We start from the raw sequence: 85,403 nt of genomic DNA, 5'->3' as shown, positions 1-85,403 counted from the left end.
CCGAAGCAGTTTCAAGAGTGTTTTTTGAGTTGGGTAAATTCAATTACCCAAAAATTGGAGCTAGAAGTCATAGCCATCGATGGCAAAACAATGAAACAATCTTATGACCGGAATCAGAGCCAAAAACCGTTACATATAGTCAGCGCATGGTCGGCGTCCCATCAATTAGTTTTAGGGCAAAAAAAAGTCAATAAAAAATCCAACGAAGTGACAGCGATTCCGGCTTTGTTAGAGCTGCTAGAAATTGAAAAAAGCGTAATAACCATCGATGCTATGGGATGTCAGAAAGAAATATCAGCGCTCATAATTAAGAAGAAAGGAGATTATCTTTTAGGGCTAAAGGGAAATCAAAAACTTCTTCATAAAGACGTAAAAAACTGGTTTGAATTAGCTCGCAAAGAAGAGTTTTCTGGCAGAGAGCATAGCTATTATCAACAAATAGAAGCGGGGCATCATCGAGTTGAAAAAAGACAAATTTGGACGGTGGCAGTCTGGGAGTTGCTACCTCTTCATAATCAATCATTATGGGCTGGATGAAAAACGGTTGTGATGGTCGTAAGTGAAAGACGTTTGTGGAATAAAACTACCACAGAAGTTCGGTTTTATTTAAGTAGTTTAGCCAGTAATGCCGAGAAGATTTCTCAAGCAATTCGCAGTCATTGGGGTATTGAAAATAGCTTACATTGGACATTGGATGTTACTTTTTCGCTCAGACAAGAGTCGCATTCGTAAAGATCATTCTCCTGAAAATTTTGCTCTTATACGGCGTTTAGCTGTCAATTTACTGAAACAGGAAAAAGGATTTAAAGGAAGTTTAAAAATGAAGCGGTATCGGGCGGGAATGGATAATAATTATTTAGTTAAAATTTTAGACTCTGCCAGCTAACGCTCGAAAACTAAAACTGATTCCCGATCTAACCCACATTCCGCAGATATTCAAGCAGATTAAATTTCAAAGAAATTTAGAATTGCCAAAACCTCAAATGATTGCATAGCAATCATTTGAGGTTTTTTTAAGGTATAATAATTTGTGCCAGTATAGCAACCTTCAAAACTATGAAAAAGCCCTCTGAAGCTATAAATATCGTAAATTTAGACCATTTGGGAATAGTAGCGGGGATCATAGATGAAATGGAATTGGTAGAAGAAGTTAACAAAAAAGTGGGAATAAAAATTAAAGAAACCCTCAGTCCAGGACAAGTAATGAAAGCAATGATTTTGAACGGATTGGGATTTTTGAGCGCCCCAATCTACCTATTTGACACATTTTTTGTGGGAAAAGCAACAGAACATCTAATTGGAGAAGGAGTGAGACCGGAACAATTAAATGATGACAGAATCGGGAGAGCTTTAGACAAATATCATCAAGCTGGAACCACAAAATTATTCACGGCAATTGCCCTGAAAGCAGCGATGAAATTTCAAGTATCAATGAAAAGCGTTCACCTAGATAGCAGTTCAATATCAGTAGAAGGAGCCTACAAAAACTGTCAGGGAAAAAGCCAGGAAGTTGAGGCAGAATCTGAAGATACAGAATCTTCCATGAAAACGATAAAAATCGTTCATGGTTATTCAAGAGATCGAAGACCGGATCTCAAACAATTTATCATTGATACGATCGTAAGTGGAGATGGAGACGTACCATTATATCTCAAAATAGATGACGGAAACGCCGACGATAAAAGTGTCTTTGTGTCAAGATTGAAAGAGTTTAAAAATCAGTGGACATTTGACGGAATCTGTGTAGCAGATAGTGCCTTATACACAGCGGAAAATTTGTCAGCAATGGCAGAAATGAAATGGATAACCAGAGTGCCATTAAGCATCAAATCAGCTCAAAATAAAATCTGCAACATTGAAGATAGTGACTGGGAAGACTCTCAAATAAAAGGCTATAAAATAGCAACCAGAACCAGTGAGTATGCCAACATCAAGCAAAGATGGCTAGTAATAAAAAGTGAAATCAGAAAACAAGCAGATCTTAAAAAAATAGTCAAGCAAGTAGAGAAACAGTTAGAATCAGCCTAAGCCTCACTGCGTAAGCTATCTATACAAAACTTTGCTTGTCTTGCCGATGCAGAAAATGCAATAAAAAAGTTATCAGACTCATGGAAATATCACCAAATAATAGAAATCAAATCCCAAGAAAAGCCAGTTAAAACAACAAAAAACAAGCTCAAAGAATCGAGAAATACACAGCCAAGAGTCTATCAAGTAACGGGTGAAATAGAACCCCTAATTTCAGCAATCGAAGCGGAAAAAATCAAAGCAGGGAAATTTATATTAGCCACAAATATCTTAGATACTAAAGCAGTGAGCAATTCACAGGTATTATCGGAATACAAAGCACAGCAAAGTAATGAGAGAGGATTTAGATTTATCAAAGATCCGTTATTTTTTACGGCCAGCGTATTCGTGAAAAAGCAGGAGCGAGTTGAAGCAATCGGAATGATAATGGGACTGTGTTTGTTAGTGTATAACCTAGCGCAAAGGAAATTGAGACAACAATTAGAAGCTACCAATGAGCAAGTGAAGAATCAGGTAAAAAAAATGACCAATAAGCCAACAATGCGCTGGATATTTCAGATGTTTCAGGCGGTGCATTTAGTGACGGTAAATGGCTCGAATCAGGTCAGCAATTTAACCCAAGATCACCAAGATATCTTGCGGCATTTAGGAGAGTATTGCTGTCAATACTATTTAATATTTTCAAGTGAATAACGATTGAGTTCGAGGTGTAGATATTTGTGAATAATTTTCATTAATTAGTCAAGACAATTTGCTCTTGGCATAAGTTTTCTTGGTTCAAAATATGAGTAGTCACGATAAAATAGCAACATGAATATATGAGAAAAAGTCAATTATTTCAACTTACTTAGTTTAGGGAAATTTGACAAGCTTCTGTAATGCTAAAACTGCATAATTTCAGCCCAAAAGCGTTTGGCTTCCAAGTTTTCACAACTGATAAAAAAATCCGACCCACATCTGCGGAATGTGGGATCTAAATTGATTCAGTTTTGAGAATTTAGAAGTTCTTAAAGCTCGATTTTAACTGCGTTCATTGCATCAGATTTAAGAGTTTTAAGAATGGTTTTCTCAGAGACTAGCTCATGCACAAATATGATTTTTTGTCAACTTAATTTAGATGCGCTTACCCTGGGTAGGCAATCGAGTTAGATAATACTGATGCTATACCTAACGAAACGAGAAAAGAGATTTTAGCAAAAGAAGGGACTTGGAACTTGATTGTATTGGAAAAAGAACAAGGTGCAACAGTTGTAACAAAAATCCTGCGTCAGGCTATGGAATTGTCATTAGCTGAAGCGATGAAGTTAAAAAAGAAGATGCCTGGTTCTGTTTTTGTCGGAACTAAATGTGAGACCGATCGACTAAGACATCTTTTAGCTGCTGAAGGCTTGAAAGCTTCAATAAGCAAAACAGTAAGTTAGTGCTGCCTGGGGAGTTCTATTAGCTTTAAAGTGCTAATCATCCCTGAAGCTCCAACTAATAACGGCTACCTCCTCAAACCTTATTCTTCCCTCTCCTGCAACCACCGATCGTACAAATCCGATCGGCGCGATCTAGTTCTTTCAATTTGCTGTTCCCTGCGCCAGCGAGCAATTTCTGCGTGATTACCAGACAGCAACACGTCGGGGACCTTCAATCCCCGAAAATCCGCCGGTCGAGTGTACTGGGGATAATCCAAAAGTCCGTCCTCAAAACTCTCAAACTTTAGGGAATCTTCCTTGGCAACAGTTCCCCGCAGCAATCGCAAAACCCCATTTATCAAAGCCAAAGCCGGAATTTCACCCCCCGTGAGTACAAAATCCCCCAAAGATACCTCGCGAGTGACTAAATGCAGCACTCGATCGTCCACACCTTCATAATGACCGCAAATCAACACCAACTGATCGCGATCGACCGCCAACTCCCGAAACATCCCCTGCTGCATCGGTTCCCCCTGGGGAGTCAGCAAAATCACCTCCCGCCGCGGCAAAACCGGCAGCGACTCCACCGCAGCAAAAATCGGTTCCGGCTTCATCAGCATCCCCACTCCGCCCCCGTAAGGCTCGTCATCGACTCGCTGGTGTTTGTCTGTGGTAAAATCGCGGGGATTGACAAAATTCACCTCAGCAATCTTTTTAGCTAAGGCTTTGCCCATCAGTCCCGACTCTAGGGGAGCCCGGAAAAATTCTGGAAATAAGGTAACTACGTCAAAGCGCACAATTATTGGAATTTTATTGATACATCACCTCTAGTTTGACCCTTAGGGGGAGTTCAGTTTTCAGTAATTGCTTTATTCTTTATAATTTCTTATAATTTCTGAAAATTTTTGCAAGTTAAATTCTCTTCCTTTGTCGGCGGGCCCGTTTTGTACAACAATAAATAAGTTTTTCATGACAGCGACTGCAAGCAAACTCGCCGCCAAACCACTGCGGGATCGCGCGATCGGCGATCGCACCTCACTCGCACCAACAAAAATTTATTCTTAAAAAGCCCTATTGTACCCACAGCAACGGCAAAATTGAATTTCACATCCAACAGAGGAAGACACACCATGCAGCAGTTGACATCTCAAGCCCTTGAACATAATATTCCCCAGCGCACGAAAACCTCGATTATGGTCATCGGGGGAGCCGAAGACAAAGTTCACGGGCGAGAGATTTTGAACACCTTTTTTTGCCGTGCTGGGGGTGCAAACGCTCGGCTGGCGATCGTTCCCTGCGCCTCGAGAGATCCCGAAGGAATTAGCAACCGCTACCGCACCATATTTGACGAAATGGGTGTTAGCGCAGTCAAAGTAGTGGACATCCGCGAACGCGAACAAGCCGAAAACCCCGTCTGGAAAGATTACTTAGAAGATTGTACGGGCGTATTCATCACAGGCGGCGACCAACTGAGGCTCTGCGGGCTGCTGGCGGACACCCCGCTGATGGAGAAAATTCGCAAAGAAACTATAGAAGGCAAGATTACCCTCGCCGGTACCAGCGCGGGTGCTGCGGTGATGGGATATCACATGATTGCAGGCGGCGGAAGTGGCGCGTCACCGAACCGCTCTTTAGTAGATATGGCAAACGGACTTAACATTATTCCTGAGATCATCGTAGACCAGCATTTTCACAATCGCAACCGCATGGCTCGCTTGCTGTCGGCGGTGGCAAGCCATCCCGATCGCCTCGCTATTGGTATTGACGAAGACACCTGCGCGTTGTTTGAGGGAGACGATACTATGAAAATTCTCGGTAAAGGCACTGTGACTATCGTTGATTCTAGGGAAAATTTTTATACCAATGAGTCTATGGTAGGAGCGACAGAACCCTTAAGTCTGTTCAATATGCGCTTGCACGTTCTGTGTCATGGAGATTGCTACAATATGCCCCTCGGCAAACCAATGCCATCGGGAGCCTGTTCCGAGTCTGGCTGGCCCCCCGAATGCCGCACAGCCAACTAACGTAGAACATCTCTTGTCATTGATTCGGCAGAAATTAGGCGGCATTCCGGCCGAATCATGGATACAACAATAGAATAGATTCCGAACCAGCCACGGGCTGACCCCAGGAGGCAGAATCACAGAAAATTCTAACTTCGGGCTTTGAGTTTTTGCTAGCCATGGATCTGTACTTGTTTTTAGCAGATCGTAGGGGCATGAATTTTCAATTGGGTAGCTCATAACTGGAAATTCACTCCCAAACTGTTCGTAGCGAACAGTCGATCGAGCAATCTAGATCGAAATTGAATAAATGCTCCAATTATCTATAAGATTTCGCGCCCCATACCCCTCTAAATGCCATGAAAATACTTAAAATCCAGACCTTACGCGGCCCCAACTACTGGAGCATCCGACGCCAGAAACTCGTCCTGATGCGTCTGGATTTAGAGGAGTGGGCAGATAAAAACACCTCGGAAATTCCTGGCTTCTATGAAGGGTTGATCGCCGCACTTCCGAGTTTGAACGACCATCACTGTTCTCCAGGCCATCAGGGAGGATTCCTGCAAAGAGTCAGAGAAGGAACAATGATGGGACACGTAATCGAACACGTGGCCCTAGAACTTCAGGAAATGGCAGGAATGCCGGTCGGGTTCGGTCGCACCCGCGAGACTGCGACCCCAGGCATTTACCAAGTAGTAATCGAGTATCAACACGAACAAGCCGGTCGCTATGCAGCCCGGGCAGGCGTGCGGATGTGCCAAAGCATTGCCGAGACAGGCACTTATCCAGCAGCAGAATTAGTTCAAGATTTGAGAGACCTGAGAGAGTTTGCTGCGTCGGCGGCCCTGGGGCCGAGCACGGAAACACTGATTAAGGAAGCAGAAGCGCGCGGCATTCCTTGGATACCTTTGAGCGCCCGGTTTATGATTCAACTCGGCTACGGGGTTCACCAAAAGCGGATTCAGGCAACTCTGAGCAACCGGACGGGAGTTTTGGGGGTAGAACTTGCCTGTGACAAGGAAGGTACCAAAAATATCCTCGCCAGCGCCGGCGTGCCGGTTCCCAGAGGGACGGTGATTCATTATTTGGATGAACTGCGCGGGGCGATCGAAGATGTCGGCGGTTATCCGATCGTCCTCAAACCCCTAGACGGCAACCACGGCCGCGGCATTACGATCGACATCAATTCCTGGGAAGCAGCAGAAGAAGCCTACGACTTAGCCAGCGCGGCATCAAAAACAAAAAGTGTGATAGTCGAGCGCTATTACGTCGGCCGCGACCACAGAGTATTGGTAGTCAACGGGCAAGTAATAGCAGTCGCAGAACGAGTCCCGGCTAACGTCGTAGGCAACGGCAGGTCTACAGTAGAACAGCTTATTGAAGAAGTAAACCGCGACCCGCAGCGAGGAGACGGACACGACAACGTACTCACCCGGATCACGATCGACAAATTGTCCCTGGATTTGCTGCAAAAACAAGGATACGCGATGGACTCCGTAGTGCCTGCCGGCGAAAGAGTATTTTTGCGCGCGACAGCAAACTTGAGTACCGGTGGAATTGCAGTCGATCGCACCGACGAAATCCACCCGGAAAACGTCTGGCTGTTTTCTAGAGTCGCCAAAATTATCGGTTTGGACATCGCCGGCATTGACGTAGTAACTCCCGACATCTCCCAACCGCTGCGCGATGTCAACGGCGTCATCGTCGAAGTCAACGCAGCACCGGGTTTCAGAATGCACGTCGCCCCGAGTCAGGGTTTGCCCCGCAACGTCGCCGGCGCTGTCTTCGATATGCTTTTCCCCTCGCCTCAACCCAGCCGGGTGCCAATTTTAGCGGTAACGGGAACCAACGGCAAAACTACAACCACTCGCCTGCTTGCCCACATTGTCAAGCAGACCGGTCAGATTACCGGGTACACGACTACCGACGGCACTTACATCGGCGATTATTTGGTCGAAAGCGGAGACAATACCGGGCCGCAGAGTGCTCAATTGATTTTGTCTGACCCGACGGTAGAAGTAGCGGTGCTGGAAACGGCTAGAGGCGGAATTTTGCGATCGGGCCTCGGCTTCGATCAGTGCGATGTCGGCGTCGTCTTGAACGTCGCGGCCGATCACTTGGGAATTGGCGACATCGACACCGTGGAACAATTGGCCAAACTCAAGAGCGTCCTCGTCGAGTCGGTAATGCCCAAAGGCTATGCTGTTTTAAATGCCGACGACCCGCTAGTATCACAAATGGCGCAGCGTGTCAAGGCTCAAATTGCATATTTTTCGATGAACCCGGACAACGAACTGGTTGCCAAACATACCGCTGCAGGCGGGCTGGCAGCGATTTACGAAAATGGGTATTTGTCGATATTGAAAGGCGATTGGACGCTGAGAATTGAGCAGGCTGTGAACGTGCCGCTGACGATGGGCGGGCGCGCGCCGTTTATGATTGCTAATGCTTTAGCAGCTTGTTTGGCGGCTTTTGCCCAAGGAGTGAAAATAGAAGATATTCGATCTGCTTTGTCAAGCTTCCAAGCATCGGTGGGTCAAACTCCCGGACGGATGAATTTGTTTAAATTGGGCAACTATCACGCTTTGCTCGACTACGCCCACAACCCCCACAGCTACAAAGCTTTGGGCAGTTTCGTGCTGAATTGGCAGGGACTGCGGATCGGGGTTGTCGGGGCCCCCGGAGACCGGCGAGATGAAGATTTTGTCACGCTGGGCAAACTTTCGGCCGAGATGTTCGATCGCATTCTTGTCAAGGAAGATATTGACAGGCGCGGGCGAGAACCCGGTGCTGTGGCACAGTTAATTTGCCAGGGAATTGCAGAGGCAATTTCTGCAGGAACCGCAAACAAATCTCAAGTTGAATACGAGTTGATTCTCGACGAAACAACGGCCGTTAACAAGGCTTTAGATGAGGCGCCGGCCGGCAGTTTGGTAGTGATTTTACCTGAAAGTGTCAACAAAGCTTTGAGTTTAATTGAATCTCGGAAACCGATTAAGGAATCTGTGGAAGTTCAAAATGGTTTAGATCGATCGAAGTCACAGGAAAGTTTAAAACCGACTGTGGTGAATCAAGGCTAAACTCTGAAGTTTGATTTCATTACATTATTAATAGGTTGGGTTAACAAAAGGAAACCCAACCTTTTTGCTTTACACAACCGCCGTATTATCTTTCAATATTTTCTCTGTAACCTAAATCAGTTCGCACACAGAATTTTGCGCAAGTTGTGTAGTTTTAAACCCATGAGCAATAGCGTTCCGCAAAGAAAGCGCATTCATTAATAACTGAGATTCGGATTTAGAAATCACACCGCCCTCAACCGTCAGTTGTTTCACTAAATAGGGCTTGCTGAATAAGTCAAGAAAACTCAAAAAAAGTTCGATCGCAAGTTCGAGCAAGCCAACAAGTTAAGTTTTTGTTTGAGTTGGCTGCCGCACACATAATTTTTGATTATCGCTGACCCGCAACCAATTGTTACTGATGAAAATTGACACAAAACAAGCCACAATAATCTTTTCAATCCTGCGACAAGATTCATCAGCAAAAAAGTAATTGCAATCGCTGTTAGAGAGGTATTATCGAGTTTAACCATCACTCGATATAGGCTAAATCTTCTCTTTACTTACCCAAATTTTCCCTCAATTGCTTGGCGGACTCTTTCATCTTCTGCTGCTTGCTTTTTTTTCTCTTTACTGACGTGAGCGGGCGGTCTTCCTAAGGGCGGATAACTCATCCTAATTCCGTTTTTTTTACACGCCCGCTAGATTGTCGAGCGTGCGGTAAATCTTGTCAACGTGAACCGATTCTGGGTAATGTCCTGTGAATTCTTTAAATGATTCTACTTTAGCGATTAAGTCTCCTGATTAATTGAATTTGTCCCAGCTAATTCGATCTAAAAATACATAAACTTCAAAGCTGCTCGCAGATAGTTTAGCTCCAAAATCTGTATGTTTTCCTACTTTTACTCTAACTATAGGACGAACGTGGGCTTGTGTTAAACTTACAATTATATCGTCAACTTTATTTGTCTTGTGTTCGTACATCCATGCTTGTTGTCGGTAAACTTCATGACACACCAGCAGCAGCTTGTATTGCCGTTTACTCAAGTTCTTTAAATTAGCTCCTAACTCGATTAATCTTTCAATATGACAGAGATTTCTTTTGATGTATTGCAGTTGTTTTTTTTATCGCGGTTCTTTTTTTACTCGGCGACGGTCGGGGCTGCTTGGTAATGGATAGGTAGTCTTTACGTGCTTTGTTCCGGTAGGTTCGGGGTTTTTTCTGGCAGAGTTCTTGAATCGATTTATATAGGATATCTACAATCTTTTCTGTTTGCATCCTGGCTCGATCGAGAATGCTGATGTCTGTGGGATAGGTAATATCGGCGCTGGCACAGGTCGCATCTAACAGTAATTTTCCTCGGAGTACACTGTCACTCGGTTCTTCTGGTTCTTTTTTATTTGATTCAGATTGAGGGGTGGTTGCTTCTCGGAGCTTTTTCACCATTTTTTGATTCAGTTTATTGACCAGATTGATACTTATTCTGTGTCTAAAATGAACCAATAGAGAGGCATCAAACGGGATTTCATTGCTGTAAGATGAGAGACCAATAAAGTATTGTAGGTATGGGTTTTCCCGTATTTGTTCTACCGCGAGCGCGATCGCTGGTTCCTAATTTTTATTTGATGATTAATGCCCCCAATGCCATCCGAAAAGATTTAGCGGGTGCTCCTATAGATGAGGCAAAATTTTGAGCATATTCTGATTCAAATTCCGACGCCCGGAATAAGTTGGGCCATCGTTACCCAACGGTTGTCTGAGGCTAATTTTCCACCATGAGGAAAATTAAAGCTTTCTGGTAGGGTGCTATCTGGGTCAAGTTTTCGGTACACGAGTGTCAACGGTGGTGCAAGGGTTCTGTGCCATTTTATCTGTTTTCCTTGCACCTGAGTCTCGTTCTGCCGATCGACACTCAGGCAGCGCCACCTGATGGCGCTTATTCAGCAAGCCCTACCTACTTTCACATTGCTCAAAGCTGGAATATCAATGAATCGACTGCGTTCCGGATCGTGAGGCACGTAGAGGATACATTGATTCGTTCAGGTCGGTTTAGCTTACCCGGAAAGAAAGCACTGCGACAACCTGACTCAGTTTTAGAAGTGGTTGTGGTCGATGTGACCGAAAGTCGGCGTTGCTGAATACAAGTATGAATTCAAGTTTTCGGAATGGCTATAAGCCAAGTAGAGTGAGTTTTGTAACATCAAGTGAAAAGTTTATTCATACGCCAGAATCAGCAACGCCCGAAAGTCCAGTCGAGCGTCCAAAAAAAAACAACGACAAGTGTTTTCGGGCAAAAAAAAAGTATCACACCTTGAAGTCACCATTAGTGGTCAATCAAAAGACGGGAGCAATTATCTGCATAGCTCATGGTAAAGGCAGAAGGCATTCCTGGTGACTATTCAAGACGAGTAAAGTCAGGTTAGCCACTACAATGAAGCTTTGGCGTGACAAGGGTTATCAAGGAATTGGGAAACTTCTTGCCAATAGTCAGATCCCTACTAAAAAGTCCAAAAGCTCTAATTTATCTAAGGTTCGACGGCAGGAAAACCGTACTCTGGCAACTCAACGTATTGTCATTGAACACGTCAATCGGAAACTGAAAATTTTTCGTATTCTGTCGGAACATTACCGAAATCGCCGACGTAGATTTGGTTTACGCTTCAACCTGATTGCAGGTATCTATAACTATGAACTTAACCTTTCAGAATGACTTTTGCAAGAGGTCTATTCATCACTAAAAAAGTGATGGTTATGACAGTTTGAGCCGTATCTGCTAGTTTAGCCATGACTCGACCGATACTAAATCTCCGTTTCCCTTCTCCAAATTTACCCTCAATCGCATTCCTAATTTTCTCATCTTCTGAGGCTTGCTTTTGCACTTATTTACTCACATTTAATGGTGGTCTTCCTAGCGGCGGTCTACTGATTCTGATTCCTCTTTCTTTGCACCAAGCTCGGTTCTCTCTGGTTCGATAAATACGATCGGAATGAACGGATTCTGGATAAAATTCTGTGAATTCTTTGTAAGCTTCTACTTGGGCTTTTAAATCCACTGATTCGTTAAAATTATCCCAACTCATCCGGTATAAAAATACATATCCTTCAAAGCAACTCGCTGACAGTTTTGCTCGCCTCTCTACGCTTTTTTCGGCTTTCCCTCTGACTGTGGGACGGATGTGGGGTTGGCTTAAACTTACTCTTCTATCCTCTATGCTCTGCTTGTTATTTTCAAATAACCACTGTTGTTGGCGATAGACTTCTGTGAGGACTAGCAAAGTTTTATATTGCTTTTTATTCAAACATTCTAAGCTCGCACCTGAATCAATTAGCTGTTCAATATGAGCGAAGTTTTTTTTTAATATATTGGAGTTTTTTTTTAATTGCTTGTGTGTTTTTTTTTCGTAATGGTCTTATTTGTTTTGCTATTAATAAGTAATCTTTTCGGGCGAGATTACGGTAAGTTCTTGGTTTTTTCAGGATTTGACCTTTGAGCGGTTTATAGAGAATATCTATGATTTTTTCGGTGTAAACTCGGGTTCCGTTTAATAGTCCTAAGTCGCTCGGATAGCTAATGTCCGCTGGGGCACAGGTTGCATCTACGATCAACTTTCCTCGATTGAGTGACTCATTTTTGCGTCCGAATTCTTTTTTTTTCGGTTTTGACGCTCGCTCGGTGATGGAGCGCATTTTTTCGACCATGCGTTCGTTCACTTTATTAATTAAGTTCGGACTAATTCTTTGGCGAAAGTGAACCAATAGTAATGGGTCAAATGCGAGTTCATTAAGCTCTGCTTGATTGACCGATAAAGTATTGTAGATAGGGGTTTTCCCGGATCTGTTCTACCGTTTCGCGATCGCTAATTCCTAATTTTTCTTTGATGATTAATGCCCCCAATGCCATCCTAAACGATTTGGCTGGTGCCCCCATTTCTGTGGGGAAGTTTTTAGCATATTCTGCTTCAAATTCTGACCACGGGATGAGTTGGGCGATTTTTACCCAACGGTTATCTGGTGACAACCTTCCACATGAGGGGAGTTCAAAGTCGGAGGGTGAGGGGGGAGCAAGCTCAGCTTTTCTGTACACGAGCGTACTGGGTAATGCAAAGGTTTTGTACTATTTTACCTGTTTATCTTGCACACTTTTCTCTATCGCACGATCGCATAACCTGGCCGTGTAAGCTTTCTGCACTTATCCAGCAAGCCCCAAGTAGAAGCTTACAAAGAATTCACAGAATTTTATCCCGAATCGGTTCATGTAGAAAATATTTATCGAACCAGAGAGAACCGAGCTTGGTGCAAAGAAAGAGGAATCAGAACCAGTGGACCGCTGTTAGGAAGACCACCATTAAATGTGAGCAAAGAAGTGCAAAAGCAAGCCTCAGAAAATGAGAAAATTAGGAATGCGATTGAGGGTAAATTTGGAGAAGGGAAACGGAGATTTAGTATCGGTCGAGTCATGGCTAAACTAGCAGATACGGCTCAAACTGTCATAGCCATCACTTTTTTAGTGATGAATCTGTCTCGGATACTGAGAAAGATTTTTTGGGAGTTTTTTGTCCAATTTTTCCCAAACATAACTTTTGGGGCTGGGATGATTAAGAAAAATAATCGCTGGGTTAATGAGGGATAAAAAAGCTTATTAATCATTGTTACTTCATTACCTCATTCATCCTTGTGTTCCTCTTGGGTCACTTTTTCACCAAGCCCTAATTAAGCATCTAAATAGGTTATTGGGTAACCGTGAAATCCTTGCAGTGTAAGCGTCCTCGCTTGCTAGAATATACATTTTAAATGCGTAAGAGGTTAGCTAAGAATTATTGACAGTCGCTAAAAATTGCTTTTTCCACTCATTAATGGCTGTTAAAGGGATTTTTAGTAAAGTTTGTTTTTTAGTATTAATCCAATTAGCCACACTGTTTAAATCATTTCTTTGTACGACTGGCAAATTAGTATCTTTAGAAATTTCTGTAGCGCGATTATCAACTGACAGAATTAAAGTTCTCCTTTTATATTGTAAAGCTCTAATCCCAGCGTGTAATCGTGTCCCTACATAATCAACGGGATACTGAGACAAAGCGCTATCTAAAGCTGATAAGCTAGGATTAAGATAAATCGCTCGCTCGCCACATATATCTTTCATGTACTGATAATCTTTGGGCTGTTGGGTCCAGTAATAAATTAACTTATATTCCTGTTTCAGTAATTCCACTAACTGCTTATCAAAACTAGGATTTTGATTATACTCAGTAAAAGTAACTAATACTGACTCTGCTTTACCTTGAGGAATTTGGACACAATGTTCCTCTGTTAATTTCCACATAGTAGGACAAGCAGTATTAATTACATTATTAATCCCGATCGCTTTTAGCTGTTTTTCTGTGTAACTGTCTCTCACTGAGTGCAGATATTCTTTATTTAATAGCCGTTTATACAAAATTTTGGTATATAAATTAGGCTGATTTTGGTATTGCCACCATCCCACACCCATTAGGGTAATATCTGTAATAAATAGAGAGTCCATTAAATTGACCTTCCATTGATTATAGGAGTTCATGTTAGAAGACAATAAATTAGTACCACCGACAAAAATTAAACTGCTTTTTCTCATCAAGCGGTAAGAATCGCTCGATATGACATCATGGGTAGGAAAATTAATAAATAGTCGATCGGGAAACATCTCATATAAAATGCTATTCACTGCATCCATAATGATCTGGTCTCCTAAATTAGAGCTACAGATTGAGGTATCCAAGATTGAGATAGTTTTCATAGCCTATTTTTTATTAAGTAGAGTAAGTTGACAGTGATATTTCGTATCATTTCATTACGATTCGCCAAAATCATTTTAACCAAAGTTTATCGGGAATTTTTTTTAAGTGTTTTATCACCTTATCAATCAAACTCTCATGGCTGATAAATAGTTTTTTAAACATTAATCTATCGTACTCTCGATCGGCCATCAGATTATCATTGATTTCAAGAGGAAACCTTAAATCTAATTGTTTCATTTCTGCTATTTCCTTATTGAGAGTTCCAGTATGAGTAGCTGCTAACCCAAAACCTAAATTAGCCACCAAATTGACACAAGGCACGATCGACAAGCCCCCTTGAGCCAAGCGAGCAAAACTCCATTGAAAATCCCACGTATCTACCTTACCCTGAAAAGTATTTTCCAAATCCCGCGCTCTAATTTTATACTGAGCCTCATCAGCCAGTATAGCTTTAATTTTTGCTTTCACGTCAGGATTGCTCCAAGCCTGCATATTAATATCATAAAATTGCCATGCCCTCTGCCAAGAAGCCCAGCCCCAAATACCTCCATAATAAGAAAAATGATAACTTTGCCTATCGGATTTCCATTCCTCCAAATAATTAGTCCCACTAATCATCATTACCCTGGGTTCATTTCTATATAAATCCAGCATTTCTTCACAAAATTGAAAAAAAGATGGATTGGGCAAGCAATCATCTTCGACAAGAATTGCTTCTTCTACTGTATTAAATACCCAATCTAACCCACTAGCTACCCTGTGCTTACAGCCCATATTAGCCTCAGCATAATTTTTATAAACTTGACAATCCCAGTCCACTTTTTCAATTATGGCCCTTACCTCAGCACATTTTTCAGCTTCCTCTGGCTTATCAGAGCGTGGTCCATCAACCACAAGTAGAAGTTTGGGCGGTTTAACTTCCCGAATCGCTGCAAATACCCTCTCTGTTGTATGAGGGCGATTAAATCCAAAAAAAGCCACAGGTGTTTTCATATATTAAACTCCAACTTATCATCCTTTTTGTTTTCACTACGCCTAGACTGCTTGCTCAACATTTACCAAGTTTGGCTCTCAGTAGTTCTATTCTGCCTTTTAATCCTGCTTTAGCATAGTGGATCATAGCCAGTAAACTAGGGATTATACTTTCACCTTTGGATTTGTAGGGATAGGAGTTAGGTTAAACCCCACCTACAAATCTCATCAGTTGTTCTAGCAAAGGAGCTAACCTAAGCGAGTAATAATACTCATTTAGGTTAAACGAATCGTAGGGTATTTGAAATTTTAGAATACATAGTGGTAAAAGTTGTAGTTAGGGTGATTGGTATAAATCCTGCATAAGTGCTAATCTTTATGATATACTATAAATCATTACTACTTTGGCTAGATTGCAAAAAGTTCAAAAAATGTATTATTTTTTGGTAAAATTTTTAAATTGCCGATGTTAGACAAGTTGGCTGGTATGGGTCAAAAGCTTGGTCCGGGTCTGCGCCAGGTACTCAGCAACATAGCTTGGCTGTTCACTGACCAAATCTTGCAGATGGGTCTAGGTCTGGTTGTAGGCCTTTGGGTGGCTCGCTATCTTGGTCCCACACAATTTGGATTGCTCAACTACGCGATCGCCTTTGTGTCGCTGTTTAGTTCGGTAGCAACTATGGGCTTGGGTACTCTGGTAGTGAGGAATATCGCTCGCGACCCAGAATGCAAAAATGAAACCCTGGGAACTGCTTTCGGACTGCAATTTACTGGTGGCTGCATCACTTTGGTGTTAACTGTCACCGTGATTGCGCTACTCAAGCCCAACGACACTCTGACTCGGTGGCTGGTAGGTATCATCGCAGCAGGAACTATATTTAATGCTTTTGAGGCTATCAATTTTTGGTTTCAGTCCCAAATCCAGTCAAAATATACAGTGTTGGCTAAAAATTCGATATGTTTTTTAGTTGCTGCTGTCAGAATTGGGTTAGTGACAATTAAAGCCCCCCTGCTTGCCTTCGCCTGGGTTCGATTGGCAGAGGTAGCATTGGTAGGAATGGCTTATGTATATTTTTATAAGCTTACTGGCAATAAAATTAAGGATTGGCAATTCAGTTGGGATCGGTGTAAGGAACTGCTATCAGAGAGTTGGCCGATAATTTTATCGGGATTGGCAATTTATCTGTACTCAAAAACCGATCAGATCATGCTCGGTGCGATGAATAAAAATGCTGAACTGGGCTATTATGCTGCCGCTGTTAAAATTTCTGAAATCTGCGATTTCTTGCCGATGATTTTATCAAGCTCTATTTTTCCCAAATTAGCGAATTTGAGAAAGACAAATTATGAAGAATATCTAAATAAATTTCAAATTTACTCGGATATTATGATATTTTTATGGTTGGGAGTGGCCATACCGATATCATTACTTTCTCCATGGATAGTGCATCTGCTTTACGGTGAAAACTATGCGAAGTCAGCAGCGGTACTCTCACTATATGTTTGGGCCCAATTTGGCAGTAACTTTGGAGTAGCACGGAGTACATATTTGAACATAGAAGCTCAGTTGCGCTACGGTCTTTACTTGACTGTAGTCGGCTCTATTTTTAATGTAGCGTTGAACTTTTGGCTGATTCCAAAGTATGGAGCTTTTGGAGCAACAATGGCTACTCTGATAACTTATTTTTACGTGATTATATTAGTCAATTTCCTGATTAAGGAATTGCGCCCCTTCGCAAATTTCATCTGGCGATCCCTTAACTTATACAAGGCAGCTTGTAGAATCAGAGGATTAGTAAAGTGATTCAAATTAAACCTAAAATCGAACAGCGCTCCAATTGCCCCTATTGCGGGACGCAACTCAATACCAAAAATATTTTGTGGCAAGGGATACATATTCTTCTGGACTGTAAGTGCGGGGGATGTGGCAGCGAAATAATCGACGAGTTGAGAGTAGGTCATGGAGTGAACAACTACCTTCAAGTTAATTTAATCAAAAAAGAAATTTTTGCGGCGGTTCCTTACAGAAAAGAATGGTTAGGCAAACCATTACTCAATTCACTCCAAAATCCTCAATCAGATAAACTTGAGATAGTCAAGGAAATTTTTAAACCTTGCAATCGGGCAATTATCTTAAACTGTATCGATCATCTTTACGGTCACTCTCTGCTCAAGTTGCTAAATGCACAAAGGCACTTAGAATGCAACTCTGACTGCGGGTTAGTTGTGATAGTTCCTAAGTTTCTAAGGTGGATGGTTCCTGATGAAGTTGCAGAAGTCTGGACAGTACCTGTTTCTTTAAAAAATGGTCAAACTTACTATCCTAGCTTCGCCGAGTTTGTTGAGGAAGAAACTAAACGCTTTGATGAAATTTATGTCAGTGAAGCCCATTCTCATCCTAGTCAGTTTGACATCACGCGGTTTACTAGAGTCCCCAAACACAAATTTAATGAACCAGAAACAAGAATTACTTTTATTTGGCGGGAAGATCGTTTATTAGTTAACAGTGGGCTGTTCCGAGTTCTGAAAAAGCTAAATCAACGAGAAAGGGCATTGCCATTGCAAAATTTTAAAATTCAGCAGTTATTTGAGAAAATCAGGTTGCAAGTACCAGAAGCAAAATTTGCAGTAGCTGGTTTGGGGACAAAAACTAATTTCCCAGAATGGATTGAAGATTACAGAGTGGATAGTTTTAATGAAAAAGTTGAAAAGGAAATATGCCGTGTTTATTCACACAGCCGCTTAGTAATTGGTCTTCACGGCTCTAATATGTTGCTACCTTCTGCTCATGCTGGTATGACAATTGATTTGATTGATGAGCGTTGGGGGAACTTTGCCCAAGATATTTTATACCAAGAAAGTGACCCGAGAATGGCTAGTTTTCGCTATAGATTTTTGCCCTATCAGACTAGCAATGATACACTGGCATTCATAGCGGCTGTAATGCTTCAGAAGTGGTTTAACTTTAAATCACAGATGACTGCTGATCTGGTTAATTCAGATGTAGAAGACTACTAGGAAAAGTAGAGTCGAAGAAATGTTCAATTACCAAATCCAAACACCCATCGCTTTTATCATCTTCAAACGTCTAGATACAACGGCTAGAGTATTTGAGGCAATTCGTCAGGCAAAACCTCCCAAATTGCTAGTAATTGCTGACGGCCAATGTCCAGATAGGCCTGAAGAAGATCAAAAATGTGCGGCCGCTAGAGCTATTATTGACCAAGTAGATTGGGACTGCGAAGTTTTGAAGAATTACGCATACGTAAATCTCGGTTGTCGCCTGCGGGTGTCTAGCGGTATGAATTGGGTATTTGATCGAGTTGAAGAGGCAATTATTCTTGAGGATGACTTATCCCTCCTCCTACTTTTTTCCGCTTCGCTGAAGAATTGCTGGAGCGTTACCGAGACGCTCAGCGGATTCTGTCAATCTCTGGTCAAAATGTTCAGTTTTGGCGAAAAAAAACTGATTATAGTTACTACTTTTCTCGCTATAATCACTGCTGGATTTGGGCGAGTTGGACGCGAGCTTGGCAGCATTATGATTTAGATATGAAGTTATGACCGGAAATTCGGGATGGTAATTTTTTGATGAATATACTGGGAGACTCCAATGCTGGAAAAGTTGGGAAAAATATTTTTCAGGTTTGTTATGAAAACAAATTACAGAGTTTGGCTGGTCAGTGGACATTTGCTAACTTTATTCAAAATGGTATGAAGATTCTTGCGAATGTTAATTTAGCGTCTAATATCGGACATGGTGTAGGGGGAACTAATACGGAGGATGTCAACAGTCGTTATAGTAATATGCCTGTAGAAGCTATAACATTTCCAATGAAACACCCGCCTTTGGCAATTAGGGATACGCAAGCAGATAATTTTACACAAAAAAAATATTTGATTACGATCCGCAGTTCTTAAAAAAGTGCAAAAAAAAGGAGATAAACTTTTGAAACAATTCCGATAAAGTCACCTATAAATCTAGAGGAGAGGCAGGAGAAATGAAGGTTGTACTTCTCAATAGTTCTGATAGTGAAGGGGGGGCTGCCCGCGCCGCTTATCGGCTGCACCAAGGTTTCCAGGGGATTGGTGTGTCTTCGCAAATGCTGGTAAAAAATAAGAGTAGTGGGGATCGCAATGTAATTTCGTCACCAAATAGTATTGGGGCTAAGTTTGACAAGATGATATCAACTTTATCTAATGCACCATTGCGGCTCTACCCTCAGAGAAACCCCGTTATATTTTCTACAGAATTGCTGCCAGATTCTCTATCGGATAGACTAGGGGTACTCGCTCCTGATATTATTAATTTACACTGGGTTTGTGGGGGTTATTTACAAGTAGAAAGTATTCCCAAGTTTAAGCAACCCTTAGTTTGGACGCTGCATGATATGTGGCCTTTTACAGGTGGCTGTCACTACAGTGAAGATTGCAATCGCTACACTCAATCTTGTGGTAGCTGTCCCCAACTTCAGAGTAAGAAAGATTCGGATCTGTCGCGGTGGGTGTGGCAGCGGAAAGCTAAAGCTTGGGATAAGCTTAACCTAACTTTGGTTAGTCCTAGTATTTGGTTAGCGAAATGCGCTCATTCTAGTTCTTTATTCAAAGATTTTCGAGTTGAAATAATTCCTAATGGCATCGATACTCACAAGTACAAACCCATAAATCGTCAGTGGGCGCGAGAAATCCTGAATTTGCCTCAAGATAAGCAAATTGTACTCTTTGGAGGTGCAGGTGGAATGGGCGATCGCTGGAAAGGATTTAACTTGCTCGTACCCGCTTTACAAAGCCTTAGTAAATCAGGCTGGAAAGATCGGATAGAGTTGCTGGTTTTTGGCTCTTCTGAACCAGAAAATCCCATTGAACTTGGTTTTAAAACTCACTATTTGGGGAGACTCGCCGATGATATTGCCCTAGCCACTGTTTATGCAGCAGCAGATATTTTTGTCGCCCCTTCCGTGATAGATAACTTGCCAAATACAGTCATGGAAGCTCTTGCTTGCGGCATCCCCTGCGTCGCATTTAATATTGGGGGACTGCCCGATATGATCGAACACTGCTCAAATGGCTATTTAGCTAAACCTTATGAAACAGAAGACTTAGCGCGAGGAATTGCTTGGGTTTTAGAAGATCCCAATCGACATCAAAAACTCTGTATTCGCGCCCGCCAGAAAGTGGAACAAGAATTCACCTTGGAGATACAAGCAAATCGCTATTTGTCTGTTTTTAACGAGGTTCTGTCAACTCCCAAGTAAAGATAAAAATCTAATTTTATTGGGTAAATTTTACCTTGCATATCGTTAAAAGCCGCACAATTGGGAATAATGAACCGTACTAAAATCGCCGCCATTTTAACTTGCTTTAACCGCAAAAAGAAAACATTAGCTTGCTTAGAGTCTCTTTTTAAGCAGGCACTTCCAGCCGATGTTGATATTGTAGCCTATCTAGTCGATGATGCCAGTACCGACGGCACCAGCGAGGCAGTTCGTCAAATCTATCCTCAAGTCAATATTTTTTCCGGCGACGGAAACCTATTTTGGAACGGGGGAATGCGTAGGGCTTTCAGCGAAGCCATGAAAGATGATCCAGACTATTACCTATGGTTAAATGATGACACTCTTATTTATCCAGAAACCGTAAGTATCTTGCTAGAAACCACTCAAAAAATATCAGAAAAAGGAGAAACGAAAGCAATCGTTGGTGGTTCTACCTGCGATCCAGAAACGGGTAAAACAACATACGGCGGTGTTGTGCGAAATAACCCTTTGCACCCCTTCCGATATGGTGTCCTAGAACCAACAAAAGAGCCTCAGCTCTGCGATACTATGCACGGCAACTGCGTATTAATTCCCCGCAATGTTGTGCAAATGGTCGGCAACCTCGATCCGGCTTTTGTCCATTATATTGGCGATTGGGATTATGGTTTACGAGCCAGACAGAAAGGATGTACAGTTTGGATTGCTCCTGGCTATTTAGGTACTTGTTCCCTCAACCCCCAGGTTACTAAAACCGCTGCTGATAATTTAAGCGAAGGATTGGATAAAATGAGCCAACCGAAAGGTTTATCTTTCAAAGATACTACCCTGCAACCGGCTCAAGAGTGGAAAGTATTTACTCAGCGACATGGTGGGTGGTTGTGGCCAATTTATTGGCTGCTACCTTATCGTAGGTTAGTTTTGCTTTCAGTGTTGAGTAAACTGGGATTGGCTAAAAACAAAACTCAAGGTGAATAGGATGGTTGATAGAAATGAAATCCGCATTGCTTGGCTTGTCCCGGAAGTGGAACTGGGAGCTTACTGGCAGCCTGTTTTGATGGAATTTACGAAAATTTTTAAGCATACTGTATTTTATACGGGTCGTGTTTGGCCGGGGTTCGATCCGAGCCTGCCGGGCGCATCGGCAATTCAGTTGGTAGGGGAGACTAAATTTGTCGAGACGGAAAAGATAGAAACAGGATACGATCGCGGATTCATTGTAGTATCGCCTCGTATTATCGGCTATTTGCTAAATTTTAGACCTCATGTGGTCTTTCCCCAAGCTTTCTCTTTGTGGACTGTAATTGTTGCGTTTTTAAAACCGCTACTAAGGTGGAAAATTGCCATTATTTACGATGGTAGTTCCCCAAATACAGACTTTCGAGATTCCAGTTTTAGGACATTTGTGCGCCGCATCCTTGTCCGGTTTGCCGATGCTTTTGTTGCCAATAGCAATGCGGGTAAAAAATATCTGATGGAAGTTCTCAAGGTACCGGAGGATAAAATTTTTACCAGAACCTATCTCGTACCTGATGCGCGAGCTTTGCTGAAACGATTGGATCAAACTCAGCCACCGAACGTGCAGTTAAAACGCCCGATTTTTCTGTATGTAGGGCGGATCACGGCGAGAAAGGGAATTAAAACGCTTTTAGAAGCTTGCGCTATTCTTAAAAATCAAGGTTATGTTGATTATTCGCTGTTGATTGTTGGCAAGGGAGATCAGCGGGAAGAACTAGAAGCTTTTATTAAAGAGCGCGGTTTTGAAGAGCAAGTAACGTGGGCTGGATGGGTGGAATACGGAAATTTGGGTGCTTATTTTCAGCAAGCTGATATTTTTGTGTTTCCTACTTTTGAGGATGTCTGGGGTATGGTTGTACCGGAAGCGATGGTGTTCGGAAAACCAGTGTTGTGTTCACATGGTGCAGCTTCCTATGAGTTAATTATGTCAGGTGATAACGGTTATATTTTTGATCCTAGCAGTGCTCAAGAGTTAGCGGATAAAATGCAAACTTTTCTAGATGATCCTGATTTGATTGAGTCGATGGGAGAGCGTTCACAACAGATAATTTCTCAAAAAACGCCAGAAACAGCAGCTAAAGCTTACGTCGAAGTTACATCTTTTTTGATGGACAATAGGTGAAAGAAGTTCGGCAACGGATTTTTTAAATGATTTAACGGAGGGATGGAAGAGGGAAGAGGGAAAAATTACCAATTACCAATTAGCAATTACCACTTAGCCATGAAAGTTTTATTATCTGCGTTTGCTTGCGAACCGAATCTCGGCTCCGAAGAGGGGGTAGGATGGAATACTGTTATCCAATCTGCTAAACATCACGAAAGTTGGGTATTTACTCGAACGTTTTGTCGATCGTACATTGAAGCAGAACTAGAGCGCAACCCAGTGCCCAACCTGCACTTTGTTTATTTCGATCCTTTTGGGTGGAGCGAAGATTGGAAGGGGAAACAAGGATTGCTCCAACTTCACTACTATCTGTGGCAAATCTGGGCTTATTTTATCGCTCGGAAGCTCGATCGCGAAATTGGTTTTGACATCGTACATCACGTAACTTATGTCAAACATTGGTCTCCCAGTTTCTTGGCGCTGTTGCCACATCCTTTTATTTGGGGGCCTGTGGGGGGTGCAGAAGCAGCACCAAAGGCTTTTTGGCAAGATTTTAGCCGCCGGGGCAAAATTTACGAAACGCTGCGGGCATTGGCTCAAAGCGTAGGAGAACGCGATCCGTTTGTGGGGCTGACGGCGCGTCGCAGTGCTGTGGCGCTGGCAACTACGGAAGAAACCGCTGCCAGACTGCGATTTCTCAAAGCAAAAAACGTGAAGATTTTCTCGCAAGTTGGTTTATCGCAGCAGGAAATTCAAGAACTAGAGAAATTTCCTACCCCGCCGGAGCAACCAATTAGATTCATCAGTGTCGGTCGTCTCTTACACTGGAAAGGGGTGCACTTAGGACTCCGTGCATTTGCGGAGGCGAATCTGGAACAATCGGAATACTGGATTGTCGGAGACGGCCCGGAAAGGCAGCGCTTGGAAACTTTGGTAAGAGAATTGGGACTGGCAAATAAAGTATTTTTTTGGGGAACTTTATCTCGCACTGCAACTCTTTCTAAAATGGGGGAGTCTCACGTTCTCCTCCATCCGAGTTTGCATGACTCTGGAGGTTTTGTGTGTACGGAAATGATGGGTGTTGGCCGTCCGACGATTTGTTTGGATTTGGGCGGACCTGCTACTCAAGTGACGGAGCAAACGGGAATTAAAGTGGCTGCTACCGATCCCGATCGCACTGTGCAGGGTCTAGCAGAAGCTATAGTGTGTTTAGCCAAAGATCGTGAATTGCGATCGCGCTTGGGTCGATCGGGTCAAACGCGCGTCAGGGAAATCTATGATTGGGATGTTAAAGGTCTATTCTTCGCCCAATTGTGCGAAGATGTATTCGATGGAAAATCAGGATAACTTCTGATTTGTTCGATCGGGCAAAACAAAGAAAACTATATTTTTTCAGGCGGTGAAACGTGGGCGTTGCAATCATTACTGGCTCGGCGGGTTTAATTGGATCTGAGGCGTGTAAGTTCTTTGCCAAACAAGGCTTAGATATAGTTGGAATCGACAATAATATGCGCCAGTTCTTTTTTGGTGCTGATGGTTCTACAAACTGGAACCGCCAACTTCTCGAAAAGTCTTTGGGTACCAAGTATTATCACTTAGATGTGGACATTCGCGACTATGAAGCGATTACCAATATCTTTCAGCGGTACGGCGAGTCAATCGAATTAGTAATTCACACAGCAGCCCAGCCCAGCCATGATTGGGCTTCCCGTGCTCCGAAAATAGACTTTACCGTCAATGCCAACGGCACTCTCAATCTTCTAGAAGTAACTCGTCTGTACTGTCCCAAAGCTGTTTTTATTTTCACTTCTACAAACAAAGTATACGGCGATACGCCTAACAGTTTGCCTTTAATTGAATTAGAACACAGGTGGGAAATTGAACCCGGGCATACTTACGAAGGCGGCATTCGGGAAGATATGTCAATAGATCAGTGCTTGCACAGTTTGTTTGGTGCTTCTAAGGTAGCTGCTGACGTTTTAGTTCAAGAATACGGTCGATATTTTAATATGAACACCGCTTGTTTTCGCGGCGGCTGTTTGACGGGTCCAAATCACTCAGGAGCTCAATTGCACGGTTTCCTCGCATACTTGATGAAGTGTGCTGTCACGGGAACTCCTTACACTGTGTTTGGCTACAAAGGCAAGCAAGTCCGCGATAACATTCACAGCGCGGATTTAATTTCGGCATTTTATGAATTTTATAAAGCTCCCAGAAGTGCCCAAGTTTATAATACAGGAGGAGGCAGGTACAGCAATTGTTCGATGTTAGAAGCTATCCAAATGTGCGAGGCAATTGCGGAACGCAAGTTTAATTGGACTTATGCTGAAGGGAATCGAATTGGCGATCACATTTGGTGGATTAGCGATAATTCAAAATTTTCCAGTCACTATCCCAACTGGAAAATGAGATATGACGTTAAACAAATCTTACAGGAGATTTATGAATGTAACCGCGAGCGTTGGCTGAAAGAGGATTCCAATGATTGAGCGGGGCAAACAGAATGTGCTGGGAATTTAGGTAAACGATTGAAGAATACAAAGTTAAACAAATCTTAGGGGAGATTTATGGCTGTAACCGCGAGCGTTGGCTTAAAGAGGTGTTCCATGATTGATAAAGGGAAAAAGAATGTACTCGGCATATTAGTAAATGCCGTTAATTATGAAGCGGCTGTTAGCAAAATTATTGCGGCAGCCAGCGCCGGAAAACCAATGTCAGTTTCTGCTCTCGCGGTTCACGGGGTAATGACTGGGGTTCTCGACAGCACTCATCGTTATCGGATTAATCACATTGACTTAGTATTGCCAGACGGACAGCCGGTCAGGTGGGCGTTAAATTGGTTATACCATACGGAATTGCCCGATAGAGTTTGCGGGCCGAATGCGATGTTACAAATCTGCGAACGTGCGGCAGAAGAAGGATTACCTATCTATTTGTACGGCTCTCAAGCTTCTGTACTCGAGGCTTTATGTTCCAATCTCTGCCAGCGTTTTCCCAAGTTAATTATTGCTGGAACTCAGCCTTCTAAATTTAGGCAAGTTTCGCCCCAAGAGAAGCAAGAAATTGCACAGCAAATTCGCAACAGCGGTGCAGCAATTACTTTTGTCGGTTTGGGGTGTCCGCGACAAGAAGTCTGGGCTTACGAATACCGGGATGACTTATCAATGCCGCTGATTGCTGTAGGTGCTGCTTACGATTTTCATGCTGGTAATTTGGCTAAATCTCCTGAGTTTTTATCTAAGATAGGTTTGGAATGGCTGTTTCGGATGATCAAAGAACCTCGGCGCCTTTGGCAGCGGTATGTTTTTTTGAATCCGCTTTATATCTGGTTGTTTTTGCTACAAGCTTTGAAAATCAAAAAGTTCGACCCCACAGACGCGACGCCGCCTGTAGAAGAAGTATTATATGGTTGAAATTTAAAAGTTTCTTGTGCATTATGGGTGCTCACAAGAAAAAAGCAAACACATCGTAACTAATCGTTTTGAGGTGCAACTGCGATCGCATATTCAAGAAAACTTATATCAAATCCGGTGGCATAGGAATTATAGTGGGATATCTTAAACTCGCTACCCAAATCGCGAGCTTAAGATATCCCACTGACACGATCCAAATATATTATGCCGATGCAACCGCAAACAATATTACGCCAGAAAGCAATTTTTGCATTATCTATGCAGTAAGCTGCGGACTGCACACCTTACAAACAAAGTTGATGGGTCAGTCTCGATCGAGTCAGGTGGATTGCTGGGTCAATAGTCGCATTTGGTGTGACTGTACTCCTGGCATGGGCGACGATCTCAGGAGATAGCCAAAGTATGGCGAGTGTGCAACCAAACTTGATAATCAAACCAAAAATTTATTGCCCTTACCTCGATCGAGCTATGGTTTTTGGGCCACAATCCGGATAGAATCGTACTTGTTTTCATCAGCAGCAAAAATTGTTTTCAGCAGTAGCTTCCAAGCTTGGACTTTACTGTTTTCTTTGGACTTTACTATCTGATGAGGTGCCATTGAATCGAACAGACGGAAAATTTTTCTTTCATCATCGATCCAAGTGTTATCGAATTGGCGATAGTAGCCATTAAATTGGGTAGAAATTATCTCAAATCCTACTTGTTGACAGATAGCGTGAAAGCTCTGCGGTGTGAAGAAATACAAATGCCTTGGTACATCTAGATGCATCCATGTAATCCCTGATGATTTCAGCCCAATACAAGAGTTATTTGGTACTTCCATTACCAATTTGCCACCATCCACGAGTAACTGCATGGCATTGCGGAGTGCAAGTAAAGGATCTCTGGTATGTTCGAGTACATGGTTCATCACAATTATGTCGTACTGTCTAGACCGGACTTCCGGGGGCAAAGATTCTGCAGTACCATAAAATACATTAAGGCCTCGCTGCTGCTGGGCCAAAACCAAAGCTTGTCGATCGGGTTCTACGCCCCACACTTTGTGACCATCTGCTTGCAGTTCTTGCAGCAGATGTCCGTTGGCGCAACCAATTTCTAAGATCGAGGAGGAAGCAGTCCCGAACTGTTGCTTCCACCATTTACTTGTGACATCTACTCCGCGATCGAAACGCCAAGCTAGATGGGTACGCAATTTATCGCAGAAAGAAATAGAAGAGGCAGATACAAAGCCTGTAAAGTCTATATGATGAGTATAATACTCATCGATGTCGTAGAAGCTGGCGATTTTGTTGAGTTCGGGTAGAGGATGAATGCATCCAAGTTGTGACTTTTCGCACCAGTACAATTGAAATGACTCTTTATTTCTAGGTCTGCGCCAATCACCGGGTATAAATAGCCACGGTTTCATACTCTGTCCCGATATCGGACAGGTGAGGGTAGGGCTTAAGCACTGTTGATTTTGCTGCATTTTAGTTTGCCTTACTTAGGTAATGGACTTACTAATAACCAATTATGTTATATCGATCCGGGAGATTATGTGTGAGTGATAATTGGGGGATGCTAAACACAGCAGATGAATACCTAAAACTTATGAATTTTTAGGAATAAAATTGCTAAGGTGGGGTTTTCAGGTAACATCCAATTTAAGCTAACGCATTTAACTTAACTCTATCAGTTTTTATAAAAAAATACACCTTCTACTAGCTGGGTGTGACTAAGTTTGTATGTTGTCAATAATTAAGCACTAATTCAAGGATATATTAAGTTATCAACATGGTAGGTCTCTAGGCGATGATACTAATAAAAGCAGTTGTGCATATATGTAAATAATGAAGCCGTTGATTTAACAAGATTTCAACTCAAACCACTGTTACTTTTGCCAGTTCCCGTGGAAAGGAAAATGAGTTGGTTGCTCAATGGTTTAGGGTTGCTATGGGATCTGGTAGTTGGTCAGAAAATGTAGCCCGTTGAGATTTGAAAACCTATGGAAGAAGTGCGATCGCCCAGTCGAGTTTGATGCTATTAAGTTTGAAAAAAACATCTAATTCTAATGGCGATCGCTCACCTCAAGCATTGCGTTTACGATACCTCCAATTTCCGTGACTACCTTAATGAAGCCTGTCTCAATCATAGGCAGAAGATTCTTAAGGCAGTTGACTGTACGCCAAAACCATATCTGGAGCATCACTTACTTGACTTTCGGTGACTTGATTAGGCAGCGTTGAATAGGCAATAGCCTGCATATGTTTTATGCGCGCTTGAAAAGTCTTCTCAAATGTGTGCTGTTGAGCAAACTTCAGGGACTTTAATGACATTGATGTAATTTCTTCCCGGTTGTGGCTAAGTTCTGCAATTTTCTTCGCCATCTGTTTAGGCTGATTCATTGGCACAACCCATCCTGCCTCCGACATTTCTGCAATTCCCTGGAATGCTTCGTTAGCATACCCAACAATCGGCACGCCAGCAGCCATAGTTTCTATGTAAGTACAAGAAGGATCGCCCTGCCGGTGACAGCAAACAAACAAATCAATATTGTTCTTAACAAAGGGGAAAAAATCTGTTTTAAAGTCAGGCACTCCGAGCATTTTCACGCAATCATTAAGTTGATTTGCATCTATTTGCTGGTGCATCATCTCTTCTAAGTCACCAATACCACTGATGAACATTTCAAATTTCACATTCAGTTGTTTGAGCTCTCTAGCGACCTCAAGTAAATGATCGGCCCCTTTCATCTTAATTAGGCGACCTGAGAATACTAGCCGGAGAGGCATATCTTGAGAGCGGTTTTCAGTGCGTCGTTCAATGTCAGCTTCTGTTGCTAACATATCCTCTCTAATCCGCGTGTCCAAGAACAACTGTGGGTTGCGATTGAGATGCTTGTATTCTTGGTATGTAGGGGTGCCGTTGCACTGCAATCCCTCTGCCATTGCGATCGCCTTGCGCTGCTTATATTCCTGGCTGTAAGTCCAGATCATTCTCCGCAAGCGGATCAGGGGATTTTTCGTACTCACATTCACGATCTGTTTGCGAGTTTTCAGACTGTATTCGGAAACGTAAATACACGGTACTCCCGCTATTTTACACACTTGACTGATATGGTTCTGTCTGTATTCCGGGGCTGCCAATACCAGCGCACTCTGATGCTGATGTAGTAAAGCTGGGGTGATTTGATCAAAAGAAATTATTTCCAGTTTGAATGGCAATTCATTAAGTTTGAATATTTTTGCATCCATCTGGTCGTTGTCTTCTTTCGTTTCTTCCATTATCACAGTAATTGAACCAGACCAATACGTGGCTAACTCACCAACTGCTTCTATCAATTTGCGGGTCAGTAAAACTTCGCTGTTTGGCAAAAACTTTGCTTTTAGTGGCTGTACGATTGTCAGATTGTTGTTAGTAAGCATAAGTGAGGTAGGTCCTGATTTTAAGTTTTTACTGATGCGGTAGTGAATCTTTGCTGTACTTGGCAAGGGTTGTTGATCGATCTATATAACAGACATCTACCTAATTTAAATTTCGCCGCCTGATACAAGCAACATTTCAGACTCTGTTTGGGAGATATCTAATACTTAAGATGGAGGCAGCAACTGGATTAGACCTTTATTATTTCAGGTAAGGTCTGTTTGATATGTCGCCATCATCTGCGATCTACGTATAACTGTCAATAACCTTTTACGAGCTTTACTCAATCTTTATAATTGAGCGGTCAATTATAAAGAAAAGCGCAATTATAGGGTAAATTTGGTTAAAACAAGGGCTGTTACAAGTGTTTATACTTAAATGAAATTATCTAACTGCTTCTAGCTAGCAAGAATGAGCGCGAGTTTCGAGTACGGCGAGGCAAATGCTTTAAGTAAGTCGGCGCGAAAAAACGCCCCTAGGTAAATGAAGGCCAAGTCTCCAAATGCTCTCTACTGGCTGACTTAAGCCTGTTTACATAGTGTTACATTATGCGGTTTAGTCCCGCCTACCTACTTACTGGCTGACTTAAACCTGTTTACATAGTGTTACATTATGCGGTTTAATCCCGCTTACCTACTTAAACCATAAACTTATAATAAATTTATTAAAACTTTACATAAATAGATATGTTGTAAAATAATAATATTTCTTTACAATTAGCAATGGAAACCAGAAGGAATAAAAAAAAGAAATTTTACCCTTCTGTCTTCGCTAATGCGAAGCCTTGATGCTGAACTTTTCTTTAATAAACCGGATATAAAGGTGTTTGAAAGCCGACTTCACCACGCGGGGCATACCGAAGTCGATCGCCATCATGGTTTCGGGCAACTTCCAATCCAAAACCTTGAGAGTTTCCGGCTGCAAAAGCGGAAAATCAAGATCCTCTAAATTCGAGCAAAGTCCCAATCTCATCGCCGCAGCTACAGTGGGAACCGCCGCCGGATCGGCATTAATAATATCAACTAAAGTTCTGTCCAAAGCAAACACATCATCAGAGGCCGCCAAAATTCCCAAAAACTTAGGTTCGCCGCCGCTTGGCCCGTTACCTTCGTGACCGATAATGCCATCCAAAATTGTCAAATTTGGGTTAATTGTCCGGGCAGTTTCTACCAGCATTTCACCGAATCTGGCACTATCTTTACCAGCTTCCATGTGCCACCAAGCCTTCATTTTGCCGGGGACGCAGCCGAACAAATTTTTCACCCCCATTGTCACGGTTAATTGAACGTGAGATTTTAGCTTTGGCAAATTAATAACTACATCCGCTTCCATAGCTTCTTTGCAAATTCGCAGATGGTTGAAATCTTGGCTGACAGTTTCGTAGCGTTTTCCTTGAAACTCAACTACTGGCAAATTCAGTTCTTCCAACAGCGGCAAATAACCGTTGGCTTTGGCTACACCCATTGCGCTGCCAAAAGCTGGACTATCACCTAAAAACGGTTTTCCTCCCGCTTCAATCACCATTTTAGCGACGCAGTAAACCAATTCCGGGCGGGTGACACATTCTTTTGTAGGGCGAGAACCGGTGAGGAGATTTGGTTTGAGTAAAACCCGATCGCCCGATTTGACAAAAGCCGAAATTCCGCCCAAGGGTGCCAGCAAACTTTCTAAAGAGGTTTGCAAGATTTGGCGATCGTATGAATTGGCACGAATTAAACTAACAGCAGACATAATTATGAATTAATTGGTAATTGGTTATCTATCGGGAATAATCTCAATGTAATGCAGACACGGAACACCCTAAGCAGGGTGATCTGCGCGTGCGTTACCAAGAATAATCTCAATACAAATGAACCCTAAGTATTCATCGGCAATCTACCAACAGCAGCCCGCTGCATGGTACTAACTCGCAGCGCGTTAGAGAATATTCCTTGGCCTTGCAGGTCGGGAATCGCGGGTTTTACTTCTACTTTTACCACCCTGGCTGTGCAGATAAAAACCGTTTGATCGGCTAAATGGAAAGTTAACCAAGGTTGACTCAACAAAGTCAGCACTTCCTCTTGGAATTCTTGTGCAGGCATCGGAATAGTAAACGTTTCTGCGTGACCTTCCACATAATGAAATGTCACTTGAGTTGTGTTCTCTTTATCTTGAGTTAATTTTGCAAAAGAACCTGCGCGCATAAATTTTGCCCCCAAACTTTAGACTATAAAAAAAATCAGAATTAAATCTAAAAAAATTGAATTCTGAATTGTTTAACTTTAACCTGTGACAGGGCTTAGGCAGAAATTAGAAGGCAGAAGGCACAATAAAATCGAGTTCAGCCTTCTAGTTTCTAGCTGATACCTGTGAGATCCTAAACGTTAGCAGAAGATGTTGGCATCGCACTCATTTTCTCTAAATCTAGAACTTTTGCCAAGTCTTCTGCACTCATTAAACCCCGTTCTAGCACAATTTGCCGCAAAGATTTGCCTGTTTCTAGAGATTCTTTGGCGACGGCGGCGGCGTTGAGATAGCCGATGTGAGTGTTGAGGGCGGTAACGAGGGCGAGACTACCTTCAGCATAAGCGAGACATCGATCGCCCTTAGCTTCAATTTTGGCGAGGCATTGTGCAGTCAAAGCGCTGATGGTATTGCCCAAAATTTCGATGCTGTGAATGAGATTGTAGGCAATCAAGGGCATCATCACGTTCAATTCTAATTGTCCCGCTTGGGCGGCCAGGGCGATCGCGCTATCGTAACCCATAACTTGAAAACACACCATCGATGTCATTTCTGCCATCACAGGATTGTATTTTCCCGGCATAATTGACGAACCCGGTTGCACGGGAGGCAGTTGAATTTCTTTCAAACCCGTTTTCGGCCCGGAGTCCATTAAACGCAAGTCATGGGAGATTTTAACGCAATCCTGAGCGAGATTTCGCAGTGCACCGGACACATTTACAAACGGCGCCATACTCTGCATAGCCGCCATTAAATGCCTTGCTGGTTTCAGGGGTTGGTCGATTAATTCTGAGAGAATTTCAGCAACTTTTTGACAGTATTCAGGATGAGTATTTAAGCCTGTTCCTGCCGCACTTCCCCCCAATCCCAGGGATGTCAAATCATCGGATGCCCTGTCAATTCTCAATGTATGTTCTCTGAGAATTTGGGCCCAAGCGCCGAAGGTATCGCCGAGTCGAACCGGTACGGCATCTTGCATATGAGTGCGGCCGGATTTAACAATATCTTTGAATTCTTCGGCTTTGTTTTCTAGGGCAACTACGGCCTCCGACAAAGCCGGAAACAGAGTCTTTTCTAACGCCAACAATCCGCCGATCCGAATCGCAGTCGGAATCACATCATTGGTCGATTGACCGTAGTTTACATGATCGTTAGGACTGACGCGCTTGTAGTTGCCTTTTTCCTCGCCCATAATTTCTAAAGCGCGATTTGAAAGAACTTCATTAACATTCATGTGGTGAGAAGTTCCAGCCCCAGCTTGGTAGACATCAACTACAAATTGGTCGCGCAATTTGCCCGCTAGGATTTCATCTGCTGCTTGCACAATTGCTTGACTGATGTCTTGGGGAATGCAGCCGAGTTCGCCATTAGCGATCGCTGTTGCTTTTTTAATTAAAACACAAGCATCAACGTATGTTGATAAAGGCTTAATGCCGCTGATAGGAAAATTTTCCACTGCGCGCAGGGTTTGGATGCCGTAGTAGACATTAGATGGGATTTGTTTGTCTCCCATCGAGTCGCTTTCAGTGCGATAGGTTGCGGTTGGGTTTTGAGTCATATCGTCTGGTTTGTGATAATTAGGAATTGTGCAAATAGAACTTACGCACAGTTGGTCAGGAACCGGGTTTCTTGTCGGTAAATATGTTTGAAAGCGTAGTCTTTTGTCAAGAAACCAGGTTTCTGAAGGTTTTTGTGTGTCGTGGAATGGCATTTTTTTTAGTAACACGGCTGACGGGCGATCTTACTTTTCTGGGCCCGCAGGCAACTTTACAGTAATGCGTAAGTCCCGATCGTACAAAATTATCTCACATCTTAGGCTTCAATCTAAAATTTTAAATTTCCAATCGATTGACAGTTTGCCAAATCTAAAATTAGTCGAGCGACAAGGGACATCGCACGCAGACAAGGCGAGTCAGCTATAATCATACAAGTAAATCCATTTCACAAGAGTGTTAGACTCTCATGAACAAACAAGCAAAAACTTTCAAACACCCGATAAATATTTTGATAATCGGCTTAAGCACCTTGGCAATTATTCCTGCTTCAGTCAAAGCTGTATCCCGCAATATTCCCGCCACCAACAGCCCGGAAAAACCGGCGATTTTAATGAGTCAGCGCCAGCAGGAGATTCAGTTTAAGCGCGGTGCTAGTTCAGCGGAAGTAAAAGGAGGAGTAGCGCGCGGCGAAGTCATGATTTATCTGATTAACGCCAAAGAAGGTCAAACCATGAATGTTGAGATCCAATCAGTTGAGGGAAATGCTGTTTTTAAGGTTGTCGATCCCAATACAAACGCCGTAGTTGAAGGGGAAAAAAGTTGGTCTGGAGAATTGCCCCAGACGGGAAAATATCAGATAGTTGTTGGTACAGAACGAGGAGGCGCTAGTTACACTCTATCAGTTTCGATCGACTAATTGTATGGTGCGTCGCCACGAGATATTGAAGATCCTTTGAGATTGTTGGTAGCGACGCACTCTACGTTCTAGAGTAGTTGTGTAATTACGATTTTTTTCTATCGCCTACTTCTGTACTTGATTAGATAAAAATCGAGTGTGTTTAACAATAAATATTAAACCATAATCGGGAAACTTGTAACAAAAATTCAAGTTACAAAATTCGGAAAGTTGTTATATTTGGTAGCACAAACAATTTTGCAGCAGGCGAATTGCCAAAAATTATGCCGCGTTACCAAACCCTAGATGATGTTCCTACCCTCCAAGAGGCACTCGAAGGAATAGTTGTTGAAGATTTAAAAAAGCTGTATGCACTGTTGTCGGGCGATCGTAAATTAACCCGCAAAGCTGACCTGGTTGCTGGGATTAAACAGCAAATGCAGGGAGAAAAACTCAAGCAAGTTTGGGCGCAATTAGACGATTTGCAAAAAGCGGCAGTAGCGGAAGTTATACATGGGTCAGGTGATGGCTATGATGCCGATGTATTTATGGCGAAATACGGACAACAACCAAACTGGGGAACAAGCGATCGCTATGGATACAACCGAGAACCATCCCTACTATGCTTGTTCTTCTACGGCACTGCGATACCCTACGATCTGGAAGAAAAATTGCTGAAGTTTGTGCCAAAACCTCAAGGAAATTCCTTAAATGTAGTTGGCGATGTACTGCCAGATAATTTTATAGTTCGTGTAGAAAAACATAACTTTCGTACATCTAAAAGAGAGGTATCCGAGTACGAACTTCCTTTGACTATTTGTGAAATGGAACGGGCAGCCCCAAAGGATTTGGAAGCTGTTTTGCGTCTGATTCAGTCGGGCAAAGTTGCCGTTAGTGAAAAAACCGCATTACCTGGTGCCGCAACTCTAAAAGCGATCGCCGCCGTATTGCAAGGGGGTGATTTTTATAACGACGAACAGCGCCAAGCTACCGTGGAAAAGGGCGATATATTCTACGAGGTTGGTAACATCAAATCCTTTGCTTGGGCCCCGATCGCCCAAGGGAGCAAATTCGCCGAACTATCGGGCAAAAAGCTAGTTTTGACCAAAGCGGGACAGAAAGCTTTGCAAGAATCACCTGCCAAAGGATTACAGACAGCATGGAAGCGCTGGTTAAAAACAAACACTTTTGATGAATTTCGCCGCATTGATGCGATTAAAGGACAAACGGGCAAGGGCGCGCGCGGCATGACAGCGGTGGCGGGGCGGAGAGAGGCGATCACCTCAAGCCTAGCAGAATGTCCTGTCGGTAAATGGATTCTGTTTAGCGAATTTAGCAGGTATATGTTGGCAACTGGGAATCGGTTTGAAGTAACGCGCGATCCCGACAATCTCTCTATTTCTGAATTTGGGTACGGTAACTTAGGATATTCCGGCAGTCACGATTGGCATATTCTGCAAGAAAGATATATGTGCTGCCTGTTGTTTGAGTATGTTGCTACCCTGGGAATAATTGATGTTGCCTATGCCGATCCGTCACTCGTACCCAGCGATGTTGACGATTTTTGGGGTACGGACGATTTGAGATTTCTCAGCCGCTACGACGGCTTAATATCTTTTCGCCTGACAGCTTTGGGGGCTTACTGTTTGGGATTGACTCAGAATTACACCCCGCCAGCAATTGAGTTCCGTCCAACACTCCGCGTACTGCCCAATTTAGATATTGTTGTAGCAGGAGAAGGCATTGCGACATCAGATGCGATCGTCCTCGATCTCTATGCTAAAAAAGTTTCAGATGTCGTCTGGCAACTCGATCGACAAAAGCTATTTACCGCCCTTGAAGCCGGATACCAGCTAGCAGAATTTAAAGAAGTTTTAGAGACCAGAAGTATCGAACCGCTACCCGAAACCGTACAGCAATTTCTGACGGATGTTACAGAACGATCGAATAGTTTGCAAGATGCAGGAACTGTCAAGTTAATCGAATGTAAAAACGCCCATTTAGCTGTGTTGATTGCCAATGATTCCCGTACTAAAAAATTCTGTCAGCTAGCGGGCGATCGCACTTTGGCGGTTCCATTGTCCCAGGAAACAAAATTTCGCAACGCCCTGCGGCAAATCGGCTACGTCTTACCCCAGCGGGATAAATAGTACACCTGATACTATTAGTGTCAAAAATCACCCGACAACCTTTTTATCTTTCGTTTCTAGCTGAGTCCCGATCCCCCTAAATCCCCCTTAAAAAGGGGGACTTTGAGTATTTGTAGGGTGCGTCCCTGGCGATAAATCCTAAAAAAAAGATCGACAATCTCAATCGCGACGCACCTTATAACATGGACTGGAGCAAATAAACCAAACTTTTCTGTTCTAACAAACTTATTCCGTCTTCCTTCTTCCTTCTTCCCTCTTCCGTCTTCCTTCTTCCCTCTTCCTTCTTCTTATGAATTATGTTCCCGAAAATGCTTTAATCGTGCAAAGCGATCGATCTATCTTACTAGAAGTTCACGCCCCCACAGCACAACAGGCGCGAGAAGCGATCGCCCCCTTTGCCGAATTAATCAAAAGTCCCGAACACATCCACACCTATCGCATCACGCCCCTCAGCGTGTGGAATGCGCGGGCGGCGGGAATGCCAGTGGAAGAGGCGATCGCAGCTTTGCGAAAGTATGCCAAGTATCCCATTCCTGAGTCCGTAGCGCAGGAAATTGAACTGTTGGGGGCGCGGTATGGATTAACTGTAATTGAAAGAATCGATGCGGCTAGCCCCGATTTACAACTGCGAATTGCCGATTTGCCCCTAGCGGAATTGCTGGTACGGGACGATCGCGTCAAACCAATGTTGGGCAAGCGCATCTCCGATCTTTGCTTTCAAGTCGATGCCGGGAATCGCGGCGTACTCAAGCAAGCTTTACTAGCGGTGGGCTATCCGGCAGAAGATTTGGCTGGATATGTCGAGGGTGCCGAATTAGGGATTTCTTTGCGCGATCGTACTTTAGCGGACTTGCCCTTTAAGTTGCGTGCTTATCAACAAGAAGCTGCAGAGGCATTCTATCAGGACGGGGAGGTAAAAGGTGGAAGTGGCACGATCGTCCTACCGTGCGGGGCTGGTAAAACCATAGTCGGGATGTTAGCGATGAGTTTGGTAAAGCAAAAGACACTCATCCTCACCAGCAGTTTGACTTCTGTGCACCAGTGGCGCAGGGAAATATTAGACAAAACGAGTTTAACTGAGGATGCGATCGCTGAGTACAGCAGTGTCACCAAACAGACGGCTGCTGTCACCCTATCGACTTACCAAATGCTAAGTTATCGATCGAATAAAGATGATGAATTCCCGCATTTCGAGTTGTTTAACGCCCAATCGTGGGGACTGATTATTTATGATGAAGTCCATCTATTACCTGCACCGATATTTCGGATCACTGCTGAATTACAAGCACGACGCAGATTAGGTTTAACTGCGACATTGATTCGCGAAGACGGGAAAGAAGGCGATGTATTCACGTTGATTGGGCCCAAGCGCTATGACGTACCTTGGCGCGAATTGGAAGGACAGGGATTTATTGCCACTGCGAATTGTACGGAAATCCGCGTCGCCCAAAATGAGGCCCAAAAAATGGAATATGCCCTAGCGCCCCGCCGCAGCCAGTTTCGGATTGCTGCGGAAAATCCGGGTAAGTTGGATGTGGTGCAAAGTTTGTTGCAAAAGGAGGCGGGACACCGGATTTTAATTATTGGTGAGTATCTCGAACAGTTGGATGCGATCGCCAAAATTACCGACTTGCCTCTGATTACGGGAAAGACAAAACAGGCCGAGCGCGATCGGTTATACGAAGCATTCCGTCACAAAGAAATTCCCGGATTAATTCTATCTCGCGTGGGCAATTTTGCCGTCGATTTACCCGATGCCGATGTTTTAATTCAAGTATCGGGAAAGTATGGTTCTCGCCAAGAAGAAGCGCAGCGCCTCGGACGAATTCTCCGCCCCAAAGCCGACGGGCACAATGCCAGCTTTTATACATTAGTATCGCTACAAACTTGCGAGGAAGATTTTGCCCGACACCGCCAACTCTTCCTCACCGAACAGGGCTACAACTATCGCATAGAAGTTCAAAAAGATAAAAGACAAAAAGACGGCGCACGATCGGCATCACCATCGAACGAGATGGTAAATTAATTTTGGCAACTCCCCCAGAAGTGCCAATAGAAATATTAGAAAAAGTTGTCAACGATAAGCGTTTATGGATTTACAGCAAACTGATCGAGAAAGAATCCCTCAATCCTCCCACTGCTGCTAAAGAATATGTATCAGGCGAAGGATTTTACTATCTGGGACGCAGGTATTGCCTCAAACTGGTGGATGGAGTCAAGGGAAAGCCACCCTTGAGATTCTATCAAAGTCACTTTGAATTGCAGCGGGAAGCCCAGAAGCAGGGGAGAGAAGCGTTTATTAGATGGTATTGCGATCGCCTTTCCTCGATTTTAGATACACAAATTGCTGCTGTTGTCTCACGCCTCGAAGCTTCTCCCCGTTCGGTGCAAGTGCGAGATTTAGGCTATCGCTGGGATTCCTGCGGGCACAAGGGAGATTTATATTTTCAGTGGCGAGTGGCGATGCTACCGCCAACCATGATAGAGTATGTGGTGGCTCACGAGTGGGTGCATTTGATTGAATCGAACCATAATCATGCGTTCTCGATAGGGTCGAGCAAATTGTGAGTGATTGGTGCGATCGTAAGCAGTGGTTAGCCCAGAATGGGGCAAGTTATGATCTTTAGGGATGGGTGAGACGTGGGTGCGAGCGCTTTCATAATTGGGCTGTAGAAACTTGGAAACTCTCGCTATACCTTTATTCACCTGTGATATCAAATCCGTTTGATGGCACACACAATAGAAATGCTCCAGCTAACGCCCATCTTGGATTATCCGATTTTGATAGTGCTGCCTATTAACCGAATTTGATATGAGACATTACTGGAGGGTGAGACAAGTTTGAATCGAAGTAAATACTGGACGCTAGCATAATTGAAAAGTTATGATTCAACTGAAAATATCATCTTCTAGGAACCCATTCAAATAGATGCCTACAGATACTAATAGTTCAGAAAAAAATAGTGCACATCTAGAAATAATTCAAGGGTTAAAAGTTCAACCCGAATACTTGTTTATATTTGGAATCCTTTTAGTTTTTGCAACAGGATCGGTTTTAGTTGGAATAACTTCAAGCAGCCCAAGCGTTCAATTACTTACATTTGCAGTATTCTTTATCTCTTTGACGGCTTCAATAACTGTTATATGGCTTGTTATAAGCAGTAAAAAAGATATTCGTCAACTTAGATTAACTGAAGAAATATTGAGATTGAATGAAAAAGTTGATCGTCTTTCAAATGAAATTGAATCCGCTTGCAAATTAATTAATATAGTGCATTATGGCTCACTGATATTTCCTCCTGAGCAGATATACAGTATTTGGAAAAAATTGATGTATGACTTAGATAATAAGTTCTATGCTTTTAGCTATATTAATCCAGAAGAATGGACACAAGAATATGCTAGAAGATTGCTGTCTCCACTCAAAAGCAAAATTGATACTGACCAGGCTGATGTAAATCGGATATTTGTAATTGATGAATTGAGTGAATTGCAAAAATTAAGTGAAGTCATTGAATATCATCGCAGGTATGGAATAAATGTTTCATATGTTGAGGCTAAGCAACTGCATGAATCACTTCCTCCGATTTGTGAAAAACCTCTTAATTTCGGGTTCATACTTATTGATGATATGCGTTTAGCTATATTCCGCCTTGACGAGAATCGTAAACTCAAGCAGATTGAAGTTGTTTCGGATAGAGAAATATTTAAAAAATATCAAAAGATTTATGAGCGTACTCGATATATAGCAAAACCTTTACATTCTTCAACTTCAGGAATTTAATTTCATAGCATCCCACCGTCTAACAACGCCGCTGCACCGGAACGAATTTAAGTTGTTGTTAGGAGGGAGCATCCCAATTTTGCAACTGGCTCCAAAAATTAACGGCAGAATGAGTCTTTCAGAGAGTGGTAGGAATGTTTTTGCACATTTGGGATGCTCCCAAAAAGATGTTTAGTCGGCGTTGCATCATAGACCTCTGACAATATGACTGCTAACCCCAAAGGAGGATAGATTTGGCTAGAACAACTCTATCTCACCCGAGAACAAGAAATTTAGAAAACACGTCCTGCGGTTGTGAGTAGTGCGGAAATGTTTAGTTCTATCCCCATTCGGATTATAATTCCTGTGGCTATATTGCTACCTAAATTTTAAAGTCGCCCTTTCATGATTCTGATTCAGCTAACTGAAGAAAATTGTTTAGACGCAGACTCAGCAAGGAAGGTTTTGCAAGTTCTGAGTGTAACTACTGAGCGATTTGTCAGATGTATCGGAAAAGTTTATGAAACGGTTGTGCAAGAATTAGTAATCGGCTTAATTATCTGTGTTGATTATGGTCCATAAAATCAGGAATTTCGATCGCCCGAATTAGCTTTCTGAACATAAAACACACCAGACGCTACTCAGTAGGTTGGGTTGCACTGGATTCAGGCCAACAGTCGCAAACCATCATCTAGTGGCGTTTCCTCCCTCAACCCAAACCTACCAAACCTACCCAACTATCAGCCGACTTCCCGCATCAAAATTTACTATCCCGCAGGATGTTGATTTATTCCCACCGATCTGATTTCTTTGTGACACAATAGATTCTAGTATCGATCTATGTGAGGATTGTTTATGGCTCGTTTTAATCAAATCCTTGTCCTTAGCGCCATCAGCCTTATAGCTTTGGCTGGTTGCGACAGCGCTAAAGAAGCTTCCACTCCGCAAACTTCATCCGCCCCGGTTCCTGCTGCTACTGCTGTTAAAACTGAGAAAGCAGCATCCCAGGGAAACTATGCAGAATTGAGTGGCGTGGTTTCCAGTACCAAAGCAGCAGTTCAGGCTGGAAACTTTGCCAAAGCCAAAACCGAATTTGACAAATTTGAGAATGCCTGGAAGAAAGTAGAAGACGGTATCAAAGCTAAAGCTCCTAAAAGCTACGATGCAGTTGAGGATACCACAGAAAAAGTGATGACTGCGCTCAAAAAGTCTCAGCCAAGTAAAGACCAAGTGCTGACTCAATTGCAGTCGCTGGAAAAGACGATCAGTAGCATTCCTAAGTCCTAAATTTCAGTGGTGAGTGCTTGATTCTAAAGTCTCAGACGCAGAAACCGAGTTTTTTAACCCCGGTAATTGGTTCAAACCTTGAATAAAAGTTAAAATATCCGGTTTCTGTGCGTCGGAGTGAGTAAGTCCTGTGAGAGTTATGCGATCGCAATTACTCAGAAACAAGCACTCAACGCTCGCTCCTTATATAACCTCAGTATTCCAAAATTTTCAACCACTATGAAGAGAGCATTTCGCAAGTACCACCGCATTCTAGGCCTTATTGTTGCTTTGCCGATCGCGCTGACTGTGTTGACTGGAATGGTGATCACAATTGTCCGAGAGTGGCCGCTGGGTATAGAAATTTCATCGAGATTTTTATTGAAAATTCATACAGGTGAAATATTTCACCTGCAAGCTATTTACCCGATTTTGAACGGCTTGGGAATGATTGGCTTGTTAGTGACTGGTTTAAGTATGTCTGGTTTGTTTGGAAGAAGAAAGCAGCCAACTTCCAAAGATTCACACTAAAAAAGTAGTGACTCCCGCTAACAAAGCTGAAGGGAAAAAATAATGATACAAAGCATGAATATCGAATAAACCCTATTAGAAAATCTGCGGCTGCTTCCGACTGAAGAACAACAGGAAGTGGTCAATTTCGTGCAATTTCTCTTGTACAAAGCCCAACAGACAAAGCAGTTACCGAAGGCAAGTTATGAGTAGAGTATTTCGCCAACAGTAGTTATGAGTCAAACATTTAATTTTTCAAAATAGCCTAATTCTGTACTTTTTTCCGTTCCATTGTATTGAGTAGTTGCGAGATATTCTGGTTGAGAATCGCATACCCCTGTGCGTTCAAGTGTAGTTCATCTGCTCTATATTTCGGCAATATCATGCCCTGACTATCGCCAAGAATAGGGAATGTATCAAACACTATAATTTTATCTCCAGCTAAGGTCGCAATGTAGGCATTGACTTCTTTAATTGCCCGACTGATGTCATCAGACCAAAAAGGCTTGCGCTGGAGTGGCACTTCTCCTACTGGGAAAATAGTAGTCACGATTACTACTGCACCCAAATTCCTAGATTCTTCGACAATTCGCTTAATATTTGCTTGACAATTGGCAACGATCGCATTTCTGCGTTCAGGAAACAAGGGAATGGTTTTCAGATCGTTAACACCAACTTGGATGATGACTATATTTGGTTTTAAGGAACTCACATGATAGGCAAATCTCTCGATAGCCTGAACTGAGGTTTGAGAACTAATTCCCCGGTTGATGAACTCATATTCACTGATATTAGGCGATGTCCAACTAGCTGCTCTAGAGTCACCAAAGAAAACCACACGAGTTGGATTGGTATTAGTAAGTTGCTGGAGATTTGTAGGATAGTTGTTTAATCCCAGAGGATCTAAACGAGTTTGATTAAGCTCTAAATAAAACTGTTTAGCTCGACGGAAAAGAAGAATATTTATAAAAATTGAACTTCCCAGCACTACTAATAGAAGAGCGGTTAACAAAATACTATGTTTGCTCAATATCATATTTTATTGATGTTTGTGGTTTGGGCGTAAGTTTTGCCGATCGCCTCGTAAACTGCGATCCTGCCTCATCAATGCTTGGCTGTAAATTTATTATACCGATCGCCCTTCACCCTCCCCAGCCCATGCCCAACCACAATACTTAATAAAAACTTTACAAAACTTACCCGATCGCCCAACATGGGTTAGAGTTATCCTATAAAATCCAGCAATCCTGCAAAGCGTCAACCTTCTCGTCACTTATCCAGTGGTTCGATGACTCAAACCCAAAGCACTAAGACCGCCACCACACCAGCAATTTATTCCTTGACAATTGCTCCCGCCTGTGTATTGCGAGGTCGATCGGCCATCGCACAAGCCGGAGATGCGATCGGCCGTTTCGGAAAGCGGCCGCTAATCGTCGGCGGCAGCAACTCCCTCGCCGCCGCCCAACCCTACCTGCAACCAATCCTCGAACAGCAGCAGTTACAATCCGCTGAAACAGCATACGGCAAGGATTGCAGCGAAACCAGCCTCGAAACCCTCCGCGCAGCAGCCCAAACCCATGAAGCCGATTTCATCATCGGTGTAGGCGGTGGCAAAGCCTTAGACGCAGCAAAACTCGTCGCTTATCAGTGCAAAATCCCGATCGTCACAATACCCACATCAGCAGCCACCTGTGCCGCTTGGACAGCCCTTTCTAACATTTATTCAGAACAAGGTGCATTCCAATACGATGTCACATTAGCTAGATGTCCCGACTTATTAATACTCGACTACGGCTTAATTCAAACCGCACCGCAGCGGACATTAGTAGCAGGAATTGGAGATGCGATCGCGAAATGGTACGAAGCATCAGTCAGCAGCGGACACTCCGAACAAACCCTGATAATTTCTGCTGTTCAACAAGCTAGAATACTGCGCGATATTTTATTCCAAAAATCAGCCGCCGCCCTCAAAGAACCCGGTAGCGAAACCTGGCAAGAAGTCACAGATGCCGCCGTATTGCTAGCAGGAGTAATCGGCGGAATCGGCGGCGCCCAATGTCGCACCGTCGCCGCCCACGCCGTCCATAACGGCCTAACTCATCTATTAGCAAGTCACGGCACATTGCACGGCGAAAAAGTCGCCTACGGCATTTTAGTACAACTGCGACTAGAAGAAATGCTGCAAAACAATCAACTCGCCGCTAGCGCCAGACAGCAACTGCTAAAATTCTACGCCGAGATTGGATTACCCCAAACTTTAGACAACCTCGGACTCGGAGACATTACCATAGCAGAATTGCAGCGCGCCGCCGACATAGCCTGCAATCCTAATTCCGACATTCACCGACTGCCTTTTAAAGTTGTTCCCCAACAATTAATGGCAGCGATGGTTTCTACCACCGCACCTGTGGGAGAATTAAAGATTAAGAATTAAAACAGTTTGTAGTAAGGACTAAAGTCCTGAAAAGGCTGTGCTAGCAAGGACGGAAGTCCTTACTACAAACCAGGAAAACTGACAACTGACACAAAATAAATGACCTTGGATTGGATTAGCCCTGCTGACAGGTTGCAAAAACTACCGCCCTACGTATTTGCCCGTCTCGACGAACTCAAAGCCCGCGCCCGCGAACAAGGACTCGATTTAATAGACTTAGGAATGGGAAACCCCGACGGTGCCACTCCTCAACCAGTAGTAGAAGCCGCCGTCGCAGCTATCCAAAATACTGCCAATCACGGCTATCCACCCTTTGAAGGAACTGCCAGTTTCCGCCGTACTATTACTAAATGGTACAGCCGCCGCTACAACGTTGAACTCGATCCAGAAAGCGAAGCATTGCCTTTGTTGGGTTCTAAAGAAGGTTTAGCACATTTTGCGATCGCCTATATCAATCCAGGGGACGTAATATTAGTACCGAGTCCCGCTTATCCCGTATTATTTCGCGGGCCAATTATCGCCGGTGCAAAAGTTCACAACATCATTCTCAAACCACAAAATGACTGGGTAATTGACTTAGCCGACATTCCCGACAGCGTAGCCGAACAAGCCAAAATACTCTATTTCAATTATCCCAGCAATCCGACTGGAGCAACTGCACCCCGCGAGTTTTACAAAGATATTGTTGCTTTCGCCCACAAACATCAAATCTTGCTGGTTCATGACTTGTGTTATGCAGAATTAGCCTTTGACGGCTATCAACCGACAAGTTTATTAGAAATTCCCGGCGGTAAAGAAATCGGCGTCGAATTTCACACCATGTCCAAAACCTACAATATGGCCGGCTGGCGCGTCGGTTTTGTAGTAGGAAATAGTAAAATTATCCAAGGTTTGCGGACATTAAAAACTAACCTAGATTACGGTATATTTTCCGCTTTGCAAACAGCAGCAGAAACAGCCCTGCAATTGCCCGACAGTTACTTGCACGAAGTGCAGAATCGTTACAGGACTCGCCGTGATTTCATGGTGGAAGGATTGGCAGAATTAGGTTGGAATATTCCCAAACCTCTAGCTGCAATGTATCTTTGGGTTCCCTGCACTCCAGGCATGAGTTCTACTGATTTTGCCCTCAATGTTTTGCAGCAAACCGGTGTTGTGGTGACTCCTGGCAATGCTTTTGGGCCGGGCGGCGAAGGATATGTGAGAATTAGTTTAATTGCAGATTGCGATCGACTGGGAGAAGCATTGCGGCGCTTGAAACAAGCTAATATTCGATATCAATAGTCATTGGTAATTGGTAATTTGCGATCGGCCGCTCACTCTGCATCAACTCATTATTATGTTGAGGATGACACCCGTTACCCCCTAAACATAATAATGAGATTAACAAGCTCAGGCTTAAACCGAGGAGCAGATGATTTACCTCTCCCTTTTCCCCATCTTGGGAGGAGTTGATGTTATTGGTGATGGGCTTAGCTATCATAAATTAATCGGTATTGAAAAGAGCTTGTCCTCAGTGATGGGGTTAACTCAATTTAAACTAGAGAGAAAACACAATGGAAAACGGACAGAAGGCTATCAGTGATCTGTTTGAAAGCCGCAGAATTTTCAACATTCCCAAGTATCAACGTGCATACGCATGGGAAACAAAGCAACTGCGAGATTTTATTAGCGATCTTGATAACCAAGCTTTAGGCAAAGATTACTTTTTTGGGACAATCCTACTGCAAATAGGAGACAGCGAGGGGTATTTCAAGATAATCAACATTGTAGATGGTCAACAAAGGCTGACAACACTCACAATTTTCATGCGGCTGTTGCTTGATAAACTTGATTCCTTCGGTGACGATGTATCGATTCTTCGTGAAACCTACGTTCAGTACCGAAATGAATATAAATTACGAGTTTTGGAATACGATCAACCGTTTTTTTGCAAGTGTATATTAGAAGATTGTGAGGATACTGAAAGCTTGATTTAAACCCCTTCACAACGTCGTTTATTAGATGCCAAGGACTTCTTCATCAAGGATTTAGAAAAGCGAACTCTTGAAAAGTTGCGTGAGATACGCGAGAAGATTGAGAAGGCTAAAGTCCTGACATACGCTGTTATAAATAATGCAGAAGCAACACTAATTTTTGAGACGACTAACGACAGGGGTAAACCTCTGACAAGTCTTGAAAAAATCAAAAGCTTCTTAATGTATAAGGTTTATCTTGCAGCGAATGATCCAGAGAGCTATCTGAGAACAATACAGAATCGGTTTGGTGAGATTTACAGGGATTATGAAGAGACTATTCAAAATATTACCGGAATCAGCGAAGATTTTATCTTGCGACAGCACTATATTGCTTTTGAGGCTAATGTAAAAACAGACGGTCAAAAGGATTATTCGCGTCATTTATCGTTGATCAAGGAAAGAATTAACTCACTTACAGCAAGTCCCGCTACTTTTGCTGATGCAACAAAATTTATAGATGAGTATTCATGTCAACTGAGCAAAACTTTTGCAATATTTAATCAAGTATCCCAAAATCTCAGGGGAAACTTACTCAATCTTTTCCATCTAAAGAAAACAGCACATTTCTGGCCACTACTCATCGTGTCTTGGAAGCATGATAATAGCCAAGAACACTCTAACTTCGGCAGAGTAACGAAACTGATGGAAATTATAAGTTTCAGAGTGTATGGAATACGAAAGCGAAAACTCACAAACACTACAATTTCAAAGCGGCTACATGAGTTAGCACAAAACTTCCAGGGAGACTTTGAGGTTTTAATATCAGGTCTCAAGGATATTGTCGGTGAGTTCTGTAGTGATCGTGAGTTTCAGGAGAGACTTATTTCACCCGACTTTTATGAAGCTATTTCAGAAAATGATTTGAACTATCTATTTTGGCAGTATGAAAATTATCTTCGACAAACGGAGTACCTACAAGATGAACTGATAGGATTTCGCCAGTACCAAGGTCTCTCGATTGAGCATATCATTCCCCAAGTACCTAGACAAATTCATCCTTGGATGCCTGAAGGTTTCTGGGGTAATTATATTCATAGTATTGGGAACTTAACGCTTGATCTATCCTGGGAAAATTCCGCCAAATCCAATTCTAATTTTGATTATAAATATAACTACTTCTATAAGAATTCAAAATTTCGTTGTCAGCAAGAACTTATCACGTTTACTAACTCAGATAGTAGTGAGTGGGATGAAACATCCATTACCAAGCGGCAGACAAAAATTGTAAACTTTGCAATGATGTACTGGAATTATCAGAGTAGGTAATACCAATTCACTATGAAGCTGCATTTAATATAATGCTAAGGATAGAGTTCCAACCAGAAAGACATCAGCCTCATTTAGTGTATCTTCATAGTGAATTGGTATAACATTCAACAGTCAATGGAAGAAGGCTTTAACCGAGCCGTTTCCCTACAATTAATGGGGGTAGGGAAACCGCACTGCCGTGTCCTCCGTTTCTATCATCTCTGAGTGTAACTATAAGGTTTGAATTTGCTCAATCACCCAATCAAAAGTTTCCATAACTTGCTTGAGGGCAGATTCGTCTTGCAAAGTAAACAAAGCCAGACTCGGCGACCTTCTCTCGCCCGGTTCTATAGGTAGCGACAGACCGATCGAACTCAGCTTACTTCTCAATTCCAGCCAATTTTCTTCCGCATTAAACGGCGGCTGGGAACCGTAATTATCAGCAGAAATCTCCATTCTGCCAGCAATATCTACAGTGAATAACTGATAGGGTTTTCTTCCCTTTTGAGGCAATTGTGCGGCGAAACCGCCGTAGGCGTCCCCCGTTCCCCAGTGAATTTGAACTTCGGGTTCTTGACTTTTCGCCCACAGGTAAATTTCTCTTGCCATTTGCGCCTCGTCCGCGCCCCGTCTAGCTTGGATTTCTGCAAAAAATGAAGATTCATCCCAGCGCCTTCTTTCGCGCGTTGCGCTGGATTTTTTCTGCTGTGCTTCCGCTGTCTGACCGATCACTCTGGGAACCAGCGTTTTTAAACCGTCTTCACTTACATACTGCTTAATTTCCAGCGCCAAAACTTCAACCGGGTCCATTTGTTCGTTGAGAAATTCCACAACTCGGCGCATTTCAGCGGAAATCTCGTCAGCTACAAACACTAAGCGAACTTTACCGGCTTGCAAATTAGTTTTAACTTTCTGCCAAAATCTGTCTTCATTAGCATCTGCACCGAGAAACTCTTCAAAAATCTGTTCGGGATCGCGACCTCGATCGCGACAATTAGCTTCAAACAGAGCAATAATTGAATCGATGGGCCAGTAAAACAACGCATTAGCAGCATAGTCGATCGACTGACCCAAAACTTTTTGCCGCAGTTCGGCATTAGGAGTTCGCCGGACATCTACCAAAGTAGGAACTGCATTTTGGTCGAGAAACAAATGATCTAGCGACCACTGCACCGCTGTTTCCTCATCGCTGGGTGCAGCTTCCCGCGAAATTAACAGCCACCTCCGCGCCGTAGCCCGATCGATTTGGTCTCCCGCGATCAAATTGGGATAAGTTACTAGCAAGTCTTGTAACTGGTCTTCCGAGTCGTAGGGCTGTTCCATCATTTCTACCAGCCTGTCGTCGTCCTGAATCAGATAAATACCTCCAGCCATGCCAGCCCACCTACTCAATTTTAGATTTTAGATTTTAGATTTTAGATTTTAGATTTCTGGCTTAGTGATTAGTCTTCAGTCTTCAGTCGGCAGTCAATAATTTGTGAAGGCCGAAGGTCTTGGTCAGAATTCAATAAAAATTTTGAGTTCAATAATTTTTATTGTTTGTTAATTCCACCAAAAAAACCTTCTGACTGATGACTGATGACTGATGACTGATGACTAATCACTAATCACTAATACAACCAGTAAATACTCGCTGTGCCGGCCCGGTCATGTAAATCCGCCCAGAAACTTCTGCCCATTCGATTTCCAAAACGCCACCGGGGAGCTCAACCGCAGTTACCCGATCGCACTTCCCTACCAACACTCCAGCTACCACAGCAGCACAAGCACCAGTCCCACAAGCTAGAGTAACACCCGCGCCTCTTTCCCACACCCGCATTTTTACGTAGTCTGAACGTATCACTTGAATAAACTCCGTATTGGTACGCTGCGGGAATGCTTTGTTGTGCTCGAATTGAGGCCCGACAGTTTCTAAAGCAACAGCCGCAACATCCTCTACAAAAGTAATGCAGTGAGGATTACCCATGCTGACACAGGTAACAGACCAAGATTTATCAGCAACTTCGATCGGCACATCTATAGCTTTGGCATCCGCTGCAGCCAAATTTGTCGGAATTTCCGCCGCCAGAAGCCGGGGCACTCCCATATCCACCTTCACCTGGCCGTCCGATCGCAATTCCGGGGTAATCACACCAGCCAGAGTGTGGATGCGGTACTGAGTTTTCGCCTCTGACCCTTCCAAATCGGCGATAAACTTAGCCAAACAGCGAATCCCGTTGCCGCACATTTCCGGTTCCGAACCGTCGGAGTTAAAAATCCGCATCGTATAGTCAGTGTCGTTTTGACCCGGAAGAGCAAATATCACACCGTCTGCGCCAATCCCGAAATGTCGATCGCACAAATCCACAGCTTGTTCTGGTGTAATCGTCGGTTCTGACGAGTGGCGGTTGTCAATCAGAATAAAATCATTTCCCAGTCCCTGATACTTCGCAAACTCTTTCGGCATAAAAACCAACCTCTTTTCGTTAAAAATGATAGATAATTTGCTGGCCAAATTACCCATTTCCCAGTATTATAAAACTTTATGCAATTTATAGTCCTTTCTATTGAAATACAAACAAATATAATTTTTATAAATCTCTAGGGATATCTAATTAATGCTGATGTCAATGGCTCAATTAAGATCGGTCGAAAACTAGCTGCCAACTGGTTTCTATCTCATCGTGCAGACGCGCTTGTAGTTGGGACACTAAGGGTTAAACGGTATAAACAGAAGAATATGGTTTAAGGTAATATTTGACTATATTTTTCTGAACTATGTCTGAATTTGAAACCGGATTGCCCAGCGTTCGCTTAATACAAAGCTACATCAAAGACAAACAACAGGTGGAGATCAAACTCCTGACCGGCGACTTACTAGCGGGCAGAATTTTTTGGCAGGATAATAGCTGCATTTGCCTCCTCGATCCCTCAGAAACACAAATTCTGATCTCGCGGCCAGCAATTGCTTATCTCAAACCCAACGGCTGAGGAGAGGGGGAGAGTGGGAGAGTGGGGGAGGGGGAGATGGGGAGATTGGGAGAGGGAGACAGTGGAACAAATCTTCGTTCTTCGTTCTTCGTTCTTCCCTCTTCCCTCTTCCCTCTTCCCTCTCCCCTCTTCCTTCTTCCCTCTTCCTTCTTCCTTCCCTAATCGCTAAACAGCTTTTCGATGACTTGGGCCTTGACCAAAGGCACCTTTAAAGCAGGTTGCGGCACCGGTGGTGAGGCCGTCCGCTGCATCAAGCCGAGCTCGTAGAAGCCGCCGCACAGCAGCAAACGATCGCCTTCTTGCAAATTGCTAGTTCCGTCCGGCCAGCGAGTAAATTTCCCTTCCCGGCGGATCGCCCGCACCTGCACCCCGTACTGGGTCAGCAAATCTATCTCTGACAGTTTTTTGCCCGCCCAAGGGCTGTTTGCTGGCAGCCTCAGCCACTGGCAAGAACTGTCGCCCTGCGGGACTGCAACTTCCCCCTTCGCCAGCAACTCAAAACTGATGAGTTCTTCCGGTTCTCCGACTACAAAAAGTCGATCGCCCGACTGCAAAGCTGTCTTCCCGTTAGGATAATCAATTTCCTCGCCATTCTCGCGGACGATCGCCATCACGCTGACCCCTGTCAACTGCCGCAAGTTAGTTTCTTCCAGAGTCATGCTGGCGATGGGAGAACCTGACGGCAAGTTGTACCACTCGCTGTTCATATCTCGAACCGCCACTTTCAAATCCCGCGAAATCGCCAAAGGTTCGCGCGGTGGCCGCAATTCCAGATAGCGGCTGCTGCGAATTTGCTGTACATCCCGCCCGATCGCCATTGCCGAGAGCCCCATGCCAGCCAGCAAGTGGGAAGACAGTTCTAAACTGGCTTCAAACTCCGGCTGCACGACTTCCCAGGCCCCCAGTTGATAAAGCAATTCGATGTCTTTATCTTGGTTCGCGCACACCACAATATCCAAATCCGGGACTAATTCTAAAGCCCGCTTCAGACACAAGCGAGTGCTCATGGGATCGGGAAGGGCGATCGCCATTGCTTTTGCCCGTTCCACCCGCGCGGCTTCCAATACGTGCAAGCTGGCAGCATTCCCGTAAATGTAAGGAATTCCTTGCACTCTGCACTCTTGAATTCTACTTTCTGACTCGTCGATCACCACAACTGAACAGTTGCGACTTTGCAGCATTTTGACTAAAATTCTGCCTACTCGCCCGTAGCCGCAAACCACAACATAATTTTGTTCCGGCAAAGTTTCAGCTATAGCCACAGGTTGAGATGTTTCGTCAAAATAGCGCTGCAAAGGTCCGAAATTTTCCGCCCATTTCAATAACTGCGGCACGCTTCTCAATACAAACGGAGTTAGCACGAGGGTGACGGCTGTCGTTCCTAAAATTAACAGGTAAACGTTCCGCGAAACCAGCCCCATAGCTTGGCCGGAACTAGCGAGTACAAAGGAGAATTCTCCTATTTGAGCTAAGCCCAAACCTGCGATCAATGCTGTTTTTAGCGGATAGCCAAATAGTCGGACGATCGGCGCGACGATCAAGAATTTGCCGACAAATACTAGAAATACCAGTCCCAGAATTAATTCTAGATGGTTCCACAGAAACACCGGGTCGATTAACATTCCGATCGTGACAAAAAATAAGGATGCAAAAATATCTCGCAAAGGCTCGACATAAGTGAGAGTTTGGTCGGCATATTCAACTTCTGAAATCATCAAACCCGCCACAAATGCGCCCATCTCGATCGAAAAACCCAAATATTCTGTCAGCAGCGCAATTCCTAAAGCCAAAACCACAACTCCCAGCAAAAACAGTTCCCGACTTTCTGTTTTCGCCAGGTAGCGCAGCAACTGCGGTACGATCCAAATGCCCGCGACTACAGCACCGATAGCAAATAACCCGATCCGCACTAGGGCCCACGCTACCGTCATGCCGATCTCTTCTGCTGGCTGATTGAGTGCCGGCAAAACTGCTAGCATTAACCCCAAGGCTAAATCTTGAACTACTAATATTCCCAGCATGACTTGACCGTGGGAAGTACCGGATTCATTGCGCTCCATCAAGCACTTGAGTACAACTGCTGTCGAAGAAAGCGACAGAATCGCTCCTAAAAACACGCCTTGAGCGGGCGATTCTACCCAGCCTACAGCCAAGGAAATTGCAGTAGTAATGGCGATCGTCAGCACAATTTGCAAGCCCCCCCCGCCCAAACTAATGGCTTTTACTTTCTGGAGTTCGGCGAAAGAAAATTCCACTCCCAAGGCAAATAACAGAAAAGCAACCCCGAATTCAGCCAGGGTGTCTACCTGAATTAATTCTTTAATCAGCCCCAAACCGGCCGGTCCAACTACGATCCCTCCCAGGAGATACCCGAGAATTACCGGCTGTCGCAACAGCGATGCAAAGAGTCCTCCTGCTGCGGCAGCAGCGAGAACTAGAACTAAGTCAACGATCAGTCGGAAGTCTTCTTGCACAACTTTATGAAAAAAGTATAAAGTTATATTATAGTATCTAATGTGTTGACTATATTTGGCGCGTTGACTATAGTTGATAAACCAGCACAACGGCCACCCTTGACCCAGGTATTTTCTCATGGCACAGAGTTCAACTCCTCACAAAAAGCTTAACCTCTTGCAAGTTTATCGAGGGATTGCGGCTGTATTAGTGGTAATGTTTCACCTCAACGAGATGAGCGGCGAGAGATTAAATCAAGTTACTTTTTTTAATTTATTTCAGGCTGGGTGGAGCGGTGTTGATTACTTTTTTGTATTGAGCGGTTTTATTATGGTGTATGTTCACCGATCGGCGATCGGTAAAAAAGACCAGTTAAAATCGTTTTTAGTCAAACGTGGCGTGCGAATTTACCCCATATACTGGATAATTACTCTAACAGTTTTGTGTTTTTTCCTAGTAATTCCCGGTTTTGCTAACAATAAAGATTTAAGTGTGGGACAGGTAATTGTATCGCTGCTCTTGATTCCTCAAAAGGACAAGCCCATTCTGGATGTAGGTTGGACTTTAACTTACGAAATATATTTTTATGTATTGTTCAGCATAGCTATTTGGCTGAAGCCCAAACATTCTGCGCCTATACTTTCGGCTTGGCTATTGGTAACGATTTTAAATTTTTGTAAATTTATAAATTTTCCCAAATCTTTTTTCTTGCTAAGTCAAGTATTTGGTAATATGAATCTAGAATTTGTTTTGGGCTGCTTGGCTGCCTATATTGTGATTAAATATAATAATAAGATTGGCAAGTACAGGTGGATATTATTTGGAATAGCCAATTTAGGATATGTTATTTTAGGAATTCTCGTTGCATGGGGAAACATAGAGTTTGAGCGCGTCACTACTTTTGCAGTGCTAGCAGCTCTGTTAATCATTGCTGCTACCTCGATAGACCTCAAGGATTCCCCGAAAATTCCTTATATTTTAATTTTTTTGGGAGATGCGTCATACTCGATATTCTTGACCCACGGGCCTCTGATTTCAGCAAGTACAAAAATTCTCCAAAAGGCGAAATTAGAAAAATATTTTGACGGTTTCTTTGCTCCGGCTCTACTGGCAATGTTCGCCGTAGTTTTCGGTTGCATATTCTACTCTTTGATAGAAAAACCATTGACAGTTTTTCTGCGGAAAAATATTGTTGAAAAAATGTTTACTCCCAACGCAGAGAGCCGAATTTAAAAAATCCGAAGGTTGGCCGCTTTGGGAAGTTAAGAATCACGATACTGTCTGCTGTGAAATTAATCTCCTTCTAACGGGTTATTGTTACTTTCGGACTCCCAAGCCTAAACTGTGATTTTATTGCTCAAAAACGCACTCGGTCGAGATATTTGAGCTGTATACTGACAAGCCCTCGGAGACTCGAGATTATGGGGATTATGGACAGCCATCTCTATGCACTCGCGATCGAGTCAATTGCCATTGAACGTCTGATTGTGTCTAGCCAGGGGAGTCAAAGTGACGAGGATTAGGTGAAAGCTGCAGTAGCACCTGTAAAGACTGCGCCAGAGCCGATCGAGTCCCTAACTGCAGGACACCCGTATGAGCTAGCTCGGTCACGAACTGAGCATTGCCGATTTCTACATAATTCCCGTCTTCACCTACCTATCGCAGACCCCAGAGTACGAAGCAACGATCGCGCGAACTTCAAAGCTGCGGACTGGGTGGAATGAGGTCAGTCAACTTCCCACTGTGAAGAAAGTCTGTACTTGAGATCTGTGCACTTTATAACTTAAGGGTTTACAACCATGTCGCATTTATTTGAGCCATTGGATCAACGCGGTGTTACATTCCGAAATCGCATTGCAGTTTCTCCCATGTGTCAATATTCAAGCGTTGATGGATTCGCCAATGATTGGCATTTGGTTCATCTCGTCAGTCGAGCCGTAGGAGGGGTAGGGCTTGTCATGACTGAAGCAGCGGCGGTCGAGCCTGAAGGACGAATTACGCCGCAAGATTTGGGAATGTGGCAAGATCCTCACATTGAAATGTGGGCGCGAATCGTCGAGTTAATTCACCGCAACGGTGCAGTTGCGGGAATTCAACTTGCTCATGCAGGTCGAAAAGCCAGTACAGCAGCTCCGTGGGATGGCGGCGATGTGCTTTCGGAATCCCAAGGAGGATGGACTTCGATCGCCCCTAGCGCCATTCCATTTGAACCCGATAGCCCCGCCCCGATCGCTGTGAGTATCGAAGACATTCAAAAGTTGACCGCATCCTTTGTTAAGGCAGCTCAACGCGCCCTCGAAGCAGGATTTGACGTAATAGAGATTCATGCGGCTCACGGCTACCTACTGCATGAATTTATGTCTCCTTTGAGCAATCAACGGACAGATGACTATGGTGGCAGTTTTGAGCATCGCATCCGGTTTTTATGTGAAGTCGTACAAGGGGTGCGAAATGTTTTGCCGGATCAAACACCGCTTTGGGTTCGCATCTCTGCAACCGATTGGGTTCCACATGGTTGGGACATTGAACAAAGTATTGTACTCAGCGATAAATTAAAGTCACTGGGCGTTGATTTAATCGATTGTTCTTCAGGTGCAATTGTACCGGGTGAAAAGATTCCGACGGGTGCAGGTTATCAAACTATTTTTGCCGATCGCATTCGACGCGAAGCCAACATTGCCACCGGAGCAGTTGGTATGATTACTGCACCCGCGCAGGCTGACCACATCATCCGTACCGGTCAAGCAGATATGGTATTACTTGCCAGAGAAATGCTGCGCGATCCTTATTGGCCGATGCGGGCTGCGAAGCAACTACGTCAATCAGTGCCTGCTCCAATTCAATACGCTCGCGCTTGGTAATTAAGCGGCTTTGCGATCGCCCGGGCGATTGCCTATGCCATTGAGCAGCCCGGTGATGTGGATGTCAACGAAACGATCGTCCGTCCGACTCGTCAGCATTTGTAAAGTGGGGCGCATGAAAGTCGAGCGACTCAACTGAATTTAACCCAATAACTCAACGGGAGACCGAATGGCTGGTGAAATGCACTACATTCGAGGTTGCACAGGTAAGCCGTTGCTGCTGATTCATAGTTGGGCGGGAAGCTGGCGATCGGGGCATCCCATCCTCAACGAGCTCGCTGCTAAACGCGATCGGCTTGCTTACGGAGAAATCAGCAAAGTTTGTCGGTGGGTTCGATCGCACATCGCCTCGCGATCGGTTGGCACTTCCAATCTGTTTGTCGGAGGGCGTGGTGGTGTCGATCGCACCTTCCCCCGTCAAACCCAACAATCTAATCAATCTCGCAACCATAATATCGGATAATTGTAAAGCAATTAACCAAGCTAACAGCATGAGTATTGACCAATTAAACACAGACTACGGCATTGCCGGCCACCTCACCTTCGCCACGGGAAACGGTGGTTTCCCGATGATTCACATCGACAACGGTCAAGCCAAAGCCTTAATTTCTGTGTATTCCGGTCAAGTGCTGTCCTTTCAACCCGCCGCCGAAACCACAGACTTGATGTTCGTCAGCGAAAAAGCCTACTACGCCGAAGGCAAAGCCATCAAAGGCGGTATACCCATCTGTTGGCCCTGGTTTGGCCCCGATCCCGAAGCGTTGGGGCGTCCGAGTCATGGGTTTGTGCGGAATCGTCTCTGGAATGTGCTAGAAACCGCCACAACCCCAGACGGCGAAACCAAAGTCACTCTCGGACTCAAGGATACCGATGAAACTAGAGCAATTTGGCCCCAAGCGTTTGAACTGGCGATCGTGATTACGATCGGCACCACCCTCACTGTAGAATTAATCACCCGCAATCTAGGCGACAAAGCATTTCCCCTCACGCAAGCTTTCCACACCTATTTCCAAGTCGGCGATATTAACCGCGTGCAGGTTTTAGGTTTAGAAAATAGCCAGTATCTTGATAAAGCGGATGGTGGTGTCGAAAAAACTCAAGTGGGTGCAGTGGTAGTAACAGGTGAAGTCGATCGCATTTATCTTGATGTCACCAATGAATTAGTCATTGACGATAGCGCCCTCAATCGTCGGATTCGCATTAAATCATCGGGTAGTAAATCCGTCGTAGTGTGGAATCCGTGGGTGACAATTTCTGCAAATATGGCCGACCTTGATGATGAAGATTATCAGCGTTTGCTCTGCGTAGAAACGACCAATGCAGCTACAGATATTGTGGAAGTTCCCCCTGATGGTGAGTTCCGCTTGCAGGCAATTTACAGCGTTGAACGCGACTAAGGAATTAGAGCTTAATTTTAGCGGTGATGGGGCAAAAATTCTCAGTAAGCTGTTCAACATTGCAATTGGATATTATGGGTGTTGCTCACATCCCACCTACAAGACTGGGATTGTTTCTTTAAATACAACTTAAATGCCGATTAGCTGATTGAATAGAAAAACTCTGTCAGCCTAATGACTAATAATACCGAATTTGATATTTCTCCCGTGTTTATTTATTAGTCCTCGAAGGACGTTCGGCGAATCTGAGTCGGACCGTCTAGCGGCAGAGGAAAGTTTGTATAATTAGTTTCAACCGCGGACTCCGATATTTTTACTTACCATCAATATATTATGCAAAACTTCAACTGGACAAAACTTCAAAATGGATCGGACATTCGCGGTATCGCCCTCGAAGGCGTTCCCAATGAAAAAGTCAACCTAACGCCCGAAATTGCGACAATCTTAGGTAAATCCTTTGTCAGTTGGCTGGTGCAAAAACTCAATAAACCAGCGGCAGAATTAACGATCGCGATCGGTCGTGACAGTCGGCTATCAGGCCCAACCTTAATGCAAGCAGTGATCGAGGGAATCGCCTCAGTTGGTGCAGCCGTGTACGACTTTGATATGGCCTCAACCCCCGCCATGTTTATGAGTACCATTACCCCTGGTTTTGATTGCGACGGCGCGATTATGCTCACTGCTAGTCATTTGCCATTTAATCGAAACGGCTTAAAGTTTTTCACTGCCAAAGGTGGGTTACAAAAGCAGGATATTACAGAGATCTTAACACTAGCCCAAAGCAATTACTTTGAGCCAGCCTCATCGCCCGGTAAGCTTACAAAGCATGATTTTATCTCTGTTTATGCTAACCAATTTGTCACAAAAATCCGGGAAGCAGTCAATCACCCCGATAACTTTGAGCAGCCGCTGAAAGGATTAAAAATTGTTGTGGATGCGGGCAATGGCGCTGGCGGTTTTTATGTTGATAAAGTCTTAAAACCTTTAGGTGCAGACACCACGGGCAGTCAGTTTTTAGAACCAGACGGTACTTTTCCCAATCATGTGCCAAATCCCGAAGATAAACAGGCAATGCAGTCAATTTGTCAAGCGGTAATTGAACATAAAGCTGATTTTGGGATTATTTTTGATACCGATGTCGATCGCAGTGCGGCTGTCGATCGAGTTGGCAAGGAACTCAATCGCAATCGCTTAATTGCGTTGATTTCTGCGATCGTATTAAAAGAACACCCAGGCTCTACCATTGTCACCGATTCTATCACCTCTGATGGCTTGACACAATTCATCGAACAGGATCTAAAAGGGATTCACCATCGCTTTAAACGCGGCTACAAAAATGTGATTGATGAGTCGATACGCCTCAATGAAGCGGGACAGGAATCATGGCTGGCGATTGAAACCTCTGGACATGGAGCTTTGAAAGAAAATTACTTTTTGGATGATGGCGCTTATTTGGTCAGCAAATTATTGATTGAATTGGCTAAGTCAAAGCTAGCAAACCAATCTTTACCAGATTTAATTGCGAATTTAAAAGAACCCGAAGAAAGTGTAGAATTTCGGATTAAACTTGGTGTAGATGATTTCAAGGCTCACGGATCTCGCGTTATTGAGCAACTGCAAGAATTTGTCTCAACGCAAGCTGACTGGAAAATAGTTCCCAACAACTACGAAGGTCTGCGAATTTCCTGCACGTCAGCTTGCGAATCCGGCTGGTTTCTGTTACGCTTATCGCTCCACGATCCGGTAATGCCTTTGAATGTTGAGTCTAATGTTAAGGGTGGTGTTGCTCACATAGTCGCTCGGCTTTTAGCTTTTTTCCAAACCACCGAATCCCTTGATTTTTCCGCACTATCGATTTCAGTTTGACTGGTGTCTGACTATTACTAAACCAAACCCAAGGAGGAATTTAATCATGTGGCTTTTAATCATAAAATGTTCTGCAGAAAGCTGGGAGACCCATTCCAAAGCTTTCAAAGCCATCGCGGCCAAATATCCGGCCACGCCTTCCTCTTCCAAAAAGATGAAAGGCGATGGTCAACGCATCATGGAATATCAGCTTGAGAATGTCAATGATGTAGAGGAATTTATGGAAGAATGCTTGACGTTAGATGGTTTCACTGCTACCTTTGAATCCCTATAATTCTAGGCGATCGGATTATAGCAAGTCTCAATTTTTATCTCATACCATTTTAGAGGTGAGATTTTAAAATTGGGAATCAATATTATTTTGCCAAAAACAGGCTACAATAACTAGAGAGTTTGAGGAAGGTTCTAGGAAAGTCAACGGCTAAGAAAGAATTCATTTAACAGCTCTTGAGTTAAAAATAATTCTGTTGTAGCGCCGTGAACTATAACTAATATTAATTGTCAAAAATTATGTAATAGTACCTAGGACTGATAAAATACAATCATCTGGTTATAGATTAAGAGTTTTGCTGTTGAAACTTGGGTTCTCCGATATTTGTAATGGAAACTATAGTGTGAGCGTCTGCCTCAAGCGGGCTTTCCTCCCCGCACTACGGGAATTTTTATTATTCTTATCACCTCAAGTTGAGTATTTATTTAAGTTAGTCTCTCATCTCCAAATTTTTGACCAAGCTTTTTACCTAAGGCTTTTTCTCTTGACTTATTGCGGATTGCTATAGTTAGTCTAGATAGTTAAAAATATATCAGCGAGACAAAGATTAAGGACACCTAGTGATGATAATGACTGTGATTCGAGGCAACGGCGGGCTAAGTGCCGAAATAGTTACGGGTCGGATTTGGCGGTGGGGGCAGTTGAAAGCAAACAAGCTAACCGCCAGTTCGATCGGGGGAATTGTTGCTGGCTTTCTGAGTTTTGCCCTGCCGGTGCAAGCTTTGCAGGTAGTTGTGACGCCGACAAATCCAGAACTGGGAGATACGCTGTCAGTAATGATTCAGGTTGACGGTAACGGGGGGGAAACTCCAAAAGTTTCTCTCCAGCAAAAAAACTACCCCGCGTTTCCCATCGGCAATGGGCGCTTTCGTGCCTTGCTGCCGACGACGCCGGTAGAGAAAGCAGGTGCCCGCCAAATCCAGGTCACAGGTGACGGACAAGTGCAGAAGTTGATCGTGCAAGTGCGCGATCGAGATTTTCCCACTCAATCTATCTGGCTTCCGCCTGGGAAAGACGAGGAAGGTACAGATGCTGAATTCGATCGCGTAGACGCATTTAAAGCACTGGTGACACCCGAAAAATTTTGGGACGGCAAATTGTTGCGCCCCAACTCCGGCGAAATTACTACTATTTACGGGGTGCGACGTTATTATAATGGGGTATTTGCTCAAGACTACTACCACCGCGGCGTTGATTACGCAGGTGCTTACGGTTCCCCTGTCGTGGCACCGGCAGCAGGTCGGGTGTCTCTAGTGGGACGCGAATCGCAAGGCTTCAAAATCCACGGGAATGTGGTTGGTCTCGACCACGGTCAGGGGGTAGCAAGTATTTTGATGCACCTCAGCCGGATTGATGTCAAGGAAGGCGATGTCGTGAAAGCCGGTCAAGTAATCGGTGCTCTGGGGTCAACGGGGGCTGCTACAGGCCCTCACCTGCACTGGGGACTTTACGTGCACGGGCAGTCCGTCGATCCTGTACCTTGGCGGCTTCAGGGAGTTGAGTAGGAATTTTTACAGGTTTTGACGGATTTATCAGTCAATTATGGGGTAAGTTTGTGGCTGGGGTGTGCAGATAACTGTTATGGGTTATCTGTAATTGAGTTAGGATTTGTATAAAATTTCTCAACTCAACCCTCACAACTCAAATCTCAAGACGCTAACCATCGCGTCTTCACAAAACTTTATTAATGATGCCGTTGAGCGGGGACGCATATATGAGTATTGAAAAAATTGTTGAACAGGCTTTGCAGGATGGTTATTTAACGCCGTCTATGGAAGCTGAGGTGGGACGGATCTGCAATACGGCTTCGGAATTGTCGATCGAAGAGTACATGGCTCTCGATCGTCTGATGGGATCTTTGTTAACTGGGGAAGTGGTGGTACTGCCACGCAAACAGTTCATCAATGTGATGGAAGAATTGGTACTCAGCGATGCGATCGCTAGGGTGGCCGAAATTGAGGCGACGAGCGACCTGAGTCTGGATGTGGGAGATATTGCAGCTTATGCGTTAAATAGGCTGCCACCTCTGTACGCTACGACAGAAGAGGGCGCTCACTTTCAAAGGGCTAGGGCTAAAGAGCAACTTCACGATTTGATTTCCAAAGAAGTCAACGCAGCCATCGCCCGCAACTTAGACAGACCCGACACCCCAAACCCGACAGCTTTGGGCAAGTCTTCGGGAAACGAGGTTCTTTCACAGCTAAGCACTTGGCTGCAAGCTAACGCCACTAATTTTGAACCCCAGCCTTAGTACGACCCCAACAGCTCTATTTCAGTTAAGCCGATCCCGCTCAATTCAGAAAGCGGGATTTTTAGTTTCTGAGCAACCAACATCTGAAGGCACAAGGTGGAAGCCAGAATTCAAGAAGAACAATTAAAATTTAAGATTTATTTATTTTGTGTCAAAAATAAAAAATCCCTCTTTCTTGTTCCTTGTTCCTGACATCCGTTACATCCGAAGAAAGCGAATCCGTTGCCAAACTTCCTGCTTCCCTGAAAGGATTAATTGTTGCTGTCAGAAGAGTCTGCCGAGGGGCCAGCGGTAACTTTTGTTTCTCGCTTTTCGCGTTTTTTCCGTTCCGCTTGGATGACATCTTGAAGCACTATTCGCGCTTGAGCCATTTTTTCTAAATTGCTGCGGTACAAATCTAAATCTTTGCTAACTTTGTCTTCTGGCAGGTGCAAGGCCGCACTGACTTTAGCGATCGCACCGTTTCGCGTTTCTTGGTCTTTTACTAAGTTAGGATCAGCTTTTTCTAACAGCGAGAACAAACCGATCGCGAACAAGCGGCTGTACTTAAATTGAGGGTTGCTGGCTATCGCCCCTAAAGACGCTTGCAAATCCGCTGTATCTTCAAAGCTGGTCGAGCGATCGAGCCACGAGAGCAACTCTTGTCCGGAAAGTCGCTCTGCCAAGCTTTCCAATCGCTGAGCGTCTTGCTTGTAGCGCTCTGGATCGTCTTCTAGGGACTTGCACAAAGCGTTAAAAATCGAAACTCTGTCTGCTTCTGGGGCGTACCCAAGCATGAATCGATCGAAAGCTGTCACTACACCCAAAGCATAAATCGGGTCGTATTGAAAATCGGCATTCGCCGAAAGCAAGTGCATTTCTACCATCAACTCTTCCACCACTCGACGGTAAATTGAGTTGATCGGTCGAGTGTGAATCGTATAGAAACTTCGCTTAGTATCTGAAACAGTACGGTTATTGTTCACCTGAGTCTTATAGATAAATAATTTTGCCGTAGCGGGCGTGCCAGCGCGGCGTGAGTAAAGTCGGGGGAGTCAATTCTGCGATCGATCTGACAAAAATTGCCAGTTTTTTTAAGCGTTGCCACCTCCTTGCGAGAAAAAAAATTATCAAAAATATTTTACGCGCGATCGGCAGCAACAATTAATATGTCGCAATAGGAGGGAAAAACCCCAGTATCTTTACAATCATAGCTTAGCTGGGATCGCTCATAAATCTAATCTTCTGACTTCCCCAGCCTAGAGATGGTCTTGCATAGCACAATAATTTTTTCTTGTCAACCCCTAATGGTGAAAAATCAAACAAACATGACAATTTCTCCTGAATTAATAGCTTTAGCCCAGTACATGGCGGGCGAATTTGACAACCGGGAACAAGCGCTAGCAGAGCCGACGTGGTACGTCCACCTTCGTTTGTGGCAAAGACCACTATCGGTTCGTTTATTTTCCGAACCCAGCATTGCGCTGTTTGCTGAACAAGCCAACATCCTGGAATTAGATAAGCCATACCGCCCCCGCATCGTGCAACTGAGGCACTCACAGATAGCGCCGGGACTTATCGAAGCTCAGTATTATATGTTCCACGACATTACAGCCGTCAAAGGAGCCGGTTGCAACCCCGACTTGCTTGGAAAGCTAACGAAGGAACAAATCCAACTCCTCCCCGGCTGCACCCTGTCGGTTGCAGTGCAAAATTTAGCCTCAAACAGCTATCGCTTTCGGGCATCTTTGCCGGAGGGCACTCGCTGCGGCTTTGCCTACGGGGGGCAAAATTACCAAGTAGACTTGGGATTTGAAGCCGCAGGCGAGGAATTTCTCAGCTACGACAAAGGAATAAACCCCACGACAGGCAAGGCTATCTGGGGAGCTTTAATGGGCCCTTTTAGATTTGTCAAGCGTCAGGATTTTGCTGCTGAGATATTGGTTTGAAGCAAGAAGCAACAAGAAACAAGGAAGAAAGATTTAGCTATCTAGGATAGAAGGCAAGACTTTACCTTGACCTATTCTTCTACTTTAGTGTTTTGGTGAACCCCTCAACCTCTCAAGAAAGGAAGAAAGCATAAGGAAGCTGGCAAGAATTTACCTGCTTCCTGTTCTTGTGCAGGGTTCCGGCGCATTTTGTGAGCCTCAAGCTTAAATTGCGCTTACACCGCAACCTATGCAAGCGGGAGCGGTCAACTTGCGCGCGGCACCCCCTCTAGAGCTTCTTCTTCCGTTTCAAAGATTTCAAACACAGAATCCATCATGGTGACTTCAAACACCAGTTTGGCTTCGGGATGAACATTGCAAATGCGGAAACTTCCCTTAACTTTATCCGCATCCCGCATACCTGCTACAAGTGAGGTCAGGCCAGAGCTATCGATAAAGTTAACCTGACCAAGATTCACTACAACATGGCGGCTAAGTTTGGAAATACACTCTTGCAACTTGAGGCGGAATTGCCAAGCTGTAGTGATGTCCAACCGTCCTGTCGGTGCTAAGACGATAACTGTTGTACCGTCTTGAAGCGTGTGGGTTTTTTGATCAATATGAATCACTGACCCTTCCCTCAAATTTATTATCTATCGCGGTGGTTACTGTCCCAGTAGTTTAACTCAGGTCGGTGACTGCTGAGGCATCCAATTCGCCCAATCTTGCGGTTTTAAGAACTTGGAGTAGAGTTCGGCTTCGGGAGAGTTGGGTTCTGGCTCGTAAGAGTATTCCCAGCGTACCAAAGGTGGCAGGGACATTAAAATCGATTCGGTGCGTCCGTTGGTCTGCAAGCCAAAGGTCGTGCCTCGATCGTACACCAAGTTAAATTCAACGTAACGGCCGCGGCGGTAAAGTTGGAAATTACGCTCGCGCTCGCCGTATTCTTTCGATCGGTGCTTTTCAACAATTGGGGTGTAAGCCGGCAAAAATGCCCGACCGCAGTCCTGTACGAAGGCGAACAGCGACTCCCAAGTCCTAGGTTCCGGCACGCCGATGTTGTTGCTGCACTCAGCGGCCTTGCCTTTGACATGATGGTCGCGGTAAAGCGCGCCTTGAGCGCTTTGGTAGTCAAAAAACAGGCCGCCCACGCCGCGGGTTTCTTGGCGGTGGGGGAGGTAGAAATATTCGTCGCACCACAGTTTAAATGTCGGATAATATCCGGGATGGTGGCGATCGCAAGCTGCTTTCAGAGTTTTGTGAAAATGAGCTGCATCCTCAGCCAACGGGTAATAAGGAGTCAAATCCACACCGCCGCCAAACCACCAAATCGGGCCTGCCTCAAAATAGCGGTAATTCAAGTGAACCGTAGGCAAGTAGGGATTGCGGGGGTGTAGCACCATCGAAGTGCCCGTTGCATAGAAATCGTGACCGGCAGCTTCTGGGTGCTTTGCCAGAATCAAAGCCGGCAAACTTTCGCCCCACACTTGGGAAAAATTGACTCCCCCTTGTTCAAACACATCGCCTTCGCGCATGACGCGAGAACGTCCGCCGCCGCCTTCGGAGCGTTCCCAAGAGTCCTCCTTAAATTTGCCAACGCCATCGAGCTGTTCGAGGGATTGACAAATTTCGTCTTGTAGGGTTTTCATAAATTGGCTGACTCTAGCTCTAGAGTCAGCGGGGGGCAAAAACGGGGAAGTGGCTGTTTTAAGTGTTGTAGAAACTGTCATAAAATTTTCTGTTGTCAGATTTGAGTCTTAGATGGGCGATGAATCCCAAATCCAGTCGTCATGTAATTATGCCACCGTAGGTCTGCAAATGATCGCTATGAAGTTACATTAAAAAATAGCAATAAAAATATACTTAAACCTGCGATCGAAAATTCGCAAACCCAATTGCAGAGCTATGGTGGAGAACACAATGCCCAATACACTCGATGTTAGTTCAGTCTTAGAAATCCTGCGACCTGTGCAAGACCCCGAACTGCAAAAGAGTTTGGTGGAATTGAACATGATTCGTAACATAAAAATTGACGGCGGTGTCGTCAGTTTTACTTTAGTGCTGACAACGCCTGCTTGCCCGCTGCGAGAATTTATTGTCGAAGATTGCCAAAAAGCGGTCAGACAGTTGCCAGGAGTCGAAAAAGTGGCGGTGGAGGTGACAGCCGAGACGCCCCAGCAAAAGGGAGTGGTCGATCGCCAAGGCATTGAAGGAGTGAAAAATATTATCGCAATTTCCAGCGGCAAAGGCGGCGTCGGCAAAAGCACGGTGGCGGTAAACGTGGCAGTAGCGCTGGCGCAAACCGGCGCTAAGGTGGGTTTGCTGGATGCGGATATCTATGGGCCCAACGACCCGACAATGTTGGGTCTGGGGGACGCGAAAGTGATGGTTAGGGACGGGAAAAGCGGTGAAAGCCTCGAACCCGCCTTCAACTACGGCGTCAAATTAGTGTCGATGGCATTTTTAATTGACAAAGACCAACCCGTGATTTGGCGCGGCCCGATGTTGAACGGGATCATTCGGCAGTTCCTCTATCAGGTGAATTGGGGCGATTTAGACTATTTGATTGTCGATATGCCTCCGGGTACTGGAGACGCGCAGTTGACAATGGCGCAAGCGGTGCCGATGGCCGGTGTCGTAATCGTGACTACGCCGCAGACTGTGGCATTGTTGGACTCCCGCAAGGGGTTAAAGATGTTCCAGCAGTTGGGAGTGTCGGTATTGGGAATTGTGGAAAACATGAGCTATTTTGTGCCGCCGGATATGCCCGACAAGCAATACGATATTTTTGGTTCTGGTGGCGGGGAAAAGACTGCTGCTGAGTTGGGAGTGCCGCTGTTAGGCCGCATTCCGCTGGAAATTCCGTTGCGGGAAGGTGGCGATTCGGGGGTGCCGATCGTGGTGGGGCAACCGGGTTCTGCTTCAGCCAGGGAGTTGCGGGCGATCGCGGGCCGCATTGCCGGTAAAGTTTCCGTAGCAGCCTTAGCCTAACAAACTCTCGTTTCTGGGCTTTGCCTCGCGTTTTCCTGTACACGAAGATTTGCCTAGTTCTCAGGCTCTGCTTGGGAACTAGAAACGAGAAAAGGTAAACTATAACCAGCAAACTTAACATTCAAAGAATTATGATTTTTCCAGGTTCGGCAGTTCGAGTTAAAGATAAGGGTGAAATTTACTACGCCTTTCAAGGACAAGTCCAGCGAGTTAGCGACGGAAAGGTCGCGGTACTGTTTGAAGGCGGGAATTGGGACAAGTTGATTACGTTCCGGCTGTCGCAGTTGGAACTTGTGGATGCTACGGCTGGTCGCGTGAAATAGTCAGTAGTCAGCGGTCATTAGTCATTGGTAATTGGTAATGGGTAATTAGTCATTGGTAATTGGTAAAGTACCCAAGACCAGGCTACTAACTGAAGACCCTTGACAACCAGCACAAAACCAATGGCTAATGACTACTAACTAATAACTAATAACTAATAACTAAAACTATGCGTTTACCTTTACCCCAGTTTGCTACAAAAGAGCGCCATCCCGATCGCATTGCTGAGGTAATCGAGACGGCAACTTCGGAGTTTTTGGCTCAATGTTTGGAACCGGAAGACTTAAGCTTTCCTGTGATGCCGCCTTTTGGGAGTTGGGTGAAGGCGGAGGATGAAGAGTCGAAAAATCAAATTTACGGCGTGGTTTATTACGCTACGACTAGCCCGATCGACTCGGTGCACAGAGCTCGCGCTTTGGGTTTGTCGCTGGAAGAGTTGCGGGAAGAACAACCGCAGATTTTTGCGATGCTCAAAACCGAGTTTCGAGTGGCGATTGTGGGGTTTGAGGCTGCGCCGGAAAGGTTCAACGGTCACGGCCCATCGAGGGGTAAAATTTATCAGTATTTGCCGCCGCGCCCGCCACAAATTCACCAGGCGGTTTATCGCTGCGAACCCGATGAGGTGATTGATTTTACCGTGCAATTGGATTTTTTGAGGACGCTGCTGGGGGTGGCTAATGCGCCGGTGGATGCGCTGACGGCGGCGGCGATTCGGGAGATTTATCAGTTGCGGATGCGCGATCGATCTTGGTTGGTGGAAGCGGGGAGGAGTTTGAGTGTTTTGCTGAAGGATGATTATGACAGGTTGCGGGTGATTTTGAGTCAGATTCATCCGTAGGGAAAAGCTGGAATAAGATAATCTGGACTTACGCAACAGTGGCTTGACACGCTACGGATAGCAGTAAGGTGTGCAAAGCGCACCTTACATAATTAGGTTCTACGTCAGTCCCGATCTGGTTTTTTGTGAGGAAAAATATTTTATGTGGGTAGAGGTAACACCGCTGAATCAAGTTCCCGAATCGGGTGTCTTGAAGGTAAAAGTTGACGAAACTTCAGTGATTTTGAATCGTCAAGGCCTGAATGTCACTTGTTACCGCAATGCTTGCACTCATTTAGAATACCCGATCGACATGGGTAAGGTAAGCAGCGGTATCATTACCTGTCCGTTTCATAAGTATCAGTACAAATTAGATACTGGTAGATGTTTGAATGCACCCAGCGATGCCCTGGAATCTTATCCGGTAAAAATTGAGGGCGATCGAGTTTTTGTAGAAATAGATTAGTTATTCGTTATTCGTTAAGTCCGACAGGGGTTTAAGCCCCTGTCTCATAGCTACAGTCGTCTCAAGACGACTGTAGATTAATATTTGATATCAAGTCCGGCTTAAATACCCCCTCACTCTCTTTGTCTGTGGAGGCAGACTTTGTTTGACAAAGAGCGGTTTCAACCGCCGAACCATCGAGGGCGTAGCCAACCCTGATTTATTTTCACCCTACCGTTTTCGCGCGTCGCTGGCGGACGAAAATCACCAAAAGCCCGATCGCACCAACCGCCAACAGCAGCCATTCTTCGGGTTCAGGAACCCCCGAAACATTCAGAGGATTATTCGGCTTAGTTAACTCCTCCTTACCCGATTCTACCTCCCGTTCAAATCGATCGCTCTTAGCTTCCGCTGCTTTTAGCTGTTCCCTTTGCGTGTCATTAACTAACACAATCATCGAAGAATAAGGCGTCACCACTTTGAAATTTTTAGCTACTGCGTGCATCGCATCCAGTTGCGTCAGTTGATTTGAACTTTTCTGCTTGCTAAGTGCAGTTATCAACTGGCGCGCAGCTATCGGTTTAAAGCCTTGGTTTCCGGTATCTTTTAACTCTGCAACTGGCGCCGATTTAGCGGTTTTTTTCGACTGCGGGGTTTTGGCATAACTCCAAACATAGCCGTCAACAACGCTAACTGTAGATTTGCCCGAAGCTGCTGTGGTTGCTACTCGCTGCATCGCCTCTTTCATATCCGTAGCAACTCCGCCGCCGCTATCTTGAATAGCCTTTAAAGTTGCGTCGTCGTAACCGGGGGGCAAACCTCCCAAATGCACTGTCCATAGGGGTGAAGAGATGGAAAGTTTAAGTTTGCGATCGTCCGACAATTCGTAACTATGGCGATCGCTCACGACAAATACAGTATCGTAACTTTTATCGCCCCGCAACTGTGCAAACTGTTGCAGCATATCTTTGAGCTGAATCTTACCGTAAAATGTCAGCTTTGTCGCATCGAAATTGCGTACATATCCCACAAACTTAGGTGGCATTCCGGCAGCGCTGGCGACATACAAATCAACAGCATTTTTGCCTTCTGCATTAGCTTTCAACCATTCAAAAGTCTCTTTTACTTCTTTATTTTCCGCCGCCATGCTGCGAGAAGTATCGAGAATCACTGCAAATTTTTTGCCTTGCGGTAACGAGTAATTTGCATCAGCCAACGGCTTAGCAGAAATGATATTTCCTCCCGGTAAAATCGCCTGCTGCGCTGTTAGAGGTTGCTGTGCGGCTGCGGACAAAAAGGGTGGCAGCCAAGTTTCTATTGCTTCTTTCCCGCTGTATTTGACCTCTTTTCCGGCGATCGCGCGGCGAGTATTTTGGTTCCAAAAAATGTTGCGTTTCTCAGCCAAAACAGGCATAGCCCAACCCTGCGGCTGGCGCATGACTTTGTAAGTAAGCCACAGGTGCATTTCCGTTGGCCCTTCTGTTTGGGTGAATTCTCGTTTGGCCGGGATTGGAAAAGCGCGCAAGCGGTATTGTTTGGGGCCAATTTGTTCTAGCAAAGCCGGATCGACTCTTTCTACTACCTGTTGGTTGTAGACTTGCTGGGCCGCACCGCGAGGCGATACAGTAAATGCAAAACGTTTGTTTAAATCGCCAGTATCGCCCAGCCAAACTCCTGTAACTGCGGCGCTTTCCGGCAGCGAAAAGTAGTAGAATACTTCTTGCAAGTTCGGCGTTTGATTTTTGTAAACTTCGTAGAGTTGAACGTCAGCCCAGTAGCCGTTTTCTTTGACAGTCACTTCTTGCGATTGCAACCATACTTTTTCCTGATTGACATTCAGCAAACCCGCTTTAGCTTCTTCCTGGTTTGAGGTTGACTGTACCGCGTGTTTTACTGCTTCTGTGTCGCCTTTTTGCAGTTCCGTATCGAAGAATTCGCCGTAGAGTTTTTCGGCTTTTTCCACATCAGCACTAAAGCCTTGATACAAAAACGGCGACATTAAAAAATTATAGCTGTTCTGCAAAGTTTGAGCCGCGCCGTCAGGGAAAATCCAACTATTTTTGTATATCTCATAAATGTGGTTGTTTTCTCCTACAGTGCTCAGGTAGCGGTAAGGGGACAAATAAGCGTTAACTAAGCCCGCTCGAATCATATCAGACTTGGCTAATAAAGTTTGGCGGCTGCTGTCGTTTGCGGGGTGATTCGCTAGCATTTTCAGTGCTGCAACTTGTGGCTGCTGCTGCAAAGCGGAGAAAATAGCCAGCCAAGCTGCTATGACTCCCAAACTTCCGATTAGCGCTTTATTTTTCCCGTATTGTGCAGCAAAACTCTGCCATATTTTCCGCCCGGAATGAATGTAGAGAAAGCCGTATAGCGAAGGCATGACAACGAATAAGCTACAGGTTAAACCAAACAATATAAACGATAGCGGTATCCAAATTAAAGCCGAGGCCCACGCCCCGTATTTAAACATTTCCAGAAATTGTGAAACCCATGTAAACTTAAAAAATTGAATGACGACAAATAAGAGTCCATAAAGTGTATACAATGCCACAGGTACAGCGTAATAAAGCAGCAATGTTGCCGCCCAAGTGCCAACTACTACCATTAAACTGTGACATCCTAATTGCAGCCACGCACTTCGCTTTTCTCCGATTAATCTGAAAATACGAGGCTGTTTATTATGGGAATTCTGGGAATCGAAAATATTTTGAACATTTTCTCTTTTACCCAGATATCCGTACAGCATTTCCACTGAAAATGCTGCTATGCACAAAGCAATAGTAGCGATAATCTGAGAACTAGCTGGAGTGAGTTCTCGTAGCAGGAACAAGCGGAGCAAACAAAGTAAAAATAACGGTGCTTCTACGCCGTAAAACCAACGCATTAGCTGTAGGGGTTGCTTGCTAAAACGCCTCGCTCCTATTACTGTACATACGGTGGGTACTGCGATCGTAGCTGCCATCGTCAAAGAAAACTCTAGCGGGATGGTGCCATCGATTGTGGCCTTAATTAATGGCCCTCCTATAATAGGCAAAATTCCCAAGTAAACAATCGACAAAAAGGTCAAGTTCCAGATCCAAAAAATTGCTTGAAAAATTCCATCAAATACCTGTTTGATTTTCATTTATTTGTCCTGATAAGCTTTGTTTAACGGTAGTGTATACATCACTCACCAACTCTTTTACTTCATAATTTTCTGCTGGTAGCGAACTGTCAAATAAAATGGAAACTAGCACCCAATTGTGATTTTTGTGAATGATATCACTGCCGATACGAGAGATGAAGTTATCGGTAGTTAGCTGTGCAGATTGCAGCCAGTATGCTGCTGATAATTGGTAGTTTTTGAGAGACAGCCAGCGCCCTGTTACTGAAGGAGTTAGTTGTTTTTTTTCTATGCGATTGACGGGAATTCCGCTCGCTACAAAACACAACTCCGGGGCGTGATAAGTTTGCCAGGATGTGCTCGCTACTGTGAGCATGGAACCGCGCAAGTTGCCGGCGATAAATCGGATTTTTTGTGTTTGCGTGTCTGGATAGTTGCCAAAGAATTTTTGTTCGCTAGGATTGAGGGAAATCGACTCTGATTTAATGTATTCAGGTAATGTTAAAGGTGCGATCGCCATTTTTGACGTTTCTACATGAGACAGTTGAGCCATGACTGCCAAAACTGTCACTGCTGCAATTATTCCGGGTGTTGCTAAAGGGTGATTTGGGAGTATTCCTGAGTTTGGTTTTGCAGAAATACCGCTGGTTTTTTCTGGCTGAAATTTCGGTACTCGTTGCAGCATTAACCAGGTCACAAAACAAGCACAGACTAAACCGACTATCCCCAGTGGAACGTGCATAATTTTTGCTAGGTTTTGCTGTTTAAACACTTCTGAAACCAGGACTAACACGGCAACCCGCGCAGCGTTAGCACACACCAACATTAAGAGATTAGCAGCGCCGACTGCTACCCATCTTAAACTCAATTTACGGCCTTCCAGCCAGGTAGCAGCTAGCAAAAATAGTGTTCCGACTAATAGGGTTTTAATGCCACTACAAGGCACGTCAACGTGAGCTATGCCGTTTTCCAAAACGATAATATCATAAGAAGAAATAGCCCCAATGTGCAGCATTGAGAGCAAGTGTTCTACTACCTGAGCAGTCAGCACTCGCGCCGGCAAACCTAATCCGCTATTCAACTGACTGTTGAATGGTAAAATACAAGCCAGCAAGCCCGCAACTGGCAAGTTTTTTTGCCAAAAGTTCTGCTCCACCAATAAGCCGCACAGCCCGTAAGTTCCGAGGATAAATAGCAGGACATTAACTGGTTTGATATCAATTATGTACTGAAGGGCGATCGAGCAAATACCCGCACCCAACATCAACAGCAGCGGATATCGCCTCAAAACGAAATTGGGTGAAAATCCTGGCGGGCGATCCTCTTCGAGGGCTGCGCTAACGGAGTTCCCGCTCGATCGCACTACTAATGCTACAATCAAAAAACCAATTACTATCTTGTACAGTGTGGGTATCTCAACAAACGAGGATAACAGCCACTTAACTGCCGAGATATTGGCCCAAAACCAAGCAAGGGCTAACAAACAAGGAGCCAGCCAAACCAAATTAACCCCAGAATTGGGACTGACAGCATCTGGAAGGTCAGAATTGGGAATATTGGTGCGCTGCATGATACCGCTTGACATTCAGGTTGGTGACATCTTAGCTCAGCAAAATTAGTAATGTCTAGACCGGTTATTTAAGTTTTGTCAAGCTTCGATTTTCTCTACAGAGAAGCTAGCGTTATAATAATTAATTTTAGCGGAGGTAAAAATGAGCGAAAAAAGCCCAGGATACAAAATTGTTAGCGATAACCGACAAGCGCGCCACCTCTATGAAATTATAGAGACATACCAAGTGGGCATAGAGTTGAAGGGAACCGAAGTCAAATCAATTCGGGAAGGAAAAGCCAATTTACGGGACGGATATGGCTTAGTTCGGAACGGCGAACTGTGGCTGATCAACGTTCACATTTCGCCTTGGAGAAGTGCTAGCAACTATTTTAATCACGAGCCCCGCCGCACCCGTAAATTGCTGATGCACAAGCAGGAAATTCGCAAATTAATCGGCAAAGTCGAAGAAAAAGGTTTGACTTTAGTGCCGTTAAAAATGTATTTGAAAGGCGGCTGGGTAAAACTCGATATCGGTTTGGGTAAAGGCAAAAAACTGTACGACAAGCGCGAAGATTTGAAGAAACGCGAAGACAAGCGAGATATGGAAAGAGCTATGAAGCAATTTTAGTCATCCGTCATTAGACATCTCCGAAAAAGAAACTGAAACCTTTGCTACTCAAAGGGTGAAATTGAATTTCGGAAGATGTTTATTAGTCAGGAGTAATTAGTAATTAGTGATTAGTGATTGTCCCTAGGGATGGATTATTTTAGCTCGCGTTTGGTTAATTACTTATCATAATATTTCTCAATATCTGCCCTTCAGGATTTTGAGGGCTTCCATCGTCACTACAAACTTAATTAGAGTTATTTCACCGGAGTCCATCCCATCGGCTCTCTTGGGGTTGTGCTGGAAACGGTAGTGTGAGCGCCTCCCTCACCCACGCTTTCGGACTCCTACCACCAGAAGTTTTATTTTTATAATCGCCTAAAACTCAGGCGAGCCATCTTATCTCCTAATACAGTCGCATATGGACGATCCTCGCGTAACAAGTAAGTATTATTACTTATCGATCGCCAACAGTCGTGCCTTCTTCCGGGTTCCGGCTTCCCGGTTCTTTTTTTTTGAAAATATCCGGATGGCTTGTGGAGCCCCATGAATGATTAACCTATGCTCGAATACATCTGTGTAGTGGGGCTTTACCCAACCATTCGGCTGTCGACTGACAAACCCTTATGAGAAATCGGCTCAAACCTGAGCCATTTCGTAAGATTATGACGCCATTAGGGTGGCAATTAAATATGGCAAGCTAAATATCGCCCAAATCTCAAGTTAAAAAATGCTAAAAATCACACCATTAGCTAACATTTTCAATGCCATGAAAGAGCCAGCAAAAAAGCATCACAACTCCAGGTGGGGAGCCTTATTGCTGATGCTAGCAGTAGGCTTTAGCGGCTGGAAAATTGCTTTGCCGGAACTGGCATCTTTGTTTAATAATATTGCGTTTGAAAACTACAAAGCCAATCGATTAGCGGATACTCAAAAAGCATATGAGTTAGCCCTCTGGGTAGATCCAAAAAGCCGAACAGCTCTTTACAATTTAGGATGGCTTTGCGAAGAAGTACAAGATTTACAGTGCGCCAGAGGAAAATATCTGCAAGCTGCAAAACTCGGTCTGCCTGCTGCTTACAGCAATCTGGCTCGATTATATATAGTCGATCAAAAAAACTATCCGGCTGCGGTTCACTTCCTGTGGCAAGGTTTGAAATTAGCTGAGGACGATCAAGTAAAATATTCTTTACTCAAAAACTTGGGATGGGCTCGCCTGGAACAGGGTCGATATTCAGAGGCATTGCAACATCTGAATGAAGCGATTAAACTTGATAGTGAAGGACCCGCAACTTACTGCTTAAAAGCGCAAGTCCTAGAAAAAATGAAAAATACGAAGGAAGCGCTACCGCAGTGGAAAATTTGTCTAAAGTATGCGGATTCTCAAGAATTCGATGAGGATATATGGATAGGGATGGCACGTCAACGATTAAACGAGGAAAAAACAAATAAATGAAACGCACAGTTTTGTTTTCATCAACCATACTGGCAATTATAACGGTACTGGAGCTAAGTCAAGCCTCAACAGCACTGCCAACTCCTTCGACTGTTAAAATTACCGTTAATGAATCAGTCGAAACGCCGTTCGACTCCAATCAAGCGAGGAGGTGGCGGTGCAGAGATAGAGATGGTGGAAAATATCCGTGTCCCAGATTCATCATGCCTTCGGAGAGCGAAGAATAAGAGTTATTTTCAATAAATTTTGTAGAGTGTACCATCACCACTTTACAACAACAGGTATGTAGTATGTATTAGTAGTATGTAGGGTGCGCCCTCCGCACCTTATAGCATTTGAGATGTGAGATTAAGAATTGAAGAATTGGAAATAACTTATGGCTATAATGGTTTGCAGCTTGCATAAAGCTGCATTCTTTTTTTTGCACTGATATAACTCTCAATCATTGCTGTGTCGGCTATTGCTGGAATCCGCACTGGGCGGGGAGAAAGCCCCGCCAGCAATTTTATCTACTCGGCCTCCGTCAAAGCTGAATCTTGCTGCTGATGCGAGTTGCTGTAAAAACTAGCAATAATCGCCACCATCAACCACCAAAGCATATTAACTTCCGGCCGGTACCAAACTGTATCGACAAAACCGTGGGCCATCATGCCGGCTAAAGTTGCGATCGCCCCAATCAACCAGAACCCCTGATTCGATTTGAGATTTTGGATTTGAGCTTCTTTCTCTAAACTAGAGATTTTAAATTGTGAATCCCGCAGATGTTTGATCTGCAACAAACCTTGATTGACGGTGACAGTCATCAGCCAAAGGAAACACATTAAACCGATAAAACCGGTTTCCACCGCAATTTCCAGCAGCACGGAATAAGCGCTCAAAGCAGTGAATTTGGGCCTCATATAAAGCGGATAAACTTTATTAAAAGCAGTGTTTCCCGGCCCAATTCCGAGAATGGGTCGATCGCGAATCATGTCAACCACCGCCGTCCAAACATTAATCCGAAAATTGTTACTGCTGTCATCTCGGCCGATAAACATACTCGAAACTCGATCGCGCAGAGGCTCCAATAAAGCCACTCCCAAAATTAAGGCTCCCGCCAAACCTCCTAATCCTAACGGCAGCGCCCAAGTTCGCCAGAACCGAGGCATCAAAGGGCTGTACCAGTACCACAGCAGCACTAAAAATACCACCAGTAGAGCCACAAAACCGATCCAAGCACCCCGGCTGTCCGTGTAGCGCAAACACGCGCAATTCACCACCAGCATCGTCAGCGCTAAAACTTTTGTTCCCCATCCTTTCCACACAAAAAGTGCGGCGGCGCTCAATGCAATAGCAGGAAGCAAATAAGAACCCAGCAAGTTTGGATTGCCCAAAAAGCTGTAAACTCGCGTGACATTGGCTTGAGTAGAAGTCGGATCGTTCCAAGTAGCTAATGGTGGCACTTTATCAATCCACTGCCGCACGCCGTAGAAACTGACAATTAAAGAGACGTTCAAAAATACGGCAATTAACCACGATCGCCAACGGGGCGATCGCAATATCCGAGCCATCAGCGCAAAAAACAGCAAATACAGCGTTAGCTTGCTCCAACCAGTAGCAGCGGCGACTTTCACCGGCGACATCGCCGTTGCGACAGTGGCTATGCCCCAGTACAGCAGAACCAGCAAATGAATCGGCGTGAAGGGGATCTCGCGATCGTCCGAAACAGTCAGCAGCACCCAAAATGCAGCGCTAGCCGCCATCAACACCCCCACCAAGGCATTGTTTACAAACGGCGCCAAACCGAAAGTCAAGGCCAGCAAAACAAAACCCAAGGGTTCGGCCCACTGCATCAGCCAGCTACTCTGCCGCCAACTGCGTAAAGAGCCGATCGCCAAATTGAATAAATAACTTCTACTTTGCCACTGAGAGAGCGGCAAATTTGCCAGAGTTAACTGTTGCCAAACTGAATTCATTTTTAGATTAATTATTGGTAATTGGGAATTGGGAATTGGGAATTGAGTCTAAAAGCATGGACAATTGGTAGTAACTCCTATCTTGCGCCATTCTTCCTTAAGGCTTTTCTGGTCGGCTCCCCAAAGAATAAATTTCTTGTGGGGGGAACGCGATGCCGCGCATAAAAGCCTTATTGAGAATGGTGCAACATCTCAGTATTAATTAACAAATGACTTGTTTCTTCTTCCTTCTTCTTTCCATCCGTTACATCCGTTAGAAAATCCGTTGCCGAACTTCCTTCTTCCTTCTTTAACCTTCCAACAATTCCGTAGCATTTGTGCAGGGCAGCCAGAGCACGTAGCGATATCCAGATTCCGGGGCGCCTTGAATTGAGAGTTCACCGCCTTGAATTTCCACCAACTGGCAGCAAAGCAGCAGCCCCAAGCGTTCCCTGGCTCCATAACCAGCTAACACCGGTGCGGTATCCTCGGCATTCTGGGCCACCAAATCCGCCAACTCAGAAAACGCCAGCGTTAATCGCTGCGAACCCTGTGTCGGGAGTGGCGCTTCGAGTCCGAGGGAGTCGGTTTCCGAGTGCAATGGCGAACCGCTAAGAGATCCGGCCTTCAACAAGTAGTCGGTGTAGAGTTTAGCATGGGGCAAACTTTCCCCTAACCAAGGATGAAAAACCCAAACTCCAATGTTGATACCGTCTTCTTTCCGAGAAACGTGGACTCGAATCACGCTGCCTGCGCCAGCAGATTGAATAATGCTAAAAATTAAGTGGTGCAGCATTTGCTGAACCTTATCTTTATCCACCAACCAGATGCGCGACCCGGGCCCCATCGACAAATTAATTTCTTGCTCTCGTCTACTTGCCACCGACGACAGGATTGTCACAACCTGTTGGCACAAAGTTTCTATATCGACTGCGGTTCGCTTCAAGGTGAAAGCGGAATCGTCTAGTTCTGCCAGTTCCAAAATTTCTTCAACTAGCGATCGCAAAGAGCGGCTGCTGTCTTGGATCACGTCAATATATTCTTTTTGCTTGCTCGTTAAGGGGCCATAAATTTCTTGTTTCAACACGCTTGCCATGCCGAGGACAGAAGTGAGCGGTGTGAGCAATTCCTGCGCTAAATTATTCAGCAGTTTTACTTTAATTGAGTTAGTAGACAAATCGATAGGTTTGTTAGTCATCGCTAATTTTTATTGGTTCATTGTCGAGCGAGGGTTTGCGGTTCATTAGACCTATTCCAAAAGTCTATAACAATCTGTTTATAATTCACCACAAAAAAACTTAGTGAAGAAAAATATATATTCCTTCTTCCCTAGAAGCTCTTCCTTATTTGAGTAATTAAGATTTAATCATTGCTTCTAAAGCTGATTGCAAGTCTTGAGTGAGTTCGGCAACTGCTAACCTGCGGCTGGTTTGATATCGATCCCAACGATCGCTCACTGATATAGGTTCGCCCACGGTCATTTGTACCTGCTGTTTGCCCAACTTCGGTCTGCCGAAAGGATTTCCCCCTTTGATGCGAGCCAGTACGTCCCACAGCAGTAAAGTTGTTTCTGCCAAACGTTCTGCTGTCAGTTGTTCTGCGACGTACCTGCCCGTGACGGACACGAAACTTTCTACAAGTCTCATGTGCCACATCCGAAGGCTTGCTTCTTCAGCGAGGCGATCGGCTAATCCTCTTTCTAAGGGAGAAAGTGCTGCAATATCTTTGATATCTTCTCGGTAAATATAATCCCAGCCTGCTTGTTCCACACGGCGGCAGCGGTCTATTAAACTGCCTTTGGGCTTTAAGTTAAAATATTCTTCTGCTACTTGCAAACCCACATCTAACAGGGCTTTCAGTCGAGCCATCATTACTTCATTTCCCGAATCATTTCCCGTTTTTTCTGGTAGCGATAATGATATTAAAATAGATGTTTCAGGCTGTAAATTTTTATGATAAAAACGGCTGTAAAACTCTTCCATTACTGCTAGTAAATGGCTGCCCAGTCGAATCAGGCGCAGATATTGGAATTTATGATTGTGGTTTTCGGAATCGGGATTTGCGGTCTCTAAATTAGCGAGATCGGTGCGTTCTAAGGGTGGCAGTCCGCAATCAATTTCTAATTGAGTTAAAAGTTTTTCTAGGGGTTGCCAAGGTGGGTTGACATAGCGGTATTGAATGCCGATCGGCACAATTAAAACTTTTTCAGTGCGTCCGGCTTTCAGCAAATCTTCAACGCACCAGAAGCCCATTTGAGCAATTCCCGGTTCAAGGGGACTAACTATTTCATTGTGACCGTTGGTAGCGCCTTCTGGGGCGGCGGCGATCGGGAATTGGCTGTTGGCAAATAAATTGCGGGCCGATCGCAATCCGACGCGATCGATCTTCCCGCGAACAATCGGAGTGCCACCGAGTTGGGAATACAACCAGCCGACTCCTGCACCGGCCCACAGGGGAATGCCGCGATCGTAGATAAAGTGGGAATGTACCGGGAATTGCAGGGGAATGCCTTTGGCGCGCGCTGCCTGGGGAACGAGTTTCCAAATTAGTTGTCCCAAACAGTAGGGATCGTCTGAATTGGGGTGGCGGAAGGCTAGCAAGAAGCGAACTTTCTGATTTTGAAATTGGTGGAAGAGTTCGGCGAGGGTTTCGACATTTTCGGCTTGAACGTGGCTGATACTCGTCCGAAATCGCAGCCACCAAGGGAATATTTGCTTACAACCTTGCATCACTAGCGGGTTGTAGGCTGGGGGTATGAATTCCAGCGGCGGCTGAACTTGGCTAATTGAATTGGGCATTTTGGGATTTTAAATTTTAGATTTTAGATTACTAGGTTGGGGTAAAAACTGCCAATTTTTAGAATGCTGAAGTTTTTTTATTAACCGCAGAGGACACAGAGGACACGGAAGAAGAGAGGAGATAGCAAAGCGTGTCAATTTAACGTCAAAAGTATGACCCGTCTTGGATTGAATATCATGTCGAGTCGATCGACCCCAATATTTTGGTCGGGGCGGGTTTACGGGGTTTCTGGCTTATATTACAGATCGGGGGTGAACTAACCCTGACAAGAATTACGATTATTTTACAGGACTAGATATGAAACCATCATATTTTTTACCCCCCTGTCCTTGACAAGGGGGATGCGAGGGGGTCAATCAATTTTAGATTTTATATTTTAGAATTGAAGCATTGATCCCACGGATAAATTCGAGGGCTTGCTTATCGGATACAGGTTTTTTATCTCTCCACGGAAGAATCCGGGGGCTTGTATCCTGGATGCTTTCGGTCAGAAACTCGACTAAAAACGAGATTTATTCTCAGTTTCAGCCTTGAACACAAATTTTTGCCATCCAAAATCTAAAATCTAAAATCCTATTGTGCGGCTTCAAATATCATTTCTTGGAAGTTAATGACATCCGATCGCGGATCGCAGTGGGTGACTTTGACTTCTAGCCGATCGCCTATTTCGACCGATCGACCAAATCGCATTGCCAATTCTAAACCCAACTCTTCCAATAAAATCAATCCCAGATTGCTGTCTTCCCTCAACCAGCGCAGCATTAAAGCTTCCCAAACTTCGTCTGGGTTGCGCCGCAAATATTCCAATCCCCAATAGCGGTTAGTTTGGCGTTCGACAGTGGATGCTTCTTTAACTGCGGTGCCGAGACACATCACAATGTCCTGTATTTCTTCAGCGGAAAAAGGCAGTGGTTCGCCCCGCAGGTGGGCTTTGATTTGGAAGTGAGTCAGCAAGTCGGTATAGCGGCGGATCGGGGAAGTAACTTGAGTGTATAATTCCAAACCCAAGCCGGCGTGGCGTCCGGGGGTAAGGCCCATTTCGCTGCGGGGCATACACCGGCGCAGGGCGCAAGCGCGGGCGGGGCCTGCGGGCACGGCCAGCAGTTCTTCATCGGGAGGAAGTTCGGGCTGCGGCTGATAGCGGTAGGGTATGGGCAGGTTGTGAGCTTGACCGTAGCGGGCGGCTAGTTCGCCTGCTAAAATCATCATTTCGGCTACTAGCATCCGGGCTGTGGAGTCGTCGATGACGTGGATTTTGATGTCGTCGCCGTTGACTTTGATGACTGATTCGGGCATGAAAATGCTGATTGCGCCTTGGGCTTCCCGCCATTTTTGCCGCAGTTTGGCCGCAGAGGCGATCGCTGCTATTTCTGGTTCTGCTTCGATTCCCAACTCCAGCATTTCGTCTACGTCATCGTAGGTCAAGCGGTAGGTGGGTTTTATGGTGCTGATGTGGATGCTGTAATCTTGAGCCGCGCCGATTTCGTCTAAGGTGACGCTGAAGCTGAGCGCGCTGCACTCTTTGCCTTGAATTAAACTCATCGGCCCGGTTGCCAAAGCTGGGGGAAACATGGGGATCATTCCCGTGGGCAGGTAAACCGTAGTGGTGCGCTTTCTGGCTTCGAGGTCGAGTTCGTCTCCGGGGGAAAGCAGGCGGGTGGGATCGGCGATGTGTATCCATATCCGCTGCTGGCCGTTTTCGAGGAATTCTAAGCTGAGGCCGTCGTCGATTTCGGTGGTGCTTTCGTCGTCGATCGTGTAAACCTTGAGGTGAGTTAAATCGAGACGATTTGTGTCGGAGTCGGTTGGGGGATTTTCTAGGCAGCGTTGGGCCACTTCTAATACCTTTGCGGAGAATTGTAGGGGAATTTGGCTGCGCCGCAAAAACAGGTTTTCGTGGGTACTCCACAGGCCGAGATCGACTAGGAGACCAAATGCTGCTTCGGGGTTTTCGGACCGTTGTAAGCTGGCTAAAGTTTCTAAGGCTGGGGTGCGGTGCGTTGCTTCTTCTCCGAGGAGGGCAAAGCGTTCTAGGGCGTCGAGGCGAGTTCGATCGCTGTGTTCCCAATCTACATTTTCCCCTGCCAGCCGCTGTTTGACTCGATCCCAAAATCCTTGGGATTCTTGGTGTCGCTGCTGTTCTACTTCTTGCTGGTGTTTGATTTCGGCTACTTGGGCTGCCGGTCGCGGTTCGTAGCGATCGCCCTTTTGTTTGAAATACAGTTTGTCTGTTGATAGCAAACAGTAAGCCGCGTAACACTGGGCGGGACTGCGTTCCGAAAATAGCAGCATTGCCAGGGCTTCGGGATCTGTGGTTTCTCCGTCGCCGACTAAAAGTTCCCAAGCGACTTCCAAACTCGACGGATCTGAGTATGCTTCTACTTCTTTGAGAAATTTGGGAATATCGGAGGGTTTGTAAGTTTCTCCGACTACTTCGTAGGTGATTTGTTTGGGCGGTATGCTGTGCGGTTGACCGTTTTCGTCTACCACGACCCAGTTTTTCTTGCCGTCGGGGCGATCGGCAACTGCCAGACGGCGGTCGCCGTGCACTCTAAATTCTACTAACGTTCCCTTCTCCACTTGCCAGCTTTATATTTGAGATTTTGGATTTTTACAGTAGCCACTTATCGAGTTTCGAGCTTGCGATTTTAGATTTTGGATATTGGCAATTTTTCTGGTCAATTGTGAAAGTTAAAATCTAAAAAGTTGTTTTTTCTTCTTGCTTTTTTTTAACTTCTGACTTGTGATTAAGACTTGCGCTGCGGCTACTCTTAACCCTTTTTTGCGATTATTTAGCTGCATTCTTGCTGCACTATTAATGACAGAAAGACGTTCTTTTTGCGCAAGTCTTATTCCCAGTCCAAAATCTAAAACCCAAAATCCCAAATCCTGTTAACCTTCTTGGTTTACGAAGGGCATCAAAGCTACAATTCTTGCTCTTTTGATGCTTCTGGTCAGGTCTCGCTGCTGTTTGGCAGTCAAACCGGTAATCCGGCGGGGCAAAATTTTACCGCGTTCTGTGACGTATTTTTTGAGTAAATCGACATCTTTGTAGTCGATAGGGTCTCCAGGTTTGATGGGCGAAACGCGCCGGCGAAAGTAAGTCATGGTTTGTTGTTTGTTGACTGTTGTTTGTTGACTGTTGATTGTGAGTTTTTAGTTATTAGCCGTTAGTTGCTAGCCGTCAGGAAAGCATTGGTTAGTTATCTGCTTTTTGCCGATCAATATCAATTGCCAACAACTGATGACTGATGACTAAGGACTAATGACTAATCACTACTTGATCTCTTTGTGGGCCGTGTGCTGGTTGCAGTGGGGGCAGAACTTTTTGAGTTCCAGCCGCGCCGTCGTGTTGCGACGGTTCTTGGTGGTGGTGTACCGAGAGACGCCTTTTGAGCGTTTGCTTACGTTTGTACGGCACTCAGTACACTCTAGAGTAATTATGATGCGGACGCCTTTAGCCATAATTCTAAATAAATTTCGACTAATTTAAACACAATTTATTATCTTCTCACATTGCTCTGCACTTGGTCAAGCAATCTTCTAACTTTGATGTCTAGGGAGTAGCCACGGCGGGCTCCGACGATGATCGTCCCGCCGATGCGATCGTGGAAAGCTTGGGGAAACCTTTCGGTGGAGGTGAGGGCAACGCTACAGTCGATCGCCAGGGGCAGAATCAGCAGCAAGACGGCGGCGTTGGTAGATGTGATCCCAGCTATACCTGCGAAGGCTAAGGCGGCGCAAAAGCCCAGTAAGGCTTCGCGCTTGCAGAGTTCTTGCACTCCGGGAGTCCGGTGGAATCTGGTATCGGCAATTTTCATGTCCAAGGCCCAGCGCCCGATACTTTGACCTTGGTTTTTCCTGACGATGGCTACGCGCAGGATCAGCCACAGCAAAACAAAAAATATCGTTTGGACGATCGCATTAGTGCCCAGAAGCAAACTGGGCAGCCAAACAGCGATTCCGTCGATGCAGAGGGCCGCGGCGCGGCGGCCGAGGGATACTTTGGGAAGGAGAGGAACTAGGTCGGAACTCATAGGCAAAAAGGTCGATCGCCACTAGCTACTTTTTCATATTAAGCGGTGGATTAATCGATCGGCATCAATGGGGCGTAACTCAACTTCCAAGCCAACCGCTAATTATTCAAGCTGAAAATGGATTTTCGCCAATTCCCAACTGCTTTTTCGAGTTTTCCACTTCTTCCCAAAGTTTTTGTATTTGAGTAAATGCCTGTTCCACAGAGATTTTACCGTTAGATGTCAAGGAACTGATGTAACCCACTCGCTGAGAAAACTCTTGTAAATTCGCATTAAATACCAAATTCTCTGGCTTTACTTCACCGTAATAGCGATTTTGAGGATATAAAAAATTTGAATTTGCTACCATTGCTTTAACCTCGCCTGAAAACTTGTTTCCTGAACTAATAGATATTATAAACCGCGATGACCTTCTAAAGTTGTGTTGTAAGTAGCAGAAGTCATGTGACATTTGGCGAACTTTTTTGTGATGGCTATTACACCGACAGATCGGGGGAACAAAAACCTCCGTAATTTCACTTGTACAATTTACGCAGGCGGGGTCAACAACTAAGTTTCTGCCTTAAGGCTTATAACTTCGGATTTGCCGTCCCAACCAGGTTTTTGTTAGTGCAGGACTGAGTTATTGAAATAAGTGACAAAAAAACCAAAAATGGATAATATTATTGCAGACATCAATAGTTAGATTTTTAGTAAAAAACTGCATAATGTCTGCAAATGCGCGTCATCAGAGCATGGTAGTGGTTGAAAACTTAACTTTTATTTGCGGTCTGCTTTCCACCCTGTCCATTTTACATCAAGTTGCTCGGCTCAATATCAAGGTTGAAAATGCAATGAGACAATGCACTAACAAGGCATTGGACAGTAATTCGCAGGAGGTTTTAGGACAATGGTTGACTACTCGCTTTTCACATTGAAGCTTTTCTCGGCACTAGGCAGCGGGCTGATGGCTGGAGTCTTCTTCGCCTTCTCGACGTTTGTGATGAAAGCCCTTGCCCGACTCCAACCAGCACAGGGTATTGCCGCTATGCAAGCCATCAATATAACGGCGATCGCTCCTTTATTTATGACGGCGCTATTCGGAACGGCTGCCGCTTGCATCTTTCTGGTTATCTCGTCGCTGTTAAAGTGGCATCAACCCGGTGCCTCTTACTTGCTCCTTGGCAGCCTGCTCTATCTTGTCGGTACTATAGGAGTGACGATCGCGTTCAATGTGCCGCTAAATGATGCGCTGGCGACTGTCGATCCAAGCAGCACTGAGGGTGCGAGCCTATGGGCTAGATACTTGAGCGACTGGACGTTCTGGAATCATGTTCGGACGGCTGCGGCGCTTGCGGCATCGGCTTCACTTACCATTGCGCTCTGTTATCGAGCGGTACAATTTTAATTTTACATTTTTAATTTTGATCGATCGCGGGATAGATGCGATCGCAAAAACGAAATTTATTGAGGAGGGTAATTATATGGTTGTGCTGGTGGGCGGTCATCTTGATGTTGCTCATAAGCGTCTTTATTTGAATTAAAAGAAGCAAATAAAATAAACATTATTATCAGTAGTATGATACCTCCACACCCAGACGAAGTATTTTTTTGAGAAGGATCATCCTGTAATTGATTTGGGTTTTCGGTATTATATTCAATGTTTTGAGTAATATCTTGGGTATTATATTCAATGTTTTGAGTAATATTTTGGGTATTATATTCAATGTTTTGACCAGTTCTATAAACTTCCCTAATTTTTATTGCCGCGTTTGGATCGCTAAGATATTCAAGATATGCACAGGCAAACTCAACAATTGCTGTTGTATCTACACCTCTTCTACTTTTCCATACCCATGTTCCGTATTGAGTTACATATAGCAATCGCAAATGGTTTGTAAACCATCAATTATGTATAATGAGGTAGGTGAATCTAAGTAGGAGTCGAAATGT

Annotated in this window: 72 protein-coding genes and 6 pseudogenes; 48 read left to right on the top strand and 30 right to left on the bottom strand. The window is 44.5% G+C overall.

Features of this window, described 5'->3' with window-relative positions; genetic code table 11:
- Positions 1-24: 24 nt before the first annotated feature.
- From QUA45_RS05620 to QUA45_RS05610, 3 genes and pseudogenes are all read left to right on the top strand, one after another.
- A pseudogene (locus QUA45_RS05620) lies at positions 25-732 on the top strand (ISAs1 family transposase).
- 324 nt (positions 733-1,056) lie between these two features.
- Positions 1,057-2,721: pseudogene (locus tag QUA45_RS05615) on the top strand (IS1634 family transposase).
- Between the two features lie 530 nt (positions 2,722-3,251).
- On the top strand, positions 3,252-3,449 hold the full coding sequence (locus QUA45_RS05610; RefSeq protein ID WP_333219872.1) for a hypothetical protein: 198 nt from the start codon (positions 3,252-3,254) through the stop codon (positions 3,447-3,449).
- 80 nt (positions 3,450-3,529) lie between these two features.
- Here QUA45_RS05610 and trmD read toward each other — a convergent pair whose 3' ends face one another.
- Entirely contained in the window at positions 3,530-4,225 is a 696-nt protein-coding gene (trmD, locus tag QUA45_RS05605) for a tRNA (guanosine(37)-N1)-methyltransferase TrmD (protein WP_333097652.1), read from the bottom strand.
- 333 nt (positions 4,226-4,558) lie between these two features.
- Between trmD and QUA45_RS05600 the strand changes: the two genes are divergently transcribed.
- Both QUA45_RS05600 and cphA read left to right on the top strand, forming a co-directional pair.
- On the top strand, positions 4,559-5,452 hold the full coding sequence (locus QUA45_RS05600) for a cyanophycinase (RefSeq protein ID WP_333071386.1): 894 nt from the start codon (positions 4,559-4,561) through the stop codon (positions 5,450-5,452).
- Between the two features lie 338 nt (positions 5,453-5,790).
- Positions 5,791-8,511, top strand: coding sequence for a cyanophycin synthetase (gene cphA, locus QUA45_RS05595; RefSeq protein ID WP_333097649.1), 2,721 nt, complete (start codon positions 5,791-5,793; stop codon positions 8,509-8,511).
- Positions 8,512-8,798: 287 nt separating this feature from the next.
- Here cphA and QUA45_RS05590 read toward each other — a convergent pair.
- Positions 8,799-10,323: pseudogene (locus tag QUA45_RS05590) on the bottom strand (IS5 family transposase).
- Between the two features lie 120 nt (positions 10,324-10,443).
- On the opposite strand from QUA45_RS05590, the pseudogene QUA45_RS05585 reads away from it, so the two are divergent.
- Together QUA45_RS05585 and QUA45_RS29095 are read left to right on the top strand one after the other, a co-directional pair.
- A pseudogene (locus tag QUA45_RS05585) lies at positions 10,444-10,611 on the top strand (transposase family protein); the annotation flags it as partial.
- Positions 10,612-10,922: 311 nt separating this feature from the next.
- Positions 10,923-11,201, top strand: coding sequence for a transposase family protein (locus QUA45_RS29095; RefSeq protein ID WP_445304949.1), 279 nt, complete (start codon positions 10,923-10,925; stop codon positions 11,199-11,201).
- A 16-nt stretch (positions 11,202-11,217) separates the two neighbouring features.
- Here QUA45_RS29095 and QUA45_RS05580 read toward each other — a convergent pair.
- A pseudogene (locus QUA45_RS05580) lies at positions 11,218-12,575 on the bottom strand (IS5 family transposase); the annotation flags it as partial.
- A gap of 114 nt (positions 12,576-12,689) precedes the next feature.
- Here QUA45_RS05580 and QUA45_RS05575 point away from each other — a divergent pair.
- Positions 12,690-13,121, top strand: a pseudogene (locus QUA45_RS05575) (transposase); the annotation flags it as partial.
- A gap of 177 nt (positions 13,122-13,298) precedes the next feature.
- Here QUA45_RS05575 and QUA45_RS05570 read toward each other — a convergent pair.
- Together QUA45_RS05570 and QUA45_RS05565 are read right to left on the bottom strand one after the other, a co-directional pair.
- A complete protein-coding gene (locus tag QUA45_RS05570; protein WP_333097648.1) occupies positions 13,299-14,261 on the bottom strand; it encodes a polysaccharide pyruvyl transferase family protein in 963 nt (320 codons plus the stop codon).
- Positions 14,262-14,331: 70 nt separating this feature from the next.
- Entirely contained in the window at positions 14,332-15,255 is a 924-nt protein-coding gene (locus tag QUA45_RS05565) for a glycosyltransferase family 2 protein (RefSeq protein ID WP_333219870.1), read from the bottom strand.
- A gap of 445 nt (positions 15,256-15,700) precedes the next feature.
- Between QUA45_RS05565 and QUA45_RS05560 the strand changes: the two genes are divergently transcribed.
- The 10 genes from QUA45_RS05560 (at position 15,701) to QUA45_RS05515 (ending at position 26,024) form a co-directional block, all read left to right on the top strand.
- On the top strand, positions 15,701-17,038 hold the full coding sequence (locus QUA45_RS05560; protein ID WP_333097645.1) for a flippase: 1,338 nt from the start codon (positions 15,701-15,703) through the stop codon (positions 17,036-17,038).
- Positions 17,035-18,252 (top strand): hypothetical protein, encoded by a 1,218-nt coding sequence (locus QUA45_RS05555; RefSeq protein ID WP_333219869.1) that lies wholly within the window; start codon positions 17,035-17,037, stop codon positions 18,250-18,252. The genes QUA45_RS05560 and QUA45_RS05555 overlap by 4 nt, the downstream gene beginning before the upstream one ends.
- A 19-nt stretch (positions 18,253-18,271) precedes the next feature.
- Positions 18,272-18,784 (top strand): hypothetical protein, encoded by a 513-nt coding sequence (locus QUA45_RS05550; RefSeq protein WP_333219867.1) that lies wholly within the window; start codon positions 18,272-18,274, stop codon positions 18,782-18,784.
- A gap of 41 nt (positions 18,785-18,825) precedes the next feature.
- Positions 18,826-19,155 (top strand): hypothetical protein, encoded by a 330-nt coding sequence (locus QUA45_RS05545; protein ID WP_333097642.1) that lies wholly within the window; start codon positions 18,826-18,828, stop codon positions 19,153-19,155.
- A gap of 80 nt (positions 19,156-19,235) precedes the next feature.
- Positions 19,236-20,489 (top strand): glycosyltransferase family 4 protein, encoded by a 1,254-nt coding sequence (locus tag QUA45_RS05540; protein WP_333097641.1) that lies wholly within the window; start codon positions 19,236-19,238, stop codon positions 20,487-20,489.
- A gap of 69 nt (positions 20,490-20,558) precedes the next feature.
- Entirely contained in the window at positions 20,559-21,467 is a 909-nt protein-coding gene (locus QUA45_RS05535; protein ID WP_333219865.1) for a glycosyltransferase family 2 protein, read from the top strand.
- A gap of 1 nt (position 21,468) precedes the next feature.
- A complete protein-coding gene (locus QUA45_RS05530; RefSeq protein ID WP_333097639.1) occupies positions 21,469-22,629 on the top strand; it encodes a glycosyltransferase family 4 protein in 1,161 nt (386 codons plus the stop codon).
- A 42-nt stretch (positions 22,630-22,671) separates the two neighbouring features.
- On the top strand, positions 22,672-23,958 hold the full coding sequence (locus QUA45_RS05525; protein ID WP_333219863.1) for a glycosyltransferase: 1,287 nt from the start codon (positions 22,672-22,674) through the stop codon (positions 23,956-23,958).
- A 59-nt stretch (positions 23,959-24,017) separates the two neighbouring features.
- Entirely contained in the window at positions 24,018-25,100 is a 1,083-nt protein-coding gene (locus tag QUA45_RS05520; protein ID WP_333097636.1) for an NAD-dependent epimerase/dehydratase family protein, read from the top strand.
- A 78-nt stretch (positions 25,101-25,178) separates the two neighbouring features.
- The gene (locus QUA45_RS05515; protein ID WP_333097635.1) at positions 25,179-26,024 is read left to right on the top strand and encodes a WecB/TagA/CpsF family glycosyltransferase; all 846 of its coding nucleotides are present in this window, start codon (positions 25,179-25,181) and stop codon (positions 26,022-26,024) included.
- 466 nt (positions 26,025-26,490) lie between these two features.
- Here the strand turns inward: QUA45_RS05515 and QUA45_RS05510 are convergent, their stop codons facing one another.
- The 5 genes from QUA45_RS05510 to QUA45_RS05490 all read right to left on the bottom strand — a co-directional run bounded on the left by QUA45_RS05510 (position 26,491) and on the right by QUA45_RS05490 (position 33,207).
- The gene (locus QUA45_RS05510; RefSeq protein WP_333219861.1) at positions 26,491-27,432 is read right to left on the bottom strand and encodes a class I SAM-dependent methyltransferase; all 942 of its coding nucleotides are present in this window, start codon (positions 27,430-27,432) and stop codon (positions 26,491-26,493) included.
- Between the two features lie 736 nt (positions 27,433-28,168).
- Positions 28,169-29,428 carry a glycosyltransferase gene (locus tag QUA45_RS05505; RefSeq protein ID WP_333097632.1) on the bottom strand — a complete coding sequence of 420 codons (1,260 nt, stop codon included), beginning with the start codon at positions 29,426-29,428 and terminating at the stop codon, positions 28,169-28,171.
- Between the two features lie 769 nt (positions 29,429-30,197).
- The gene (locus tag QUA45_RS05500) at positions 30,198-31,157 is read right to left on the bottom strand and encodes a DUF362 domain-containing protein (RefSeq protein ID WP_333097630.1); all 960 of its coding nucleotides are present in this window, start codon (positions 31,155-31,157) and stop codon (positions 30,198-30,200) included.
- Between the two features lie 125 nt (positions 31,158-31,282).
- Positions 31,283-31,609, bottom strand: a complete 327-nt coding sequence (locus tag QUA45_RS05495) for a hypothetical protein (protein WP_333097628.1) — start codon at positions 31,607-31,609, stop codon at positions 31,283-31,285.
- 173 nt (positions 31,610-31,782) lie between these two features.
- On the bottom strand, positions 31,783-33,207 hold the full coding sequence (locus QUA45_RS05490) for an aspartate ammonia-lyase (RefSeq protein ID WP_333097626.1): 1,425 nt from the start codon (positions 33,205-33,207) through the stop codon (positions 31,783-31,785).
- Positions 33,208-33,611: 404 nt separating this feature from the next.
- Here QUA45_RS05490 and QUA45_RS05485 point away from each other — a divergent pair, with 404 nt between their 5' ends.
- From QUA45_RS05485 to QUA45_RS29090, 8 genes are all read left to right on the top strand, one after another.
- Positions 33,612-34,061 (top strand): hypothetical protein, encoded by a 450-nt coding sequence (locus QUA45_RS05485; RefSeq protein ID WP_333219859.1) that lies wholly within the window; start codon positions 33,612-33,614, stop codon positions 34,059-34,061.
- 263 nt (positions 34,062-34,324) lie between these two features.
- The gene (locus tag QUA45_RS05480) at positions 34,325-36,190 is read left to right on the top strand and encodes a hypothetical protein (protein WP_333219857.1); all 1,866 of its coding nucleotides are present in this window, start codon (positions 34,325-34,327) and stop codon (positions 36,188-36,190) included.
- Positions 36,191-36,479: 289 nt separating this feature from the next.
- Complete coding sequence (locus QUA45_RS05475) at positions 36,480-38,216, top strand: DNA repair helicase XPB (protein ID WP_333219855.1); 1,737 nt, start codon at positions 36,480-36,482, stop codon at positions 38,214-38,216.
- Positions 38,217-38,218: 2 nt separating this feature from the next.
- Positions 38,219-38,758, top strand: coding sequence for a SprT family zinc-dependent metalloprotease (locus QUA45_RS05470; RefSeq protein WP_333097619.1), 540 nt, complete (start codon positions 38,219-38,221; stop codon positions 38,756-38,758).
- Positions 38,759-39,119: 361 nt separating this feature from the next.
- A complete protein-coding gene (locus tag QUA45_RS05465; RefSeq protein ID WP_333097617.1) occupies positions 39,120-39,974 on the top strand; it encodes a hypothetical protein in 855 nt (284 codons plus the stop codon).
- A gap of 834 nt (positions 39,975-40,808) precedes the next feature.
- Complete coding sequence (locus QUA45_RS05460; RefSeq protein WP_333219853.1) at positions 40,809-41,240, top strand: hypothetical protein; 432 nt, start codon at positions 40,809-40,811, stop codon at positions 41,238-41,240.
- Positions 41,241-41,459: 219 nt separating this feature from the next.
- On the top strand, positions 41,460-41,750 hold the full coding sequence (locus tag QUA45_RS05455) for a peptidase (RefSeq protein ID WP_333097614.1): 291 nt from the start codon (positions 41,460-41,462) through the stop codon (positions 41,748-41,750).
- An 84-nt stretch (positions 41,751-41,834) separates the two neighbouring features.
- The gene (locus QUA45_RS29090; protein ID WP_445304952.1) at positions 41,835-41,942 is read left to right on the top strand and encodes a hypothetical protein; all 108 of its coding nucleotides are present in this window, start codon (positions 41,835-41,837) and stop codon (positions 41,940-41,942) included.
- 52 nt (positions 41,943-41,994) lie between these two features.
- Here the strand turns inward: QUA45_RS29090 and QUA45_RS05450 are convergent, their stop codons facing one another.
- Positions 41,995-42,741, bottom strand: coding sequence for an SGNH/GDSL hydrolase family protein (locus QUA45_RS05450; RefSeq protein WP_333219851.1), 747 nt, complete (start codon positions 42,739-42,741; stop codon positions 41,995-41,997).
- Positions 42,742-43,017: 276 nt separating this feature from the next.
- Here QUA45_RS05450 and QUA45_RS05445 point away from each other — a divergent pair, with 276 nt between their 5' ends.
- From QUA45_RS05445 to QUA45_RS05430, 4 genes are all read left to right on the top strand, one after another.
- The gene (locus QUA45_RS05445; RefSeq protein ID WP_333219849.1) at positions 43,018-44,163 is read left to right on the top strand and encodes an iron-containing alcohol dehydrogenase family protein; all 1,146 of its coding nucleotides are present in this window, start codon (positions 43,018-43,020) and stop codon (positions 44,161-44,163) included.
- A 99-nt stretch (positions 44,164-44,262) separates the two neighbouring features.
- Positions 44,263-45,447, top strand: coding sequence for an aspartate aminotransferase (locus QUA45_RS05440; RefSeq protein WP_333097608.1), 1,185 nt, complete (start codon positions 44,263-44,265; stop codon positions 45,445-45,447).
- Positions 45,448-45,719: 272 nt separating this feature from the next.
- The gene (locus QUA45_RS05435) at positions 45,720-46,142 is read left to right on the top strand and encodes a DUF262 domain-containing protein (RefSeq protein ID WP_333097606.1); all 423 of its coding nucleotides are present in this window, start codon (positions 45,720-45,722) and stop codon (positions 46,140-46,142) included.
- A gap of 75 nt (positions 46,143-46,217) precedes the next feature.
- Positions 46,218-47,447 (top strand): HNH endonuclease family protein, encoded by a 1,230-nt coding sequence (locus QUA45_RS05430; protein ID WP_333097604.1) that lies wholly within the window; start codon positions 46,218-46,220, stop codon positions 47,445-47,447.
- A 213-nt stretch (positions 47,448-47,660) separates the two neighbouring features.
- Here the strand turns inward: QUA45_RS05430 and QUA45_RS05425 are convergent, their stop codons facing one another.
- Together QUA45_RS05425 and dapF are read right to left on the bottom strand one after the other, a co-directional pair.
- A complete protein-coding gene (locus QUA45_RS05425) occupies positions 47,661-48,803 on the bottom strand; it encodes a hypothetical protein (protein ID WP_333219875.1) in 1,143 nt (380 codons plus the stop codon).
- A 229-nt stretch (positions 48,804-49,032) separates the two neighbouring features.
- Positions 49,033-49,875, bottom strand: a complete 843-nt coding sequence (gene dapF, locus QUA45_RS05420) for a diaminopimelate epimerase (RefSeq protein WP_333097602.1) — start codon at positions 49,873-49,875, stop codon at positions 49,033-49,035.
- A gap of 311 nt (positions 49,876-50,186) precedes the next feature.
- Between dapF and QUA45_RS05415 the strand changes: the two genes are divergently transcribed.
- Entirely contained in the window at positions 50,187-50,399 is a 213-nt protein-coding gene (locus QUA45_RS05415) for an Hfq-related RNA-binding protein (RefSeq protein ID WP_333097600.1), read from the top strand.
- Positions 50,400-50,557: 158 nt separating this feature from the next.
- Here QUA45_RS05415 and QUA45_RS05410 read toward each other — a convergent pair whose 3' ends face one another.
- Entirely contained in the window at positions 50,558-52,873 is a 2,316-nt protein-coding gene (locus QUA45_RS05410) for a cation:proton antiporter (RefSeq protein ID WP_333219848.1), read from the bottom strand.
- A 118-nt stretch (positions 52,874-52,991) separates the two neighbouring features.
- On the opposite strand from QUA45_RS05410, the gene QUA45_RS05405 reads away from it, so the two are divergent.
- Together QUA45_RS05405 and QUA45_RS05400 are read left to right on the top strand one after the other, a co-directional pair.
- Positions 52,992-54,086, top strand: a complete 1,095-nt coding sequence (locus QUA45_RS05405) for an acyltransferase (protein WP_333097596.1) — start codon at positions 52,992-52,994, stop codon at positions 54,084-54,086.
- A 566-nt stretch (positions 54,087-54,652) separates the two neighbouring features.
- Entirely contained in the window at positions 54,653-55,714 is a 1,062-nt protein-coding gene (locus QUA45_RS05400; protein ID WP_333219846.1) for an NADH:flavin oxidoreductase/NADH oxidase, read from the top strand.
- On the opposite strand, the gene QUA45_RS29085 is transcribed toward QUA45_RS05400, so the two are convergent.
- On the bottom strand, positions 55,715-55,849 hold the full coding sequence (locus tag QUA45_RS29085) for a hypothetical protein (RefSeq protein ID WP_445304948.1): 135 nt from the start codon (positions 55,847-55,849) through the stop codon (positions 55,715-55,717).
- 34 nt (positions 55,850-55,883) lie between these two features.
- Here QUA45_RS29085 and QUA45_RS05390 point away from each other — a divergent pair, with 34 nt between their 5' ends.
- From QUA45_RS05390 to QUA45_RS05365, 6 genes are all read left to right on the top strand, one after another.
- Entirely contained in the window at positions 55,884-56,177 is a 294-nt protein-coding gene (locus tag QUA45_RS05390; RefSeq protein ID WP_333219844.1) for a hypothetical protein, read from the top strand.
- 28 nt (positions 56,178-56,205) lie between these two features.
- Positions 56,206-57,111, top strand: a complete 906-nt coding sequence (locus QUA45_RS05385; RefSeq protein WP_333219842.1) for a D-hexose-6-phosphate mutarotase — start codon at positions 56,206-56,208, stop codon at positions 57,109-57,111.
- 333 nt (positions 57,112-57,444) lie between these two features.
- Positions 57,445-58,977, top strand: a complete 1,533-nt coding sequence (locus tag QUA45_RS05380; RefSeq protein ID WP_333219840.1) for a phosphomannomutase/phosphoglucomutase — start codon at positions 57,445-57,447, stop codon at positions 58,975-58,977.
- 46 nt (positions 58,978-59,023) lie between these two features.
- Positions 59,024-59,251 carry a hypothetical protein gene (locus QUA45_RS05375; protein WP_190658651.1) on the top strand — a complete coding sequence of 76 codons (228 nt, stop codon included), beginning with the start codon at positions 59,024-59,026 and terminating at the stop codon, positions 59,249-59,251.
- A 560-nt stretch (positions 59,252-59,811) separates the two neighbouring features.
- A complete protein-coding gene (locus QUA45_RS05370) occupies positions 59,812-60,753 on the top strand; it encodes a M23 family metallopeptidase (protein ID WP_333097716.1) in 942 nt (313 codons plus the stop codon).
- 209 nt (positions 60,754-60,962) lie between these two features.
- Positions 60,963-61,499, top strand: coding sequence for a late competence development ComFB family protein (locus QUA45_RS05365; protein ID WP_006631395.1), 537 nt, complete (start codon positions 60,963-60,965; stop codon positions 61,497-61,499).
- Positions 61,500-61,750: 251 nt separating this feature from the next.
- Here QUA45_RS05365 and psb29 read toward each other — a convergent pair whose 3' ends face one another.
- On the bottom strand, positions 61,751-62,464 hold the full coding sequence (gene psb29 / locus QUA45_RS05360; RefSeq protein ID WP_333097587.1) for a photosystem II biogenesis protein Psp29: 714 nt from the start codon (positions 62,462-62,464) through the stop codon (positions 61,751-61,753).
- 342 nt (positions 62,465-62,806) lie between these two features.
- On the opposite strand from psb29, the gene QUA45_RS05355 reads away from it, so the two are divergent.
- On the top strand, positions 62,807-63,427 hold the full coding sequence (locus tag QUA45_RS05355; protein ID WP_333219839.1) for a chromophore lyase CpcT/CpeT: 621 nt from the start codon (positions 62,807-62,809) through the stop codon (positions 63,425-63,427).
- 245 nt (positions 63,428-63,672) lie between these two features.
- Here the strand turns inward: QUA45_RS05355 and QUA45_RS05350 are convergent, their stop codons facing one another.
- Together QUA45_RS05350 and hemF are read right to left on the bottom strand one after the other, a co-directional pair.
- The gene (locus QUA45_RS05350) at positions 63,673-64,035 is read right to left on the bottom strand and encodes an STAS domain-containing protein (RefSeq protein WP_006631392.1); all 363 of its coding nucleotides are present in this window, start codon (positions 64,033-64,035) and stop codon (positions 63,673-63,675) included.
- Between the two features lie 57 nt (positions 64,036-64,092).
- Positions 64,093-65,136, bottom strand: coding sequence for an oxygen-dependent coproporphyrinogen oxidase (gene hemF / locus QUA45_RS05345; RefSeq protein WP_333219838.1), 1,044 nt, complete (start codon positions 65,134-65,136; stop codon positions 64,093-64,095).
- A 190-nt stretch (positions 65,137-65,326) separates the two neighbouring features.
- Here hemF and QUA45_RS05340 point away from each other — a divergent pair, with 190 nt between their 5' ends.
- The 4 genes from QUA45_RS05340 to QUA45_RS05325 all read left to right on the top strand — a co-directional run bounded on the left by QUA45_RS05340 (position 65,327) and on the right by QUA45_RS05325 (position 68,001).
- Entirely contained in the window at positions 65,327-66,397 is a 1,071-nt protein-coding gene (locus tag QUA45_RS05340; RefSeq protein ID WP_333100498.1) for an Mrp/NBP35 family ATP-binding protein, read from the top strand.
- A 131-nt stretch (positions 66,398-66,528) separates the two neighbouring features.
- Entirely contained in the window at positions 66,529-66,720 is a 192-nt protein-coding gene (locus tag QUA45_RS05335; RefSeq protein ID WP_006631389.1) for an NAD(P)H dehydrogenase subunit NdhS, read from the top strand.
- Positions 66,721-66,887: 167 nt separating this feature from the next.
- The gene (locus QUA45_RS05330; protein ID WP_333100500.1) at positions 66,888-67,556 is read left to right on the top strand and encodes an HAS-barrel domain-containing protein; all 669 of its coding nucleotides are present in this window, start codon (positions 66,888-66,890) and stop codon (positions 67,554-67,556) included.
- 142 nt (positions 67,557-67,698) lie between these two features.
- The gene (locus QUA45_RS05325) at positions 67,699-68,001 is read left to right on the top strand and encodes a Rieske (2Fe-2S) protein (protein WP_333100501.1); all 303 of its coding nucleotides are present in this window, start codon (positions 67,699-67,701) and stop codon (positions 67,999-68,001) included.
- A gap of 205 nt (positions 68,002-68,206) precedes the next feature.
- Here the strand turns inward: QUA45_RS05325 and QUA45_RS05320 are convergent, their stop codons facing one another.
- Together QUA45_RS05320 and xrtO are read right to left on the bottom strand one after the other, a co-directional pair.
- Complete coding sequence (locus QUA45_RS05320) at positions 68,207-71,107, bottom strand: TIGR02921 family PEP-CTERM protein (RefSeq protein WP_333100503.1); 2,901 nt, start codon at positions 71,105-71,107, stop codon at positions 68,207-68,209.
- Positions 71,085-72,671, bottom strand: coding sequence for an exosortase O (xrtO, locus tag QUA45_RS05315; RefSeq protein ID WP_333219836.1), 1,587 nt, complete (start codon positions 72,669-72,671; stop codon positions 71,085-71,087). Before xrtO ends, QUA45_RS05320 begins: the two co-directional genes overlap by 23 nt.
- Before the next feature lie 127 nt (positions 72,672-72,798).
- Between xrtO and smpB the strand changes: the two genes are divergently transcribed.
- The 3 genes from smpB (at position 72,799) to QUA45_RS05300 (ending at position 74,928) form a co-directional block, all read left to right on the top strand.
- On the top strand, positions 72,799-73,266 hold the full coding sequence (smpB, locus tag QUA45_RS05310) for an SsrA-binding protein SmpB (RefSeq protein ID WP_006631384.1): 468 nt from the start codon (positions 72,799-72,801) through the stop codon (positions 73,264-73,266).
- Positions 73,267-73,975: 709 nt separating this feature from the next.
- Positions 73,976-74,701, top strand: a complete 726-nt coding sequence (locus QUA45_RS05305; RefSeq protein ID WP_333219835.1) for a tetratricopeptide repeat protein — start codon at positions 73,976-73,978, stop codon at positions 74,699-74,701.
- Positions 74,698-74,928: an Osc7112_2153 family protein gene (locus QUA45_RS05300; protein ID WP_333100508.1), complete on the top strand. Its 231-nt coding sequence runs from the start codon at positions 74,698-74,700 to the stop codon at positions 74,926-74,928. The genes QUA45_RS05305 and QUA45_RS05300 overlap by 4 nt, the downstream gene beginning before the upstream one ends.
- 282 nt (positions 74,929-75,210) lie before the next feature.
- On the opposite strand, the gene QUA45_RS05295 is transcribed toward QUA45_RS05300, so the two are convergent.
- From QUA45_RS05295 to QUA45_RS05255, 9 genes are all read right to left on the bottom strand, one after another.
- Complete coding sequence (locus QUA45_RS05295) at positions 75,211-76,656, bottom strand: IctB family putative bicarbonate transporter (RefSeq protein WP_333219833.1); 1,446 nt, start codon at positions 76,654-76,656, stop codon at positions 75,211-75,213.
- 289 nt (positions 76,657-76,945) lie between these two features.
- Entirely contained in the window at positions 76,946-77,833 is an 888-nt protein-coding gene (locus QUA45_RS05290; protein WP_333150187.1) for a histidine kinase dimerization/phospho-acceptor domain-containing protein, read from the bottom strand.
- A gap of 157 nt (positions 77,834-77,990) precedes the next feature.
- Entirely contained in the window at positions 77,991-79,433 is a 1,443-nt protein-coding gene (locus QUA45_RS05285) for a 1-acyl-sn-glycerol-3-phosphate acyltransferase (protein WP_333219831.1), read from the bottom strand.
- Positions 79,434-80,007: 574 nt separating this feature from the next.
- A complete protein-coding gene (locus tag QUA45_RS05280) occupies positions 80,008-82,014 on the bottom strand; it encodes a ribonuclease R family protein (protein WP_333219829.1) in 2,007 nt (668 codons plus the stop codon).
- A gap of 111 nt (positions 82,015-82,125) precedes the next feature.
- Positions 82,126-82,320, bottom strand: a complete 195-nt coding sequence (locus QUA45_RS05275) for a hypothetical protein (protein ID WP_333100514.1) — start codon at positions 82,318-82,320, stop codon at positions 82,126-82,128.
- Between the two features lie 6 nt (positions 82,321-82,326).
- Entirely contained in the window at positions 82,327-82,542 is a 216-nt protein-coding gene (gene rpsR, locus QUA45_RS05270) for a 30S ribosomal protein S18 (protein WP_006631377.1), read from the bottom strand.
- A gap of 168 nt (positions 82,543-82,710) precedes the next feature.
- Entirely contained in the window at positions 82,711-82,899 is a 189-nt protein-coding gene (rpmG, locus tag QUA45_RS05265; protein ID WP_190658616.1) for a 50S ribosomal protein L33, read from the bottom strand.
- 38 nt (positions 82,900-82,937) lie between these two features.
- Entirely contained in the window at positions 82,938-83,471 is a 534-nt protein-coding gene (locus QUA45_RS05260) for an RDD family protein (protein WP_333219827.1), read from the bottom strand.
- A gap of 106 nt (positions 83,472-83,577) precedes the next feature.
- The gene (locus QUA45_RS05255; protein ID WP_333061297.1) at positions 83,578-83,820 is read right to left on the bottom strand and encodes a DUF7219 family protein; all 243 of its coding nucleotides are present in this window, start codon (positions 83,818-83,820) and stop codon (positions 83,578-83,580) included.
- A gap of 540 nt (positions 83,821-84,360) precedes the next feature.
- Between QUA45_RS05255 and QUA45_RS05250 the strand changes: the two genes are divergently transcribed.
- Complete coding sequence (locus QUA45_RS05250) at positions 84,361-84,858, top strand: anthrone oxygenase family protein (RefSeq protein ID WP_333219825.1); 498 nt, start codon at positions 84,361-84,363, stop codon at positions 84,856-84,858.
- A 56-nt stretch (positions 84,859-84,914) separates the two neighbouring features.
- On the opposite strand, the gene QUA45_RS05245 is transcribed toward QUA45_RS05250, so the two are convergent.
- The gene (locus tag QUA45_RS05245; protein WP_333219824.1) at positions 84,915-85,334 is read right to left on the bottom strand and encodes a hypothetical protein; all 420 of its coding nucleotides are present in this window, start codon (positions 85,332-85,334) and stop codon (positions 84,915-84,917) included.
- Positions 85,335-85,403 lie beyond the last annotated feature (69 nt).

Origin of the sequence: Microcoleus sp. Pol12A5, assembly GCF_036701435.1 — a bacterium.
GTDB lineage: Bacteria > Cyanobacteriota > Cyanobacteriia > Cyanobacteriales > Microcoleaceae > Microcoleus.
This window is presented reverse-complemented; position numbering and strand designations above follow the sequence as displayed.

Bases quoted from the DNA above. Each gene is read 5' to 3' on its own strand.
- QUA45_RS05600 (WP_333071386.1), top strand. From the start codon at position 4,559: ATGCAGCAGTTGACATCTCAAGCCCTTGAACATAATATTCCCCAGCGC.
- cphA (WP_333097649.1), top strand. From the start codon at position 5,791: ATGAAAATACTTAAAATCCAGACCTTACGCGGCCCCAACTACTGGAGC.
- QUA45_RS29095 (WP_445304949.1), top strand. From the start codon at position 10,923: ATGAAGCTTTGGCGTGACAAGGGTTATCAAGGAATTGGGAAACTTCTT.
- QUA45_RS05570 (WP_333097648.1), bottom strand. From the start codon at position 14,261: ATGAAAACTATCTCAATCTTGGATACCTCAATCTGTAGCTCTAATTTA.
- QUA45_RS05565 (WP_333219870.1), bottom strand. From the start codon at position 15,255: ATGAAAACACCTGTGGCTTTTTTTGGATTTAATCGCCCTCATACAACA.
- QUA45_RS05560 (WP_333097645.1), top strand. From the start codon at position 15,701: ATGTTAGACAAGTTGGCTGGTATGGGTCAAAAGCTTGGTCCGGGTCTG.
- QUA45_RS05550 (WP_333219867.1), top strand. From the start codon at position 18,272: ATGTTCAATTACCAAATCCAAACACCCATCGCTTTTATCATCTTCAAA.
- QUA45_RS05545 (WP_333097642.1), top strand. From the start codon at position 18,826: ATGAATATACTGGGAGACTCCAATGCTGGAAAAGTTGGGAAAAATATT.
- QUA45_RS05540 (WP_333097641.1), top strand. From the start codon at position 19,236: ATGAAGGTTGTACTTCTCAATAGTTCTGATAGTGAAGGGGGGGCTGCC.
- QUA45_RS05535 (WP_333219865.1), top strand. From the start codon at position 20,559: ATGAACCGTACTAAAATCGCCGCCATTTTAACTTGCTTTAACCGCAAA.
- QUA45_RS05530 (WP_333097639.1), top strand. From the start codon at position 21,469: ATGGTTGATAGAAATGAAATCCGCATTGCTTGGCTTGTCCCGGAAGTG.
- QUA45_RS05525 (WP_333219863.1), top strand. From the start codon at position 22,672: ATGGAAGAGGGAAGAGGGAAAAATTACCAATTACCAATTAGCAATTAC.
- QUA45_RS05515 (WP_333097635.1), top strand. From the start codon at position 25,179: ATGGCTGTAACCGCGAGCGTTGGCTTAAAGAGGTGTTCCATGATTGAT.
- QUA45_RS05510 (WP_333219861.1), bottom strand. From the start codon at position 27,432: ATGAAACCGTGGCTATTTATACCCGGTGATTGGCGCAGACCTAGAAAT.
- QUA45_RS05505 (WP_333097632.1), bottom strand. From the start codon at position 29,428: ATGCTTACTAACAACAATCTGACAATCGTACAGCCACTAAAAGCAAAG.
- QUA45_RS05500 (WP_333097630.1), bottom strand. From the start codon at position 31,157: ATGTCTGCTGTTAGTTTAATTCGTGCCAATTCATACGATCGCCAAATC.
- QUA45_RS05495 (WP_333097628.1), bottom strand. From the start codon at position 31,609: ATGCGCGCAGGTTCTTTTGCAAAATTAACTCAAGATAAAGAGAACACA.
- QUA45_RS05490 (WP_333097626.1), bottom strand. From the start codon at position 33,207: ATGACTCAAAACCCAACCGCAACCTATCGCACTGAAAGCGACTCGATG.
- QUA45_RS05485 (WP_333219859.1), top strand. From the start codon at position 33,612: ATGAACAAACAAGCAAAAACTTTCAAACACCCGATAAATATTTTGATA.
- QUA45_RS05480 (WP_333219857.1), top strand. From the start codon at position 34,325: ATGCCGCGTTACCAAACCCTAGATGATGTTCCTACCCTCCAAGAGGCA.
- QUA45_RS05475 (WP_333219855.1), top strand. From the start codon at position 36,480: ATGAATTATGTTCCCGAAAATGCTTTAATCGTGCAAAGCGATCGATCT.
- QUA45_RS05465 (WP_333097617.1), top strand. From the start codon at position 39,120: ATGCCTACAGATACTAATAGTTCAGAAAAAAATAGTGCACATCTAGAA.
- QUA45_RS05460 (WP_333219853.1), top strand. From the start codon at position 40,809: ATGGCTCGTTTTAATCAAATCCTTGTCCTTAGCGCCATCAGCCTTATA.
- QUA45_RS05455 (WP_333097614.1), top strand. From the start codon at position 41,460: ATGAAGAGAGCATTTCGCAAGTACCACCGCATTCTAGGCCTTATTGTT.
- QUA45_RS05445 (WP_333219849.1), top strand. From the start codon at position 43,018: ATGACTCAAACCCAAAGCACTAAGACCGCCACCACACCAGCAATTTAT.
- QUA45_RS05440 (WP_333097608.1), top strand. From the start codon at position 44,263: ATGACCTTGGATTGGATTAGCCCTGCTGACAGGTTGCAAAAACTACCG.
- QUA45_RS05435 (WP_333097606.1), top strand. From the start codon at position 45,720: ATGGAAAACGGACAGAAGGCTATCAGTGATCTGTTTGAAAGCCGCAGA.
- QUA45_RS05425 (WP_333219875.1), bottom strand. From the start codon at position 48,803: ATGGCTGGAGGTATTTATCTGATTCAGGACGACGACAGGCTGGTAGAA.
- dapF (WP_333097602.1), bottom strand. From the start codon at position 49,875: ATGCCGAAAGAGTTTGCGAAGTATCAGGGACTGGGAAATGATTTTATT.
- QUA45_RS05415 (WP_333097600.1), top strand. From the start codon at position 50,187: ATGTCTGAATTTGAAACCGGATTGCCCAGCGTTCGCTTAATACAAAGC.
- QUA45_RS05405 (WP_333097596.1), top strand. From the start codon at position 52,992: ATGGCACAGAGTTCAACTCCTCACAAAAAGCTTAACCTCTTGCAAGTT.
- QUA45_RS05400 (WP_333219846.1), top strand. From the start codon at position 54,653: ATGTCGCATTTATTTGAGCCATTGGATCAACGCGGTGTTACATTCCGA.
- QUA45_RS05390 (WP_333219844.1), top strand. From the start codon at position 55,884: ATGGCTGGTGAAATGCACTACATTCGAGGTTGCACAGGTAAGCCGTTG.
- QUA45_RS05385 (WP_333219842.1), top strand. From the start codon at position 56,206: ATGAGTATTGACCAATTAAACACAGACTACGGCATTGCCGGCCACCTC.
- QUA45_RS05380 (WP_333219840.1), top strand. From the start codon at position 57,445: ATGCAAAACTTCAACTGGACAAAACTTCAAAATGGATCGGACATTCGC.
- QUA45_RS05375 (WP_190658651.1), top strand. From the start codon at position 59,024: ATGTGGCTTTTAATCATAAAATGTTCTGCAGAAAGCTGGGAGACCCAT.
- QUA45_RS05370 (WP_333097716.1), top strand. From the start codon at position 59,812: ATGATAATGACTGTGATTCGAGGCAACGGCGGGCTAAGTGCCGAAATA.
- QUA45_RS05365 (WP_006631395.1), top strand. From the start codon at position 60,963: ATGAGTATTGAAAAAATTGTTGAACAGGCTTTGCAGGATGGTTATTTA.
- QUA45_RS05355 (WP_333219839.1), top strand. From the start codon at position 62,807: ATGACAATTTCTCCTGAATTAATAGCTTTAGCCCAGTACATGGCGGGC.
- hemF (WP_333219838.1), bottom strand. From the start codon at position 65,136: ATGACAGTTTCTACAACACTTAAAACAGCCACTTCCCCGTTTTTGCCC.
- QUA45_RS05340 (WP_333100498.1), top strand. From the start codon at position 65,327: ATGCCCAATACACTCGATGTTAGTTCAGTCTTAGAAATCCTGCGACCT.
- QUA45_RS05335 (WP_006631389.1), top strand. From the start codon at position 66,529: ATGATTTTTCCAGGTTCGGCAGTTCGAGTTAAAGATAAGGGTGAAATT.
- QUA45_RS05330 (WP_333100500.1), top strand. From the start codon at position 66,888: ATGCGTTTACCTTTACCCCAGTTTGCTACAAAAGAGCGCCATCCCGAT.
- QUA45_RS05325 (WP_333100501.1), top strand. From the start codon at position 67,699: ATGTGGGTAGAGGTAACACCGCTGAATCAAGTTCCCGAATCGGGTGTC.
- QUA45_RS05320 (WP_333100503.1), bottom strand. From the start codon at position 71,107: ATGAAAATCAAACAGGTATTTGATGGAATTTTTCAAGCAATTTTTTGG.
- xrtO (WP_333219836.1), bottom strand. From the start codon at position 72,671: ATGTCAAGCGGTATCATGCAGCGCACCAATATTCCCAATTCTGACCTT.
- smpB (WP_006631384.1), top strand. From the start codon at position 72,799: ATGAGCGAAAAAAGCCCAGGATACAAAATTGTTAGCGATAACCGACAA.
- QUA45_RS05305 (WP_333219835.1), top strand. From the start codon at position 73,976: ATGCTAAAAATCACACCATTAGCTAACATTTTCAATGCCATGAAAGAG.
- QUA45_RS05300 (WP_333100508.1), top strand. From the start codon at position 74,698: ATGAAACGCACAGTTTTGTTTTCATCAACCATACTGGCAATTATAACG.
- QUA45_RS05295 (WP_333219833.1), bottom strand. From the start codon at position 76,656: ATGAATTCAGTTTGGCAACAGTTAACTCTGGCAAATTTGCCGCTCTCT.
- QUA45_RS05290 (WP_333150187.1), bottom strand. From the start codon at position 77,833: ATGACTAACAAACCTATCGATTTGTCTACTAACTCAATTAAAGTAAAA.
- QUA45_RS05285 (WP_333219831.1), bottom strand. From the start codon at position 79,433: ATGCCCAATTCAATTAGCCAAGTTCAGCCGCCGCTGGAATTCATACCC.
- rpsR (WP_006631377.1), bottom strand. From the start codon at position 82,542: ATGACTTACTTTCGCCGGCGCGTTTCGCCCATCAAACCTGGAGACCCT.
- rpmG (WP_190658616.1), bottom strand. From the start codon at position 82,899: ATGGCTAAAGGCGTCCGCATCATAATTACTCTAGAGTGTACTGAGTGC.
- QUA45_RS05260 (WP_333219827.1), bottom strand. From the start codon at position 83,471: ATGAGTTCCGACCTAGTTCCTCTCCTTCCCAAAGTATCCCTCGGCCGC.
- QUA45_RS05255 (WP_333061297.1), bottom strand. From the start codon at position 83,820: ATGGTAGCAAATTCAAATTTTTTATATCCTCAAAATCGCTATTACGGT.
- QUA45_RS05250 (WP_333219825.1), top strand. From the start codon at position 84,361: ATGGTTGACTACTCGCTTTTCACATTGAAGCTTTTCTCGGCACTAGGC.